The 115343-nt window shown below is 71.8% G+C and carries 101 protein-coding genes (2 of these 101 only partly in view); 35 read left to right on the top strand and 66 right to left on the bottom strand.

The window, feature by feature from the left end; genetic code table 11:
- From ABR738_RS27025 to ABR738_RS27010, 4 genes are all read right to left on the bottom strand, one after another.
- Nucleotides 1–794, bottom strand: the 5' portion of a protein-coding gene (locus tag ABR738_RS27025) for a YlbL family protein (protein ID WP_350232555.1). The gene continues 295 nt to the left of window position 1, outside the view; 794 of the gene's 1089 nt are visible here — the first part of the coding sequence; the start codon lies at nt 792–794; its stop codon lies beyond the left edge, outside the window.
- Nucleotides 795–897: 103 nt separating this feature from the next.
- Complete coding sequence (locus tag ABR738_RS27020) at nt 898–1119, bottom strand: hypothetical protein (protein WP_350232554.1); 222 nt, start codon at nt 1117–1119, stop codon at nt 898–900.
- 309 nt (nt 1120–1428) lie between these two features.
- On the bottom strand, nt 1429–1890 hold the full coding sequence (locus tag ABR738_RS27015; protein ID WP_350232553.1) for a molybdenum cofactor biosynthesis protein MoaE: 462 nt from the start codon (nt 1888–1890) through the stop codon (nt 1429–1431).
- Between the two features lie 78 nt (nt 1891–1968).
- Complete coding sequence (locus tag ABR738_RS27010) at nt 1969–3075, bottom strand: SDR family oxidoreductase (protein ID WP_350232552.1); 1107 nt, start codon at nt 3073–3075, stop codon at nt 1969–1971.
- Nucleotides 3076–3265: 190 nt separating this feature from the next.
- On the opposite strand from ABR738_RS27010, the gene ABR738_RS27005 reads away from it, so the two are divergent.
- Nucleotides 3266–4759 carry a zinc-dependent metalloprotease gene (locus tag ABR738_RS27005; protein ID WP_350232551.1) on the top strand — a complete coding sequence of 498 codons (1494 nt, stop codon included), beginning with the start codon at nt 3266–3268 and terminating at the stop codon, nt 4757–4759.
- The gene (locus tag ABR738_RS27000; protein WP_350232550.1) at nt 4756–5277 is read left to right on the top strand and encodes an NUDIX hydrolase; all 522 of its coding nucleotides are present in this window, start codon (nt 4756–4758) and stop codon (nt 5275–5277) included. The genes ABR738_RS27005 and ABR738_RS27000 overlap by 4 nt, the downstream gene beginning before the upstream one ends.
- Before the next feature lie 148 nt (nt 5278–5425).
- Here the strand turns inward: ABR738_RS27000 and ABR738_RS26995 are convergent, their stop codons facing one another.
- From ABR738_RS26995 to ABR738_RS26980, 4 genes are all read right to left on the bottom strand, one after another.
- A complete protein-coding gene (locus ABR738_RS26995; protein WP_350232549.1) occupies nt 5426–6181 on the bottom strand; it encodes an AIM24 family protein in 756 nt (251 codons plus the stop codon).
- Between the two features lie 16 nt (nt 6182–6197).
- Nucleotides 6198–6878 carry an AIM24 family protein gene (locus tag ABR738_RS26990; protein WP_350232547.1) on the bottom strand — a complete coding sequence of 227 codons (681 nt, stop codon included), beginning with the start codon at nt 6876–6878 and terminating at the stop codon, nt 6198–6200.
- A 14-nt stretch (nt 6879–6892) separates the two neighbouring features.
- A complete protein-coding gene (locus ABR738_RS26985; RefSeq protein WP_350232546.1) occupies nt 6893–8632 on the bottom strand; it encodes a TerD family protein in 1740 nt (579 codons plus the stop codon).
- Between the two features lie 104 nt (nt 8633–8736).
- The gene (locus ABR738_RS26980) at nt 8737–9333 is read right to left on the bottom strand and encodes a M48 metallopeptidase family protein (protein ID WP_350232545.1); all 597 of its coding nucleotides are present in this window, start codon (nt 9331–9333) and stop codon (nt 8737–8739) included.
- Nucleotides 9334–9558: 225 nt separating this feature from the next.
- Between ABR738_RS26980 and ABR738_RS26975 the strand changes: the two genes are divergently transcribed.
- Both ABR738_RS26975 and ABR738_RS26970 read left to right on the top strand, forming a co-directional pair.
- A complete protein-coding gene (locus ABR738_RS26975) occupies nt 9559–10692 on the top strand; it encodes a ThiF family adenylyltransferase (protein ID WP_350232544.1) in 1134 nt (377 codons plus the stop codon).
- Between the two features lie 40 nt (nt 10693–10732).
- Nucleotides 10733–12169, top strand: coding sequence for an ABC1 kinase family protein (locus ABR738_RS26970; protein ID WP_350232543.1), 1437 nt, complete (start codon nt 10733–10735; stop codon nt 12167–12169).
- Nucleotides 12170–12210: 41 nt separating this feature from the next.
- Here ABR738_RS26970 and ABR738_RS26965 read toward each other — a convergent pair whose 3' ends face one another.
- The 5 genes from ABR738_RS26965 to ABR738_RS26945 all read right to left on the bottom strand — a co-directional run bounded on the left by ABR738_RS26965 (nt 12211) and on the right by ABR738_RS26945 (nt 16143).
- Nucleotides 12211–12381 (bottom strand): hypothetical protein, encoded by a 171-nt coding sequence (locus ABR738_RS26965; RefSeq protein WP_350232542.1) that lies wholly within the window; start codon nt 12379–12381, stop codon nt 12211–12213.
- A gap of 170 nt (nt 12382–12551) precedes the next feature.
- Entirely contained in the window at nt 12552–12875 is a 324-nt protein-coding gene (locus ABR738_RS26960) for a putative WhiB-interacting protein (protein ID WP_350232541.1), read from the bottom strand.
- The gene (locus ABR738_RS26955) at nt 12872–13240 is read right to left on the bottom strand and encodes a WhiB family transcriptional regulator (protein WP_053729898.1); all 369 of its coding nucleotides are present in this window, start codon (nt 13238–13240) and stop codon (nt 12872–12874) included. Before ABR738_RS26955 ends, ABR738_RS26960 begins: the two co-directional genes overlap by 4 nt.
- 175 nt (nt 13241–13415) lie before the next feature.
- Nucleotides 13416–13769: a hypothetical protein gene (locus ABR738_RS26950; RefSeq protein WP_350232540.1), complete on the bottom strand. Its 354-nt coding sequence runs from the start codon at nt 13767–13769 to the stop codon at nt 13416–13418.
- Nucleotides 13770–13950: 181 nt separating this feature from the next.
- A complete protein-coding gene (locus ABR738_RS26945) occupies nt 13951–16143 on the bottom strand; it encodes an ATP-dependent DNA helicase UvrD2 (RefSeq protein WP_350232539.1) in 2193 nt (730 codons plus the stop codon).
- A 308-nt stretch (nt 16144–16451) separates the two neighbouring features.
- Here ABR738_RS26945 and ABR738_RS26940 point away from each other — a divergent pair, with 308 nt between their 5' ends.
- Complete coding sequence (locus ABR738_RS26940; RefSeq protein WP_350232538.1) at nt 16452–16694, top strand: mycoredoxin; 243 nt, start codon at nt 16452–16454, stop codon at nt 16692–16694.
- A 162-nt stretch (nt 16695–16856) separates the two neighbouring features.
- Here the strand turns inward: ABR738_RS26940 and nudC are convergent, their stop codons facing one another.
- From nudC to ABR738_RS26915, 5 genes are all read right to left on the bottom strand, one after another.
- Complete coding sequence (nudC, locus tag ABR738_RS26935; protein WP_350232537.1) at nt 16857–17846, bottom strand: NAD(+) diphosphatase; 990 nt, start codon at nt 17844–17846, stop codon at nt 16857–16859.
- Nucleotides 17847–17934: 88 nt separating this feature from the next.
- Nucleotides 17935–19350, bottom strand: a complete 1416-nt coding sequence (locus ABR738_RS26930; protein ID WP_350232536.1) for a dipeptidase — start codon at nt 19348–19350, stop codon at nt 17935–17937.
- A 10-nt stretch (nt 19351–19360) separates the two neighbouring features.
- Complete coding sequence (locus ABR738_RS26925; protein WP_350232535.1) at nt 19361–23122, bottom strand: ATP-dependent helicase; 3762 nt, start codon at nt 23120–23122, stop codon at nt 19361–19363.
- 341 nt (nt 23123–23463) lie between these two features.
- The gene (locus ABR738_RS26920) at nt 23464–26814 is read right to left on the bottom strand and encodes an ATP-dependent helicase (RefSeq protein ID WP_350232534.1); all 3351 of its coding nucleotides are present in this window, start codon (nt 26812–26814) and stop codon (nt 23464–23466) included.
- Between the two features lie 161 nt (nt 26815–26975).
- Complete coding sequence (locus ABR738_RS26915; RefSeq protein WP_350232533.1) at nt 26976–27380, bottom strand: MGMT family protein; 405 nt, start codon at nt 27378–27380, stop codon at nt 26976–26978.
- A gap of 221 nt (nt 27381–27601) precedes the next feature.
- Here ABR738_RS26915 and ABR738_RS26910 point away from each other — a divergent pair, with 221 nt between their 5' ends.
- Together ABR738_RS26910 and ABR738_RS26905 are read left to right on the top strand one after the other, a co-directional pair.
- The gene (locus ABR738_RS26910) at nt 27602–30751 is read left to right on the top strand and encodes a lysylphosphatidylglycerol synthase domain-containing protein (RefSeq protein WP_350232532.1); all 3150 of its coding nucleotides are present in this window, start codon (nt 27602–27604) and stop codon (nt 30749–30751) included.
- A 145-nt stretch (nt 30752–30896) separates the two neighbouring features.
- Nucleotides 30897–32483, top strand: a complete 1587-nt coding sequence (locus tag ABR738_RS26905; protein WP_350232531.1) for an alpha/beta hydrolase — start codon at nt 30897–30899, stop codon at nt 32481–32483.
- Between the two features lie 207 nt (nt 32484–32690).
- Here ABR738_RS26905 and moeZ read toward each other — a convergent pair whose 3' ends face one another.
- From moeZ to ABR738_RS26865, 8 genes are all read right to left on the bottom strand, one after another.
- Nucleotides 32691–33869: an adenylyltransferase/sulfurtransferase MoeZ gene (gene moeZ, locus ABR738_RS26900; RefSeq protein ID WP_350232530.1), complete on the bottom strand. Its 1179-nt coding sequence runs from the start codon at nt 33867–33869 to the stop codon at nt 32691–32693.
- 73 nt (nt 33870–33942) lie between these two features.
- Entirely contained in the window at nt 33943–34719 is a 777-nt protein-coding gene (locus tag ABR738_RS26895; RefSeq protein WP_350232529.1) for a spherulation-specific family 4 protein, read from the bottom strand.
- Complete coding sequence (locus ABR738_RS26890; RefSeq protein ID WP_350232528.1) at nt 34707–35672, bottom strand: SDR family oxidoreductase; 966 nt, start codon at nt 35670–35672, stop codon at nt 34707–34709. The genes ABR738_RS26895 and ABR738_RS26890 overlap by 13 nt, the downstream gene beginning before the upstream one ends.
- Before the next feature lie 148 nt (nt 35673–35820).
- Nucleotides 35821–36942 carry a hypothetical protein gene (locus tag ABR738_RS26885; protein ID WP_350232527.1) on the bottom strand — a complete coding sequence of 374 codons (1122 nt, stop codon included), beginning with the start codon at nt 36940–36942 and terminating at the stop codon, nt 35821–35823.
- Complete coding sequence (locus ABR738_RS26880; protein WP_350232526.1) at nt 36935–38662, bottom strand: glycosyltransferase; 1728 nt, start codon at nt 38660–38662, stop codon at nt 36935–36937. Before ABR738_RS26880 ends, ABR738_RS26885 begins: the two co-directional genes overlap by 8 nt.
- 417 nt (nt 38663–39079) lie before the next feature.
- Nucleotides 39080–40663, bottom strand: coding sequence for a DUF3152 domain-containing protein (locus tag ABR738_RS26875; protein ID WP_350232525.1), 1584 nt, complete (start codon nt 40661–40663; stop codon nt 39080–39082).
- A gap of 8 nt (nt 40664–40671) precedes the next feature.
- The gene (locus tag ABR738_RS26870) at nt 40672–41667 is read right to left on the bottom strand and encodes an alpha/beta fold hydrolase (RefSeq protein ID WP_350232524.1); all 996 of its coding nucleotides are present in this window, start codon (nt 41665–41667) and stop codon (nt 40672–40674) included.
- Nucleotides 41668–41811: 144 nt separating this feature from the next.
- A complete protein-coding gene (locus ABR738_RS26865; RefSeq protein ID WP_350232523.1) occupies nt 41812–42036 on the bottom strand; it encodes a hypothetical protein in 225 nt (74 codons plus the stop codon).
- Between the two features lie 324 nt (nt 42037–42360).
- On the opposite strand from ABR738_RS26865, the gene ABR738_RS26860 reads away from it, so the two are divergent.
- The 4 genes from ABR738_RS26860 to ABR738_RS26845 all read left to right on the top strand — a co-directional run bounded on the left by ABR738_RS26860 (nt 42361) and on the right by ABR738_RS26845 (nt 44632).
- Nucleotides 42361–42588, top strand: a complete 228-nt coding sequence (locus ABR738_RS26860) for an Rv3202a family protein (RefSeq protein WP_350232522.1) — start codon at nt 42361–42363, stop codon at nt 42586–42588.
- 145 nt (nt 42589–42733) lie between these two features.
- Nucleotides 42734–43375 (top strand): TetR/AcrR family transcriptional regulator, encoded by a 642-nt coding sequence (locus ABR738_RS26855; RefSeq protein ID WP_350232521.1) that lies wholly within the window; start codon nt 42734–42736, stop codon nt 43373–43375.
- A gap of 141 nt (nt 43376–43516) precedes the next feature.
- Nucleotides 43517–43744: a DUF3107 domain-containing protein gene (locus tag ABR738_RS26850; RefSeq protein ID WP_350232520.1), complete on the top strand. Its 228-nt coding sequence runs from the start codon at nt 43517–43519 to the stop codon at nt 43742–43744.
- Nucleotides 43745–44368: 624 nt separating this feature from the next.
- The gene (locus ABR738_RS26845; RefSeq protein ID WP_350232519.1) at nt 44369–44632 is read left to right on the top strand and encodes a hypothetical protein; all 264 of its coding nucleotides are present in this window, start codon (nt 44369–44371) and stop codon (nt 44630–44632) included.
- Nucleotides 44633–44750: 118 nt separating this feature from the next.
- On the opposite strand, the gene ABR738_RS26840 is transcribed toward ABR738_RS26845, so the two are convergent.
- Nucleotides 44751–45512 (bottom strand): ferritin-like fold-containing protein, encoded by a 762-nt coding sequence (locus ABR738_RS26840; RefSeq protein WP_350232518.1) that lies wholly within the window; start codon nt 45510–45512, stop codon nt 44751–44753.
- Between the two features lie 446 nt (nt 45513–45958).
- Here ABR738_RS26840 and ABR738_RS26835 point away from each other — a divergent pair, with 446 nt between their 5' ends.
- Both ABR738_RS26835 and ABR738_RS26830 read left to right on the top strand, forming a co-directional pair.
- Nucleotides 45959–48415 carry a DEAD/DEAH box helicase gene (locus tag ABR738_RS26835; protein WP_502964150.1) on the top strand — a complete coding sequence of 819 codons (2457 nt, stop codon included), beginning with the start codon at nt 45959–45961 and terminating at the stop codon, nt 48413–48415.
- Between the two features lie 141 nt (nt 48416–48556).
- Entirely contained in the window at nt 48557–49420 is an 864-nt protein-coding gene (locus ABR738_RS26830; protein WP_350232517.1) for an alpha/beta fold hydrolase, read from the top strand.
- Between the two features lie 628 nt (nt 49421–50048).
- Here ABR738_RS26830 and ABR738_RS26825 read toward each other — a convergent pair.
- Nucleotides 50049–50969, bottom strand: coding sequence for an NYN domain-containing protein (locus ABR738_RS26825; protein ID WP_350232516.1), 921 nt, complete (start codon nt 50967–50969; stop codon nt 50049–50051).
- A gap of 276 nt (nt 50970–51245) precedes the next feature.
- Between ABR738_RS26825 and ABR738_RS26820 the strand changes: the two genes are divergently transcribed.
- Complete coding sequence (locus ABR738_RS26820) at nt 51246–51398, top strand: DUF8834 family protein (protein ID WP_350232515.1); 153 nt, start codon at nt 51246–51248, stop codon at nt 51396–51398.
- Nucleotides 51399–51563: 165 nt separating this feature from the next.
- On the opposite strand, the gene ABR738_RS26815 is transcribed toward ABR738_RS26820, so the two are convergent.
- The 3 genes from ABR738_RS26815 to ABR738_RS26805 form a co-directional block, all read right to left on the bottom strand.
- Nucleotides 51564–52169, bottom strand: a complete 606-nt coding sequence (locus ABR738_RS26815) for a MarC family protein (RefSeq protein WP_350232514.1) — start codon at nt 52167–52169, stop codon at nt 51564–51566.
- Nucleotides 52170–52319: 150 nt separating this feature from the next.
- Nucleotides 52320–53189, bottom strand: coding sequence for a PHP domain-containing protein (locus ABR738_RS26810; protein ID WP_350232513.1), 870 nt, complete (start codon nt 53187–53189; stop codon nt 52320–52322).
- Between the two features lie 157 nt (nt 53190–53346).
- Entirely contained in the window at nt 53347–53985 is a 639-nt protein-coding gene (locus ABR738_RS26805; RefSeq protein WP_350232512.1) for a DUF6758 family protein, read from the bottom strand.
- Nucleotides 53986–54205: 220 nt separating this feature from the next.
- On the opposite strand from ABR738_RS26805, the gene ABR738_RS26800 reads away from it, so the two are divergent.
- Nucleotides 54206–55441 (top strand): MFS transporter, encoded by a 1236-nt coding sequence (locus tag ABR738_RS26800; RefSeq protein WP_350232511.1) that lies wholly within the window; start codon nt 54206–54208, stop codon nt 55439–55441.
- 505 nt (nt 55442–55946) lie between these two features.
- Here the strand turns inward: ABR738_RS26800 and ABR738_RS26795 are convergent.
- The gene (locus ABR738_RS26795) at nt 55947–56531 is read right to left on the bottom strand and encodes a suppressor of fused domain protein (protein WP_350232510.1); all 585 of its coding nucleotides are present in this window, start codon (nt 56529–56531) and stop codon (nt 55947–55949) included.
- 501 nt (nt 56532–57032) lie between these two features.
- Between ABR738_RS26795 and ABR738_RS26790 the strand changes: the two genes are divergently transcribed.
- A complete protein-coding gene (locus tag ABR738_RS26790; RefSeq protein ID WP_350232509.1) occupies nt 57033–58226 on the top strand; it encodes a magnesium and cobalt transport protein CorA in 1194 nt (397 codons plus the stop codon).
- A gap of 48 nt (nt 58227–58274) precedes the next feature.
- Here the strand turns inward: ABR738_RS26790 and ABR738_RS26785 are convergent, their stop codons facing one another.
- The gene (locus ABR738_RS26785; protein WP_350232508.1) at nt 58275–59177 is read right to left on the bottom strand and encodes a DMT family transporter; all 903 of its coding nucleotides are present in this window, start codon (nt 59175–59177) and stop codon (nt 58275–58277) included.
- Nucleotides 59178–59256: 79 nt separating this feature from the next.
- Here ABR738_RS26785 and ABR738_RS26780 point away from each other — a divergent pair, with 79 nt between their 5' ends.
- Nucleotides 59257–59781, top strand: a complete 525-nt coding sequence (locus ABR738_RS26780) for a hypothetical protein (RefSeq protein WP_350232507.1) — start codon at nt 59257–59259, stop codon at nt 59779–59781.
- Between the two features lie 46 nt (nt 59782–59827).
- Here the strand turns inward: ABR738_RS26780 and ABR738_RS26775 are convergent, their stop codons facing one another.
- Nucleotides 59828–60595: a hypothetical protein gene (locus ABR738_RS26775; RefSeq protein ID WP_350232506.1), complete on the bottom strand. Its 768-nt coding sequence runs from the start codon at nt 60593–60595 to the stop codon at nt 59828–59830.
- Between the two features lie 171 nt (nt 60596–60766).
- Here ABR738_RS26775 and ABR738_RS26770 point away from each other — a divergent pair, with 171 nt between their 5' ends.
- The 3 genes from ABR738_RS26770 to ABR738_RS26760 are packed head-to-tail and all read left to right on the top strand — an operon-like array spanning nt 60767 to nt 63784.
- Nucleotides 60767–62044, top strand: coding sequence for a magnesium transporter MgtE N-terminal domain-containing protein (locus tag ABR738_RS26770; protein WP_350232505.1), 1278 nt, complete (start codon nt 60767–60769; stop codon nt 62042–62044).
- On the top strand, nt 62031–62606 hold the full coding sequence (locus tag ABR738_RS26765; protein WP_350232504.1) for a DUF1003 domain-containing protein: 576 nt from the start codon (nt 62031–62033) through the stop codon (nt 62604–62606). Before ABR738_RS26770 ends, ABR738_RS26765 begins: the two co-directional genes overlap by 14 nt.
- Before the next feature lie 44 nt (nt 62607–62650).
- Entirely contained in the window at nt 62651–63784 is a 1134-nt protein-coding gene (locus ABR738_RS26760) for an Mrp/NBP35 family ATP-binding protein (protein ID WP_350232503.1), read from the top strand.
- 92 nt (nt 63785–63876) lie between these two features.
- Here the strand turns inward: ABR738_RS26760 and ABR738_RS26755 are convergent, their stop codons facing one another.
- The 5 genes from ABR738_RS26755 to sigE form a co-directional block, all read right to left on the bottom strand.
- Nucleotides 63877–64557: a hypothetical protein gene (locus ABR738_RS26755; protein WP_350232502.1), complete on the bottom strand. Its 681-nt coding sequence runs from the start codon at nt 64555–64557 to the stop codon at nt 63877–63879.
- A 132-nt stretch (nt 64558–64689) separates the two neighbouring features.
- Complete coding sequence (locus ABR738_RS26750; protein ID WP_350232501.1) at nt 64690–65136, bottom strand: sec-independent translocase; 447 nt, start codon at nt 65134–65136, stop codon at nt 64690–64692.
- Between the two features lie 286 nt (nt 65137–65422).
- Nucleotides 65423–67135 (bottom strand): S1C family serine protease, encoded by a 1713-nt coding sequence (locus ABR738_RS26745; protein WP_502964149.1) that lies wholly within the window; start codon nt 67133–67135, stop codon nt 65423–65425.
- Between the two features lie 293 nt (nt 67136–67428).
- Nucleotides 67429–68436, bottom strand: coding sequence for an anti-sigma factor family protein (locus ABR738_RS26740; RefSeq protein ID WP_350232499.1), 1008 nt, complete (start codon nt 68434–68436; stop codon nt 67429–67431).
- Complete coding sequence (gene sigE, locus ABR738_RS26735) at nt 68433–69209, bottom strand: RNA polymerase sigma factor SigE (protein WP_350232498.1); 777 nt, start codon at nt 69207–69209, stop codon at nt 68433–68435. Before sigE ends, ABR738_RS26740 begins: the two co-directional genes overlap by 4 nt.
- Before the next feature lie 165 nt (nt 69210–69374).
- On the opposite strand from sigE, the gene ABR738_RS26730 reads away from it, so the two are divergent.
- The gene (locus ABR738_RS26730) at nt 69375–70040 is read left to right on the top strand and encodes an O-methyltransferase (protein WP_350232497.1); all 666 of its coding nucleotides are present in this window, start codon (nt 69375–69377) and stop codon (nt 70038–70040) included.
- 404 nt (nt 70041–70444) lie between these two features.
- On the opposite strand, the gene ABR738_RS26725 is transcribed toward ABR738_RS26730, so the two are convergent.
- On the bottom strand, nt 70445–70612 hold the full coding sequence (locus ABR738_RS26725; protein ID WP_003966491.1) for a DUF3117 domain-containing protein: 168 nt from the start codon (nt 70610–70612) through the stop codon (nt 70445–70447).
- A gap of 320 nt (nt 70613–70932) precedes the next feature.
- Here ABR738_RS26725 and chcB point away from each other — a divergent pair, with 320 nt between their 5' ends.
- Nucleotides 70933–71733, top strand: a complete 801-nt coding sequence (gene chcB, locus ABR738_RS26720) for a 2-cyclohexenylcarbonyl CoA isomerase (RefSeq protein WP_350232496.1) — start codon at nt 70933–70935, stop codon at nt 71731–71733.
- A 28-nt stretch (nt 71734–71761) separates the two neighbouring features.
- Here chcB and ABR738_RS26715 read toward each other — a convergent pair whose 3' ends face one another.
- Both ABR738_RS26715 and ABR738_RS26710 read right to left on the bottom strand, forming a co-directional pair.
- Nucleotides 71762–72343, bottom strand: coding sequence for a DNA-3-methyladenine glycosylase I (locus ABR738_RS26715; protein ID WP_350232495.1), 582 nt, complete (start codon nt 72341–72343; stop codon nt 71762–71764).
- A complete protein-coding gene (locus ABR738_RS26710) occupies nt 72340–72723 on the bottom strand; it encodes a hypothetical protein (RefSeq protein WP_350232494.1) in 384 nt (127 codons plus the stop codon). Before ABR738_RS26710 ends, ABR738_RS26715 begins: the two co-directional genes overlap by 4 nt.
- A gap of 112 nt (nt 72724–72835) precedes the next feature.
- On the opposite strand from ABR738_RS26710, the gene folP reads away from it, so the two are divergent.
- Nucleotides 72836–73720 (top strand): dihydropteroate synthase, encoded by an 885-nt coding sequence (gene folP, locus ABR738_RS26705; RefSeq protein ID WP_350232493.1) that lies wholly within the window; start codon nt 72836–72838, stop codon nt 73718–73720.
- Nucleotides 73721–73753: 33 nt separating this feature from the next.
- On the opposite strand, the gene ABR738_RS26700 is transcribed toward folP, so the two are convergent.
- On the bottom strand, nt 73754–74515 hold the full coding sequence (locus ABR738_RS26700) for an LOG family protein (protein ID WP_350232492.1): 762 nt from the start codon (nt 74513–74515) through the stop codon (nt 73754–73756).
- 129 nt (nt 74516–74644) lie between these two features.
- Nucleotides 74645–75724 (bottom strand): succinyl-diaminopimelate desuccinylase, encoded by a 1080-nt coding sequence (dapE, locus tag ABR738_RS26695; RefSeq protein WP_350232491.1) that lies wholly within the window; start codon nt 75722–75724, stop codon nt 74645–74647.
- An 81-nt stretch (nt 75725–75805) separates the two neighbouring features.
- Between dapE and ABR738_RS26690 the strand changes: the two genes are divergently transcribed.
- Both ABR738_RS26690 and ABR738_RS26685 read left to right on the top strand, forming a co-directional pair.
- Nucleotides 75806–76801 carry a VldE C-terminal domain-containing protein gene (locus ABR738_RS26690; protein ID WP_350232490.1) on the top strand — a complete coding sequence of 332 codons (996 nt, stop codon included), beginning with the start codon at nt 75806–75808 and terminating at the stop codon, nt 76799–76801.
- 301 nt (nt 76802–77102) lie between these two features.
- On the top strand, nt 77103–77552 hold the full coding sequence (locus tag ABR738_RS26685) for an ATP-binding protein (protein ID WP_350232489.1): 450 nt from the start codon (nt 77103–77105) through the stop codon (nt 77550–77552).
- A gap of 127 nt (nt 77553–77679) precedes the next feature.
- Here the strand turns inward: ABR738_RS26685 and dapC are convergent, their stop codons facing one another.
- Entirely contained in the window at nt 77680–78777 is a 1098-nt protein-coding gene (dapC, locus tag ABR738_RS26680; RefSeq protein WP_350232488.1) for a succinyldiaminopimelate transaminase, read from the bottom strand.
- Nucleotides 78778–78882: 105 nt separating this feature from the next.
- Nucleotides 78883–79212 carry a ferredoxin gene (gene fdxA / locus ABR738_RS26675; RefSeq protein ID WP_350232487.1) on the bottom strand — a complete coding sequence of 110 codons (330 nt, stop codon included), beginning with the start codon at nt 79210–79212 and terminating at the stop codon, nt 78883–78885.
- Between the two features lie 141 nt (nt 79213–79353).
- Between fdxA and ABR738_RS26670 the strand changes: the two genes are divergently transcribed.
- The 4 genes from ABR738_RS26670 to ABR738_RS26655 all read left to right on the top strand — a co-directional run bounded on the left by ABR738_RS26670 (nt 79354) and on the right by ABR738_RS26655 (nt 82599).
- Nucleotides 79354–80349, top strand: a complete 996-nt coding sequence (locus tag ABR738_RS26670; protein ID WP_350232486.1) for a GNAT family N-acetyltransferase — start codon at nt 79354–79356, stop codon at nt 80347–80349.
- A gap of 17 nt (nt 80350–80366) precedes the next feature.
- A complete protein-coding gene (locus ABR738_RS26665) occupies nt 80367–81197 on the top strand; it encodes a transglutaminase family protein (protein ID WP_350232485.1) in 831 nt (276 codons plus the stop codon).
- A 44-nt stretch (nt 81198–81241) separates the two neighbouring features.
- Nucleotides 81242–81925 carry a C39 family peptidase gene (locus tag ABR738_RS26660; protein WP_350232484.1) on the top strand — a complete coding sequence of 228 codons (684 nt, stop codon included), beginning with the start codon at nt 81242–81244 and terminating at the stop codon, nt 81923–81925.
- A gap of 182 nt (nt 81926–82107) precedes the next feature.
- Nucleotides 82108–82599: a hypothetical protein gene (locus tag ABR738_RS26655; RefSeq protein WP_350232483.1), complete on the top strand. Its 492-nt coding sequence runs from the start codon at nt 82108–82110 to the stop codon at nt 82597–82599.
- 72 nt (nt 82600–82671) lie between these two features.
- Here ABR738_RS26655 and ABR738_RS26650 read toward each other — a convergent pair whose 3' ends face one another.
- The 8 genes from ABR738_RS26650 to ABR738_RS26610 form a co-directional block, all read right to left on the bottom strand.
- Nucleotides 82672–83277, bottom strand: a complete 606-nt coding sequence (locus ABR738_RS26650; protein WP_502964148.1) for a response regulator transcription factor — start codon at nt 83275–83277, stop codon at nt 82672–82674.
- Entirely contained in the window at nt 83274–84407 is a 1134-nt protein-coding gene (locus tag ABR738_RS26645) for a sensor histidine kinase (RefSeq protein WP_350234758.1), read from the bottom strand. The genes ABR738_RS26650 and ABR738_RS26645 overlap by 4 nt, the downstream gene beginning before the upstream one ends.
- Nucleotides 84408–84478: 71 nt before the next feature.
- On the bottom strand, nt 84479–85219 hold the full coding sequence (locus tag ABR738_RS26640) for an ABC transporter permease (protein ID WP_350232482.1): 741 nt from the start codon (nt 85217–85219) through the stop codon (nt 84479–84481).
- Nucleotides 85216–86148 (bottom strand): ABC transporter ATP-binding protein, encoded by a 933-nt coding sequence (locus ABR738_RS26635; RefSeq protein ID WP_350232481.1) that lies wholly within the window; start codon nt 86146–86148, stop codon nt 85216–85218. Before ABR738_RS26635 ends, ABR738_RS26640 begins: the two co-directional genes overlap by 4 nt.
- Before the next feature lie 471 nt (nt 86149–86619).
- Nucleotides 86620–88872, bottom strand: a complete 2253-nt coding sequence (locus ABR738_RS37780) for a hypothetical protein (protein WP_502964147.1) — start codon at nt 88870–88872, stop codon at nt 86620–86622.
- Between the two features lie 168 nt (nt 88873–89040).
- Nucleotides 89041–89430 carry a DUF6113 family protein gene (locus ABR738_RS26620; RefSeq protein WP_350232478.1) on the bottom strand — a complete coding sequence of 130 codons (390 nt, stop codon included), beginning with the start codon at nt 89428–89430 and terminating at the stop codon, nt 89041–89043.
- A 14-nt stretch (nt 89431–89444) separates the two neighbouring features.
- Complete coding sequence (gene mshB / locus ABR738_RS26615; protein ID WP_350232477.1) at nt 89445–90332, bottom strand: N-acetyl-1-D-myo-inositol-2-amino-2-deoxy-alpha-D-glucopyranoside deacetylase; 888 nt, start codon at nt 90330–90332, stop codon at nt 89445–89447.
- A gap of 96 nt (nt 90333–90428) precedes the next feature.
- Nucleotides 90429–90623: a hypothetical protein gene (locus tag ABR738_RS26610; RefSeq protein ID WP_350232476.1), complete on the bottom strand. Its 195-nt coding sequence runs from the start codon at nt 90621–90623 to the stop codon at nt 90429–90431.
- 190 nt (nt 90624–90813) lie between these two features.
- Between ABR738_RS26610 and ABR738_RS26605 the strand changes: the two genes are divergently transcribed.
- From ABR738_RS26605 to ABR738_RS26580, 6 genes are all read left to right on the top strand, one after another.
- The gene (locus tag ABR738_RS26605) at nt 90814–92985 is read left to right on the top strand and encodes a prolyl oligopeptidase family serine peptidase (RefSeq protein WP_350232475.1); all 2172 of its coding nucleotides are present in this window, start codon (nt 90814–90816) and stop codon (nt 92983–92985) included.
- Nucleotides 92986–93312: 327 nt separating this feature from the next.
- On the top strand, nt 93313–94350 hold the full coding sequence (locus ABR738_RS26600) for an ABC transporter permease (protein ID WP_350232474.1): 1038 nt from the start codon (nt 93313–93315) through the stop codon (nt 94348–94350).
- A gap of 29 nt (nt 94351–94379) precedes the next feature.
- On the top strand, nt 94380–96167 hold the full coding sequence (locus tag ABR738_RS26595; protein WP_350232473.1) for an ABC transporter substrate-binding protein: 1788 nt from the start codon (nt 94380–94382) through the stop codon (nt 96165–96167).
- A 68-nt stretch (nt 96168–96235) separates the two neighbouring features.
- Nucleotides 96236–97213 (top strand): ABC transporter permease, encoded by a 978-nt coding sequence (locus ABR738_RS26590; protein WP_350232472.1) that lies wholly within the window; start codon nt 96236–96238, stop codon nt 97211–97213.
- Nucleotides 97214–97246: 33 nt separating this feature from the next.
- Nucleotides 97247–98314 (top strand): ABC transporter ATP-binding protein, encoded by a 1068-nt coding sequence (locus ABR738_RS26585; RefSeq protein ID WP_350232471.1) that lies wholly within the window; start codon nt 97247–97249, stop codon nt 98312–98314.
- A 21-nt stretch (nt 98315–98335) separates the two neighbouring features.
- Nucleotides 98336–99475 (top strand): ABC transporter ATP-binding protein, encoded by a 1140-nt coding sequence (locus ABR738_RS26580; RefSeq protein ID WP_350232470.1) that lies wholly within the window; start codon nt 98336–98338, stop codon nt 99473–99475.
- Between the two features lie 448 nt (nt 99476–99923).
- Here ABR738_RS26580 and ABR738_RS26575 read toward each other — a convergent pair whose 3' ends face one another.
- The 12 genes from ABR738_RS26575 to ABR738_RS26520 form a co-directional block, all read right to left on the bottom strand.
- Nucleotides 99924–100955, bottom strand: coding sequence for an ABC transporter ATP-binding protein (locus ABR738_RS26575; protein WP_350232469.1), 1032 nt, complete (start codon nt 100953–100955; stop codon nt 99924–99926).
- The gene (locus tag ABR738_RS26570; RefSeq protein ID WP_350232468.1) at nt 100948–101922 is read right to left on the bottom strand and encodes an ABC transporter ATP-binding protein; all 975 of its coding nucleotides are present in this window, start codon (nt 101920–101922) and stop codon (nt 100948–100950) included. Before ABR738_RS26570 ends, ABR738_RS26575 begins: the two co-directional genes overlap by 8 nt.
- Before the next feature lie 11 nt (nt 101923–101933).
- The gene (locus tag ABR738_RS26565; RefSeq protein WP_350232467.1) at nt 101934–102908 is read right to left on the bottom strand and encodes an ABC transporter permease; all 975 of its coding nucleotides are present in this window, start codon (nt 102906–102908) and stop codon (nt 101934–101936) included.
- Nucleotides 102901–103824 carry an ABC transporter permease gene (locus ABR738_RS26560; protein ID WP_350232466.1) on the bottom strand — a complete coding sequence of 308 codons (924 nt, stop codon included), beginning with the start codon at nt 103822–103824 and terminating at the stop codon, nt 102901–102903. The genes ABR738_RS26565 and ABR738_RS26560 overlap by 8 nt, the downstream gene beginning before the upstream one ends.
- A 21-nt stretch (nt 103825–103845) precedes the next feature.
- Nucleotides 103846–105474 (bottom strand): peptide ABC transporter substrate-binding protein, encoded by a 1629-nt coding sequence (locus ABR738_RS26555; RefSeq protein ID WP_350232465.1) that lies wholly within the window; start codon nt 105472–105474, stop codon nt 103846–103848.
- Nucleotides 105475–105660: 186 nt separating this feature from the next.
- Complete coding sequence (locus tag ABR738_RS26550) at nt 105661–106794, bottom strand: ABC transporter ATP-binding protein (protein ID WP_350232464.1); 1134 nt, start codon at nt 106792–106794, stop codon at nt 105661–105663.
- Complete coding sequence (locus ABR738_RS26545) at nt 106787–107818, bottom strand: ABC transporter ATP-binding protein (protein ID WP_350234757.1); 1032 nt, start codon at nt 107816–107818, stop codon at nt 106787–106789. Before ABR738_RS26545 ends, ABR738_RS26550 begins: the two co-directional genes overlap by 8 nt.
- Before the next feature lie 77 nt (nt 107819–107895).
- Nucleotides 107896–108840, bottom strand: coding sequence for an ABC transporter permease (locus tag ABR738_RS26540; RefSeq protein ID WP_350232463.1), 945 nt, complete (start codon nt 108838–108840; stop codon nt 107896–107898).
- Complete coding sequence (locus ABR738_RS26535) at nt 108833–109747, bottom strand: ABC transporter permease (RefSeq protein ID WP_350232462.1); 915 nt, start codon at nt 109745–109747, stop codon at nt 108833–108835. Before ABR738_RS26535 ends, ABR738_RS26540 begins: the two co-directional genes overlap by 8 nt.
- A gap of 164 nt (nt 109748–109911) precedes the next feature.
- The gene (locus tag ABR738_RS26530; protein ID WP_350232461.1) at nt 109912–111543 is read right to left on the bottom strand and encodes a peptide ABC transporter substrate-binding protein; all 1632 of its coding nucleotides are present in this window, start codon (nt 111541–111543) and stop codon (nt 109912–109914) included.
- 504 nt (nt 111544–112047) lie between these two features.
- The gene (typA, locus tag ABR738_RS26525; RefSeq protein WP_350232460.1) at nt 112048–113955 is read right to left on the bottom strand and encodes a translational GTPase TypA; all 1908 of its coding nucleotides are present in this window, start codon (nt 113953–113955) and stop codon (nt 112048–112050) included.
- Between the two features lie 377 nt (nt 113956–114332).
- Nucleotides 114333–115343: the final stretch of an ABC transporter family substrate-binding protein gene (locus ABR738_RS26520; protein WP_350232459.1), read on the bottom strand. 1275 nt of this gene lie beyond the right edge of the window; the window shows 1011 of its 2286 coding nt (coding positions 1276–2286); its start codon lies beyond the right edge, outside the window — the gene reads right to left on this strand; its stop codon occupies nt 114333–114335.

The following is a 115343-nucleotide window of genomic DNA, read 5'->3' as shown; positions in this document are numbered from 1 at the left end:
ACGATGCCGAGCGAGAACATCAGGCCCGCGCTCGGCCCGCCCACGTCGGCGAGCTTGATGTCGACGGTGAACGGGAACGCGTGGTCGGTCCCGGCCTGGATGCCGACGATGGCCCGGTCGCCGTCCTGCGCCTTCTCCGTGGTGATGGTGATCTTCTCGGCGCCCTCGGGCGTCTTGCCCGCCTTCTTGGCGGCCTCCGCCTGCTTGGCGGGGACGATCGTGAAGACCACGTTCTGACCGGGCTTGTGCTTGGTCACCAGCGTCGCGACATCGGCCGGCTTGGTGACCGGCGTGCCGTCGACCGCCCCAATGGCGTCACCGGCGTGCAGCTTGCCCTCCGCCGGGGTGCCCTTGACGACCGAGGAAACGATCACCCAGCTCTTCACCGGAACGCCCACCTCGTTCAGGGCCGCCACCTTGGCGCTCTCCTGGGACTGGCTGAACTCCTCGGCGTTCTCCTGGTTGGACTGCTCGTCGGTCTTGCCGTCCGGGTAGAGCGTGTCGTGCGGAACGACCACGCTGTCGTGCGCGAGCCAGCCGTAGACCGCCTCGACGAGGTTCATCCGGTAGTCCGCGCCGGTGACCCTGACCGTCGTCATGTTGAGGTGCCCGCTCGTCGGGTACGTCTTGTGACCGGTGATCCGCAGCACCGGCTCGCCACCGGAGTCGCCGAGCGTGTTCACGGTGGGCCCGGGGGACATCTCGGCGTACGGCACTTTGATGAGTACCCCGGCGCAGAGCAGCGCGATCAGCACGAGGGTGGAGGCGAGCATCGTCGCGGTGCGGCGTGGCATGGAACGACAGTACGGGACCGTCCTGTGCGCCCACCCCTGGGGCCGGTCCGTACGGGGCCTCGGGCCGGTGCCCGCGCGTCCCTGGACGGACGGCCGCGAACGGCTACGAACGGACCGCGGTCCCGGCCGAGGGAGCACACTCGGCGGGCGCCGCCTCGACGGCGTCGTGTCCGGAGCGGGATTTCTCCATCGCTTCACGGAACCTGCTGTAACCGGCGAGTTCGGACACATCGCCGGTCGTACGGTTTCGAGCGGCCCAACGCGCCCATATCGCCGCGCCGACAGCAGCGAAGAGCGGAATGAGCAGCCAGGCGAGTGCGGCCATTTCCGACCTCCCGTCCCCACTAGAGCGATGAAAACTGACAGATCGGCAGACTAGTCGTCCACCGCCTCAACGCTCGTGCCCGGGGGGCGGTTACGCAAATCGGGGCGCCCTGCCCCCACAGGGGTTTCAACTGCCCCCACAAGGACGCCGCTACGCCCCAACCGTCCCACCCGTCACCCGACCGCCACCCCTCAAGGACAGCGCTACGCGCCGACCCTCCCACCCGTCACCCGACCGCCACCCCTCAAGGACGGCGCTACGCGCCGACCCTCCCACCCGTCACCCGACCGCCACCCCTCAAGGACGGCGCTACGCGCCGACCCATTCCTCTGTGCCGTCGGAGAACTTCTGGTGCTTCCAGATCGGCACCTCGTGTTTGAGGGCGTCGATCAGGCGCCGGCTGGCCTCGAAGGCCTCCGCGCGGTGCGGGCAGGACACCGCCACGACGACCGCGATATCACCGACCGCCAATTCGCCCACACGGTGGACGGCGGCCAGCGCGCGGACCGGGTACTCGGCGATCACCTTCTCGGCGACCCGGCGCATCTCGTCCTCGGCGGAGGGATGGCAGGAGTATCCGAGGCCGTCCACGTCCGCGCCGCCGTCGTGATCACGCACCGTGCCGACGAAGAGCGTGGTGCCGCCCGCCGCCGCGTCCCCGGCGGCGGCGAAGACCTCGTCCACGGACAGCGGGGTGTCACGGATCGCCAGGAGCCGGATGGGGTCCTGTGCCGGCTGCTCACCGGGGTGCTCGGGGTACGTGCGTGCCATGGACCCATCGTGCCGCACGCCACCGACATCCCGAAATGGCTCTTTCGACCGGGCGCCGCGCCCGTCCCTAGGAGGGTCCTACAGGCCGCGGCGCTTGCGGGCCCTGCGCACCACCGCGGCGGCGCCGAGCAGCGCGACGGTGGCGCCGGCGGCTCCGGCGGCCGTGGCGTCCTTGCGGCCGAGCCTGCGGCCGGCGACGGTGTGCCGGCCCGCGACCTCTTCGAGGAGTTCGGCGAGGACTTCCTCGTTGGTCCAGCGCGGCCGCCAGCCCGCGTCGTGCAGCCGCCCGACACTGACCACCCACGGGTGCATCGTGTACGCCAGGTCACCGGCCGGCGAGGGGGTGAGTCCGATCCGGTGCAGCCGGGCGGCCGCGCCGAGCGCCACCGCGGAGGGCAGCTCCATCCGGCGGATGCCGCTGAGCTCTTCGACCTCCTCCTGTTCGAGCCAGCCGTCGCAGCCGACCGCGAACTCCCCGTCGGCCTTCTCGAGCGCCGCGTACTCCAGCGCGCTGCACAGGTCCTCGACGTGGCAGAACTGCCAGGTGGGCCGGGACCCGGCGACGACCAGGAGGCGCGGCGACTCGAAGTAGCGGGTGAGAGCGGTATCGGTGCCGCCCACCAGGACGGCGGGCCTGACCACCGTGACGTTCAGGCCGGGGTGGGCGCGCGGGGCGCGGCGCCCCAGCCGCTCGATCTCCAGGAGGTCGCCGACGCCGGTGGCCTCGGCGGTCGCCCGCAGCTCGGCGTCCTCGGAGAGCGGGATGTCGTTGTCGGGCAGCGCCCCGTAGACCATCGCCGAGGTGCACAGGACGACCCGGTGCACCCCCGCGGCGGCCGCGGCGGTCAGGACGGTCTGGGTTCCGCGCACGTTGTAGGCCGTGCGGGCCGCCGCGTCCGTCTCCAGATCGAGGTCGAGCGCGAGGTGCACGACGACGTCGGCGCCGCGCAGTTTCTCGGCGATCGCCGGGTCCCGTACGTCCAGGATGTGCCAGGTCGCCTCGGAGACCTCACCCCGGCGCTCGTCGATGGCGACGACCTGCTTGACCTCGTCGGACGCGGCGAGCCGCGCGGTCAGCAGGGCGCCGATCCCGGAGGCGGCACCGGTCACGGCGACCACGGGACCCCGTGAGGTCGAGGTTGAGTGGTTTCGCGCTGCGCGAACCTGCGGATCTGGGGAACTCACCGGGCGTCTCCAGCGGTTGTCTTCAGTACGTACGTTAAGGACGCGTGCGTACCAGGTGGCGTCCATCCTGCCGCAGGCCGCGCGGAGGCGGAGCACCGAGCCCCGATCCGGCTCGGATGTCTACGCTGGTGGTGTTGTGGGCCAGCCCGCCGTCGGCAGAAGCCGGCGGCCTAACGAGCCGAGGAAACCCGTGAGTGACACCCCATTCGGATTCGGTCTTCCGCCGGAGGAGCCGGAAGGCGGCGACGGCAAGAAGAAGGACCCTGCCGGAGGCGGTCAGGGTGCCGGCGGCCAGGGCGGCAACCCCTTCGGCTTCGGCGGCCCGGGCGGCGCGGACAATCCGTTCGCCGCGATGTTCGGTTCGATGAACCCGAACGATCTGGGCGCCGCCTTCCAGCAGCTCGGGCAGATGCTGAGCTACGAGGGCGGTCCCGTGAACTGGGACATGGCCAAGCAGATCGCCCGCCAGACGGTCGCCCAGGGCACGGCGGACGGCACCAAGGACGAGAGCGTCGGCCCCGCCGAGCGCGCCGCCGTCCAGGAGGCCGTGCGCCTGGCCGACCTGTGGCTCGACGACGCGACGTCGCTGCCCTCGGGCTCCACCACCGCGGTGGCCTGGAGCCGCGCGGAGTGGGTCGAGGCCACCCAGCCGGCCTGGAAGGAACTGGTCGACCCGGTCGCCGAGCGCGTCGGCGCGGCCATGGGCGGCGTGCTGCCCGAGGAGATGCAGGCCATGGCCGGCCCGCTGATCGGCATGATGCGCTCCATGGGCGGCGCCATGTTCGGCCAGCAGATCGGACAGGCGGTCGGCACGCTCGCGGGCGAGGTCGTCGGCTCGACCGACATCGGGCTGCCGCTCGGACCGGCCGGCAAGGCCGCGCTGCTTCCGCTGAACATCGCGGCCTTCGGCAAGGACCTGGGTGTCCCGCAGGACGAGGTCCGGCTCTATCTGGCCCTGCGCGAGGCCGCCCACCAGCGGCTCTTCGCGCACGTACCGTGGCTGCGCTCGCATCTGTTCGGCGCGGTCGAGGGGTACGCGCGCGGCATCACCGTTGACACGGCGAAGCTGGAGGACGCCGTCGGCCAGCTGGACGTGTCCAACCCGGAGCAGCTTCAGGAAGCCCTTCAGCAGGGCCTTTTCCAGCCGGAGGACACCCCGCAGCAGAAGGCGGCCCTGGCCCGTCTTGAGACGGCGCTCGCCCTGGTCGAGGGCTGGGTGGACGCAGTGGTCCACGCCGCCGCCAAGCCCCGGCTCACCTCGGCGGACGCGCTGCGCGAGACGCTGCGCAGGCGCCGGGCGACCGGCGGCCCGGCCGAGCAGACGTTCGCCACGCTGATCGGCCTCGAGCTGCGTCCGCGCCGGCTGCGGGACGCCTCGCGCCTGTGGGCCTCGCTCACCGACGCGCGCGGGGTGGACGGCAGGGACGACCTGTGGGAGCACCCGGACATGCTGCCGACGGCATCCGACCTGGACGACCCGGACGGTTTCGTGCACCGCGAGCACCTGGACTTCTCGGAGCTGGACAAGATGCTGGGCGAGGCCGCCGAGCAGAACAGCCCGTCCCTGAAGAAGGACAAGGCCGACGAGGGCGAGAAGAAGGCGGACGGCGAGAGCGCGTCCGGCAAGGACGCCGGCGACGACACCGACAACACCGACAACAGCAAGGGCGAAGCGGACCAGTGAGCCTGCATGACGACGCGGTCCTCGTACTGAAGGCGTACGAGGACCAGCCCGAGCTGCGCCAGGACTATCTGGACCATCTGTCGGCGCACCCCGATGGGATGTGGAAGGCCTGCGAGGCCGGCCACCTCACGGCGAGCGCGCTGGTGATCGACCCCGAGCGCGGCCGGGTCCTTTTGACGCTGCACAAGAAGCTGAACATGTGGCTCCAGATGGGCGGCCACTGCGAGCCGGGCGACGCCACGGTGGCGGCCGCCGCGCTGCGCGAGGCCGAGGAGGAGTCCGGGGTGGGCGGCCTCACGCTGCTCGCCGGGGGCCCCGTCCGGCTCGACCGCCACCCCATCCCGGCGCCCTGCCACTGGCACCTGGACGTCCAGTACGCGGCGCTCGCCCCGGCCGGCGCCGTCGAGGCGATCAGCGACGAATCCCTCGACCTGCGCTGGTTCGCCTACGACGAGGTGGCCGACGTGGCCGACACCTCGGTGGTCAACCTCGTGGAGGCGACCCGCTCGCGGCTGTAGCCGAGGGCGCCCCGGGCCTCAACTGGCGTACGGGGCAAGGTTGTTCACGGGTAAGGGGCGGTCGCTATAGCGACCGCCCCTTACCCGTGCCGTGCCGCGCCAAGCCGGCCCGCGCGGTGTCGTGCCGCGCGCGCGGGGACCTCGGCGCTCAGCTCCAGGCGTTGCCCTGGTTCTGCGCGTGGGCGCCCTGCTGGCCCATGCCGTACTGGGCCCGCAGGCCCTGTCCGATCATCGCGTTCTGCGGCGGCAGCACCTCGCTTGGCTGGACCAGCGCGAAGCCCTGGCCGAGGAAGCTGAGCTCCCAGCCCTCACCCGTGTTGCCGCGGCGCCGCCACACGCCCGTGGAGTGCGTCTGCGCCTGCATCTGGACGCGCAGGGACGTCGACCAGGCCACGATCGCGTCCGCGTCCGCGTTGACGTACTTGTCGGGCGTCACCTGGAGCATCAGCGGCTGGCCCGAGGTCATCAGGACGACCTTGCCGGTGCCGGTGATGTTGAGCTGGTACTTGCCGGTGCCGGAGACGCCGTACTGGCTGTCCACGGCGATGACTTCGTGGTGCAGCGAGGAGTCCATCGCGAGGACGTAACCGCTGTCGACCGTCAGTCCGTCCCGGTCGACGTCCACGACGTGGACATGCTGAGCCAGGTTGGCCAGGTAGACCGTGCCCTGCCCCGAGACGCGCATCAGGTCGAGCCCTTCGCCGGTGCGGGCGCGGGCCTGCTGTTGGCCGTTGGACCGGTACTCCCCGTCGAACTCCAGCAGCCCCTGATAGGCGACCATCGAGCCCTTGCGGGCGAGGAGGTCGTCGTGGCCGGTGAGCACGGCGCGCAGGAGCTGCGGATTCTGCGCCGTGTAGCGCTCCTGGGACTGCTGCTCGGTGTAGCTGAAAAGCGAGCTCTGCATTGGTGTCTACTCCCCCTCAGCCCCGGGCCCGCAGGCGGTCCGTGCTGTCCTCACTCGGCTGTACGACCACGATGCCCTTGCCGGAGAACGCCATCTGGTACGCCTCTCCGCTGCCCCGGCCGATCAGCGAGGACGCCTTGAAGCTGCGCTTGCCCTTCACCTTCAGGTTCGGCGACCAGGCCACGAGCGCGTCCGGATCGACGTACGTCTCGTCCTCGCCGCTGCCGCAGTCGACGACGACGGGCATGCCGCGCGAGGTGAGAGCGACCCAGCCGGTGCCGGAGATCTTGACGTTGAACAGGCCCTGGCCGGCGAACTTGGCGAGCCCCTTGACCCGTTCGACACCCCACTGCAAGCTCGCGTCGAAGGCGAGCACATTGGTGCCGTTGACGGAGATCGCGTCGTTGTCGAGGTGGACGATCACGACGTTGGCGCCGTAGTCGGCAAGGTAGAGCAGTCCGTCGCCGGTGCACTTCATGAGGGGGGCGCCCTCACCGGTGATCCAGTCCCTGGCCATCTGGCGCACGGCCGGCGGGTTGGGTTCGTACTGGATGAAGCCCTCGTAGGCGACCATCGAGCCGACCCGCGCGAACAGGTCCTGGCCGGTGGCCATGGCCACCTTGAGCATGGCGCTGCCGTGGTTCTCCATCCGGGCCACGACGGGTGTGGGGGCGTAGCCCGCGAGTTGCTGGTTCATTTCTTCGGGCTCCCTCAGACCTCGTACGGCTGGACGACGATGAAGTTGCCGGGAGCGCCCCGGAACTGGAGATTGACGGACTCGCCGCTGTGGCCGGGATAGGCGTTGCGGCGCAACCTGACCTGGCTGGAGACGATGACCTGGGACGCGGCGGACCAGGCGACGATGGCGTCGCTGTCGGCGAACGTGGTCGGGGTGACGGGCAGCACCACGGGGGTGCCGTGGGTCATCACGACGACGGTGCCCGCGCCCTGGAACAGCATGGTGAACAGGGCGCCGCCGGGGATGCCGTGGCCCTCGATGCGGCGCACCTCGTAGTGCAGCGACTCGTCGAAGGCGAGCACGTGCTCGGCGGAGACGCAGATGCCGTCGCCCTGGAGCTCGATGGGGTGCAGGTAGGCACTGTTCTCGGCGAGGAAGACCTGGCCGCGGCCGGTGCAGCGCATCAGCTGCATTTCCTGGCCGGTCGCGTTGCCGACGATCCGGCCCGCGAACCCGGCGCCCTTGTAGCCGAAGTCGACCTTGCCCTGGTACATGACCATGCTGCCCTGACGGGCGAGGACGGGCTGGCCGTCGGCCCCGAGGTCGGCCCGGACCAGCTGCTTGTTCTGCGCCGTCCAGCGCGCGCCGGTGGGGACTTCCTTGTACATCTGGATCGCGGCGTGCAGTCCGCCGCCGCCCTGGGGCATGCCCTGCGGCTGACCGTAGGGCGCGGGTTGACCGTAGGGAGCCGGCTGCCCATAGGGGGCGGGCTGGCCATAAGGCGCGGGCTGGCTGTAGGGGGCGGACTGGCCGTACGGGGCGGGGGCGCCCGGCGGCGGGGTCTGGCCCGGGATGGGGCCGGGGCCCCGCCCGAACTGCGGCTGCTGCGGCGGCTGTCCGTACGCGGGCTGGGGCCCGCCGTACGGTGCCGGTGCGGGCGGCGGCACGGTGCCCGGCGCCAGGTGCATCGGCGCGGCGATGGTCGGCGCCGCGTGGATCTGCGGACTCGGCGCCGGAGGCGGGGGCGGCGGGAGCGGTGGGCCGCCCTGCGCTGCCGGGCGCGTGTAGTGCTGCGGGGCGGCGGGTGCGGGCGCGCCGAAGGACGGCGCGGGCCCCGGAGCAGGCGCGGGGGCGGCGAACTGCGGGGCGGGCGCGGCGGCCTGGGGCGGCGGGGCGAACCCGGGGGCCGCGCCCTGAGGGTGCGGCTGGGGCTGCGGCTCCTGCGGTGCCGGGGCGGGATCCTCCTCAAGGACCTCGCCGCCGAAGTTCTTCAACAGCGCCTCGAGTCCCCCGTCGAAGCCCTGGCCCACGGCGGCGAAACGCCAGACGTCCTTCAGGTAGAAGTCACCGAGCATGACGGCGCGCTCGGTGCTGAACTCCGCTCCCGTGAAGGAGTAGCGCACCACTTCCTCGCCGCCGGCCACGACCCGGATGTAACCGGGGCCCACCTGCGACATCTGGCCCGGGCCGTCCAGGGTCGCGGTGAAGGAGAGCCGTTGGATGTGCGCCGGAAGGCGGTCGAGGGTGACGCGGAACGATTCGGTGTCACCGGACTGCGCGCCGAGGAGCCGGAGGGAACCCTCGGGGGACTCGGGCTGGTTGAAGAAGACGAAGTAACGGTCGTCGGACAGCTGCTCACGGGCGTCGAGACCGAAGCAGCTGATGTCGAAGGTCAGTCCGGGTCCGCCGATCTGTACGCCGACGTACAGATCCGTCCCTGCGGTGAGATCACTGACCTTGGCCTTGTGGCCGCGCTGGAATTCCCTGGCCATGTACCGACCGTCCCCCATCCCGAGGTGATTGCGTCGCGCCAGGCTAACGGCTGCCCCGGACAATCGGCCAAGCCGCGGCACATTCGGTACACAACCGTCGACACCTACTCCTCGCGCGCGGCGGGCAGGTGCGGGAGGCGGGCGGCGGCCACCACGCCCTCGAGGTAGCCACGGGCCCGCTCGGTGCGCGGATAGGCGTCGAGCAGCTGCCAGAACCGGGGCCCGTGACCTGGCACGAGGAGGTGCGCGAGCTCGTGGACGAGCACATAGTCGACGACGTACTCGGGCATGCCCTGCAATCGGTGCGAGAGCCGGATGCTGCCCTCGGCCGGGGTGCACGAACCCCAGCGGGTGTTCTGATTGGTCACCCAGCGCACCGAGGCGGGGCGGGCACGGCCCTGGAAGTACTGCGCGGACAGACGCTCGGCGCGCTCGGTCAGCTCGGCGTCGCCCAGCATGCGCTTGGACTCCTGGGCGGCCAGCTTGTCCAGCATCACCGTCACCCAGCGCTGCTCCTCGGCCTCGGACATCCGGGCCGGGATCAGCACGATCGTGCGGTCGCCCTCGCGGTAGGCGGAGACGGTCCTGCTGCGCCGGGCGCTGCGGCGCACCTCGACCGCGCTCGTCACCGGGCCGCGTGGCGGCAGGCCGGTCGGGCGGCGCGGCGGGCTTCCGGCACTCTGCAGCGGGTCGGCGGGCACGCCCCGACGTTACCCGCTGTCAGTGGGGGAAGTCCCGCCTCCGGGGCGGTTGAGCCATGATCCATCCGCTGAGCCGCACCATTTGAATGACTAATACCCCCTGCCTGTGGACAACTTTTCACGCCGCTCGGCGCGACCGTGCACGCTGGCCTCATGCCGCACGACGGCCCGTGGACGGGCGGGTGCCGAGGCGGCTCACGCGGACACGACGACGGGGGTTGGACCATGCATCCGATGATCAAGCCGGCGCTGCGCCGGGCCTGGCGCGACCGGGCGACCGTACAGTTCGGGATCACTCCCGCGCAGGCGGTGGTGCTCTCGCCGGTGGATCCGGCGACGGGGCATTTCCTCGACCTGCTCGACGGCACCCAGGGCCTGGCCCTCCTGTACGAGCGGGCGCGCGCCCTGGATCTGCCACCGGCCCAAGTGGACGAACTGATCACACGGTTGACGGCGGCCGGCGTGGTGGACGACGCGGCGGCCGGCGGCCCCGAGGCCGAGTCGTTGCGCGCCCGGACGCAGGCGCTGGAGCGACTACGGCCGGATCTGGCGTCCCTCTCCCTCCTGCACGCGGAGCCGGGCGCCGCGACAGCACGCCTCGCGGCGCGCGGCGCCATACGCGTCCAGGTGCGCGGGGCCGGGCGGGTGGGCGCGATGATCGCCGCCGTGCTTTCGGGCTCGGGGGTGGGCCGGGTCGACGCGCTGGACGGGGGCTCCGTACAGCCGGGTGACGTGGCGCCGGGCGGGCTCGCGGAGCAGGCGGTCGGCGAGCGGCGCGCGGCGGCGGCCGCCCGGCTGGTGCGGCGCGCCGCGCCGGGTCCCACGCCGCGCCAGGGGCGGGACCCGGAGCGGACGTCGCTCTCCCTGATCGTGGTGGCCCCGCGCGAACCCCTCGATGTCCACGCGCCGAACGCGGTGGACGCGCAGGACTGGGTCCGGGCCGGAATTCCCCATCTGTACGCGGGAGTTGTGGAGACGACGGGGGTAGTGGGCCCGCTGGTCCTGCCGGGTGGCACCGGGTGCGCGGGATGCCTGGCGCTGACCCGGACCGAGCGCGATCCGGGCTGGCCCCGGCTGCTCGCGCAGTGGCGCTCGGGGCGGCACCGGGCCGCCGTGCCGGCCTGTGACCTGGCACTGGCGACCGCCGTCGCGGGGCTCGCGGCCGCGCACGCCCTGGCCTTCCTCGACGGTGATCTTCCGGCGAGCACCGGCAGCCGGTGGGAGACGTCGCTGCCCCACCTCGACTGGCGGTCCGCCCCGGTGGGGCCGCACAGCGGCTGCTTCTGCGGCGCCGCCGGAAAGACTCGGGGGGTGCAGGCCTCGGGGGTGGCGGGCTCACACGACACAATGGCCGGGTAGCGCCTGCGAGGGCGTGGCTGTCTGGGACTTGGAGGGGCGCATGTCTGATCTTCCCCGGAAGGCGGTCACCCGGACCGCCAAGCTGGCCGCACTGCCACTTGGCTTCGCGGGCCGGGCGACCTGGGGCCTGGGTAAGCGGATCGGCGGGAAGTCCGCGGAGCTGGTGGCCCGCGAGCTCCAGCAGCGCACCGCCGACCAGCTCTTCAAGGTCCTGGGCGAGCTCAAGGGGGCCGCGATGAAGTTCGGGCAGGCGCTGTCCGTCTTCGAGTCGGCCCTGCCCGAGGAGGTCGCGGGCCCCTATCGGGCCGCCCTGACCAAGCTCCAGGAGGCCGCGCCGCCGATGCCGACGCGCACGGTCCATGCCGTCCTCGCGGAACGGATGGGCCCCGACTGGCGCGAGCTGTTCCTGGAGTTCGATGAGAAGCCGGCGGCCGCCGCCTCGATCGGGCAGGTCCACCGGGCGATCTGGCACGACGGGCGCGAGGTGGCCGTCAAGGTGCAGTACCCGGGGGCCGGCGAGGCGCTGCTGTCGGATCTGACCCAGCTGAGCCGGTTCGCCCGGCTGCTGGGGCCGCTGATCCCGGGGATGGACATCAAGCCGCTCATCGCCGAGCTGCGCGACCGGGTCTCGGAGGAGCTGGACTACGGCCTGGAGGCGCGGGCGCAGCGGGAGCACGCGGCAGAGTTCGCGGGGGACGAGGGCGTGCTGGTGCCCGATGTGGTGCATCAGAGCGACCAGGTCCTGGTGACCGAGTGGATGGAGGGCATACCGCTCTCGGAGGTGATCAGCGACGGCACGCCCGAACAGCGCGACAGGGCAGGTCAGTTGCTGATGAGGTTCCTGTTCTCGGGCCCGGCCAGGACGGGGCTGCTGCACGCCGATCCGCATCCCGGCAACTTCCGGCTCCTGGCACCCGAGAAGGCCGGCGGGCCCTGGCGGCTCGGCGTCCTGGACTTCGGCACCGTGGACCGGCTGCCCGGCGGGCTCCCGGCGACCATCGGCGCGGCGCTGCGCATGACGATCGAGGGCGACGCGGAGGCGGTCTACGCGATGCTGCGCGAGGAGGGCTTCGTGAAGGAGTCCATCGACCTCGACCCGGACGCGGTCCTCGATTATCTGCTGCCGATCATTGAACCGGCCCAGGCCGAGGAGTTCACCTTCAGCCGGGGCTGGATGCGCCGGCAGGCGGCCCGGATCGCCGATCCCCGCTCCCCCGCCCACCAGTTGGGCAAGCTGCTCAATCTGCCGCCCTCCTATCTCCTCATCCATCGCGTGACGCTGTCCACCATCGGCGTGCTGTGCCAACTGGAGGCCACGGTCCGTATGCGGGACGAACTGGAGGAGTGGCTGCCCGGGTTCGTGGCGCAGGTGCCCCACCCGGCGGAGCCCGAACCCGAAGGGGCGGCGGCCGAGGAGTCGGTGGCGGCCGGGGAGACAGTGGTGGCCGAGGAGGCGGTGGTGGCCGAGGAGGCGTGAGGGGCGGCGGTCCGGGCCCGCTGTGCTCGCGGGGCCGGGCGCTACCACCAGTCGGCGTCGAGCCTGCCTTCGATGGCTCTGATGTTGGCACGGGCGCAGGCGTCGCAGTAGTAGCGGCCGCTGCCGTTCTCGACCGAGTAGACCCAGGTCGCCGGTGGACCCTCGGCCGGAGCCGGGGTCCCGCAGTGGGAGCACACGATGGTTTCGGCCATGGGCCGATTCTGGTCGTCCACCTTGTGACGATACCGCCGCGCCCGGGTCCCCGGGGGGCACAACGCACCGCGGGGGCCGGTCCGTTCGGACCGGCCCCCGCGTCACGCTGTTTGTCGCTCGCTGTTTTCAGCTCGGTGTTTCCTGGCCCCGCCCGGCCGGGCGAGGGCTGTCAGTGCATGACGGCCATCGCCAGCGCGCGGCGGGCACGCATCGATGCGCGCTCGGCGCGGCGCTGCAGTCGCCGGGCGGCCACCAGGCGCAGTGCCTGGCGCTCCACCTCGGCTTCCCGCAGGCGCTGATGCATATGCGCACGGGCCAGGGCTTCTGGCATGAGTTGCATTTCGAGGGTCCTGTTCTGGCGCGACTCGTTCGCGCCGGTGGTGGTGAAGTCTGGGGTCGCGGAGCCGGTGGGCTCGCTGGCGGATGTCGTCATCGGGGCCTGCTTCTGGGGGTCGTTCGTTCGGGGGTGGTCGATGGTTCCCGGGCGGTTCATGCGGCGACCGGGTTCTTGCGCGGGCGGCCACGCGGCCGCTTGCGGGCGACGACCACACCCTGGACGAAGAGCTCTCCGCCCCAGACACCCCACGGCTCACGCCGCTCCTTGGCGCCCGCGAGGCAGGCGGCCATCAGGGGGCAGGTCTGGCAGAGGGACTTGGCGTACTCGACGTCGGCCGGCGACTCGGCGAAGAAGACCTCCGGGTCGAAGGAACGGCAGGGGACGGGTACGCCCAGGTTCTCGATGGCGTCGTCGAGCGCGGTGAGCGCGGTGAGGGGAGTCAAGGCGGGGTCCTCCGTGAGACCGGGCGGGGGAAGAGTCGGGGCGGGCGGTACGGACGGGGCGTGCGCTTCGAGTTGCACGGTGATGTCAACCTCGTCTTGTCGGCTGTGTTCGGCTGTGTCGGTCCGGCCGGTCGGCCGGGTTTCGGCTGGTACCGAGGCCCCCTTCACTCCGTCCGTCCCGTTCGGGACAAACAGAAGGGCCGCGGATCCCGGGTGGGGTTCCGCGGCCCTGAAGGCGCCTGCCTGATCCGAATCAGGCTGGATCACTCCAGGGTTCGAGCCCACGGAAGGCCCACATCGTGTGGTGCTGGTACTGCTTCGTCTGCTGTCCCGCTCCCGCGCCGGCCGCCGCGAAGGCGTGGGCCTTCGCCCTGCCCTTCGCTACTGCTGCCGCCGACGCCGAAATCGGTCGCTCATTGCGCTCATCACGCACGGGAAGGCTGGCCATCGGAGCCGGAACCGGAGCGCTGAGGCCGAGCAGACCAAAGACGCCGGTGGACATACCGGTGCCCTGGAACGAAGAGCCGAGCGTGCAGGTGGCGACGACCGAGCGGACGGTCACTTTGGTGGTGATGAAGCTGGTGTCGGTCTTGATGTAGCTGGCCACTGGTCTCGCCTCCTCTCGGCGTCTCGGGGACTTCGGCCCGCGAAGGCCTGGTCCCATGCGTATTCGGATAAGTACAGCTAAGTACAGCACGGAGACCCGGCTTCGGAGAAGCTCTCGTTTCCGTGGTTAAGAACCTATGGGGATCCCCGGGGCGGGCGCAAACTATTTTTTCGACGAGTTTTCAGGAACCCTCCTCGTCGTCTCCCCCAGGCTCACCACCTGCGCAAATGGCCAGGACATCGGTGCCGAACCGGTCCAGCTTGCGGGCGCCGACGCCGGAGATCACCGCGAGCTCGTGGCCGTTGGACGGCACGGCCTCCGCGATCGCCATGAGCGTCTTGTCGGTGAAGACCACATACGGCGGCATGCCCAGGTCCCGCGCCTGGTGCGAGCGCCAGTCACGCAGCCGCTCGTACAGCGCCTCGTCCATGTCCGACGGACAGTCCTCGCAGCGCATCAGTTTCATCTCGCCGGCCTCGGTGAGTGTCTTCCCGCACACCCGGCACAGCACCGGGCCCCGGCGGGTGCGCTTGCGGGCGGCCGGGCCTCGCTCCGTGCCCGCCGCGCCCGCCACGCCGCTGGTCGCCGCGCGCGCCGCCCGCGAGCCGGATCCGGGGCGCAGGCCGTTCAGGAAGCGGCTGGGGCGGCGCGAGGCCCGGCCGCCGGGAGAGCGCGCGAGCGACCAGGAGAGCCCGAGGTGGACGCGGGCCCGGGTGACGCCGACGTACAGCAGCCGGCGCTCCTCCTCGATCTGCTCGTCCGTCTTGGCGTATGTGATCGGCATCATGCCCTCGGTGAGACCGACCAGGAACACGGCGTCCCACTCCAGGCCCTTGGCCGCGTGCAGCGAGGCCAGGGTGACGCCCTCGACGGTCGGCGCGTGCTGGGCGGCCTCGCGTTCGCGCAACTCGGTCACCAGGTCGGACAGCGTCGCGCCGGGCTTCGCCCGCTCGAAGTCCTCGCCGAGCCTGACCAGGGCGGCCAGCGACTCCCAGCGGTCGCGGACCGCGCCGGAGCCCGCCGGGGGCTTCGCCGTCCAGCCCTTGGTGCCGAGCACGGCGCGCACCTGGGACGGCAGGTCCACCGCGTCGTCGAGCAGCGAGTCGTTGTCGCCGGCCCGGGCGGCGCCGCCGAGGGCCACGACCGCCTCGCGGACCTCGGGGCGCTCGAAGAACCGCTCGGCGCCGCGCAGCAGATAGGGCACGCCCGCGTCGGCCAGGGCCTGCTCGTAGATCTCGGACTGGGCGTTGATGCGGTAGAGCACGGCGATCTCGCCGGCCGAGACGCCCGAGGCGATCAGGTCGCGGATGCGCCGGGCGACGCCCTCGGCCTCGGCCGGCTCGTCCCCGTACTCGGTGTAGACGGGCTCGGGGCCCGCCTGGCGCTGGGAGATCAGCTCCAGGCGGTGCTCGGCGGCGCGGCCGGTGGCCTGGGCGAGCAGCCCGTTGGCCAGGTGCACGACCTGCGGCGTCGAGCGGTAGTCACGGACCAGCTTGACCACCGTCGCGTTCGGATGGCGGGTGCGGAAGTTCAGCAGATGCTCGGGGGTGGCGCCGGTGAAGGAGTAGATGGTCTGGCTGGCGTCGCCGACCACGCACAGGCTGTCGCGGTCGCCGAGCCACAGGTCGAGCAGGCGCTGCTGGAGGGGGCTGACGTCCTGGTACTCGTCGACCACGAAGTGCTGGTACTGGCGGCGGACCTGGTCGGCGATGTCGTGCCGGTCCTGGAGGACGCCGACCGTGAGGAGCAGCACGTCCTCGAAGTCGATCACGCCTCGGTCCTGCTTCAGCTGCTCGTACATCCGGTAGACCTGGGCGATCTCCGCCGGGTCGCGCGGGGCGTCGCGGTGGGACTTGGCGACGGCCGCCGGGTAGTCGCCGGGGACGGTCTGGGTGACCTTGGCCCACTCGATCTCACCCGTGACGTCGCGCAGCTCGTTGCGGTCGAGCCGCAGCCGGCAGCGGGCCGCCGCCTCGGCGACCAGCTGGACCTTGCGCTCGACGAGCCGGGGCAGCTGGCCGCCGACGGCCTTGGGCCAGAAGTACTGGAGCTGACGCAGCGCCGCCGAGTGGAAGGTGCGGGCCTGGACGCCGCCCGCGCCGAGCTGGCGCAGCCGGCCCCGCATCTCGCCGGCCGCCCGGTTGGTGAAGGTGACGGCCAGCACGCTGGAGGGCTGGAGGATGCCGGCGCGCACCCCGTAGGCGATCCGGTGGGTGATCGCGCGGGTCTTGCCCGTGCCCGCGCCGGCCAGCACGCACACCGGACCGTTCAGGGCCGTCGCGGCCTCGCGCTGCTCGGGGTCGAGCCCGTCGAGCACCGCGTCGGCCGTCTCGGGGACCTGCGGGAAGGGAGTGGAGTGCGTTGCTGCTGTCACCCCGCCATGCTGCCAGGTCGTCCGGGACGGTTGCGCCGCGTTGTCCACAGGAGGCGGCCGCGGTCGTACTAATCCGGGGCCTCGGGCTCATGCCTGGCACGCAGACCGCACGGCCCCTCGCCCGCCGCGGCACCGGCTCCGGCGCTTCCCGCCCGTGCCGAACCCGGCCGAAGGGCCCGTCATGGCGATTGGGTCACATACGGGGGTGGCGCGGGAATGGTGGCCGGTTCCGGTACGTTCCACTCCCTGCGGAACCGCATTCGGCGGGGCGCGCACGCCAGTCAGCCATCAAGAGGAGCGCGAGAGACATGCCGGGCACTGTGACGATGTACAGCACCACGTGGTGCGGCTACTGCACGCGGCTGAAGAAGCAGATGGACCGCGAAGGCATCGCGTACACCGAGGTCAACATCGAGCACGACCCGGAGTCGGCCACGTTCGTGGAGAAGGCCAACGGGGGCAACCAGACGGTGCCGACCGTCCTGTTCGACGACGGCTCGACGCTCACCAACCCCTCGCTCGCGCAGGTCAAGCAGAAGATCGGCGTCTGACGCCCACCGCTTCTGCGCCACGGGGGCCCCGGCCCTCGTACGAATGGCCCCCGCCCGGACCCCCGGAGTCCTGGGCGGGGCCTTTCGCGTGCGCGCACGCGGCCGGCCCGCACGGGCCCCCGCCCGGTATGACCGGATCACCACCCGGTACGCCCGCTCAGGTCAGTGCGTCGCCCTCGGCAGCGGGCGGCCGTACCAGAGCTCGATGAGCCGGGCCGCGATCGAGATGCCGTACGGGGGCAGCACCTCGCCGGACGCGAAGGCGGCGGCCAGGTCCTCGCGGGAGAACCAGCGGGCCTCGTGGATCTCCTCGCCGTCCACGGTGATCTTCGACGACGTGGCCTTGGCCATGAAGCCGAGCATCAGGCTGGACGGGAAGGGCCAGGGCTGACTCGCCACGTACTCGACCGGGCCGACCGTGACGCCCGCCTCCTCGAACACCTCGCGGCGCACCGACTGCTCGATGGACTCGCCCGGTTCCACGAACCCCGCCAGGGTCGAGAAACGGCCCTCGGGCCAGTGCACCTGGCGGCCGAGCAGCGCCCGGTCCTGCTCGTCGGTGACCAGCATGATCACGGCGGGGTCGGTGCGCGGGTAGTGCTCGGCGCCACACGCCTGGCAGCGGCGGATGTGGCCGGCCGCGGCGATGACCGTGCGCTCGCCGCAGCGCGAGCAGAAGCGGTGCAGACGCTGCCAGTTCTCCAGGGCCACAGCGTGGGCCATCAGGCTCGCGTCGCGCGGTGACAGCAGCAGACCCGCCTCGCGCAGTCCGGCCGGCCTGGCCGACTGGTCCATGCGGCCGGGCAGGGCGTCCTTTTGCAGGGCGAAGTAGCTCACACCCTCCTCGTCGGTGCCGAGGAAGTAGCGGTGGGTCTCGGTGACCGGTGCCTCGAAGGCGGGCGTCATGACGATCTCGGTGCGCACCGGCTCGCCGTCCGCGCCGGCCGCCTCGTTGACGGTCTCGTCGATGAGGACCTGGCCGCCGGAGACCACGAAGACCCGGGTCGTGGGGTGGCTCCAGGCGGCCGCGAGCCACGCCTCGTCGAGGCGGTGATGGGCGGCACGGTCGATGCCGCCCGTCTCGGTCAGGCTGATGGGCGCGGACGGGCCGAGCGGCCGGTCCGTGCGGACTTCACTGCTGGTGGTGCTCACAGGTGCTTCCAACTCCCCCTGATGGACGGTGTGTTCAGCGATATCTGTCAGCCGGTGACGCGGGCCGGCGCAGCCGCGGGCTGGTGGATCATGCGGTGGTGGCGGCGAGATCGCTCCACAGGTGGGCCGCCGTCTCGACGCCCTTGAACAGGAGGTCGAGCTCGACCTTCTCGTTCGGCGCGTGCCAGCCGTCCGAGGGGACGGAGATCCCGAGGAACAGGACGGGCGCTCCCAGGACGTCCTGGAGGTCGGCGGCGGGCCCGGAGCCGCCCTCCCGGGTGAAGCGGACCTTCGTGCCGAAGGCCGTGCCCATCGCCCGCACGACGGCCTGGAGCGCCGGGTGGTCCAGCGGGGTCAGACAGGGGCGGGTGCCCGCGCTCCAGTCGATCTCGTGCCGGATCCCGGCGGGGACCCGGCCCGCGGCCCACTCGGTGACGAGCTTCTCGATGTGCGCCGGGTCCTGCCCCGCGACCAGACGGAAGGACAGCTTCACCATCGCCGACGACGGAATGACCGTCTTGCCGCCGGGGCCCTGGTAGCCGGCGCCGATGCCGTTGACCTCGGCGGTCGGGCGGGCCCATACGCGTTCCAGGGTGGAGAAACCGGCCTCGCCCGCCGCCGCCCGCGACTTGGCGGTGGTCAGCCACTCGGCCTCGTCGAAGGGCAGCTCGGCGAAGAGCTCGCGCTCGGCGTCGCTCAGCTCGGCGACGCCGTCGTAGAAGCCGGGCACGGTGATGTGTCCGTCCGCGTCGTGCAGGGCCGCGACCAGGCGGGCCGCAGCCGTCGCCGGGTTGGGGACGGCGCCGCCGAAGGAGCCGGAGTGGATGTCCTGAGCGGGCCCGTGCAGCCGGATCTCGCACTCGGCCAGGCCCCGCATGCCCGTGCACACGGTGGGGGTGTCCTCGGACCACATGCCGGTGTCCGAGACGATCACGGCGTCCGCCGCCAAGCGCTCGGCGTGCCGCTCCACCAGGGCGCGGAAGTGCGGCGAACCGGACTCCTCCTCACCCTCGATCAAAAGCTTCAGGTTGACGGCGGGGGCGGTGCGCCCGGTGGCGGCGAGGTGCGCGCGCACGCCCAGGGTGTGGAAGAACACCTGCCCCTTGTCGTCGGCGGCGCCGCGCCCGTACATCCGGCCGTCCGCGATCACCGGCTGGAAGGGGTCGGTGTGCCAGCCGTCCTCGCGGGCCGCGGGCTGCACGTCGTGGTGGCCATAGACCAGGACGGTGGGCGCGCCGGGATCACCCGAGGGCCACTCGGCGCAGACGGCGGGGGCGCCCGGGGTGTCCAGGATCTCGACGGTGGGAAAGCCGCTCTCGCGCAGTTTGACGGCGAGCCAGTCGGCGCTGCGCCGTACGTCCGCGGCATGGTCGGGCTGGGCCGACACGGACGGGATGCGCAGCCACTGCGCGAGGTCGTCGAGGAAGGCGGCGCGGTGCTGCTCGATGTACGCGCGCACCGCCGCGGCGGCGGTCTGGACGGCGCTGTCCGGGGTCTCGCTCATGCCCTTGAGCCTATCCGGCCGGGGGCGGTGGCCCGTCCCCCGGTCCGCCCTGCGGACGCGGGCCGGGCGGTGCGCCGTGCGGACGGTGACCGAGCAGGATCGCCTCCAGCTCGGCGCGGCCCGGCAGCCAACTCGGCTGTACCGTCTCACCTGTGCGTACGTACACGAACGCGGCCGTGACCGACTCCAGCGGCACGCCTGTCTCCTCGGCCCAGGCGACCCGGTAGACCGCCAGCTGGAGGGGGTCGGCGGTGGCCTGCCGTCCGGTCTTCCAGTCGACGATCTCGTACGTGGCCCCCGCGCCCTCGCCCTCTTTGTAGACGGCGTCGATCCGGCCCCTGATCACCCGGCCCGCCAGCGTCAGCTGGATGGGGGCCTCGGTACGGAAGGGGGTACGGGTCGCGTACGGGGTGCGCTCGAAGGCCTCCTTGAGCGCGGCCAGGTCGCGCTCGTCCGCGATGTCGGCCTCGGTGTCGTCCATGCCGGGCAGCTCATCGGGCCCGAGCATGGGCAGCGGAAGCTCCTCGAAGCGGGACTCCACCCAGGCGTGGAAGCGGGTGCCGCGCCGCGCGGCGGGCTGGGGGCGGCTCGGCATGGGCCGGGCCAGCTCCCGGGCGAAGCCGTCCGGGTCGGCGGCGAGGCGCAGCAGCTCGGACGCGGTGAGCGAGGCCGGCACCGCGACCTCACGGGTGGTGGCGCGGGCCCTGCGCAGCTCGGTGGTGAGCGCTTCCAGGTCGCGGTCCCAGGAGTGCAGGACGCGGCGGTCCTCGGGGGTGAGGCGGGGGGCGGGGATGGCGAGGGGGGACTCGGTGCGGGGGGTCCCCTCGCGGAGGGTCTCGTCGCGGGTGTGGTCGCGGGCGCCGGTGTCGGTGAGGGCCGGGGTGCGAGTGTGCTCTGCGGGGTCGGTCGGCTTGGCGGGTGCAGCAGGGTCGGCGGGGGTGTTGGGGGCGGTCGGCTCGGCGGGTGCGGCAAGGTCGATCAGCTTGGCGGGGTCGATCGGCTCGGCGGGCGCGGCGGGCGCGCCTGTGAGGGGCGCGGACTGGGTCGGGCGCTCCGTGGTGAGCAGGTCCCAGTCGTCGAGGGGCAGGCTCTCGTCCTCGTCCTCGTCCTCGGGGACGCCGAACTCCTCAGGCGCGTAGGGCCCGTCCTGGTAGGGCTCATCCCCGTAGGGCTCGGCTCCGTAGGGCTCGACCCCGTAGGACTCGGCCCCGTAGGGCCCGGCCCCGTCCTCGAAGGGCGTGGCCAGGTCCGCCTCGTCCTCGTAGGAGGAGGGCGTCCCGTCCTCGCGCGTCGGCGCCGCCTCGATGTGGGCCAGGACCCGCTGCGCCGCGGCGCGGCGGCGGGCCAGGGACTCCGGGTCGAGCGGCAGCGGCCAGGCGTGGCCCGTCGCGGACTCCCGCAGCGCGGGGTTCTCCGCGTCGTCGGCCGGTTCGTCCGCCCACGCCTCGATCTCGCCGTGGCCGGCCGCGCAGTGCTCGTACAGCGCGTGCAGGAAGGCGGAGGGGCCCCGGGGCTTCTTCTGGTTCGGGCCCCACCAGTGGCCCGAGCCGAGCAACAGGGTGCGGGGACGGGTGAACGTGACGTATCCCAGGCGCAGTTCCTCGGTGTGCTGGTGGTCCTTCATCGCCTCCTTGAACGACTTGAGCCCCTTCGCGTCCCACGTCTCGACGGCCGGCAGCGTCGGGGCGTCGCCGCGCAGCGCGTGCGGCAGGACCTTCGCCTGGGACGTCCAGGCCTCCCTCGCCCTCGTGGACGGGAACGCGCCGGTGACCAGGCCGGGCACGGCCACCACGTCCCACTCCAGGCCCTTGGACTTGTGCGCGGTGAGCACCTTGACCGTGTTCTCGCCGCCGGGCAGCGCGTTGTCCAGGCCCTTCTCGTACTGGGCCGCGGTCCGCAGGAAGCCGAGGAAGGCGAGCAGGGACGCCTCGCCGTCGAGCGCGGCGAAACCCGCCGCCGTGTCGAGGAAACCGGACAGCGTCTCGCGGCGGCGGGCGGCCAAGGCGTGCGGGGACGCCGACAGTTCGACTTCGAGGCCGGTGACGCTCAGGACGCGGTGCAGGACGTCCATGAGCGGATCGGCGAGCGAGCGGCGCAGGTCGCGCAGTTCGGCGGCGAGGCGCGCGAAGCGGACGCGGGCCTCGGCGGAGAAGGGCAGCCCGTCGTCCTCGGCGCCTTCGAGGAAGGTGTCGAGGGCGTCGGCGAGCGAGATCACCTCGGCCGGGTCGACCCCCTCGACGGCGTCGGCGAGGCGCTGGTCGGGGTCGCCGGGCTCGCCCGTGACGCGCCGGACGAGATCGCGCGCGCGGCGGCCGAGCAGGGCGAGGTCACGGGGGCCGACGCGCCAGCGCGGGCCGGTCAGGATCCGCACCAGGGAGGCGTTGGCGCCGGGGTCCTGGAGGACTTCGCAGACCGCGACCAGGTCGGCGACCTCGGGCAGGTGGAGGAGGCCGGAGAGCCCGACGACCTCGACGGGAATGTCGCGGGCCACCAGCGCGCCCTGGATCGCGGGGAAGTCACCGGCGGTGCGGCACAGGACGGCGATCTCGCCGGGCGCCTTGCCGGTGCGCACCAGGTGGGCGATCGAGTCGGCGAGCCAGTCGATCTCCTGCTCGTGCGTGTCGAGCAGGGCGATCCGCACGCTTCCGTCCCGCTCGGCGCCGGGCGCCGGGCGCAGCGCCTCCACTCCCGCGTGCATCGAACGCAGCGGCGCGGCAAGGGAGTTGGCGAGGTCCAGGAGGCGGCCGCCGCTGCGGCGGTTCTCGGAGAGTGCCTGGCGGGTGGCGGGGCGGCCGTCGGCGTACGGGAAGTGGCGCGGGAAGTCGTCGAGGTTGGCGACCGACGCGCCGCGCCAGCCGTAGATGGCCTGGCAGGGGTCGCCGACGGCGGTCACGGCGTGGCCGGTGCCGCCGCCGAAGAGCGCGGCGAGCAGCCGGCGCTGGGCCACCGAGGTGTCCTGGTACTCGTCCAGGAGCACCACCTTGAACTCCTCGCGCAGCAGCCGGCCGACCTCGGGGTGGGTGAGGGCGAGCTCGGCGGACAGGGCCATCTGGTCGCCGAAGTCCAGCAGGTCCCGGCTCTTCTTGGCGGCCCGGTAGCGCACGGCGAGGTCGAGCAGTTCGAGGCGGGCGGTGGCCGCCTCCGGCACCTTGCGCAGCTCTGCGTTGCTGAGCTTGGCGTCCGCGAGGGTGCGCAGCAGATCCTGGTCGTACGCGGCCAGACGCTCCGGGCGTACGAGGTGTTCCGCGAGCTCCGCGTCCAGCGCCAGCAGGTCGCTGACCAGGGTCGCGAACGACTTGGTCAGCGCGGGATAGGGGCCGGGGGCCTCGCGCAGCACCCGGGCGGCGAGCTGGAAGCGGGTGGCGTCGGCGAGGAGGCGTGAGGTGGGCTCCAGGCCCATGCGCAGGCCGTGGTCGGTGAGGAGGCGGCCCGCGAAGGCGTGGTAGGTGGAGATGCCGGGCTCGCCCCGCTCAGGGTCGAGTGCGTCGGGGTCGGTGATGCCGGCTCTGGTCAGGGCGGTGCGTACGCGTTCGGCGAGCTCGCCGGCCGCCTTGTTGGTGAAGGTCAGGCCCAGGACCTGCTCGGGCGCGACCTGGCCGGTGCCCACCAGCCAGACGACCCGGGCGGCCATGACGGTCGTCTTGCCCGAGCCGGCTCCGGCCACGATGACCTGCGGGGCGGGCGGGGCGGTGATGCAGGCCGTCTGCTCCGGGGTGAAGGGGATGCCTAGCAGCTCTATGAGCTGGTCGGGGTGGGTGAGGTGGGTGGGCACGTCAGGAAGGGTAGTGGGGGGTGCCGACAATGGGGGTTTTGTGCAGGTGGGGGTGCCTGCGGCGGGTGTCCCCCCGCCCCTCCCCGAAACCCGCCGGGGGAAGGGGGGAAGGGGGAAGGGGGAAGGGGTTTTTCTCCGGGGGCTCCGCCCCCGGGCCCCCACGGGGGCTGCGCCCCTCGACCCCGCCTAAGGGGGCGCGGGGAACTGCGCGAACAACGCACGACGGCCCGCACCCGACCACACACGCCTCAAGGGACGCGGGGAACCGCGCGAATGACCCACGACAACCCGCGGTCGAAGACGCACCTCTTAGGGGCGCGGGGAACTGCGCGGGGGGCCGGTCACTCCACTACCTGGCGGCCCTCCGGCTGGGCCGTGCACGACGCCCTGAACGCGCAGTGCGCACAGTGCGTCCCCGGCGTCGGAGCAAAGCGTTCGTCCAGGACCTTGCCCGCCGCCGTGGCCAGCAGGTCCGACACCCACTCCCCGGCCAGCGGCTCCTGCGCCTGCACCTTGGGGAACGCCTCGCCGCCCTCGCGCTGGGGCGCGGCCTGGCGCAGGTGGACCAGTTCGGCCCCCCCGGCGTCCGGCCGGCGGCCCTCGAAGGCCTCGTCCAGGGCGCCCTCGCGGACCGCGAGCTGGTAGACGGCCAGCTGGGGATGGGCGGACACCTCGGCGGCGGTGGGCGCCTGCTTGCCGGTCTTGAAGTCGACCACGTAGGCCCGGCCTTCGACGTCCTTCTCCACCCGGTCCATGGAGCCCCGGATGCGCACCTCGTATTCCCCCGCCTCCAGGGTCACGTCGAAGCCGTGCTCCGTGGCCACGGGGGTGCGCCCGGCGCGGTCCAGGGTGTGCCAGCGCAGGAAGCGTTCCAGGGCGGCGCGCGCGTTCTGCTTCTCCTGGAGCGACTTCCAGGGCGCGTCGAAGGCCAGCGCGTCCCAGACCGAGTCCAGGCGTTCCATCAGGACCGCGAGATCGGCGGGCGTACGGCCCGACGCCACCTCGTCGGCCAGTACGTGCACCACGTTGCCGAAGCCCTGTGCGGCCGTCGCGGGCGCGTCCGCCTTCACCTCGCGGCCCAGGAACCATTGCAGCGAGCAGGTGTTGGCGAGCTGGTCGAGGGCGCTGCCGGACAGGGCCAGCGGCAGCGCGCGGTCGCGCAGCGGGACCTCGGAGCGGGTCGGTTCGTACAGGCCCCACCAGCGGTGCGGGTGCGCGGCGGGGACCAGCGGCTGGCCCTCGTCGTCGGTGAGCGCGGCGAGCCGGCCCAGGCGTTCGGCGGCGGCCTCGCGCAGCGCGTCGGACGCCGCCGGATCGACCGTGGTGGCGCGCAGCTCGGCGACGAGGGCCGCGACCGCGAGGGGGCGGCGCGGGCGGCCCGTCGTGTCGCGGGGCTCGACGCCGAGCTCGGTGAGGAAGCGGGAGGGCTGGTCGCCGTCGTCGGCCGGCGCCTTCACGGCGGTCACGATCAGACGCTCGCGCGCGCGGGTGGCGGCGACATAGAAGAGGCGTCGCTCCTCGGCGAGCAGCGCGCCCGGGGTGAGCGGTTCGGCCAGGCCGTCGCGTCCGATCCGGTCGGCCTCCAGGAGCGAGCCGCGCCGGCGCAGGTCGGGCCAGAGCCCTTCCTGGACCCCGGCGACCACGACCAGGCTCCATTCGAGGCCCTTGGAGCGGTGGGCGGTCATCAGGCGTACCGCGTCGGGGCGGGCGGCCCTGCGGGTGAGGGTGTCGGCCGCTATGTCCTGCGCGTCGACCTCTTCGATGAAGTTGAGCGCGCCCCGGCCACCGGTGCGCTCCTCGGCGCGGGCCGCCGTGTCGAACAGCGCGCAGACGGCGTCGAGGTCTCGGTCGGCCGCCCGGCCGCCCGCGCCGCCGCGCAGCGCCGCGCGTTCCAGGCGCTGGGGCCAGGGGGTGCCGTTCCACAGCTCCCACAGCGCCTCGGCGGCCGTGCCACCGCCCTCAAGGAGCTCGCGGGCCTTGCGCAGGAGGGTGGCGAGGCGCTGGGCGCCCCTGGCGTAGGCGGGGTCGTGCGCGACCAGCCGTTCGGGTTCGGCGAGGGCGCGGGCGAGCAGCACGTCCGAGGGGGCCGGGACGCGCACTCCCCCGGCCCGCTCCTCGTCGCGCAGGGCCCGGCCGAGGCGGCGCAGGTCGGCGGTGTCCATGCCGCCGAGCGGCGAGGTGAGCAGGGTGTGCGCGGTCTCGGTGTCGAGCCCGGCCGGCGCCTCGGCCGTGACCGGAGGGGTGCGGCGGGGGTGGACGAGGCTGACCGGTGGGGGCCCGGGGGCCGCGGCGGCGCGCCCGACGGCGGCTCGCGCCACCACCCCGAGCGCCGTGAGGAGCGGTGCCACCGCCGGCTCGTCGCGCAGCGCGATGTCGGCGCCCGAGGTGTCCACGGGGACGCCGGCCGAGGTGAGGGCGCGGCGCAGTGCGGGGATGGCGCGGGTGCCGGCGCGGACCAGGACCGCCATCTCCTGCCAGGGGACGCCCTCTTCGAGGTGGGCGCGGCGCAGCAGGTCCGCGATGTTGTCCAGCTCGGTGGAGGCCGTGGGATAGGTGTACGTCTCCACGCGCCCGCCGGTGCGGGTGGGGCGCAGGTCGCGGTGGGCGCGGACCTGCTCGGAGGGCAGCCGCGGCAGCGGCATGCGGCGCGTCAGGAGCCGGGTCGCCGCAAGGAGCGCGGTGCCCGAGCGGCGCGAGGTGGTGAGGACTTCCACGGGGGCCGGGGTGCCGTCGGCGCGCGCGAAGGCGTCGGGGAAGCCGAGGATGCCGTTGATGTCGGCGCCGCGGAAGGTGTAGATCGACTGGTCCGGGTCGCCGAAGGCGACCAGCGTGCGCCCCCCGCCCGCGAGCGCCTTCAGCAGCCTGACCTGCGCGGGGTCGGTGTCCTGGTACTCGTCGACGAACACCGCGTCGTAGGACGGCGGCGGGGTGCGTTCGGCGAGCAGCACCGCGCGGTGCACCAGCTCCGCGTAGTCGAGGACGCCCTGGAGGTCGAGGACGTCGAGGTATTCGGCGAGGAAGGCGGAGGCGGCCTTCCAGTCGGGGCGGCCGGCCCGCGCGGCGAAGCGGGCCAGCTCCTCGGGCCCGAGGCCCAGCTCGCGGCTGCGGGCGAGCACCGCGCGGACCTCGTCGGCGAAGCCCCGCGTGGTCAGGCAGGCCCGCAGTTCGTCGGGCCAGCTCACGTGCGCGAGGCCGCCGCGCTGGAGGTCGATCTGGCCGGCCAGGAGGTCGCGTACGGCCACGTCCTGCTCGGGACCGGACAGCAGGCGCGGGGGATCGCCGAACGGCTCCGTGTCCCTGGGGGCCCGATGCGCGCGCACCAGGGCGTAGCAGTAGGAGTGGAACGTGGTGGCCTGCGGGCTCTTGGCGCCCGCGCCGAGCCGCAGCGCCATGCGGTCGCGCAGTTCGACGGCGGCCTTGCGGCTGAAGGTGAGGACCAGGATCCGCTCGGGGTCGGCGCCCTCCGCGACCCTGGCCGCGACCGCCTCGACCAGCGTGGTGGTCTTGCCGGTGCCGGGCCCCGCGAGCACCAGAAGCGGACCCGAGCGGTGGTCAACCACCCTGCGCTGGGGTGCGTCAAGGAGAGGGGGCTCCACCGGGTCCGGCGGTGTGCGCACCAGCCGGTACGCGCCGGGGGCCGCCCGGCGTACCTGCTGGTACGCGGTACGCCCGGTGGAGGAGGAGGAGCTCACGTGGATCGCCGGTCCTGGTGGGTGTGCTGGTCGTGATGGTGCTTACGGGGCCCGCGCGCACGGCGCGGACCCTCGACGGTACGCCGAACCGTGCCCGCGACGCAGCGAGTCATCCTTACGGTCCTCAGGCCGCCCGGACGGACGCCGGATGGCACAAGCTGTCAGGTATGTGCCGCCTCGCCGCCGGAGCCGTCCCAGCGCGCCCGCTTCATGTCGAGCCTCGGCGTGTGGTCATCGGCGGACCGGCTCGCCCCGCGCAGCGGTGTGCTCTCGTCGCGGTAGTGGCCGAGCGCGCGCAGTTCGTGGCCCGGCAGCAGCACGCCGTCCGAGCGCACCACGCGCCACCACGGCACCGCGGCGCCGTAGAGCGACATGACCCGGCCGACCTGGCGGGGGCCGCCCTCGCCGAGCCATTCCGCGACGTCCCCGTACGTCATCACCCGGCCGGGCGGGATGCGCTCGGCGAGGTCGAGCACCCGTTCCGCGTACTCCGGGTACGCCGGCGCCTCGGGCACCCCGGATTCCCCGGGTGCCTCGCCCGCCCGGTCGCTGCGCTGCTCGCTCATCCGCTCCATCCTGCCGTACGCCACCGACAGTCGCGCCTGTCCCGGTCATTTCCGGTCGCAGCCGGTGCGCGGAGCGGCAAAGGGGCGCAACTCACACCGCGTACGCCCCGGCAACGCACCCTGCTGCCCCTCCGGGATCTCGGGACATGCCACCATCGTGCGGGCGGTGAGCGGTGATACGAGACAGCGACAAGACGGACAAGTCGGCGAAGGAGCGGGGCGTGCAGCCACCCGAGGCGGCGGCAAGCGGCAGCCCCGACGCGCGGCGACAGCCCGCCACACCCCAAAACCCGGCCCACCGGGGCGACAACACCGGCCCCGGCGCGACCGGCCCGGACGCCGCCGGCTCAGACACGACCGGCCCGGACGCCGCCGGCTCAGACACGACCGGCCCGAGCTCGACCGGGTCGAACACGAGCGGACCCGGCACGACCAGCCCGGACGCCACCGGACCCAGCACCACCGGCCCGGACACGAACGGACCCGGCGCCACCGCCCCGGACAGCACCGGCCCGGACACCACCGGACCCGGCGCCACCGACCCGGAGACCACCGGACCCAGCCCGACCGGCCCGGACACCACCGGTTCGGACTCAGCCGACCGCGGACCCGTCCGCCCCGGCCCCGCCGACGCCGGGGACCCCGGGGCTCCCAAGGCCCCCGGCCACCCCGCGTCCCCCGACGGACCCGACACCCCCGACGCCGCCCAACCCAATGGCTCCGACGGTGTGTGTGAGGACTCCGGGTCCATCGAGCGGGTCTCCGTCGACGAGCCGCTGCTGCCCGCCCGCGTGCACCGCCCGTCCGACCTGCTCCGGCTGCTCACCGGCGTGCTGGCGATCGCCGTCGTGCTGGCCGTCGCCGCCTTCGCGCACGGCACCACCTCGGGCCTGGAAGACGACATCACCAAGGGCACGACCGGCACCCCCGACGTCCTGATCCGCCTCGCCGGCCTCGCCTCCAGCATCGCCGTCCTCGTGCTGCCCGTCGCCTTCGCCATCGAGCGGCTGATCAAACGCGACGGCCTGCGGATCGCGGACGGCGTGCTCGCCGCCGTGCTCGCGCACGGCGTGGCGCTCGCCACCGACCTGTGGGTGTCGAAGTCGGCGCCCGGTTCGATCACCGAGGCGCTGACCCAGCAGTCCGCGTCCGGCGCCCTCACCGACCCCGTACACGGCTATCTCGCCCCCGTCATCGCCTATATGACGGCGGTGGGAATGGCACGCAGACCGCGCTGGCGGGTGGCCCTGTGGGCGGTCCTGCTGCTCAACTCCTTCGCGGTGCTCGTCGGCGGCCAGACCACACCGTTCTCGATCATCGTCACGATCCTGATCGGCTGGACCGTCGCGTACGGCGCCCTCTACGCGGTCGGCTCGCCCAATGTGCGCCCCACCGGGCAGACCCTGCTCGCGGGCCTGCGCCACGTCGGCTTCAACCCGGTGACGGCGCTGCGCGCCGAGGACGTGCCGGACTCGCTCGAACAGGGCGAACGGGGCCGGCGCTATCTGGTCACCCTGGAGGACGGCCCGCCGCTCGACGTCACCGTCGTCGACCGCGAACAGCAGGCGCAGGGCTTCTTCTACCGGGTGTGGCGCCGTCTGACGCTGCGTTCCATCACCACCCGCCGCTCGATCCAGTCGCTCAGGCAGGCCCTTGAGCAGGAGGCGCTGCTCGCGTACGCGGCGATCGCGGCGGGGGCGAACGCGCCCAAGCTGATCGCCACCTCCGAGCTCGGCCCGGACGCCGTGATGCTGGTGTACGAGCACACCGGCGGCCGCACCCTCGACTCCCTGGAGGACAAGGAGATCACCGACGAGCTGATGCGCGAGACGTGGCGGCAGGTGCGGGCGTTGCAGTCGCGGCGGATCGCGCACCGCAGGCTCGCGGGGGACGCGATCCTGGTGGATCGTTTTGGCAGGGTCATCGTGACCGATCTGCGCGGCGGCGAGATCGCGGCGGGTGACATCGTGCTCAGGATGGACGTCGCCCAGTTGCTCACCACGTTCGGACTGCGCGTCGGCGCCGAGCGTTCGGTCGCCGCCGCGCTCGACGTGCTCGGCCCCGACGCGGTCGCCGACAGCCTTCCGCTGCTCCAGCCCATTGCCCTGAGCCGGTCCACCCGCGCGACGCTGCGCAGGCTCGGCCGCGAGCAGGCCCAGCGCGAGCGCGAGGCGGTCCTTGAGGCGTCGGACGCGGCGCGGGAGGCGAAGGCCGCCGAGGCGGCGGCGGCCAAGGAAGCGGCGGCCAAGGAAGCGGCGGCCCGCCCCGAGGCGGCCGCGCCGGACGCCCGCAAGGCGGTGAAGGCGGAGAAGAAGGCCGAGAAACTGGCCATCGACGAGGCCCTTGAGCAGGCGCACGAGGACGATCTGCTCACCCAGATCCGCCACCAGGTGCTGCTGATCCGCCCGCTGGCCCCGGTCGAGCCGGTGCGCCTGGAGCGCATCAAGGTCAAGACGCTGATCAGCTTCGTGGCGGGGGCCTTCGCCGCCTACTTCCTGCTCGTGCAGCTCACCAACATCAAGTTCGGCGATCTGATCGCCAACGCGCAGTGGGGCTGGGTCGCGGCGGCCGCGCTGTTCTCGGCGCTGTCCTATCCGGCGGCGGCGGCCAGCCTGCTCGGCTTCGTACCCGAGCGGGTGCCGTTCTGGCGGGCGGTCGTGGCCCAGGTCGCGGGCTCGTTCGTGAAGCTGGTGGCCCCCGCCGCGGTGGGCGGCGTCGCCCTCAACACCCGCTTCCTCCAGCGCGCCGGGGTGCGTCCGGGCCTCGCGGTGGCGAGCGTGGGCGCCTCCCAGCTGTTCGGGCTCGCCTCGCACATCTCGCTGCTGCTGGTCTTCGGTTATGTGACCGGCACCGAGCAGACCTCGGAGCTCTCGCCGTCCCGCACGGTGATCGCGGGCCTGCTCACGGCGGCCGTGCTGATCCTGGTCGTCACGGCGGTCCCGTTCCTGCGCAAGTTCGTGGTCAGCCGGGTCCGCTCGCTGTTCGCGGGTGTGGTGCCGCGCATGCTCGACGTGCTGCAACGGCCGCAGAAACTGGTCACCGGGATCGGCGGCATGCTGCTGCTGACCGGCGTCTTCGTGATGTGTCTCGATGCCTCGATCCGCGCGTTCGGCACCGGCAGCGACCACACCCTGAGCTACGCGAGCGTCGCCGTGGTCTTCCTGACCGCCAACGCGCTGGGATCGGCGGCGCCCACTCCGGGCGGTGTGGGCGCGGTCGAGCTCGCGCTGTCCACGGCGCTGACGATCGCGGGCATGACCGCCGAGACCGCGACGTCGGCGGTGCTCCTGTACCGGCTGCTGACCTTCTGGCTGCCGGTGCTGCCGGGCTGGCTGTGCTTCAACTACCTCACGCGCAAAGGGCAGTTGTAGATCCGGTAGATCCGGGGGGGGCCGGAGACCGCCCGGGCCGGGCCCGCCCGCGCGCGTCGGCGCCGCCGGTCCGGCCCGCGACGGCGCCACCCGCATGGGCCGCCCCGCTCGCGCACCCCCCGTGCCCGCGCCGCAGGATGGGGAGATGGAACACCACCGTGCCCCACGCAAGCGGACCCGGGCCACCGCGTTCACTGCCGCCGCCCTCCTGCTCACCGTCGTCGGCTGTTCCAGCGGGGGCAAGGACGACAACGGGCTCACCCCCACCAGCGCCGACCCGGCCGCGCTCGCCTCGCAGAAGCTCAGCTGGAAGCCGTGCGCGGCGCCCACCCCGGCGCAGGGAACGGGCTCCGCGCCCTCGGCTCCGCCCGGCGGGGGCCAGTGGAAGTGCGCCACCATGAAGGTGCCGCTCGACTACGCCGACCCCAAGGCCGGCACCCTGGACCTGGCCCTCATCCGCACCGAGGCCACCGACCGGGCCCACCGCGTCGGCTCGCTCGTCTTCAACTTCGGCGGCCCCGGCGGCTCCGGCATCACCACCCTGCCCGCCGCCGCCGGCGACTACAAGGCCCTGCGCGCCCGCTACGACCTGGTCAGCTTCGACCCGCGCGGCGTGGGTGCCAGCGCGCCCGTGCGCTGCGAGAACGACACCCAGCTCGACGCCTACTTCGCGCAGAACGCCACCCCGGACGACGCGGCCCAGGAGAAGACGTACCTCGCAAGCCTGAAGTCCTTCGCCACCGCCTGCCAGGACAACTCCGGCAAGGTCCTGCCGCACGTCGGCACCACCAGCGCGGCCCGCGACATGGACCTGCTGCGCCAGGTGCTCGGCGATCAGAAGCTGAACTACATGGGGATCTCGTACGGGACCGAGCTCGGCGGCGTCTACGCCCATCTGTTCCCCAAGAACGTCGGGCGGGCCGTCTTCGACGGAGTGGTCGACCCCACCAACGACGTCGAACAGGGCGCGCTCGCCCAGGCCAAGGGCTTCCAGCTCGCTCTGGACAACTTCGCCCAGGACTGTGTGAACCGGGGCGACAAGTGCCTGCTGCGCGGCGCGAACGTCAAGGAGGTCGAGGACGTCATCGTCAAGCTGCTCGCCCAGCTCGCCACCAAGCCCATCCCGGCCGGCCGCAGCGGGCGTACCCTCGGCCGGACCCAGGCCACCAACGGCATCGCGCAGGCCCTGTACTCCAAGGAGTACTGGCAGCTGCTCGAACAGGGGGTGGACGACGCGGAGGGCGGCGACGGGGCCCTGCTCCTGGTCCTGTCGGACTCCATGAACGGGCGGAACAAGGACGGCACGTACAGCAACATCCAGGCGGCCAACGCGGCCGTCAACTGCGCCGATTTCAAACAGCGTTACACGGTCGGCCAGGCCAAGGCCAAGGTGCCCGCGTTCCGCAAGGCGTCGCCCGTCTTCGGCGACTTCATGGCCTGGGGCCTGCTCGGCTGCTCGGAGTGGCCGGTCGCCGGGCAGTGGACCACGCCCGATGTGAGCGCGCCGGGCGCGCCGCCGATCGTGGTCGTCGGCAACACCGGCGACCCGGCCACGCCCTACCAGGGCGCCAAGAACATGGTGGACAAACTGGGCCCGGGCGTCGGCGTGGAGCTGACGTACAAGGGGCAGGGGCACGGGGCGTACGACAGCGGTGACAAGTGCGTGCAGGGCGCGGTGAACGCGTATTTGCTGGACGGGAAGGTGCCGGCCGCCGGGACGGTGTGCCAGTAACGGGTTGCTCTTCACCTGCGGGCCGGTGGGGGCCGTTCGCGCAGTTCCCCGCACCCCTTGGCCACATGGAGACGACCCGCGCGAGGCGATCAGCGGCGTTCGCGCCCACGCGGCGGACCCGCACCAATGGCACAGCCCCGCGCCCCCGATCAGGGGCGCGGGGAACTGCGCGGCCAGCCACAGACGCCCGCAGATCGAAACCCGCGCCTAATAGATCGGCTTCTCCGGTTCGATCTGGTTGACCCAGCCGATCACGCCGCCGCCCACGTGGACCGCGTCGGAGAAGCCGGCGGACTTGAGGACCGCGAGGACCTCCGCCGAGCGGACGCCCGTCTTGCAGTGCAGGACGATGCGCTTGTCCTGGGGAAGCGATTCCAGCGCCGAGCCCATCAGGAACTCGTTCTTCGGGATCAGCTTCGCGCCCGGGATGGAGACGATCTCGTACTCGTTCGGCTCACGGACGTCGATGATCTCGATCTTCTCGTCCGCGTCGATCCACTCCTTGAGCTGCCGGGGAGTGATCGTCGAACCCATCGCCGCTTCCTGGGCCTCCTCGGACACGACGCCGCAGAAGGCCTCGTAGTCGATGAGCTCGGTGACGGTCGGGTTCTCGCCGCAGACCGCGCAGTCGGGGTCCTTGCGGACCTTCACCTGGCGGTACTGCATCTCCAGGGCGTCGTAGATCATCAGGCGGCCGACCAGCGGCTCGCCGATGCCCGCGAGGAGCTTGATGGCCTCGTTGACCTGGATGGAACCGATGGACGCGCACAGCACGCCGAGCACGCCGCCCTCGGCGCAGCTGGGCACCATGCCCGGCGGCGGGGGCTCGGGGTAGAGGCAGCGGTAGCAGGGACCGTGCTCGGACCAGAAGACCGAGGCCTGGCCGTCGAAGCGGTAGATCGAACCCCACACGTACGGCTTGTTGAGCAGCACGCACGCGTCGTTGACCAGGTAGCGGGTCGCGAAGTTGTCCGTGCCGTCGACGATCAGGTCGTACTGGCTGAAGATGTCCATCACGTTCTCGGCCTCGAGCCGTTCTTCGTGCAGGACCACGTTCACGTACGGATTGATGCCGAGGACGGAGTCACGCGCGGACTCCGCCTTGGAGCGGCCGATGTCGGCCTGGCTGTGGATGATCTGGCGCTGGAGGTTCGACTCGTCGACCTCGTCGAACTCCACGATGCCGAGCGTGCCGACACCGGCGGCGGCCAGGTACATCAGGGCCGGCGAGCCGAGACCGCCGGCGCCCACCGCGAGCACCTTCGCGTTCTTCAGGCGCTTCTGGCCGTCCATCCCGACGTCGGGAATGATCAGGTGGCGCGAGTACCTGCGGACCTCGTCTACGGTGAGCTCAGCTGCTGGCTCGACCAGGGGTGGCAGCGACACGTGAACCTCAATTTACGCAGTCGGTCGGTATGTCAGTACGGTTGTTCTCTCCGCAACACTGCCACGCCCCCTCTCATTCCGAGATACCAGGTCCGATCCGCGAGACAATTTCGTCCCAGTAGCCGGGCAGCGTCTCGAAGGGGTCCACTGCGCCCCTTCCCCGGGGGGCCCGGTCGGCGCGGTCCGTGAAGTAGACCGTGCCCGCGCCCTGCCATCGGGCGATCCGCAGCGCCTCCTCCAGATGACTCCTCGGCACCCCGTGCACCAGGTGGCAGAAGCGCTCCGGCGGGTACTCGGCGGTCCATTCGGCCACCTGCGACCACCGGTAGTCGTGCCAGGGGCCGGTGTAGGTGATCAGCTGGTCGGCGATCTCGGCGTATCCGGGACACGGGTGGGTGCCGTGCCCGAGGACCAGGTGGGCGCCCTCGCGCAGCGCCCGCAGGGTCTCCGCCGTGCGCCGCATGGCGGGAAGCTCGTCTCGCCCTGTGGGACAGCGGTCCAGGAGGAAGCCGTCGACCCGGTACCAGTCGAGGTAGCGGTGCGCCTCGGCGATCTGCTCGCCGAAGGGGCGGTGCCCGTACGCCGCGTCGAGGTGGCCGAGCACCCGGATCCCGGCGTTGCGCAGTTTTCCGGCCGCTTCCAGGCAGTGCGGATCGGGCCGCGTGCCCGGGCCGCCCGTGCCTCCGCCGGACACATTGAGCACGGCCCAGTGCAACGGCGTTCCCGGGCGCGTCAGTTCGGCCCATTCGACGGGGGCGACGAGCGGGTGGGCGTAACCGGGGACCCCGAGGCCGAGCCGGCCGGCGCCGGTCGCCGCGCGCTGCCGCGCGGTCCTGGTCAGATGCGGCATGCCGCCTCCATCCAGATGTCGGCCAGCGACTCCTCCAGATTGATCCGGGGCCGCCAGCCGAGCCGGTCGCGCGCGGTGCGCACATCGGCCTGCTGCCAGCTGCCGCAGCCGTCGGGGTAGGGCGAGGGCGTGGCCAGGTGGTCGAGCGCGGCCTCGCCGGAGCGCGGGGCGCCGATGTGCCCGGGCCGCATGCCGGGCGGCCCGTCCAGTTCGTGCAGGGCGCCCGCGTATCCGGCGACCCTGGCGAGCACGGCGGCCGCGTCGCGCAGCTTCACCGAGCGGCCGGTGCCGATGTTGACCACGCCCTGGGCGGCCGAGAGCGAGGCGGCGTGCACGGCCCGCGCCACATCGCGTACGTCCACGAAGTCCCGCTGCACCCCGAGCCCGCCGAGCTTCAGCTCGCCGTCGCCGGACTGCATGGCGCGGCGCATCGCCTCGGCGAGCCGGCCGAGCGGGGAGCCGGCCGGGGTGCCGGGACCGACGGGTGAGAAGACGCGCAGCACGATCGCGTCGAGCCCGGAGCCGAGGACGAGTTCGGTCGCGGCGAGCTTGGAGACGCCGTACGGTCCCCCGGGGCGCGGCACCGCGTCCTCGGCGGTCGACGAGCCGGGCTGGGAGGGCCCGTACTCCGAGGCGCAGCCGAGCTGCACCAGACGCGCGCCGCAGCCGCTGCGGCGCAGGGCCTCGCAGACGGTGGCGACGGCGACAGTGTTGTGCCGGGTCAGTTCGCGCGCGCCGCCACGGATCGCGCCGGCGCAGTTGACGACGACCCCGGGATGCACGGCGTCGAGGAAGCGGGTGAGGGCTCCCGGGCTGCCGGTGGCGAGGTCGAACCGTACGTCGGCGTCGTCACCGCGCCCGAGTGCGGTGAGCTGGACGGCGGGGTCGGCGAGCAGGCGGTCGGCGACGAACCGGCCGAGGTATCCGTTGGCTCCGAGCAGCAGCACCCTCATCGCACGGTCCTTCCGTGCGGGCGGCCGGAGGCCGGGGGCAGGGCGGCGGTCATGTGTCGTTCTCCTTCAATGCCTTGCCGCCCGCCGTGTGGCGTGGTCGGGCGGGTCCGGCGCTTCGGTGGGGTGGGCGCGTCGGTCGTCGGGCGCCTCACTGGTCACGGTGGGCCGTGGCGCGGGCGAGTACCGCGGCGGCCCGGGCGAGCAGGGCGAGGGCGGCGGCGCCGCACACGGCGGCGGGCAGGGCCCCTGCGCCCCAGTTCTGGACGGCGGTCGCGACGGGACGGCCGACGAGGGAGAGGCCGGGCAGGCGCCCGGCGAACACGGCGCACAGCGCGAGGAGTTCGGCGCCTGCGGCCGCGGCCAGCACCTTGGCCGCGGCGCGGGCGAAGCCGTGCGCCGCGAGCAGCCGGGCGAGCCAGAGCAGCATGCCGAGCGCCGTGCACCCGGCGAACGACTCGCCTCCATAAGCCAGTTGATTGAGCGTCAGGCTCACCGCGAGACCGGCGGCGAACAGGGCCGCCGTCGCCAGGAGGAGGGGTCTGGACCGTCCGGAGAACTCGGCGAGTCCCCGGCTCGACACGAGCTCGCGGCGGGCCCGCACGGAGAAGAGGTGGGCGCACCACAGGCCGGGCACGACGGCGAACGCCAGACCGGTGGCCGCCGCCGGGTCCAGCGGCCAGCCCCCGTCGGGCCCGCCGCGCACGGCGTCGGCGAGCAGCGCGTCGCCGCCGATCGCGTACGCCATGAGCCAGCCGGCGCAGAGCCGGACGGTCAGGCCGGCGCGCGGGGCCGCCCGCAGGGGGCCGCGCCGCAGCGCCAGGGTGAGGGCCGCGACGAAGGCCAGGGCCCCGAGGAGGACGAGCGCCGGGCGGAGCGCGCCGGTCGCGGCCCGCGCGCCGGTGACAGTGAGGACGCAGACGACGCCCGGCAGCGGCGCCCACGGCGCCCACCCGGCGATGGCCGCCGTCAACTCCCGGGCGTGGGCGGCCTGTTCGTCGCCGTCCTGCGCGTCCTCGCGCGGTACGCGGGCGTAGAGCTCTTCGGCGAGCGAGAAGACGTCGCGGTGCCGAAAGCGCGCGGCGGTGCGGTCGGTGACGCCGTGCGCTTCGAGGCCCGCCGCGATCTCCAGCGGGTCGACGGCCCGCTCGCACAGTTCACGGTGGCGGTGCATCAGCGCCTTGACGGGGTCGGCGGGGCCGCCGCGCCGTGGCACCTCGGCGCTCTTGACCGGCCGGGCGCCGGCCGGCTCGGCGGAGGTGAGGTCACTCATGCGCCGCCCCTTTTGCTGCTTCCCGCGCGGCGGGCCGCTCCCTCGTCAGGAGGGCGGCCGGGCGGGCGGGGACCATGGGGCCCCGGGTGGCGGCGGGCGCCGCCCAGCGGCCCGGCACATGCGCTTCGGCGGGGTGTGCGAAGGGCTGGGGCGCGGCCGTGCCGTCGGCGCTCTCGCGACGGACCGGGTTGTGTGACATGAGCTCCAGGTAAATGCCGCGAAATGCCGCGAGATTCTGCTCGACGGTGAACAGTTCGAGCGCGCGGGCCCGGGCGGCGGCGCCCAGGCGCGCCCGCCGTTCGGGGTCGCGCAGCAGGGCGAGGCAGGCGTCGGCGAGCGCGCGGGGGTTGCGCGGTGGCACCACGAGGCCCGTGCCGCCGATGACCTCGACGACCGCGCCGGTGTCGGTGGAGACGGTGGCCCGGCCGCAGAACATCGCTTCGACGAGGCTGAGCGGGAAGCCCTCGACGACGCTGGACAGGACGACGACGCTCGCGGTGGCGTACGCGTCGGCGAGCCCGGGCGCCTCGGGGCCGCCGATCTCCTCGAACGAGACGGGGTTGTCGCCGACCGCGTGGGCGCCCGTGGCCTCGTCGGGGAAGAGGTGGGCGGCGAGCGCGCGACAGTGGGCGAGGTAGCCGGCGCACTCCGCGTCCCGCGCGGGCGCCGCGAACAGCCGCAGGCGCGCGCCGGGTTCGGCCTTGCGGACCTCGGCGAAGGCGTGCAGCAGGGCGATGATGTCCTTGGCGGGCTCGGCCCGGCCGACCCACACCAGGGTGCCCGGGTCCGCGTCGTACGCGCCCTCCCCCACCGCGTGGAACCGGTCGGCCGACAGGCCGGGGTGGACGGTGCGGAGCTTGGCGCGGTCGGCGCCGCAGCGCTCCTGCCAGCGCCTGGTGTGGGCGTTGCCGGGGGTGATCAGCTCGGCCTGGGTGTACACCTCGGCGGCGAGCCGACGCTCGAAGCCGTACCGCAACGCCCGCGCTGGGGCGCCCAGTTGGGAGCCGGTGAGGTAGTGGGCGCGCAGCTGGACGCCGTACTCGGTGACCAGGAGCGGCACCCCGCAGAAGCGTTTGGCCAGGAGCCCGGGCAGCGCCGCGCGGCCGCCGGACGCGGCGTGGCTGAGGTCGACGGAGCCGAGGGTGTCGTCGCCGTACCAGTCGAGGGAGAGCGGGCGCAGGGCGCGTTCGAGCTCGCTCGCGAAGGCGAGGTGGTCGGGGACCCGGGCGGCGCGCACGGCGCGGTTCGCGCCGGGCGCGCGGCAGGCGCCCTCCAGGATGCGGACGGCCGTCTCGGAGCGCAGTTCACCGGCGAGCCCGCCATGGTCGCGGGCGAGGGCGGCGAGTCCGTACAGGCCGTCGGCGAAGTCCTCGCCGCCGCTGGCGGCCGGGGTGGCGGGGTCGTCGGCGCAGATCGCGGCGGCCAGGCGTCCGAAGTGCGCGACGAACGCCTGGCGTTCCCGCCGTCCGTAGCCGCGCCCCTCACCGCGCTCCCGGCGCGGGGGGCGGCGCCCGGCGGGGGCCTGCGGCGTCGCGGTGAGCACCCGGCGCACCTGCGGGGGCAGAGCGGGCAGGCCCTGCCCTTCGGCGCTCGCGCCACCGCCCAGCGCGTATATGTCGAACTCGTGCCGCGCGAGCCCGCGCACGAGCCGGTCGCACCACCGCCCCGTCTCGCCGGTCGGGTACGGATGTCCGCCGTCGGTCAGCAGTCCGATCCGCATGTGCGCACCCCCGATCTCCCTTGTGGGCGGCCACCGTTGGCAACGGCGACTCGCAGCGGGAAGAACGTAAGGGCGATGCCGGTGGCGCGATGGACGGTTGTCCGTCGCGCCACCGGAAGGGGTGAATGCACGTGACTTTCTCAACCCGGCGGCGTTCGGTCGCGCTAAGGGACGCGTCGCTCACTCTCGGCTACGCCACGGGCCCACCCTTGGGCGGCGAGGGGTGACGGGCGGCACGGCGGGCGGCGGGCCGCTGCGGGGTCGGACGTACGCCGACGCGCTCTTGTCCGAACCGGGGGGCGCGGGTTACCGGATCGGCCCGGGTGGTGGCCGGGGTGGACGTGATGTCAGCCCCGACGCCGGACTCCGGCCCTGCGAAAGGGTCCCGCACGCTGGACATGTCACACCGGGTCGGCGTCAACTCGTGGGATACACCCAGGGGTTGGGCAGGCACTTGATCCCGTTGAGGTCGAGGGTCTTGGTCTGCTGCTGCATCACGGGCGCGAGTGTGCCGGCCTTGCGGCAGCTCGTGTGGTCGTGGCCGAGCCGGTGACCGACCTCGTGGTTGATGAGCATCTGCCGGTACGCCAGCATCGCCTTGCCCCACCCGAACGTCTCCGAGCCCTGCGCCCAGCGGAACGCGTTGATCATCACGCGGTCGGTGGCGGCCGAGTCGCAGGAGACGTTGTCCTCGGTGGTGTCCAGACTCGACTTGGCACACCAGACCCCGGTGGTACCGGGGCTGGCCAGCGTGATCACGAAGTCCGGCTTGCCCGAGGAGACCCGTTCGAAGGTCATCTTCCCGGCGTGCCCCCAACTGCGGTCGTCGTTCAGGGTCTTCTGCACGGCCTCGGCGAACAGAGTGCCGTCCAGGTCGAGTCCCTTCTCGATGTCGACCCGGTAGCGGTACTTGATCCCCTTGCCCGGCGCGGGGTCGGCCCCCGGCACCGGCTCGAACTCGCCGGAGCCCTTGAGGTTCGCGTCGAGGGGGAACTGTTCGGCCATCTTCTGGTCGTACGTCTGCGCCGCCGGCGCCACCTGGGGCGTGGACCGGCCGCTGCCGCGGGAGGCCGAGCCGTCGTCCGCCCGGCCCTTGTCACTTGCCGACTGGCTCGCGACCTCGTGCTTGCCGCCGTCGGACGTGACCTGTCCGGCGACGACGACCGCGAGCACGGTGGTCACCGCGGCGGCCGCGATCCCGGTGAACGTCCGCCCCTTGGAGACCTTGGAGCCCGCCGGGTCCTTGGCGTCCCTGACGTCCTTGGCGTCCCAGGCGTCCCTGACGTCCTTGGCGTCCCTGGCGTCCCTGACGTCCCTGACGTCCTTGGCGTCCCTGGCGTCCCTGACGTCCTTGGCTGCCCCGGCTGCCCTGACGTCCTTGGACCCCCCGGATCCCTTGGCGTCCTTGTCCGTCCGGCGCGTCCCGGTCGCCCGGGAGGTGTTGTCCGTGGCGTCGGGCGCGGGCGTCCCGGGTTCACCCTTGGCGGGCGCGGGGATGCCCGCGGTGCGGGGGGCGCCGGTCGCGCCGGGACCGTCGAAGGCCTCGGTGTAGGCGCGGCGCGGTCCCGGTATGCGGCCCGCGGCGCCCTGCTGGAGCGGGTACGGCCTCGCGTGCCGCTCGGGCGCCCCGCCCTCGTGGTGCTGGGGGTGTCCGCCGCGCACCTGCGGGGTGCCGAAGGCGGGCGTGCCGGTGGCGTGCCGCCGGTCCGGACCGTGGTGAGGGGCCGGCTCCTGGCGCAGCACCGCGTCCTGTGGTCGGGCGGGGTCGTGCGGCCACGCCGACTCGGTGCGCCGGGCCGGGTCCTGCGGCCGGGCCTGCTCCTGGTGGAGGGCCGCGTCCCTGGGCCAGGTCCCGCCGCCGTCACCGGGGCCGCCGTCCTGGGTGTCGCGCCTGCGCCGGCCGCCGGACGAGGGGCCCGGCCGCTCGGCCGGCGGCGTCACGCGCGCCTCGGGTATCGGGTCCGCGCCGCTGGAGCCCTTGGGTCGGCTGTGTCGTCCCACGCCCCGGATCAGCTCCTGTTGTCTCGGTCGTCACGGCGGCCGGCGTCGCCGCCGCTCTCGTCGATCAGTTCCCGTACGGCCCTTGCGACCGTCTCGGGGTACTCCATCATCGCCACGTGCCCGGCGTCGGGCAGCGTGAGCAGACGCGCGTCACGGTAGGCGGCCGCCGCGCGCCGGGCCATCCGGTACGAGACCAGCTGGTCGCGCGCCCCGTACACGAGCAGCGTCGGCGCCAGCACCCGCTCCGCCTGCCGCCACAGCCCGTGCTGGCCGCCCAACGTGTAGGCGTCCACGATGCCACGGGCCGAGCGGGCCATCGCGTCCCAGAAATACGGTAGTTGAAGACGCCGCTCCATTTCACGCACGGCCACCTCGAACCCCTCGGGGCTCACCCGCGCCGGGTCGCCGTAACAGAGGGCCATCATTCCGCGGGTGCGCTCCTCGGCGCTCCAGCCCCGGGTGAGCCGGGCGAACAGGGAGGCCACACCGGGCAGCGCGACAAGCGCGGTCGGCCAGGCGCCGCGCTGGACGCGGATCTCCGGCAGCGCGGGCGAGATGAGCGTCAGGGTGCGCACCAGGTCGGGGCGCGCGGCCGCGACGCGGGTCGCGACGGCGCCGCCGAGCGAGTTGCCGATGAGGTGCACCGGGCCCCGGCCCGAGGAGTCGAGCAGGCGGATCACGGCGCGGGCGTGCCCGGTGAGCGAGTAGTTGCCGTCGTCGGGCGGCGGGGAGTCGCCGAAACCGGGCAGGTCGACCGCCTCGCCATCGAGCCGGTCGGCGAGCAGCGGCATCAGCGCCGACCAGTTCTGCGACGAACCGCCGAGCCCGTGAACGTACAGCGCCGGTTCGAGACCGGGACCGCTCGTGGGCCGGGACCTGATCGCCAGCGTGAGCCCCGGCAGGTTCACGGAGCGCAGCTCTTCGCCCTCGGCGACCCCGACCGGGCTCACCCGTGGCGCCAGGGCGGCAGCGGCGGGGGTTTGCGGCAACTCGGTCGAAGACATGCGGCAAAAGCTTCTCTCTGATGAATCGGCGCAGGTCAGGGACGTACGGTTATGTGTTCGTGATGATCCTACTATCCGACCCCGTTGACCTGGAGGGCGGTTGGCGGTCCGGGGCCGGGCGCTGCGGGGACGCCGGGCGCCCCCTCAGGCGGCGGGACGGCGCTGCCAGGCCGGTTCGTCCTCACGCAGTTCGTCGCGGCGCTGGAGGACGTACGCGAAGAACGCGGCCGGGTGCTCCTCGAACGCCGCCGAAAGCACCTCGTGGTACTGGAGGGCGCCGTGCTCGATCTCGAATTCGCACTGGGTGCACTGCCACCAGTCGCCTGCCCCGTGCGCGAGCTGGGCGGCGCAGCGTGGGCAGCGGGTCATCCCGGTTGGGACGTCCCGCAGGGATAGCAGATCCACCAGCCGTCTTGCGTCTTGGTCATCGCCTGGCCGCACTTCGTACAAGTCACGATCCGTTCCTCTCGCAGGAGTAGGGCCGGAGTATCACACCGGCGACGGGCCCGACAGGGGGCGCGTGGGCGTATACGGATCGCTGGCCGCAAGGCGTTCACGCCGTCCGGCGGGAAACGGCTCGGCGCCGCCGAAGGGGCGGGCGGGATGCGGGGGGATGTAGCGGCTCGCGCGGGGAACTCCTAGGCTCGTAAGGAAGCCCCCGAATCACTCGAAGTGGACGAAAAGGGAGCAGTCATGCCGGTCGATCCCAGCGATCCGGAAACTTTCCAGGAAGAGTCCGTCGACACCGCCACCGCCGAGCTGTCCGAGGAGACCCCCGAGGCGGACGCGGCCGAACAGCGCACGGACGTACGGCCCAGCCACGACGACCCGCTGACCGGCGTCGACCCGGCCGCCGCCAATGAGGCGGACGCCGTCGAACAGGCCCGGGTGGTCGCCCTCGACGAGGACGACTACCGGTGATGTGTGCCGGTTCCTCCCCGTACCTCCGGCTACCCAGCGCGTCCGGTCCGTGAAATTCTGCGTTCGCACCGCGCACAGCCGGGTTACCCAAAAGTACGATGGCGGCGCGCGTGCATCGCGCAACAGAACAACTTTGGGAGGCGGCGTGACAGCCATCGAGCAGACCGAGGCGGCGCGCCCGCGAGGCACGCGCCTGCCGCGCCGGGCCCGCCGCAATCAGCTCCTGGGCGCGGCCCAGGAGGTTTTCGTCGCGCAGGGCTACCACGCGGCCGCCATGGACGACATCGCGGAGCGCGCCGGCGTCTCCAAGCCGGTGCTCTACCAGCACTTCCCCGGCAAACTGGAGCTGTACCTGGCCCTGCTCGACCAGCACTGCGAGTCCCTGCTCCACGCGGTCCGCACCGCGCTCGCGTCGACCTCGGACAACAAGCTCCGCGTCGCCGCGACGATGGACGCCTACTTCGCGTACGTCGAGGACGAGGGCGGCGCGTTCCGCCTCGTCTTCGAGTCGGACCTGACCAACGAGCCCGCCGTGCGCGAGCGCGTGGACCGGGTCAGCCTCCAGTGCGCGGAAGCGATCTCGGACGTCATCGCCGAGGACACCGGCCTGTCCAAGGACGAGTCGATGCTGCTCGCCGTGGGTCTTGGCGGGGTCTCGCAGGTGGTCGCCCGTTACTGGCTCTCCAGCGAGTCGACCATCCCTCGCGACAAGGCCGTCACGCTGCTCACCTCGCTGGCCTGGCGCGGTATCGCGGGCTTCCCGCTGCACGCCACCGAAGGCCACTGAGCGGCCGTCGCGCGGTCATTCCTGGATTCTGTTCGCTCCTGGCGTTCAGCGACCGGCCATTTCCGGTCGCCTCTCCGGGCTAATGTGTGCAGCGTACGGCGCGGCTGACCGCGCACCGCACGAGGTCGGAGGGACATAGCCGTGGAGGTCAAGATCGGTGTGCAGCACGCGCCCCGGGAGATCGTTCTGGAGAGCGGGCAGACCGCCGCAGAGGTCGAGAGCGCGGTAGCCGACGCCCTCGCCGGCAAGGCGCAGCTGCTCAGCCTCACCGACGACAAGGGCCGCAAGGTCCTGGTGCCGGCCGACAAGATCGCATACGTGGAGATCGGCGAGCCTTCGGTCCGCCGCGTGGGCTTCGGCGCGCTGTAGTAGCCGGTCCAGCTGCTGTAGCTGGTCCATCTGCTGTACTGGTCCAGCTGTTGGAGCTGCCGCAGTACACGACAGCGCTGTAGCAGGCGTCACCGTCGAAGGGGCGCCGCCAGAGAGATCTGGCGGCGCCCCTTCGTCGTGTCCGACGGGTCCGTCGGGTCCGCTGGGTCCGCCGGGCCTGCTGGGTCCGCTGGGTCCGTCGTGTCCGCTCGGTCCGCTGGGTCCGTTCGGTCCGTTCGATCCGTTCGGTCCGCTGGGTCCGTCGTGTCCACTCGGTCCGCTGGGTCCGTTCGATCCGTTCGGTCCGCTGGGTCCGTCGGGCCCGCTCGGTCCGCTGGGTCCGTTCGATCCGTTCGGTCCGCTGGGTCCGTCGGGCCCGCTCGGTCCGCTGGGTCCGTTCGGTCCGCTGGGTCCGCTGGGTCCGTTCGGTCCGCTGGGTCCGCTGGGTCCGTCGGGCCCGCTGGGTCCGCTGGGCCCGACGAGCCCGACGGGCCGCGGCATGCCAAGGCGCGCGGGATCGCGCGGCTTGATTCCTCCCGGTGAGGGGAGGGTTGCGTTCCGCGAGGCTCGGGTAGGACGGCAGTGACCTGTTCCGCCCTGGCCACACCCTGGGAGGCGACGCACATGCTTCTGGAAGCCCTCGGCTCCGTCCTGCTGGGATTCGCGCTCGCGTGGGCGGCCGCGGCCCGGCTGTCCCACCGGCTTCCCGACCGCCGCGTCGTACTGGGCGCGGGCCCGCTCGCGGGTCTCTTCGGTGCCTTCCTGACCCACTCCGCGATCGGCCCCGGCCACGGGATCACGACCGTGCTCGGCGCCGTCTTCGTCGCGGCCGTCCTGCTCTCGCTGCTGCTGCGCCCCACGCGCCGCCTGCGCCGCTCGGCGGCGTAGGCGGCACCGGGAGCGCCAGGCGGCCTCCGGGAACGCTGGACGGCAGCCGGGAGGTCCGACGGCAGCCGGGAGGTCCGACGAACGCCGGGAACTGACGGGGCGTCAGGACCAAGCCACCCTAGGCGGCAAGCCCCAGCGCGGCCATCCGCTTGGTGTGGGCCTTGGTGATCCGGGTGAACATCTCGCCCACCGCCGCGAGGTCGAAGCCCGCTGCCACCCCGTCCACGCCGCCGACCAGCATCGTGGAGAGCGCGTCGCGCTCGGCGACCACCCGCTGGGCCTGCGAAAGCGCCTCGCCCATCAGGCGACGCGCCCACAGCGCGAGCCGTCCGCCGACGCGCGGGTCCGCCTCGATGGCCGCCCGCACCTTCTCCACCGCGAAGTTGCCGTGCCCGGTGTCGTCGAGCACCGCGAGCACCAGGGAGCGGGTGTCGGAGTCCAGGTGGCTGGCGACCTCACGGTAGAAGTCGCTCGCGATCGAGTCGCCCACGTACGCCTTGACCAGGCCCTCGAGCCAATCCGACGGCGCGGTCTGGTGGTGGAAGTCGTCGAGCGCCTTGGCGAACGGCTCCATCGCGGCCGTCGGCTCGGTGTCGATCTCCGCGAGCCGGTTGCGCAGACGCTCGAAGTGCAGGAACTCCGCGGACGCCATCTTCGCCAGCTCCGCCTTGTCCGCCAGGGACGGCGCGAGCTTCGCGTCGTCGGCGAGCCGCTCGAAGGCCGCGAGCTCGCCGTAGGCGAGGGCGCCGAGGAGGTCCACCACCGCCGCGCGGTACTGGGGCACCGCGGAGGCCGTCGCCCAGTCCTGGGCGGCGATACCGGTGCGCTCGGGCTCCGGGGTGATTTCTTCGGCCGTAGTGGCGTTGTCAGACGTCTCCATAAGCCGCACAATAGCCCGCCCGGGGCACCCTGTAAGGGCCTACTCGATCACACCGGTCGCACCCGTCCCGCGAATTCTCCCGACACACATGCGCGAATCCGGGGTACAGTGGTAATGCGCCTGCCGAGTATTCGACGGGCCGCACGAATGAGGATGCCCGGTCGGTTGCTCCGGTCGGCTCCGACCCGACAGCCCTCCGCGGGGCACGTTCCCCCACGTGCCACCCAAGAGGGATCCCTCAGCGGCACGAGCGCTTGAGCGACGGCAGTGGTCCCGCGCCACCCGGCACCCCGACCGAACCCGGTCGAAATCTTCCCGCCGGACGACATGGGCACGGTACGACCCGCCGCGTTCGCCTCCGTACCGCGTCTCACAGAAGAGGCAGCACCCTGACTACGTTCCGAGAGCTCGGGATCCTTCCCGAGACCGCCGAAGCCCTTGAAGCCGTGGGCATCGTGTCCCCGTTCCCCATCCAGGAGCTCACGCTCCCCGTCGCGCTCTCCGGCGCCGACATCATCGGCCAGGCCAAGACCGGCACCGGCAAGACGCTGGGCTTCGGCCTCCCGCTCCTGGAGCGGGTCACCGTCCCCGCCGACGTGGAGGCGGGCCGGGCCACGGCCGACAAGCTCACCAACACGCCGCAGGCCCTCGTCGTCGTTCCGACGCGCGAGCTGTGCCAGCAGGTGACCAACGACCTCCTGACCGCCGGCAAGGTGCGCAATGTGCGCGTGCTTGCGATCTACGGCGGCCGGGCGTACGAGCCCCAGGTCGAGGCCCTGAAGAAGGGCGTCGACGTGATCGTCGGCACCCCGGGCCGTCTGCTCGACCTCGCCGGGCAGAAGAAGCTCGACCTCTCCCACGTCAAGGCGCTCGTCCTGGACGAGGCCGACGAAATGCTCGACCTCGGCTTCCTGCCGGACGTCGAGAAGATCATCCAGCACCTGCCGCCGAAGCGTCAGACGATGCTGTTCTCCGCGACCATGCCGGGCGCCGTCATCGGCCTCGCCCGCCGCTACATGTCGCAGCCCACGCACATCCGCGCCACGTCGCCGGACGACGAGGGCACGACCGTCGCCAACACCGAGCAGTTCGTCTACCGCGCCCACTCCATGGACAAGCCGGAGATGGTCGCCCGCATCCTCCAGGCCGAGGGCCGCGGGCTCGCGATGATCTTCTGCCGCACCAAGCGCACCGCCGCCGACATCGCCGAGCAGCTGGCCAAGCGCGGCTTCGCCTCCGGCGCGGTCCACGGCGACCTCGGCCAGGGCGCCCGCGAGCAGGCGCTGCGCGCCTTCCGCAACGGCAAGGTCGACGTGCTGGTCTGCACCGACGTGGCCGCGCGCGGCATCGACGTCGAGGGCGTCACGCACGTCATCAACTACCAGTCGCCCGAGGAGGAGAAGACCTACCTCCACCGCATCGGCCGCACCGGCCGCGCGGGCAAGAAGGGCATCGCGATCACACTGGTGGACTGGGACGACATCCCGCGCTGGCAGCTGATCAACAAGGCGCTCGACCTGAAGTTCCCCGACCCGCCGGAGACGTACTCCACGTCGCCGCACTTGTTCGAGGAGCTGCGCATCCCGGCGGGCACCAAGGGCGTGCTGCCCCGGGGCGCCCGCACCCGCGCCGGGCTCGCCGCCGAAGAGGTCGAGGACCTGGGCGAGACCGGCGGCCGTGGCCGCAAGGCCGCCGCCGCTCCCGTCGTCACCGAGGAGCGCCCGGAGCGTACGCGTACGCCGCGTCAGCGCCGCCGCACCCGGGGCGGTACCTCGGGGACCGAGGCCGTCGCGAGCGCGCCGGCGCCCGTCGCGGCCCCGGACGAGCCCGCCGTGACCGAGCCGCGTACGCCCCGTCGTCGTCGCCGTGCCCGCGTGGGCGCGCCGTCGGCCGCGCCGGTGACCGCCGCTCAGGTCGTCGAGTCCGCACCGGCCGCCGTCGCGGTCGCCGAGCCCGTCGCCGAGCCGGTGCGGGCCGAGCCCGCACCCGCGCAGGTCAAGTCGCAGGTCAAGGCGCAGCCGCGTCGTCGTACGGCGCCGGTCGTCGAGGCCGTCGCCGCGCCGGTGGAGCCCAAGGCGCGCCGCCGTCGGGTGCGCAAGGCCGACCCGGACTCCGAGATCGGTTTCCTGACGCCGGAGTCCGCGGCCATCGAGCTGGCCCGGGCGGCGAAGGCCGCGGCCAACGCCGCGATGTCCGCCGTCGCCGAGGCGCCGGCCGCCGCGGTCGCGGTGGAGGAAGCCCCGGTCAAGCAGCGGCGTACGCGGACGAAGAAGGCCGCGGAAGCCGTGGTCGAGACGGTGGAGGCCGCTCCGGTGGCCGAGGCGGAGGCCCCGGCGAAGCCGCGCCGCACCCGCGCCAAGAAGGTCGCCGAAGCCGCGACCGAAACGGTCGAGGCCACCCCGGCCGCCGACGCGGAAGCCCCGGCCAAGCCGCGCCGCACCCGCGCCAAGAAGGCAGCCGCCGCCCCCGAGGCGATCGTCGAGACCGCCACCGAGGCCGAGGCCCCCGCCAAGCCCCGCCGCACCCGCAAGAAGGCCGAAGCCGCGGTCGACACCGTCGAAGCCACCCCGGTGACCGAGACGGAAACCCCGGCCAAGCCCCGCCGCACCCGCGCCAAGAAGGTCGCCGAAGCCGCGACCGAAACGGTCGAGGCCACCCCGGCCGCCGACGCGGAGACCCCGGCCAAGCCGCGCCGCACCCGCGCCAAGAAGGCAGCCGCCGCCCCCGAGGCGATCGTCGAGACCGCCACCGAGGCCGAGGCCCCCGCCAAGCCCCGCCGCACCCGCAAGAAGGCCGAAGCCGCGGTCGACACCGTCGAAGCCACCCCGGTGACCGAGACGGAAACCCCGGCCAAGCCCCGCCGCACCCGCGCCAAGAAGACGGCGGCCGCCCCCGAGGCGTAATCACCCGCACCACGCGCACGGCCCGGTTTCCCCCGAGGGGGACCCGGGCCGTTCGCGTTGGGGGCGGGCGCCGGGGGCGCGGGGCCGGTGGCCGCGCTGACGGGCATGTGGGCGTCTGGGCTGGGCGGATACGCTCTACTCATGAGTAAGCCGCGCTCCCTCGACCTCCCGGCGCGTACGCGTGCGTACCGGCTCTCCACCCCGCGCCAGGAGTTCGCCGTACTCGATTCCCGGCCCGAGGGGCGGGCGCTCGCCACCGTGCTGCTCGTGCCCGGGTACACCGGGAGCAAGGAGGACTTCCTCGAACTCCTCGGTCCGCTCGCGGACGCGGGGTATCGGGCGGTGGCGGTCGACGGGCGCGGTCAGTTCGAGAGCCCGGGGCCCCGCCGGGCGTCCGCGTACACCCCGCGTGCTCTCGCCGGTGATGTGCTGGCGCAGGTCGCGGCGCTCGGCGACGGACCCGTGCACCTGGTCGGGCACTCCTTCGGGGGTTTCGTGGCCCGGTCGGCGGCGCGGCTCGATCCCTCCGCGTTCCGTTCGCTGACCCTGCTGTCCTCCGGGCCGGGGCGGGTCGGTCCCGATCAGCGCACCAAGATCAGGATGTTGCGGGCGGCGCTGCCCGTGCTGCCGCCCTCGTGGGTGTGGGCGGTGACGCAGTGGCTCGACGGCCGCGATCCGGCGTACGTCGCCGATCCGCCGGAGATCGTGGCGTTCCTCGAGCGGCGCTGGTTCTGTACGCAGCCCGCTCAACTCATCGCCGCTGGGCGGCAGTTGAGGGTGGAGCCGGACCGTACGGTTGGGCTTGCGGGGTTGCCGTTGCCGTTGCACGTGGCGTACGGGGATGGGGAAATGGTGTGGTCGGTGGGGGAGTTGGCGCATCTGGCGCGGAGTGTGGGGGCGCGGCATACGGTCATCCGGGGCGCCGGTCACTCCCCCAACGTGTCCCACCCGGGTCAACTGACCTCAGCCCTGACCAACTTCTGGTCCACCACGCAATCCGCCTGACCCCGCCCCCCGTAATCAAACCCGGGCCTCGCGCAGTTCCCCGCGCCCCTGATCGCCCACGCGCAGCCCGGGCAGCCCATTCGCGCGGTTCCCCGCACCCCTGACACGCCCACGCGCGGGCCGTGCGTGGCCATTCGCGCAGTTCCCCGCGCCCCCAACCAGCCATCAGCCACCCGCGCGATGCGTTGCCCGACTCCCCCACCCCCGACACGTTCACGCGCGGACCGTGCGTGGCCGATCGCGCAGTTCCCCGCGCCCCCAAGGGGCTCCCCGACCCAGCGCCGAGCAGCACCAGCCCCGCCAGGGGCGCGGGGAACTGCGCGACAAGCCACCACCCACCCGCAGAAAACCGGCGGCCGCCACCCCCCAAGGGGCGCGGGGAACTACGCGGGAAGCCGTCACCCACCCGAAGGCAACCGGCAACCATCACCCCCCAAGGGGCGCGGGGAACTACGCGGGAAGCCGTCACCCACCCACAGGCAACCGGCAACCATCACCCCCCAAGGGGCGCGGGGAACTGCGCGGGAAGCCGTCACCCACCCACAGGCAACCGGCAACCATCACCCCCCAAGGGGCGCGGGGAACTGCGCGAAACGGGGGTCGCCGCCCGCCGGGCAACCGGCGGGGGTCAGTACTGGGACTGGAGGTGCTGCCAGAACCCGTCCCGCAGCGCCCGCCGCAAATCCGCGTGCCCACGCAACGAGTACTGGAGCAACCGCTCCGCCTCGATGAGCAGGTCCTGGTCGACCGGCCCGGGCAGATAGGGATGCCCGGGCAGCAGGTCGGCCAGCGCCGCCCGCCCCCGCTCGGAGAGCCACGTCGCCGCGATCCGCGCCCCGACGAACCGCACGTCCTCGCGGCCCGGCGCAGGCCCCTCCTGCTCGTACAGCGTGACCGGCCGCCGCGTGACGTACGGCTTGCAGAAGTCGAGGTCGAAGGTCCGCTGACTGTCGACCTCCCACAACAGCGGCTCCGCCTGGTTGCGCCCGTCCGCGGCCTCGATGCCCCACAGATGGACGCGCGCCCCATACCCCTGCGCCGCCTCGACGGCCGAGACCAGGTCCTCGTCCCCGCCGATCAGCGCCGCGTCGCTGATGGCGCGGTGCCTGGCCAGGGACTCCAGATCGGAGCGGATCAGGGAGTCGACGCCCTTCTGCTGGTTGTTGGCGTTGAGGTTGCCGAGCCTGACCTTGACGTCGGGAAGCTCGGCGATCGACTGTTGCTCGGGCGTGTGGATGCGCCGGCGCGCGCCGTCGTACCAGTACACCCGCAGCAGCCGGCTGTCGGCGAAGATCGTGCGCGCCTTGTCGATGAACGCCTCGATCAGCCCCTCCGCGTCCAGATCGAAGGAGCGCCGGTCCTCGGTGCCGGTGACGAGGAGCCCGGCGGCCGCGTAGACGTACCCGGCGTCGACGAAGATCGCGTGCGTGGAGGGTGTCTTGGCGACCTCTGCGAGCATGCGCTGCAACAGCTCGTTGGCGCGGTCGAGCTTGCGGTCGAGGTCGGCGGCAATACCGAGGGGCACCTGGGGTACCTGGGAGTCGTCCATACGTTGTCCATTGTCGGCGCCGTGACGCACCGGGCACAACCGGGCACGTGCCGTCCCCGTCTCGGCCCCGTTCCTTAGCGACGCGAAAAATTTCTTTAGCGTAGGGAATGTTTGCTGGAGGCAACTCGTTGTCCCCTATGGAACGCGTTGCACAGCAGCCACGCAATCCACTCTTAACGGGCGGGCAACCGCCCCGACGCCGCTCGCGGGCATGCTGAACAGCAGTTCCCGCACCAGTAGTTCTCCTAGCAGGAGGATCAGACGAAGGGAGAAGCCTTGCGCTTCGAAATCATGCGCCTGGACGACGTCGACGGCATCGCCGTCGACAGCACCGTCGTGGACGCCGCCTCCGTCAACCGGATTGTGCAGCAGGCCGCCGCCATGGGCCAGCGCATCTATATCCGCCCGGCCGAAGCCTCGGCCTCGTAACGCGTAAGAGCCGGCGCCCCCGCGAGCCAGAAGAACGGCTGCGGGCGCCGAAAAGCGGAGAGCGCCCCCGTACACGGATGTACGGGGGCGCTTGGCATGTCCGGGGCCGTCCGCGACGGCGGCGAGCCGGGCGCACCGCGACAGCGGCGAGCCCGGCGCGCGGGCTCAGTAGGCGTGGATGACCTGCGTGACGCCGTTGATGATCTGCTGCACCGCGAGCGCGGAGAGCATCATGCCGGCGAGCCGGGTCACCAGGACGACGCCGCCGTCCTTGATGACGCGGATGATCAGCAGCGAGTACCGCATCGTCACGTACAGGACGAGGTGGATGGCGATGATCGCGGCCCAGACCGAGACCTGACCGGACACCGAGTCGTGGTTCTGGACGGCCAGGATCACCTGGACGATCGCACCGGGCCCGGCGAGCAGCGGCATGCCCAGCGGTACGAGCGCGACGTTGACGTCCTTGGTCTGCTGGGGCTCGTCGGTCTTGCCGGTGAGCAGGTCGAGGGCGATCAGGAGCAGCAGCAGGCCGCCCGCGATCATCAGCGCGGGGATGTCGATGTGCAGATACGTCAGGATCTGGTGGCCGACGAGACCGAAGAGCGTGATCACTCCGAGCGCGACGGCGGCGGCCTGCCAGGCCATCCTGCGCTGGACCTTGCCGGCCCGGCCCGCGGTCAGCGCGAGGAAGATCGGCGTGATCCCCGGGGGATCCATGATGACGAACAGGGTGAGGAAGAGGGAGCCGAAGACGGCAGCGTCGAACACGGTGAGCCTTGCAAGTGAGGGATGTACATGAGGGGGCCGGCGCGCGGGCCGACCGGACCGGCCCCCGGAGCCGCACACGAGTCGGCCGGGGGTACCGGGAAGTGAGTACGGGGGTGGCGCCCCCGGGGTGTGGGGAGAGGCGGGCTCTCCCTACGGGCGGAGCTCTCCGCCCGCACCCGGCACGGGGAAGGCCCCCGTGGCGCGGCGGGTGATCTCGCCGTAGATCTCGGGGTCGGTGACGCACGCGCCGAGCCGTACGCTCTTGCGGCTGCCGTGGTAGTCGCTGGAGCCCGTGACGAGGAGCCCGAGGTCGTCCGCGAGGGCGCGCAGCCGGGCGCGGGTGGGCGCGTCATGGTCGGTGTGATCGACTTCGACGCCGTCCAGTCCGGCCGCCGCGAGCTCCGCTATCACCGATTCGGGCACGACCCGGCCGCGCTTGACGGCGAGCGGGTGCGCGAGGACGGTGACGCCGCCGGCGGCCTTGACCAGCCGGATCGCGTCGAACGGGTCGAGTTCGTGCTTGCCCACGTAGGCACGGCCGCCGTCGGCGAGCCAGTCGGGCACGAAGGCGTCGGAGACGGAGCTGACGACGCCGAGTTCGACGAGGGCTTCGGCGACGTGGGGGCGGCCGACCGAGCCGTCGCCCGCGATGCGCGCGACCTGCTCCCAGGTGATCGGAACGCCGAGGTCGCGCAGTTTGGCGACCATGCCCTGGGCGCGCGGGACCCGGTCGTCGCGCACGAGCTCGCGCTCGCGGGAGAGCTCGGGCTCCTCGGGGTCGAAGAGGTAGGCCAGCATGTGCAGGCCGACGCCGTCGACGCGGCAGGAGAGTTCGGCGCCGGTGACGAGGGTGAGGTCGAGGCCTGACAGCGCGGCGATGGCCTGCGCGTGGCCCCGGGTGGTGTCGTGGTCGGTCAGGGCGATCACGTCGAGCCCGGCGGCCGCCGCGTTGCGGACGAGCTCGGCCGGGGTGTCCGTACCGTCGGACGCCGTGGAGTGGGTGTGCAGATCGATGCGCACGACGCGTACTCCAGGGCATAAGGGGCGGATCAGGGGACAGTCAAGGATAACCGCCCGCCCGCGCCCCGCCGTCCGCTCGAGCGCGCCCCCTCGTCCGCCCGCGTGCGGGCCGGTGCGGGCCGGTGCGGGCCGGTGCGGGCCGGTGCCAAGGCCGGCGTCAGGACAGGATGCGTGGGGTGAGGGCGCCGCACGGCAGCAGTTCGACCTCCGCGCCCGCGTCGCGCAGATCGGTCAGGACGAGTTCGTCGTACATGAGCAGCCCGGACTGCTCGGGCCACGCGATCGCCCACAGCCACAGGCCGCGCGCCTCGCCGGCGAAGACCGCGCGGTCGTCCGGCGTGCGGCTGACGTGCCAGAGCGGGGTGGGGCGGCCGGCGGCGAGCACCTTGGCGTGCGGGGGTTTGTCGACGCTCATATAGGGGCCGGGGTCGGGACCGTCGATGCCGGCGAACCGCGCGCCGAGCCCCACGCCCAGCTCCTCCGCGACCAGGATCAGCTCCCCCAGGCCGCCCAGGGGCCCCGGGCCCGAGCAGGCGACGGCGGTCGCGCGGCCGCCGCTGCGGTCGTCCCCCGCGTAACCGACGCCGGTGAACAGCCAGCCGACCGGGAGCGGCCAGGGCATCCACACCGGCACCTGGGACCGGCGCACGACGACTTCCAGGCCTTCGACGCTGGGCGGGAGCACCGGTTGCAGCGGGTGGACCGGGCCGTGGGCATCGCACTGCCAGGTGTCGGCGAAGAGACCGGGCGCCCTGACCCGGCCTCCGCACTTCGGGCAACTGGGTTCGCCCCTCATAAGGCCCCACGCTCCTCCCCGGCCGTCGCCCCGTCAAGGACGATCACCCGTCCGGTGGGCCTGGGCCTGTCGCGAAGGACCGGGCCGACCGGGCCGACCGGGCCGGAAAAAGTAGTTTCATATTGCAGTCATTAGGTTGGCTAAGTTATCGTGTGCACTACGCAACGACCTTGTGGCCGTCCTCGATGCGGCCACCCTCCAACCGGAAGCGGGAGCAGCCATGCGGCAAGGGACGGACCCTCTCGACCAGGGCGCGGGAACCGGCGGCCTGCTGCGTCAGCCCAAGGCGGTCTGGGCGACGGCGGGCGCCTCTGTCGTCGCCTTCATGGGCATCGGCCTGGTCGACCCGATCCTGCCCTCCATCGCCAAGGGCCTGGACGCCACGCCCAGCCAGGTCTCCCTGCTCTTCACCTCGTACTTCCTGATCACCGCCGTGGCGATGCTGGTCACGGGGTTCGTGTCCAGCCGGATCGGCGGCAAGAAGACGCTGCTCGTGGGTCTCGCCCTGGTCGTCGTCTTCGCCGCGCTCGCCGGTACGTCGAACTCGGTCGGCGAACTCGTCGGCTTCCGGGCCGGCTGGGGACTCGGCAACGCGCTCTTCGTGTCCACCGCGCTCGCGGTCATCGTGGGCGCGGCGGCCGGGGGCAGCGCGGCGGCGATCCTGCTCTACGAGTCCGCGCTCGGGCTCGGCATGGCGTGCGGGCCGCTGGTCGGGGCGGTCCTCGGCGACATGAAGTGGCGCTACCCCTTCTTCGGCACGGCCGCCCTCATGGCGATCGGCTTCCTCGCGATCACGGTGTTCCTGAAGGAACAGCCCAAGCCCGCGCGCAGGACCTCGCTGCTCGACCCGCTCAAGGCGCTGGGCCACGGCGGACTGGCCTCGGCGGCGGCGTCCGCCTTCTTCTACAACTACGCGTTCTTCACGGTGCTCGCCTTCACCCCGTTCGTCCTGAACATGTCGCCCTACAAGTCGGGCGGGGTGTTCTTCGCGTGGGGTGTGCTGCTCGCGGTGTTCTCGGTGCTCGTCGCGCCCCGGCTCCAGGAGCGGTTCGGCTCCCTGAAGGTGCTCGGCGGATCGCTGGTGCTGCTCGCGGCGGACCTGGTCGTGCTCGGGTACGGCAACCACGCCACGGCGGTGGCGGCGACGATCGCCTCCGGCGCGTTCATCGGGCTCAACAACACCGTGTACACCGAGTTGGCGCTCGGCGTCTCGGACGCGCCCCGGCCGGTGGCGAGCGCGGGCTACAACTTCGTCCGCTGGTTCGCCGCGGCGGCCGCGCCCTATCTGGCGCCGAAGATCGAGGAGTGGAGTGATCTGCACGTGCCGTTCGTGGTGGCGGCGCTTGCGGCGGTGGTCGGAGCGGTGATCGTGTGGGTGAGGCGGGGGGTGCTGGTGCGGGAGGTCGTCCATGGAGCGCGGGCCGGCGTGCGCTCGGCCAGCCCATCCGGGGTGTGAGCACGCTGGTCCCTTCGGACCCCGGCCGCGGACCGTGTGGGTGGCCGGCCGCGCAGTTCCCCGCGCCCCTGGCGGGGTGCGTGCTGGCCCACACTGACACCCTCAGCCTGTCCGGCGATTGAGGACGAGCGCGTTCAGCGCGAACGGGGTCTGGGGCGGAGCCCCAGGGACCTCCGGTGCGGACCGTGGTCGCTCCTCGCGCAGTTCCCCGCGCCCCTGACAGGGTCCGCGCTGGCCCACGTGAAGCCAACCCCCGGGCGGGGCTCATGCTGGCCCACATCGGCAACCTCAGCCTGTCCGGCGATTGAGGACGAGCGCCCTTCAGGCGCGATCGGGGTCTGGGGCGGAGCCCCAGGGAGCTCGGCTGCCGACCGTGCGTGGCTGGTCGCGCAGTTCCCCGCGCCCCTGGCGGGGTCGGTGCTGGCCCGCATGGGCATACCCAGCCCGTCATGGGGGTCCCCCCTGGCCCTTAAGGCCTTGGGGGAGATTGAGGACGGGCGCGTACTCAGTCCAGGCGGGTGGGCTTGCGCACCGGGTCGCGCAGATCCGTGCCCTGGGCCAGCCAGCGCTCCTCCAGCGCCTTCGCCCCCCGCACCCGCTTCCACGCCGCCTCATTCGTGGTCATCGGCAGCAACGGCAGGAACCGGACCGGATCCATCGGCGCGTCGAGCTCCAGATCCTCCACCAGCCCCCCCGACTCGGCGACCAGCACCGAGGTGAAGGGCGCGCCCGGCCACAGCGCCTCCCCGGTGTCGAGCGAGGCACCCGGAGCCACCACCAGGCCCTCCACCTGCGGGGACGCCGCGAGCACGGCCAGCGCGCGGAGCACCTTGTCGGTGTCGGCGAGCCCGGACCGTACGGACAGGATCAGCTCGGCCCGAGGCCCCTTCACCGGGTCGGCGAGCGCCGACGTCGGGTCGGCCATCGGCTGCGCGGACATGCCCAGGGTCGCGTACCGGACGATGTCGCCCTCGGTGAACCGCAGCACCTCGATCCGGTCCGTGCCGAGAAAGGTGACCGCGGCGCGCGCGTCCGGCTCACCGAGCGCGGTGCGCAACCGGGCTTCCACCAGAGCAAGAACATCAACCATGGGCCGAGCATAGAAGGCGTATGCAAGCGGCAAAGACGGGGCTTGACGTGACGGTGGGCTGATAGTCTTGGCCGCTGTTCGGGACAGCAGGAAGTTCCCCACGGGGGACCGGCTGGAGGAGGTGGGGCTGCGATGGATCGAAGTCGGCCTGGCAGTACCAACCGCTCTTCCGCGCGGCTGCGTTGTTCCCGATGATCTGAGTTCTCGGTGGGATCCGAGAACTTCTTTCCCCGGCCCCAGCGCCCGGAAACACCCCGGAAACACCCTGAGTCTCATGGCGTTTCGCCCGACGGAAGAGCACATCGCCTCGCCTTGTCCGTTTCAGTAGCGAACGCCGTCCGCGCGTGCCCCTGTGGTGCCGCCCGCTATGCGAACGTGTGCGATTGACGCCTTTTCCGGGGCACTTCGGCCCCGTGGTCTCCCTTCGCCGCAGCACGTCCTCATTCCGGGCAGTTCCAGAGCGTCACGCCCTGCGACGGCCCTCCGTGAAGGAGCCCTGCCATGTCGATGATCCGTGACCTGCGCGCCGTGGTCCGCCCCGCGCTGCGCAAGACCAGCGCGCCCTACAGCGGCGGCTACGACACCACCCGCGACCCGTCGGCGAGCAGCGCCGTCGTGGACTGCGCGGTCTACCGCGACGGGCGGCGCGTGCAGTCCCCGCAGTGCGTCCCCGCACCGTCCGGCGCGTCCGCCGCCTCCCCCTCCGCCACCGCCTCCGCCTCCGCCGAGGAGACGGTGTGCCTGACGCCCCGTGAGGCCATGCGCCGCGTACGCGAGGACGGCGGCTTCGCCTGGATCGGTCTGCACGAGCCGACGGAGGCCGAATTCGCCGGTATCGCGGCAGAGTTCGGGCTGCACCCGCTGGCCGTTGAGGACGCGGTCCACGCCCACCAGCGCCCGAAACTGGAGCGCTACGACGACACCCTCTTCACCGTCTTCAAGACGATCCACTACGTGGAGCACGCCGAGCTCACCGCGACCAGCGAGGTCGTGGAGACCGGCGAGGTGATGTGCTTCACGGGCCGGGACTTCGTCATCACCGTCCGGCACGGCGGCCAGGGTTCGCTGCGCGCGCTGCGCACCCGCCTCCAGGGCGACCCGGAGCTGCTGGCCAAGGGCCCGTCCGCCGTGCTGCACGCCATCGCCGACCAGGTGGTCGACGGATATCTGGCGGTCGTGGACGCCGTCCAGGACGACATCGACGAGGTGGAGATCGAGGTCTTCTCGGCCCCGGCCAAGGGCAGCCCGCGCGGCGTCGACCCCGGCCGGATCTACCAACTCAAGCGCGAGGTACTGGAGTTCAAGCGCGCGGTGTCGCCGCTGCTGCGCCCGATGCAGCTCCTGAGCGAGCGCCCGATGCGCCTGGTCGACCCGGACATCCAGAAGTACTTCCGGGACGTGGCCGACCACCTCGCCCGCGTACAGGAGCAGGTCGTCGGCTTCGACGAGCTCCTGAACTCCATCCTCCAGGCCAACCTCGCGCAGGCCTCCGTCGCCCAGAACGAGGACATGCGCAAGATCACGTCCTGGGCGGCCATCATCGCCGTACCGACGATGGTGTGTGGCGTGTACGGGATGAACTTCGACCACATGCCGGAGCTGCACTGGAGGTACGGCTACCCGGTCTCGATGGGGCTCGTTGCCGTGGCCTGCTTCGTCATCCACCGCACCCTGAAGCGCAACGGCTGGCTCTGACGGCCCGGGCGGCCCCCGCCCGGGCCGGGGCCGGGGCCGCCGTACGGCTCAGGAGGCGCGGTTGGCCCGGACGACCAGGGCGAGCCCGGCCAGGATCACCAGGAGCGCCGGGTAGGCCAGGGCCGGGGGCTGCTGGCCGAGCCAGAGCGCCGCGATGAGGGCGGCGCCCGGGGTTTCGAGCAGGATCGCCGTAGAGGTGACGGACGGGCCGAGACTCGCCACGACCCGGTTGAGCAGCGAGTGGCCGAGGAGCTGGGCGGCGAGCGTGAGCACGCCGAGCTTGATCCAGGTCGTGCCGTCGTACGAGGTGAGCTCCGCGCCGCTCAGGAAGGCGGCCGTGAGCAGCCCGGCGGCCGCCGTGCCGTAGCAGAGGTAGGTGTACGGCACGGTGTCCACGCTCTTGCGCACCTCGGCGCCGAGCAGGACGTACCCGGCGGCCGCGACGCCGCCGCCGAGGGCGAGCGCGTCCCCCGCCAGCGCGCGCGGCGAAAGGCTCAGGTCGACTCCGGTGAGCAGGACGACGCCGACGCAGGCGGCCAGGGTGCCCGTCCACACCAGGGCCGGGGGACGGTGGCCGCGCAGGCGCAGCGCGATGGTCGTCCAGATCGGGGTGGTGGTGCACAGCGCGGTCGAGGAGGCGACGGACGTCATGCTCAGGCTGGGCAGCCACAGTCCGAAGTGCAGCGCGAGCAGCGCGCCCGCCCCGACCGTCAGGCCCACCTCGCGCCGGGTCAGGGCGCGCAGGCGGGCACGGTACTTGAACCACGCCACCGGGGTCAGCGCGCCGACCGCGAGCGCGTTGCGCCAGAAGGCGATGGCCAGCGCGGGCGCGGCGGTCGCGGCGATCAGCGGCGCGGACAGCGAGACGCTGGCGATGGCGACCCCGAGCAGGACGACGTCGGTGCGCGGGACGGCCGCGAGCGCGGGGGCCGGGGTGGTTGCAGTGGTCACAGCGGAAGCGTAAGGGGCATCACGGGTTTACGGAACTGACTATTCCTCGGGCCCCCACCTGGGCCTCTACTGTGGTGCCATGACGCAGACGCTGTCCGGCCAGGCCCTCCTCGATGGGGCGCTGGTCGAGGAGGCCACCAAGAAGTCCGGGCTCATCTGGGTGCGCGGCGCCGGTGCGCCGGAGCGGGCCCTGTGGCACGCGTGGATCGACGGGGCGGCGTACGTGATCGGCGGCGGCCCCGGCGAGCAGCCGCTCGACGGCCTGGTGGACGGCGCCGCGGCGACGGTGACGGTCCGCTCCAAGGACAAGGGCGGCCGCGTGGTGGCCTGGACGGCACAGGTCCGCGAGATCCCCGCCGGCTCCGCCGCGTGGGAGAGCGCGGTGGCCGAGCTGAAGGGCAAGCGGCTCAACGCCCCCGACGGCGAGGCGATGCCCGCGCGCTGGGCGGCGCAGTGCCGTCTGGTCGCCCTGACTCCGGCGGGCCCCCTGGAGCCGGCCCCGGACACCTCCCTCGCGGCGGCCCCGGTGGCCTCCCCCGCCACCACCCGCCACGCGGTGCCGGCCGCGCTGCCCCGGCTGCTCCTGAAGCGGAAGCGGCGCTGAGACCCCGGCGGGCCCACGACGCGCGGCCCGCGCCGGAGGCACCCCGCTAGGCCGTCGGCAGCTGCTTGCCGTAGTCCACCGTGTCCCCCTTCGCCGGCGCGGCCAGCGCGAAGTCCTTGTCCCAGTCGGCCAGTTCGAGGACGCCCGCCCCGCCGGCCCGCTCGAAGCGCAGGGGGTAGGGCGTGCCTTTGAGGGAGACGTCGAGGGTGCCGCCCTCGCCGTCGCGGCCCGCCTCGATCCGTACCGTGGGAAGCGCTGCGACCTCGGAGCGCTCCTTCTTGGACAGCGTGCCCTGCAACCCGAGCACCCCCTTGAGCAGCGCCGACTTCTCGGTGAACCCGCGCAGCTGCTGGTAGGCGGGGTCGCCGGAGGGCACCTTGACGTACTTGTCGTCGAGTTTGCCCGCCGCCGCGCTCGCGCCGCCGGACTCGCTGCGCGACCAGAACCCCGCGCCGGCCTTCAAGAACAGGTCCTCGCCGACCCGCAGCAGCCCGAACGTGCTCTTCTGCGACGTGACCGTGCCCGTGCCGCCGCTGCCCTTCAGCTTCATGTCGATCTTGTACGAGCCGCCCTGGCTGACCAGGGTCCCCGACAAGCGCACCGCGCCCGCGCCGTCGGCCGCCGCCCGCGCCTTGTTCTCGATCTCGGGGGCGGACAGCTTGCCGACGCCATTGGTGCCCTCGTCCGGGTCCCCACCGCACGCGGTGAGCGCCGCGGCGAGCCCCGCGCACAGCACGACGGACAGGGCGGCCCGGCGGGCCCGTACCCGCGGGGACCAGGAGGATGAGGTCACCTTGCGTACTGCCTCTCGCATGGACGTGGGGGATCGGCAGACCGCACCCTACCCGCACGGTTGCCGCCGCCGGCCCGGGCGCCGGACGGGCGACCCGCGAGGGCGACGCGCTCACTCACCCGCTAGCCTGAAGCCCTTGTCCCGCAGCGCGTCGTGGCACCTGGGACTCCCGGCACAGAAGGAGGGGCACGCATGGCGGCAGCCGCCCCTCGGGTCTTCGTCTCCCACCTCTCCGGCGTCGCCGTCTTCGACCCGAACGGCGATCAGGTCGGCCGGGTGCGCGACCTGGTGGCGATGCTGCGCGTGGGCCGCAGGCCTCCCCGGCTGCTCGGCATCGTCGTCGAGGTGGCGAGCCGACGGCTCATCTTCCTGCCGATGACGCGGGTCACCGGGGTGGAGTCGGGCCAGGTCATCACCACCGGCGTGGTCAATCTGCGCCGCTTCGAGCAGCGCCCGACCGAACGTCTCGTCCTCGGTGAGCTCCTGGACCGCCGGGTCACCCTGGTCGGGACCGACGAGCAGGTGACCGTCCTCGACGTCGCGATCCAGCAGCTGCCGGCGCGTCGCGACTGGGAGATCGACAAGGTCTTCGTACGCCGTGGCAAGGCGGGCGCGCTCCGCCGCAAGGGCGAGACCCTGACCGTGGAGTGGTCCGCCGTCACGGGGTTCTCCCTGGAGGAGCACGGCCAGGGCGCCGAGAACCTGGTCGCCACCTTCGAGCAGCTGCGCCCGGCCGACCTGGCCAACGTCATGCACCACCTCTCGCCCAAGCGGCGCGCCGAGGTGGCCGCCGCCCTCGACGACGACCGGCTCGCCGACGTCCTGGAGGAGCTGCCCGACGACGACCAGGTGGAGATCCTCGGCAAGCTGAAGGACGAGCGCGCCGCCGACGTCCTGGAGGCGATGGACCCGGACGACGCCGCCGACCTGCTCTCGGAGCTGCCCGAGGAGGACAAGGAACGCCTCCTGACCCTGATGCAGCCCGACGACGCGGCCGATGTGCGCCGGCTGCTCTCCTACGAGGAGCGCACGGCGGGCGGTCTGATGACGACCGAGCCCATCGTGCTGCGCCCCGACGCCACGGTCGCCGACGCGCTGGCCCGGGTCCGCCAGCAGGACCTCTCCCCCGCGCTCGCCGCGCAGGTGTACGTGTGCCGGCCGCCGGACGAGACGCCGACCGGCAAGTACCTGGGCATGGTGCACTTCCAGCGGCTGCTGCGCGAGCCGCCGTTCACGCTGGTCAGCTCGGTGGTGGACAGCGACCTCAAGCCGCTGCCGCCGGACGCCTCGCTGCCCTCGGTGACCAGCTTCCTCGCCGCGTACAACATGGTGGCGGCGCCCGTGGTCGACGACAGCGGCTCGCTGCTCGGCGCGGTGACCGTCGACGACGTACTGGACCACCTGCTGCCGGACGACTGGCGCGAGACGGAGTTCCACGGACCGGAGGGGGTGCCCGATGGGCGGCACTGACCGGTCCGAGGAGCGCACCCGCGCGAGCGGCGCGAGCGCCCTGCCGCGCGGCCGCAGCCGGCTCGACCAGCCGAGCGCGGGGCGTGTGCGGCTGCTGCCGGAGTGGGACCCCGAGGCGTTCGGGCGGTTCAGCGAGCGCATCGCGCGCTTCCTCGGCACCGGGCGTTTCATCGTCTGGATGACCCTGATCATCATCCTGTGGGTCGCCTGGAACATCTTCGCGCCGAGCCATCTGCGCTTCGACAACTACCCGTTCATCTTCCTCACCCTCGCGCTGTCCCTCCAGGCCTCCTACGCGGCCCCGCTGATCCTGCTGGCGCAGAACAGGCAGGACGACCGCGACCGGGTCACCCACGAGCAGGACCGCAAGCAGAACGAGCGGTCCATCGCCGACACCGAGTATCTGACCCGGGAGATCGCGGCGCTGCGGATGGGTCTGGGCGAGGTGGCCACCCGCGACTGGATCCGCTCCGAACTCCAGGACCTGGTCAAGGAGATGGACGAGCGCAGGAACCTATTCCCGCACGAGCGCACCCACGGACGTGACGAAGGCGACCGCTGACAGGGCTTTCCGTACGGTGCGGTAGGCGCCGTACCATCGACCGTATGGCTACGGAAGACGCGGTGCTTGAGGCACTGGCGACGGTGAACGACCCCGAGATCCACCGACCGATCACTGAGCTCGGCATGGTCAAATCGGTGGAGATCGGTACGGATGGGGCGGTCGCTGTCACGGTGTATCTGACCGTGTCCGGCTGCCCGATGCGCGAGACCATCACGAAGAACGTGACGGAGGCCGTCGAGCGGGTCGAGGGCGTCAGCCGCGTCGATGTGACGCTCGACGTGATGAGCGACGAGCAGCGCAAGGAGCTGGCGTCCGCGCTGCGCGGCGGCACCGCCGAGCGCGAGGTGCCCTTCGCCCAGCCCGGCTCACTGACCCGCGTCTACGCGGTCGCCTCCGGCAAGGGCGGCGTCGGCAAGTCCTCGGTGACGGTCAACCTGGCGGCCGCGATGGCGGCGGACGGCCTGAAGGTGGGCGTCGTGGACGCCGACATCTACGGTCACTCCGTGCCCCGCATGCTGGGCGTCGACGGCAAGCCCACCCAGGTCGAGAACATGATCATGCCGCCGTCCGCGAACGGCGTGAAGGTCATCTCCATCGGCATGTTCACCCCGGGCAACGCGCCGGTCGTGTGGCGCGGCCCGATGCTGCACCGCGCCCTCCAGCAGTTCCTCGCGGATGTGTACTGGGGCGACCTCGATGTCCTGCTCCTCGACCTGCCGCCGGGCACCGGCGACATCGCCATCTCGGTGGCCCAACTGGTGCCGAACGCCGAGATCCTGGTCGTGACCACCCCCCAGCAGGCCGCCGCCGAGGTCGCCGAACGGGCCGGCTCCATCGCCGTGCAGACGCACCAGAAGATCGTCGGTGTCGTCGAGAACATGGCGGGCCTGCCGTGCCCGCACTGCGACGAGATGGTCGACGTGTTCGGCACCGGTGGCGGGCAGAAGGTCGCCGACGGCCTCACCAGGACGACCGGCGCCACCGTGCCGGTGCTGGGCTCCATCCCGATCGACGTCCGTCTGCGCGAGGGCGGCGACGACGGCCGCCCCGTGGTCCTGTCCAACCCGGACTCCCCGGCGGGCGCCGCGCTGCGTGCCATCGCCGGCAAGCTGGGCGGCCGCGCCCGCGGCCTGTCGGGCATGTCGCTCGGGATCACCCCGCGCAACAAGTTCTAGGACGCGTACGGCACGTGTAAGGGGCGCCCGCGATTGGCGGGCGCCCCTTACACGTGTTCACGCACGCGTGGCGGGTGCTCGCGCACCGGCGGTCAGGCGTACGAGGCGATGTCCTCGATCACCGAGAACCCGAGCCCGTACGCGCTGAGACCGCGCCCGTACGCGCCCAGGTGCACCCCGCTGCCCGCCGAACCCGCCAGGACCCAGCCGAACTCGGACTCGCGGTAGTGGAACGGCGTCGGCACGCCGTCCACGGGCAGCGAGAGCGTCGTCCAGTGGGGGCCTTCGAGGTCGTCGGCGAGCTCCCAGGCCGTCTCGGTCTGCTGGTCGAGCCAGTCGCCGCGCAGCACGTGGTCCATCTGCGCGGGCCAGGTGAAGGACAGCAGCCCCGACCCGGCGAGCCAGGCGGCCGACGAGACGGAGGTGGCCTCCAGGATGCCCGTGCCGTCACCACTGCGGCGCACGGGATTCGCCGGAATGCTCACGACCACCGCGAACCGCTCCCGGTCGGCGGCGCCCGTCACCTCGGGCCGTATCGACGGCTCGTCCCCGTGCCCGGTCGAACCGTGCTGCACCGTGCCGTCGGCGGCCGCGGTCACCTGCATCAGCCAGCGCGGCCCGGTGAACGCCTCATCCAGGCCGTACCAGGGGAAGGGCGCGCGCAGATAGCCGTCGACCGTACGCCGGGAAGCCGGCACGCCTTCCGGTGGGGGCTGGGTGCCATCGGGCGCCCCTTGAGCGGACTGCCCCGCTACCCGGCTTGTCGTCTCCATCTGCCCGGCCGCCTCCTAGATCAGTGGCGTCCGGAGCGGCCCGCCCCCCTCGGGCGTCCTTGCCTCCGGACAGATGGAGGATAGCCACCTGATCGCGGCTTGCCGGAAAAGCCCATGTGGGATTGGCGTGTATCAGGTGGCGTCGGCGTCAAACGGAGGGCGCTCGCCCGGGTCCAGCTTCTCGCGCTTCTTGACCAGGTCCGGGCCGGCGCCCGACCCGTTCACCGAGCCGTTCGCGGCCGCCGGTGCCGTCTCCCGGCCGTGCACGGCGTCCGCGACCTCTTCCATGTCCTTGCGCAGGTCGAAGCTGCTGCGGATCTCCTTCAGACCCAGGTCGTCGTTCTCCATCAGCTGCTTGCGCACGAACGTCTTCGGGTTCAGGTCCTCGAACTCGAAGTCCTTGAACTCGGGGCCCAGCTCGGCCCTGATGTCCTGCTTCGCGCTCTCGGAGAACGAGCGCACCTTGCGGATCACGTTCGAGAGGTCCTGGATCAGCTTGGGCAGCTTGTCCGGGCCGAAGATGAGCACGGCGAGGACCACGAGTGTGACCACTTCCATGGGCCCTATGTCAGTGAACACCCGCTGCTCCTCGTGTTCTCAGTGCTCGTGTTCTCAGTGCTCGTGATCTCGGTGCTCGCGATCTCGGTGCCCGTGATCAGTGCGCGCGACCGGCGCTCGTGCCTGGTGCTTGCGACCGGTGCTCATGATCGGTGCCCCGATCGGCGCCCGGTCTCGGCTCCGCGTCCCATCACGGACCGCTCCACGGTACCCGGCCGAGCTGTCGGCGCGGTACCTCCGGGGTGGCCTTTGGGCGTCGGGACGGCGCCGATCGGGCGGGGAGGACCCGTACGGCGGCGTCCCCGGCTCATGACGCCGAGCCGAGCGTCAGCGTCAGCTCCCGCTCCTTGCCGTCCCGCCGCACGGTCAGGCCGAGGCGGTCGCCGGGGCGGTGCGCGCGGATCTTCACTATCAACTCCTCGGCGCTGTGCACCCGCTGACCGTCCACCTTGGTGATGACGTCCCCCGACGCGACGCCCGCCTTGTCGCCGGGTCCGCCGGGGACGACGGCCGGCTTGCCGTCGCTCGCCTTGTCGCCGACGCGGGCGCCGTCACCGGTGTACTTCATGTCGAGCGTGACACCGATCACCGGGTGCGTCGCCCGGCCCGTGTTGATCAGCTCCTCGGCGACGCGCTTGGCCTGGTTGACCGGAATGGCGAACCCGAGCCCTATGGAGCCGGCCTGGCCGCCGCCCTCCTTGCTGCCGCCCCCGACGGACCGGATCGCGCTGTTGATGCCGATGACGCGCGCCTTGGAGTCCACGAGCGGGCCGCCGGAATTGCCCGGGTTTATCGGGGCGTCGGTCTGGAGCGCGTCCACATAGCTGACGTCGCTGCCGTCGCCGGCCTCGCCCCCGGCGGTGATCGGGCGCTCCTTGGCGCTGATGATCCCCGAGGTCACCGTGTTGGAGAGGTCGAAGGGCGCGCCGATGGCCACGACCGGGTCGCCGACCATCACGTTGTCGGAGTTGCCGAGCGGCAGGGGCTTCATCCCCGACACGCCGTCCACCTTGACCACCGCCAGGTCGTACCCGGTGTCGCGGCCCACCACCGTGCCGGCCGCGCTCTCGCCCCCGCTGAACGTCACGGAGATCTTCCCCGAGGTGCCAGCGGGCTGCACGACGTGGTTGTTGGTCAGGATGTGCCCGGCGTTGTCCAGGACGAAGCCGGTGCCGGTGCCGGACTCGGTGACGCCGCTGACGTGGATGGTGACCACGCTCGGCAGCGCGCTCGCGGCGATCCCGGCGACGCTGTCGGGGGCGCGGCCCCCCGGCTCCTTGCCCGCCTGCGGCAGGTGCACGCTGGTGATCCCGCCGTTGCGCTCCACGTACGCCCCCACGCCGCCGCCGATGCCACCGGCGACCAGCGCGAGCAGCAGCGCCCCGACCAGCAGCGCGCCTCGCCGCCGCTTCCTGGGCCCCGGCTGCCCCGGCCCCCCGGCGGCCCCCGGCGCGGCTCCGGGCCCGCTCCAGGGGTCGTACTGGGCCCACTGGGGCTCTGTGGCCAGGAAGGACGCGTCCGTGGCGAGGAGGGGCGCGGGAGTCGCGGGTGGTTGGTGCGGTGGCGGCAGCTGCGGGGCGGGCGGCTGGGGCTGGGCCTGGGAGGCCTGCGGGGGCACGCCGTACGCGGGCTGGGGCGCGGCGTAGGCGGGCTGCGGGGGCAGCGCGGTGCCGCCGGGCGGCGTCGGTACCGGACGCTGCACGGGCGGCGCTGGTGCCCAGGGGCCGGGCCCGCCGTAGGGCGGGGTGCCGTAGGGGTCGGGCGCGTGCAAGGGGCCCTGCCGCTCGGCGCCGGAGGTCTGGCCGGCGGGGGATGCCTCGGCGGGAGCGCCGGAGCTTGAGCCGCGGGCGGGGGAGGTGGTGGCGGGCACGCTGCCGGTGGTGGCGGGCACGCTCTCGGTGGTGGCGGGCACGCTCTCGGTGGTGGCGGGCACGCTCTCGGTGGTACGGACGTCGTCGCCCGTGCCGTCGGTCGCGTCCACCCCGGTGGGTTCGGGCCCGGCGGCGGGCGCGGGGTCCATGGGTGACGCGTGGTGCGGCTCGGACGACGGGGCCGGGGCCGAGTCCGCTGACGGGGCCGGGGCCGGGGCCGGCGGGGCCAAGTCGTAGGTGTCCGCAGGGGGTTCGGCGGGGCCGGGCGTCACCGGGGGCTCACTGCCTTCGGGTCGGCCTGCCGGCGGACGGCTCCACCACTTGGGCCTCGGCCCGGTGGGCTTCTGCTGGTTCATGCTCTCCCCGCAACTGGCCTGCGTGCTCCCATGAGCACCCCTCCCCCGGATTCAACCAGGTCGCCGGGGGCGAGGGCAGGGCGAGGTCAGCGCCGTGCGGAGAGAGGCATCCCCGGAGCCCCCGAAGCGGCGCGGCGCACCGGCTCGGCGGGGGCGGCCGACGGGGCCAGCGCGAGCACGCCGCCGGAGAGGTCCGTCGTCGTGAGCGGCAGGGTCGCGACGGCCGGTCGTATCAACGGCGGCAAGGAAGAGCCGTTGAGCCGGGCCACGGGGAACGTGCCGCCCAGCGGCTGGACCGGCCCCTTCTGCGTGGGCATCCCGCTCAGGCCGCTGAAACCCGGCGTGACGGGCGCCGAGGTCCCCCCGGACATCGTGGACATCGCGGAGAGCAGGCCGGCCGTGGTGCCGCCTCGGCGGCGGTCGTCGGCGGATCCGCCGCTCGGGGCGGGGCTGCCCGAACGCAGCGGCACCACACTGCTGCCACCCGCCGCGCGGGCGCCCGTGGCCGAGCCGAGCGGGAGCGTGCCGCCCAAAGCGATGGCCGCGAGGGACACCGCGCTCGCGGCGGCGAACACGAATCTGCGCCCGCGCCACGGCGATCCCGAGCGGTCCTGCTCGGATCTGCCCACCTCGTGGATGCGGAAGCCACCCGTCAGCGCGTCGGGCAGGACGCCGGCGTGAGGGCGGGCCGGGAGGTAGCCGAAGTCGCCCGCGCCGGCCCCGCGCGGGGCCGGCGGGCCGCCCGTGGCGGGACTCAGCGCGCCGAGCCCACCGAAGAACGCGTCGGCCGGCCGGCCGCCGCCGAACGGCCCGCCGGAGCCGTCCCCTTCATCGAGGTCGCCGGCTCTTCCCACGGGGCCGCCGGACAGGCCCTGGAGCCGGGCCAGGAAGGTCTCCGAAGGGGGTGGCGGGGCCGCCTGCGCGAAGACGTTCTTCAGGTTGCGCTGGGCGTCGGCCTCCGCCTTGCACTTGGCGCAGGTCGCCAAGTGGGACAGGACACGTTCGCGGGCATCGTGGTTCAGCTCGCCGTCGACCAGAGCCGCGAGCCGGTCCCCGAGGTGCTGTTCCGCCGGGGTGGGACTCGTACCACTCACGCCATCCCCTCTCCGGCCACCCCGAGCGCTCCCGGCGCCACCCCCGCCAGCGCACGCTGCTGCTCGGCGCGGGCTTCGGGCGAACGGTGCTGGAGGGCCTTGCGCAGATGCGAGCGGCCGCGGTGGATCCGGCTGCGGACGGTGCCGAGCTTCACTCCGAGAGTGGCCGCGATCTCCTCGTAGGAGAGACCTTCGATGTCGCAGAGCACGACGGCCGCGCGGAACTCGGGCGCCAGCGTGTCCAGCGCCTGCTGCACATCGGCGTCGAAGTGGGCGTCGTTGAAAGCCTGTTGGGGGTTGGGCTCACGGCTGGGCAGCCGCTCCGCCGCGTCGTCGCCGAGCGCGTCGAAGCGGATGCGCTGGCGGCGGCGGACCATGTCGAGGAAGAGGTTGGTGGTGATGCGGTGCAGCCAGCCCTCGAAGGTGCCCGGCGTGTACGTCGACAACGAGCGGAAGACGCGGACGAAGACCTCCTGCGTGAGGTCTTCGGCGTCGTGCTGATTGCCCGTCAGGCGGTAGGCGAGGCGGTAGACGCGGCCGCTGTGCGTGCTGACGATCTCCTCCCACGTAGGAGGAGTCCACGCCTGGGATTCCGCGTCGGCGAACGTCGCGGTAGTTGCGGAGCTGGTAGCGCGGGAACGGTCAGCGGTGTTGGTCACGGATTTCGGCTCACCCGCCGACCTGAGAAGGCGCCGCAGCACTCCTCCCCGATCCACAGGCGCAGCCGCACCTCCCCTGTCGGCTCTGGTGGTGTCCAGCGGAGCCCCTACCATAGCCACCTCGCCCGTTAGCTCCGGATAAGAATCTTTACGTGCATTTGGGGACGGCTTCCGCCCCTCTTCCGTGATCGCGACCATGTGCTCCCCCCGCGGTTTCCCTGTCCTGCATAACGCGCGGTCCCATCTGCGGGTTCCCGACTCCAGCGGATACAGTCACCGTTGCGCCAACCAAGGGGACAGGAGAGGGCCATTACCGCCAACCGGCAGACGAGCTGGGCGTTCGCCGACGCCTTTGTCGCCGAGGACGACGCGCTGCGCTGGGCCCGCGACCGGGCCCGTGAGGCAGGCCTGCGTTCGGTGTCCCCGGGGACGGGTGCCGCGTTGCGGCTGCTCGCTGCCACCGCGGACGCCAAGGCGGTCGCGGAGATCGGCACCGGCACCGGCGTATCCGGCATCTATCTGCTCCAGGGGCTGCGGCCCGACGGCGTGCTGACCACCGTCGATCCGGAGCCGGACCGCCAGCAGTTCGCCAAGCAGGCCTTCCGTGCGGCCGGCTTCGCCACCAACCGGGCCCGCTTCATCCCGGGCCGCGCCCTCGATGTGCTGCCGAGGCTCGCGGACGGCGGGTACGACCTGGTGTTCTGCGACGGCGACCGCCTGGAGTCGCTCGACGTGCTCGCTGAATCGTTGCGCCTGCTGCGGCCCGGCGGCATCGTCTGCTTCGAGGGCGTCTTCGCCGACGGCCGCACGGTCGACTCGGCGGCCCAGCCGGCCGAGGTCCTGCGGCTGCGGGAGCTGCTGCGCGCGGTGCGCGAGAGCACGGAGCTCGTCGCCTCGCTGCTGCCCGTCGGGGACGGACTGCTCTGCGCGGTCCGCCGGGGCTGACTCGCCCGGCGCGAGCCATCCGGGGCGCTCCCGCCCCCACGCGTGACATCCGGAGCTCACCCGCCCCACCCCACGCGTGACATCAGGGGCTCACCCGCCCCGCACGAGACACCCCGGGGCTCACCCTCCCGCCCGGCGCGTGACATCCGGGGCTCACCCGCCCCGCCCGGGACACCCGGGACTCACCCGCCCCCACGCGTGACATCTGGGGCCGCCCCGCCCCGCCCCGCCCGGGACTCACCCGCCCCGCACGAGACACCCCGGGACTCACCCGCCCCCGCGTGACATCACCGCCCGGCCCGCGCCGGGCGCGGCCCCGGGATACAACACCGCCCCGGCACGGCGTGCACGGTTGTCGTACACGCCGAGCCGGGGCGGTGAGAATCTGCGTCGGACCCGCTAGCTCAGCCGACGACCTTCTTCAGGGCATCGCCGAGGGCATCGGCCTCGTCCGGAGTCAGCTCGACGACAAGCCGACCGCCGCCTTCGAGCGGAACGCGCATGACAATGCCCCGCCCCTCCTTGGTCACCTCGAGCGGGCCGTCGCCCGTCCGCGGCTTCATGGCCGCCATGCTCGTTCCCCTTCCTGAAACCAGCTCATCGTCAGCCGACGGCCCCCGGGATTGGGCACGCGTCACGGCATCGAACACATTGCTTCCAGGTCATTATCCCGCATCCCAGGACCCGATGACCAACATCGGTCCGCATCGCTTGAGCAACGCGCTCTATCAAAACCACTCAATTCGGCGATCCGCCTGCGATACTTCGCCGCCGTCCGATCCCCGGGGCGCCCTGATTGTTAGACGCAGGTCACATGCCCACCGCAGGTGATCTCCGCCATGCTGAGCGGACACGACGACCGAGAAACATCCGCGACGGAGGGGACCCCACCATGGCCGACACCGTGCTCTACGAGGTGAGCGACGGGCTCGCGACCATCACGATCAATCGGCCCGAGGCCATGAACGCCATGAACACGGAGGCGAAGACCGCCCTGCGTGAGGCGGTCCGGGCCGCGGCCGCCGACGCGGCGGTGCGCGCCGTGCTGCTCACCGCGGCCGGGCGGGCGTTCTGCGTCGGCCAGGACCTCAAGGAGCACGTCGCTTCGCTGGCGGCGGACCGCGAGGCGGGCACCGGGCAGACCATGAGCACCGTGCGCGAGCACTACAACCCGATCCTGAAGGCGCTCACCGAGATGCCCAAGCCCGTGGTGGCCGGCGTCAACGGGGTGGCGGCGGGCGCGGGACTCGGATTCGCGCTGGCGGCGGACTACCGGGTGGTCGCCGACACCGCCGCGTTCAACACCTCCTTCGCGGGGGTGGCCCTGACCGCCGACTCGGGCGTCTCATGGACGCTGCCGCGCCTGATCGGCCAGTCCCGCGCGGCCGACCTGCTGCTGTTCCCGCGCTCGATCTCCGCCCAGGAGGCGTACGAGATCGGCCTGGTCAACAAGGTCGTACCGGCCGGTGAGCTGGCCGGGGCCGCGCTCGCGGTGGCGCGGACACTGGCCGAGGGCCCGACGGTGGCGTACGGCGCGCTGAAGGCCTCGCTCGCGTACGGCGCGGGCCACACGCTCGCCGAGGCGCTGGAGAAGGAGGACGAGCTCCAGACGAGGGCGGGAGCCTCCGAGGACCACGCCATCGCGGTGGCCGCCTTCCTCGCCAAGGAGAAGCCGCGCTACGTGGGTCGCTGAGCCCGCGCGCCTCGGGCGGGGCGGTGTCTCAGGCACCGCCCCGTGCCACGCAGTCCACGAGGTGGTCGTCGACCAGGCCGCACGCCTGCATCAGGGCGTACGCCGTGGTCGGGCCGATGAAGCGCACGCCGCGCTTCTTGAGGGCCTTGGACAGGGCCGTCGACTCGTCGGTGACGGCCGGCACGTCCAGGCGCGTGCGCGGGGCCGGGCGGGTCGCCGGGTCGGGCGCGTAGGACCAGATGAGGCCGTCGAGTTCGCCGGGCGACCACGTGGCGAGCGTCCGCGCGTTGGCGATGGTGGCCTCGATCTTGAGGCGGTTGCGGATGATGCCCGCGTCCGCCATCAGGCGCTCCTTGTCGGCCTCGGTGAACTCTGCCACCGCCGCGATCTCGAACCCGGCGAACGCCTTCCGGAAGCCCTCTCTGCGGCGCAGAATCGTGATCCAGGACAGGCCCGACTGGAAAGCTTCCAGGCAGAGCCGTTCATACAACGCGTCGTCGCCGCGCACCGGGCGGCCCCACTCGGTGTCGTGGTACGTCAGATAGTCCTCGGCGGAGAGCCCCCAGGGGCAGCGCAACCTGCCGTCGGGACCCGGGGCGGCCTCGCTCATCGCTGGGTCTCCTCATCGGCCGGGCCCGCGACGGCGGGGCCGGGGCCACCGCCCACCGGTTCCCGCCCGGCGCCTGGCTCCGGCCGCTTCGTGAGCGCGGCGGACCGCAGCTCGGTGATCCGCGCGTCCCGCTCGGCGAGCTCCGCGCCCAGCCTGCTCAGCACGTCGTCCACGTCTGCCATGCGGTAGCCGCGCACCGCCACCGGGATGCGCAGCGCCTCCACGTCGGCCCGGGTCACGGGGCGGTGCTCCGGCAGCGGGTCGGCCAGGTGCTCGGGCTCGGCGTCCGGCAGCACCTCCGCGTCCTCACCCCCGCCCACCACGGCGAGGGTCACCGCGGCGACCACGACGACCATCGCGACCAGCAAGAACCAGAACACGAGCGAGCCTCTTCCCGACGCCGGAAACTGTCGGGTCCGATCGTGCCATGCGGCACTGACAGTTAGGGTCGCAGGCGGACAACGGCCCGGACCACAGCAAAGGACACAGGGGATGCACAGCGCAACGGACCGCGGCACGCTGCGGCTTGGCCGGCGCGAATTCACCGCGTACGAACCGGTGATCATGGCGATCGTGAACCGGACCCCCGACTCCTTCTACGACCAGGGCGCGACCTTCCAGGACGAGCCCGCGCTGGCCCGCGTCGAGCAGGCGGTCGCGGAGGGCGCGGCCATCATCGACATCGGCGGCGTGAAGGCGGGCCCCGGCGACGAGGTCACCGCAGAGGAGGAGGCGCGGCGCACGGTCGGGTTCGTCGCCGAGGTGCGCAAGCGGTTCCCCGACGTCGTCATCAGCGTGGACACCTGGCGCCACGAGGTCGGTGAGGCGGTCTGCGACGCGGGGGCCGACGTCCTCAACGACGCCTGGGGCGGCGTCGATCCGAAGCTGGCCGAGGTCGCGGCGCGCTACGGCGCGGGGCTCGTGTGCACCCACGCGGGCGGCGTGCAGCCGCGTACCCGGCCGCACCGGACCGCCTACGACGACGTGATGGCGGACATCCTGCGGGTCACCGTGGGCCTCGCGGAGCGCGCCCTGGACCTGGGGGTGCGCCCGGACGGGATCATGATCGACCCCGGGCACGACTTCGGCAAGAACACCCGGCACAGCCTGGAGGCCACGCGGCGCCTCCAGGAGATGGCCGACACCGGATGGCCGGTCCTGGTCTCGCTGTCCAACAAGGACTTCGTGGGCGAGACCCTTGACCGGCCGGTGAAGGAACGGGTGATCGGTACGCTCGCGACGACGGCGGTGTCGGCGTGGCTCGGCGCCCGGGTCTACCGCGTCCACGAGGTGGCCGAGACCCGCCAGGTCCTGGACATGGTGGCCTCGATCGCGGGCCACCGGGCGCCCGCGGTGGCCCGCCGGGGGCTGGCGTGAGCGGACCCCCGGCCATGGTCCACCAGACACCCCCTAGTGACCCGTCTCCTTGGTCACCAGGGTGACGGCCTCGTCCACGTCGTCGGTGACGTGGAAGAGCAGCAGATCGCCCTCGGACGCCTTGCCCTGGGCGATCACCGTGTCGCGCAGCCAGTCCACGAGCCCGCCCCAGTACGCCGTGCCGAACAGCACGATCGGGAAGCGGGTGACCTTCCGGGTCTGGACCAGGGTCAGCGCCTCGAACAGCTCGTCCAGGGTGCCGAGTCCGCCCGGCAGCACCACGAAGCCCTGCGCGTACTTGACGAACATGGTCTTGCGGACGAAGAAGTAGCGGAAGTTGATCCCGATGTCGACGTGCGGGTTGAGCCCCTGTTCGAAGGGGAGCTCGATGCCGAGCCCCACGGAGACGCCGTTGCCCTCGCGCGCGCCCCTGTTCGCGGCCTCCATCGCGCCGGGGCCGCCGCCGGTGATCACGGCGAATCCCGCGTCGACCAGCGCGCGCCCGATCCGCACGCCCGCCTCGTACTCCGGTGAGCCGGCTGGCGTGCGGGCCGAGCCGAACACGCTGATGGCGCTGGGCAGTTCGGCGAGCGCGCCGAAGCCCTCGACGAACTCCGACTGGATGCGCATGACCCGCCATGGGTCGGTGTGCACCCACTGCGAGTCGCCCTCGGTGTCCAGAAGGCGCTGGTTGGTGGTGCCGGCCTGCACCTGGTCGCGGCGGCGCAGTACCGGTCCGAGCCGCTGTTCAAGACGCTGCTCCGCCGGAAACGACGCTCCCTCGGGGTTGGCCATGCCGTGCTCCCTCCGCTGACGATGTTGCGCGTGCCCAGCCAGGGTAGGTCGGCCAACGTTACGAATGGCGGAATTCCGGCAGGCCACGCCCCTGGCGGAGCCCTGAACGCCGCGTTCCGTCCGGCGGGTTCAGTCCGTGAGCCAGGCCCGCAGCCGCTGCTCGCACCGGGTGATCCGCTCGACGGCGACGTGCTCGTCGCGCTTGTGGGCCAACAGCGCGTCGCCGGGCCCGTAGTTGACGGCGGGGACACCGAGTTCACCGAAGCGCGAGACGTCGGTCCAGCCGAACTTGGGCCGCGCGGTGCCGCCCACCGCCGCCATGAACGCGGCCGCGGCCGGGTGCGAGAGCCCGGGCAGCGCGGCGCCCGAGTGGTCGTCGACGACGAATTCGGCGATGTCGCAGTCGGCGAAGACCTCGCGGACATGGGCCAGAGCCTGCTCGCCGGTGAGGTCGGGCGCGTACCGGTAGTTGACGACGACCGTGCACGCGTCCGGGATCACATTGCCCGCGACGCCGCCCTCGATGCCCACGGCGTTGAGGCCTTCGCGGTACTCGAGCCCGTCGATCACGGGCCGGCGCGGCTCGTAGGCGGCCAGCTTCGCGAGGATGGGGGCGGCCGTGTGGATGGCGTTGGACCCCATCCAGCCGCGCGCCGAGTGGGCCCGCTCGCCGCTGGTCTTCAGCAGCACCCGCAGCGTGCCCTGGCAGCCGCCCTCGACCTCGGTGTCGGAGGGTTCGAGGAGCACCGCGAAGTCGCCGGCCAGCCACTCGGGGTGGGCCTCGGCGATCCTGCCGAGGCCGTTGAGGTGGGCGGCGACCTCCTCGTTGTCGTAGAACACGAAGGTCAGGTCGCGGTTGGGCGCGGTCACCGTCTGCGCGATGCGCAGCTGCACCGCCACGCCCGACTTCATGTCGCTGGTCCCGCAGCCCCACAGGATGCCGTTCTCGTCGAGCCGGGAGGGGACGTTGTCGGCGATCGGCACGGTGTCGATGTGCCCGGCCAGGATGATCCGTTCGGCCCGGTCCAGGTGCGTGCGCGCCACGATGTTGTTGCCGTACCGGTCCACGGTGAGGTGCGCCAGCTTGCGCAGCTCGTGCTCGATGGCGTCCGCCAGCGGCCGCTCCTCGCCGCTCACGGAGGCGAAGTCGACAAGGCGCGCGGTGAGCGTGGGGGCGTCGGCGGTGAGATCCAGCGTGGTGTCGGCCATGCGCCCGACCCTAACGCGATCGCGGGAGCCGAACTCGATCCCCCGACTCGATCGCGGGGGCTGGCTTCGCGCTCCAGTACGGTGGGCCCCGTGTCAGAGCCCATCGACCTCCCGCGCCCCTCCCGACGCGGCCGCCTCCTGCGCCTGGGAGCGGCTTTCGCCGTGCTGCTCGCCCTCGTGGGCTATGTGGTGGTGCAGTACGTGAGCGGGGGCTCCGCTCCCCAATGCGTGGCGGGCACGGGCCAGGGGCAGGGCACGTTCGGGCTGAGCCCCGAGCAGGCGGGCAACGCGGCGACGATCACGGCGGTCGGCACCGCGCACGGGATGCCGGAGCGGGCGGTCACGATCGCGCTGGCCACCGCGCTCCAGGAGTCGGGGCTTCGCAACCTCGACCATGGCGACCGCGACTCCCTCGGCCTGTTCCAGCAGCGGCCCTCGATGGGCTGGGGCACCGCCGAGCAGATCATGGACCCGGTGTACGCGGCCGGGAAGTTCTACGAGCACCTGGCCGAGATCCCGGGCTACTCGCGGCTGCCGCTGACGGTGGCCGCCCAGGACGTCCAGCGCAGCGGCTTCCCGCAGGCGTACGCCAAGCACGAGCCGGACGCGACGGTTTTGATGTCGGCGCTGACCGGCCGCGAGTCCGCCGCGCTGACCTGCGCGGTGGGCAAGAACGCCGAGCCGGGTGATCCCGCGCGGGTGCGCGAGGAGCTGACGAAGGCGTTCGGCGACGCCATCGCGCCGCCCGCGCGGCAGCCCGGGGAGAGGGCCGGGGACGTCGTCGTGCCCGTGCGGGCCACCGACGGCGCGGCCGCGTCCGGCGCCGGCCGGGCGCGGCACGGCTGGGAGCTGGCGCACTGGGCGGTGGCGCGGGCCGAGGCGCTGCACATCGCGCGGGTCTCCTACGCGGGCCGCACCTGGAGCGCGGACGGCTCGGACAGGGGTTGGACCGCCGCCCGCCGGGACGCCGCGCCGGATCCGGGCGCGAGCGCGGCGGGCGTGGGGGGCACGGACGCGGGCGCGGGCACAGGGACGGACGCGGGCGCGCAAGAGGTGCGCATCACCCTCGCCACCTGACCCGGACGCCTGTTCCCCAGGGCACCCGGCCGGGGGACGGCGTGTCGTCCACTCCGGTGTTTCGCACCCGCGTCCGGACGCCGACCCGAGGAATCGTCAATCCCCTTGAGAAACAAGGCATCTGACGCACCATCAGGGATTTCGACCCCGAGTCATTTGCCCGTTTCATCCGGAGTAGATAATGCGACGCATTAAGAACTCTTTACCCCGGCCCACCGCAACCTCTCCTGCCCCCACGGCGGTTGTCACTGTGTCCGAACGCCGGACAGCGACACATTTCCAACCCGTCTGAAGGAGCATCATGTCCCTCCCCCTGACCCGTCGGATCGCCCGCGCCGCGCTGCTCATCGCGGCAGGCGCAGCGCCGGTGGTCGGTGCGGCCGGCTCCGCAAGCGCCGTGGAACTCCCCCAGGCCGCGCCGAACCTGGGCGGCCTGACCCAGATGGACCCCAGCTCGGTCAGCAACGCCGTCGACGGCGTGACCCAGAAGGCCACCGGCATGGCAGGCAACACCGGAGCCGACGCCGTCAAGAAGGCCGTACCGACGGCGGGCAGGACGGTCGGGCAGACGGGCAAGGTGGCGACCCCGGCCGCGCAGAAGGCGGCCGGTGACGCGGCAAGCAGCGCGGGCGACCTGCTCGGCTCGACCGCCAAGACCGCCACCCAGGGCGGCCTGCCGACCGGCGCCCTGCCCACCCAGGGCCTGCCGAACACCGGCCAGCTCCCCCTGAAGAGCCTGCCGCTCGGCTGACCGGGGCGCGGGTGATGCCGAGGGGCCCGGGGAGTTCGCACTTCCCGGGCCCCTCGTGCGTGCCCGCCGCGCGTGCCCGCCCTGCCTGGTCCCTGCCTGGCCGCGGTGCCTTCCGGCGGCCGGCCGCCTACCGCGCCAGACGCTTCACGGCCGCCTCGACGCGCTCGTCGGTCGCGGTGAAGGCGACCCGCACGAACCGCTCGCCCGCCGGGCCGTAGAAGTCGCCGGGCGCCACGAGGATGCCGAGCTCAGCCAGGTGCTTGACCGTCTCCCAGCAGCCCTCGTCGCGGGTCGCCCACAGGTACAGGCTCGCCTCGCTGTGCTCGATGCGGAAACCGTGGCCCTCAAGCGCCTCGCGCAGCGCCGCACGCCGCGCCGCGTACCGGGCGCGCTGTTCCTGTACGTGGGTGTCGTCACCCAGGGCCGCGACGGTGGCCGCCTGCACGGGCGCGGCGGTCATCATGCCGCCGTGCTTGCGGATCTGGAGCAGTTCGCCGAGCACGTCCGCGTCGCCGGCGATGAAGGCCGCGCGGTAGCCCGCCAGGTTGGAGCGCTTGGACAGCGAGTGGACGGCCACGACGCCCTCGAACCCGTCGCCGCACACGTCCGGGTGCAGCACCGAGACGGGCTCGGCCTCCCAGCCCAGCTCCACGTAGCACTCGTCGGAGAAGACGAGCACCCCGTGCTCGCGGGCCCAGGCCACGATGCGCACCAGCTCGTCCTTGGCCAGCACCCGGCCGGTCGGGTTGGACGGCGAGTTGAGCCAGAGCAGCTTCAGGCCGGTGGGGTCCAGATCCGTGGGGTCGTCGTAGACCACGGGCTCCGCGCCGCACAGCCGGGCGCCGACCTCGTACGTCGGGTAGGCAAGGCGCGGGTAGGCGACCCGGTCGCCGGCGCCGAGACCGAGCTGCGTCGGCAGCCAGGCGACCAGCTCCTTGGAGCCGACCACCGGCAGAATGTTGGTGTGCTCGACGGAGCGCGCGCCCAGCCGCTTCTCCAGCCACCCCTTGATCGCCTCACGCATCGCGGGCGTGCCCCACACCGTGGGATAGCCCGGCGAGTCGGCCGCCTCGCTCAGCGCCCGCCGCACGAGCTCGGGGACCGGGTCCACGGGCGTGCCCACGGACAGGTCCACGATGCCGTCCGGGTGGGCCGCCGCCGTCGCCTTGTACGGCTCCAGCTTGTCCCAGGGGAAGACGGGAAGGCGTGAGGAGACTGCGCTCACGGAAGTGCTCACTTTCTCGTACGTACGGTGCTGTGCGAGCCACCGGGAAAACACCGCGGCCCCGTACGGCGTGGTGGCCGTACGGGGCTGGATGGACCGCCTGGGTCAGTGCTCCGCGTTGATGTCCGCCGGCAGCGCTGCGATGAAGGGGTGGTCCCGCTCGATCAGGCCGAGCTTGGAGGCGCCACCGGGCGAGCCGAGCTCGTCGAAGAACTCCACGTTCGCCTTGTAGTAGTCCTTCCACTCGTCCGGGGTGTCGTCCTCGTAGAAGATCGCCTCGACCGGGCACACCGGCTCGCAGGCGCCGCAGTCGACGCACTCATCCGGGTGGATGTACAAGGACCGGGAGCCCTCGTAGATGCAGTCGACCGGGCACTCTTCGATACACGCCTTGTCCTTGACGTCGACACAAGGCTGCGCGATGACGTAGGTCACGCTGTCGTTCCTCCTCGATAGGGCGCGGCGGGCCGATCTGCGGCTCCGTCCACGTGGCGCGCGGGAGCGCGGCGTCGTCGATGCCCGCACCTAGTATCTCCGGTTCGGGGCACGATCCGAACAGGAGGGGCGGAGAGAGCTGTGGAATTCACCACCGGCGGACGGCTTGAGGTCCGGATTACGGCGGCCGATACGGGCAAACGCGTATCAGTCCGGCGCCTGGGCTCCAGCGGAACTCCAGGCTCCTTGTTCATCGACACCGTCGGCGTTCTCACCGCATGGGACGAAGGTGTGTTGTCGATCACACGAAAGAATGGTGAGACGGTGCGGATCGAGGAGTCCGCGCTCGTCGCGGGCAAGGTGGTCCCCGCGGCCCCCGCCCGCCGTCGCGGCCCGGCCGCCTCCTTCGCGGAGCTCGCGCCGGTCCTTGCGCGCGCATGGCAGCCGGTGGAGAGCGAGCGCCTGGGCGAGTGGACGCTGCGCGCGGCCGGTGGTTTCACCCGCCGGGCCAACTCGGCGCTCCCCCTGGGCGATCCCGGCCTGCCCCTGCCGGACGCCCTGGCGCGCGTCACCGCCTGGTACGCCGCCCGGGGGCTGCCCGCCTACGTCCAGACCGCGACGGGCGCCGCCGGCACCCAGGAGGAGCTGGGCGCCGAGCTCGAACGGGCGGGCTGGGAGCGCGAGGTGAGCGCCGAGGTGAAGATCGCGGCGCTCGCGCCGATCGGCGACCTGGATGCGGACGTCTCCCGGGTACGCCTGGCCCGCACCGCCGACCAGGCGTGGCTGAGCGGCTACCAGCGGTCGCCGGAGCCGGGCGAGCACGTCCTGAGGGTCCTGGGCACCGGGCCTTCGGTGTGGTTCGCCTCGGTCCCTGGCGAGGGCCAAACGCCCGCCGCGATCGGGCGGTGCGTGGTGGACGGACGCTGGGCGGGGTTCATGGCGATCGAGGTGGACCCGGCGCGGCGCCGCCAGGGCCTGGCGAGCGCCGTGATGAGCGCCCTGGCCCGCCGGGCCCTTGAGGAGGGCGCGTCGGCGGCCTGGCTCCAGGTGGAGCACGACAACGCGGGCGCCCGCGCGCTCTACGAGGGCCAGGGTTTCGCCACCCACCACCACTACCACCACTTCCGGTCGCGCTGAGCGGGTACGAGGCCGATATGGAACCGGAAGTCACCGACTGGCGGCGGGAGTTCGCCGACCAGGCCCGCGCGGAGCGCCCCGACGTGGCGTCGCTGTGCCTGCTGCTGGGCGCGGTCGCCGATCCCACGCTCGGCCAGCGCGGCATCGACGCCGCGCACATCGAGCTCGACCGCCTCGCCGGCCTGCTCCCCTTCGGCCTGACCGGCGCCCGCCCCTGGGCCCTCGCGCTGGCCCAGCTTCTGGGCGGCGACCACGGATTCCGTGGCCGCGCGCACGACTACGAGCGCCTGGAGTCGTCCCTGCTGCACGAGGTGCTGAGGCGCCGCCGAGGCCTGCCGATCCTGCTCTCGGTGGTGTGGATCGAGGTGGCGCGAAGGGCCGGCGCGCCGGTGTACGGCGTGGCGCTGCCCGGCCACTTCGTCGTGGGTTTCGGGGCGCCGGAACACCGCGTCCTGGCCGATCCGTTCGACGGGGGCCGGCTGCTCGCCCCCTCGGACGCGGAGCTCCTGGTGGCCGGTGCCACGGGAGCGCCGCTGGAGGAGACGATGCTGAGTCCGGCCGAGCCGCTGGACATCGTCGCGCGCGTCCTGAACAACATCCGCGCCTGGGCCTCGGCCCGCCCCGAACGCAGCGACGTGGCCCTGTGGGCCGTGGAGCTCGCGCTGCTGCTGCCCGCGCACCCGGCCCGCCTGCGCTACGAGCGCGCCGAGATCCTGGTCCAGCGCGGCGACTTCCTGTCCGGGGCCGCCGCGCTCGACGACTACGCGGACGTGCTCGAACCGGTCGAACCGGCCACCGCGGAGACGGTACGGCGCCGGGCGCGGGCGGCGCGGGCGAGGTTGAACTGAATCCGCCCCGGAGACCGGCCACCGGGCCGCCTAGGCTCGTGATCATGACCGCCCGCAGCCCGCACCGCGGCACGCCCGCGACCGCCCGCAGCACGCCCGCGACCGTCCACCCCGTCCCCTACCACGCCCAATGGGCCTCGCCCGAACTGGTGGAGGCGATCGTCGAGGGCTCACTCGACGCGGCCGAAGACCCACTGTGGCGGGCCTACGGCGCCGAGAGCCCCGGGGAGTACGCGTGGTGGTCCTGGCGGCTGTGCGGGGTGGCGTGTCTGCGGATGGCCCTGGAGTACTGGCGGGGCTCGGCGCCCACCGCGATGGAGCTCGCCCGGGAGTGCCTGGCGGCGGGGGCGTACGTGCGCCGCGAGGACGGCCTCGACGGCCTGATCTACGCCCCGTTCGCGTCGTACGCCGAGGAGCGCTGGGGCCTGAAGGCGGTGGCCCGTCCGCATCTGCCGCTCGCCGAGCTGCGCCGGCTGATCGAGGCCGGTCATCTGGCGCTGCTCTCCGTCCACCCCTCGATCCGCGGGCTCGGCCCCGCTCCCGAACGCCGGGGCGGCCATCTGGTCCTCGCCGTGGGGGCCGACGAGGACGCCCTGGTCTTCCACAACCCTTCCGGGTTCAAGGGCCGGTCCCAGGAGTTCGTCTCCGTCGGATGGGGTGACCTGGAGCGGTTCTACGCCGGGCGGGGTGTCGTCCTCGGCCCGGGGACCGGGCGTCCCGAACGCTGAGCGGCGCGCCCCGCCCCGCGTGACCACATCCGGCCAATCCCCGCCCGCGCCCGGAAAACCCCACCGGATCGGCGGGCAGCGGTCACAATCTGTTGACGCTGCCTCAACCCCCGGTGCCGTACGGCCTGTTGGGGCGGGCGCCGCTGTGTCCCGCTCACTCCGACGCGACCTCGGGAGTTCCCATGTCACGCCTCAGACCCATAGCCGCCCGGTTGGCCCCCGCCCTGCTCCTGCCGCTCCTCGCCGCCGTCGGTCTCGCCGCGCCCGCCGCCGCCGACCCCGCGCGGTCCGACCTCGCCGTGACCCTCGCGGTCTCGCCGCAGGGGCTCGCCATCAACGCGGTCACGTTCACCGCGCACGTCACCAACGCCGGCCCGGCCGACGTCACGGCGGCGCATGTGTGGTTCAGCTATCCGGCCGGGTTCACGGCGCCGTCCGCGCCGGGCTGCGCGGTCGACCGGACCAATCGCACGGCGGTCTGCGCGCTCGGCGCGATCCCCTCGGGCGCCACGGTCGGCAAGAAGCTGACGCTGCGCGCCGGCCTGCTGACGATGAGCGGCAATCTGCCGGTCACGGCCGCCCTGGTCGACATCGCCCCCGCCGATCCCGACCCGGGCAACAACGCGGCGGTCCACGTCTGTTCGGCCTTCACCCTGCTCCTGGTGAGCTGCTGAGTCCCGCCGCGCCCGCCGGGCGTCCGCCGACGGCTCGCCTTTGACGCACCGACGCGCACCGACGCCTCCCCGCTACAGCCAGCCCTTCTCGCGGGCGATGCGCACGGCCTCCGCCCGGTTGCGGGCCGCGAGCTTCTGGATGGCCATGGAGAGGTAGTTGCGGACCGTGCCCTGCGAGAGGCACAGGGACGCGGCCAGTTCGGCGTTGGTCGCGCCGTCCTGGGCGGCGCGCAGCACATCGCGCTCGCGGTCGGTCAGCGGGTTGGCGCCCTCCGCCAGCGCGGCCGCCGCGAGCGTGGGGTCGATGACCCGCTCCCCCGCGAGCACCGTGCGGACGGCGGCGGCAAGTTGGGCCGCGGGCGCGTCCTTGACCAGGAACGCGTCCGCGCCCGACTCCATGGCGCTGCGCAGATAGCCGGGGCGCCCGAAGGTGGTCAGGATCACGATCCTCACGGCGGGCAGTTCGCGGCGCAGCGCGGCCGCCGCCTCGATGCCGGTCAGGCCCGGCATCTCGATGTCGAGCAGCGCGACGTCCACCGCGTGGGCGCGGGCCGCCGCCAGGACCTCGTCCCCCCGCGCGGCCTGCGCCACCACCTCCATGTCGGGCTCAAGGCCGAGCAGCGCGGCAAGGGCCTCGCGGACCATGGACTGGTCTTCCGCCAGGAGAAGTCGGATCATGAACCGGATCCTAGAGGGAGCGCGGACGGCTCCGGAATCAGCGGGATCCGCGCGGTGAGTGTGAAGCCCTTGCGGCCCGCCTCGATCTCCAGGGCCCCGGACACCTTCTCCAGACGCTCCTTGAGGCCGGTCAGGCCGTTGCCCGCGACCGGCGGCCCGGAAGGGGACCCGCCGGGGCCGTCGTCCCGGACCCGCAGCTCCAGGAACCGGCCGTCCAGGTTCTGCACTTCGGTGAGCGTGATCGCGCAGTGCCGGGCGCCGCTGTGGCGTACGACGTTGGTGGCCGCCTCGCGCAGGACCCAGGCAAGCACCTCCTCCTCGGCGGCCGGCAGCCCCTGGGGCGCGTCGGTCGGTACGTCCGCCTGGATGCCCGCCGCGTTCAGGACGGTGCGGGCGCCGGCCAGCTCGGCGGGGAGCGTGACCCTGCGGTATCCGGCCACGGCGGCCCGTACGTCCGTGAGGGCCTGGCGGCTCACCTGCTCGATGTCGGCCACCTGCCGCGCGGCCTGCCCGGGATCCCCCGGCAGCATCCGCCCGGCAAGCTCGCTCTTCAGCGTGATGAGCGAAAGGGAGTGGCCGAGCAGGTCGTGCAGATCGCGCGCCATCCTCAACCGCTCCTCGTTCGCGGCGAGTTGGGCGACGGTGGCGCGGGCCTCGCGCAGCTCGACCGAGGTACGGATGAGATGGCGTACGCCCGTCATCGCGAAGCCGCCGAGCAGCGTCGGGACGACCAGGCTCGGCACGACACCGCTGACGTGGTCGACACGGACCCCGATCACGGTCATCGAGGCCGTCGCCGCGAGGATGGCCCAGGTCGCGAGGGCCAGCGGCAGTGTCGCCCCGCACGAGACGGACACGTACACGAAGAGCACGAGCCACGGACCGCCGAGGGTCAGCGAGAGCGTGAGGGCCAGGGCCGCGAGGAAGCCGAGGAGAATGTGGCCGGCGGTGGTGGCCAGGGGCCGGGCGGTGTGCCGCAGCACCAGGGTCAGGTAGACGGTGACGAAGCCGCCGAGGCCGAGCCAGCCGAGCACGGTGGGCACGGTGGTGTGGTGGCCGTCGAGCAGGTCTTTGACCGGCGCGGTCATGAACGCGAGCCAGATGCCGACCCACATCAGCTTCTGCCACATTTGGCGGTACGTCTCGGGGTGCAGCCCGATCCGTACCGCGGGTGCCTCCTCGGGGCCCTGGTTCACGGCACTCACGCCTTCAGGGTGTCCTTCCGGTACAGCCACGCCGCGCCGCCCGCGAAGAGCAGGAAGTAGGCGACGAGGATGGCGAGGTCCTTGCCGTGCGGGGCGTCGCCCAGCTCGATGGCCTGTCCCAGGGCAGCGTACGCGTGGGTGGGCAGCCACTCCGCGATGTTCTGGAGCCACTGCGGGAAGACCGTGCTGGGCATCCACAGGCCGCCCAGGATCGACATGCCGAAGTAGATGATCATCGTGATCGGGCGGACCGCGTCACCGCTGGCGACGTAGCCGATGGCCACGCCGAGCGCGGCGAAGCAGAGCGAGCCGGCCCAGATGGCGACGGTCAGCGCGCCCCATTGCCAGGCATCGAACCGTACGCCCTTGGTGGCGGCGGCCACCAGGAAGACGACCACGATGCACGGCAGGGTCACCACGGCGGCGCTGGCGATCTTCGCGAGGACGTAGCCACGGCCCGGCAGGGTGGTCAGGCGCAGCTGACGCACCCAGCCCTTCTCGCGCTCCTTGGCGATCTTCTCGCTGTTGCCCATGAGGACGGCGGTGATCGCGCCGAACGACGCCATCGAGACCATGTAGAGGGCGGGGAAGGTGAGGTCGGTGCCCGGGACCTTGTCGGTGCTGCTCTGCGAGGCCGCGAAGAGCAGGTAGAGGGCCGAGGGGTAGATCACCGAGAAGAACATGAACTTCTTGTTCCGCAGGGTGCGGGTGATTTCCAGCTTGATCAGCGTGTTCATCGTGCGTTGGCCTCCTCGGCCGAGGTGATGGCGACGAAGGCCTGCTCGAGGCCGAGACCCGCGACTTCGAGATTGCGCGGGTAGAGGCCCAGCCCGTAGACGGCGTGCATGGTGGCGTCGGCGTCGTGCGACTGGATGCGGACGGTGCGGCCCGAGATGTCGATCGTGGACAGGAAGGGCAGCGCGCGCAGGGCCTCCTGGTCGATGGCCCCCTCCAGGTCGAAGCTGACCCGGCGGGCGCCCGCCTTGGCCTTGATCTCGGCGGCGGTGCCGTCGGCGAGGAGCTTGCCCTTGTGCAGGACGAGCACCCGGTCGGCGATCGCGTCGGCCTCTTCGAGGTAGTGCGTGGCGAACAGGACCGTACGGCCCTGGGCCGCCTGCTCGCGCATGGTCGCCCAGAACGCCTGGCGGGCGGTGACGTCCATGCCGGTGGTCGGCTCGTCCAGGACGATCAGGTCGTTGGCGCCGGCGGTCGCGAGGGCGAAGCGGACGCGCTGCTCCTGGCCGCCGGAGAGCTTGTTGACCTTGCGGTCGGCGATGCTGGTGACGCCCGCGCGGTCCATGACCTCGGCCACGGGGTGCGGGTCGGGGTGCAGGTCGCACCCCAGCTTGACGAGCTCGCGCACGGTGACGTCCTCCATGAGGCCACCGCTCTGGAGCATCGCGCCGACCTTGCCGGCGTTGATGGCCTGCGCCGGCGTCATCCCGAAGAGGCTGACCGTGCCGGAGTCGGCGTTGCGCAGCCCGAGCAGCAGATCGAGCGTGGAGGACTTGCCCGCGCCGTTGGGGCCGAGCAGGGCGACGGTCTCGCCGGGGTGGAGCGTCAGCGAGAGGTCGGCCACGGCGCGCACGTCCGCGTAGCTCTTGTTCACGTTCTCGAAGCGCACCACGGGGTGGGTGGTGCGCTTCGCGGATACTGTCTGCGTCATGCCCCCACCCTCACCCGACCCGGCCCCACCCCGGCAGTGCCCCCCGTCGTAAGTCCCCCATGACGAATGTCATGCCGCCCGACACCGACCCCTCAGGGGCGCGGGACGCCGATCCGGGCCGGCACCAGGTGCCCCCAGGGGCGCGGGGAACTGCGCATGCGGGGGGGCAGCACGTCCACACGGGCCCGCACCAGGCGCCCCCAGGGGCGCGGGGAACTGCGCAGGCAGGGCGCAGCACGTCCACACGGGCCGGCACCAGGCGCCCCCAGGGGCGCGGGGAACTGCGCAGGCAGGGGGCAGCACGTCCACGCGGGCCCGCACCAGGCGCCCCAGGGGCGCGGGGAACTGCGCAAACCGGCCCGCAGGACGCCGATCCCGCCCAGCACCGAACCCCCAGGGGCGCGGGGAACTGCGCAGGCAGGGGGCAGCACGTCCACGCGGGCCGGCACCGGGCGCCAAGGCCCGCGCAGGCTACTGAATCGTCACCGTCCGGTCCGCCGCCGACTTACCCCGCAACGCCGACTTCATGGCGACAGCCACATCGTCCGCGGACACCTCGTGCTTCTGCCCACCCTGACCAACCATCACGCCCTTGAACGTGTTGCCGATCAGCTCCGTGATCGCCGCCTTGTCGTAGACCTCGACCAGCTTCCCGTCGACCGCCTTCATCGACAAGATCTTGGGCAGCGACTTCTTCGGCCCGAAGGGCAGCGACTTCCCGCCCGCCTTGATCGTGACGTTCCCGGACATCGCCGGCTTGGCGAAGTCGTTCATCGCCCGGTCGATCTCGGCCTGGCCGACGGTCGGCTGCCGCACCGACACCGGCAGCGGCACCGCCTTCGCCGCACCCGTCTGCACCAGCGTCCGGTACGCGTCCTTGACCGCGATCATCGAACGGTTCACGTCGAGCGACTTGCCCGCCTTGCCCGGCACGGCCACCGCGTTGCCCGGCAGGAACTTGATCGTGCCCTCGGTCGCCGAACCCGACGCGCCGGCGAGGTCGGTCAGGGCGACGCCCAGCTTCTCCTCGTCGACCGGGATCACCGGCTGGGCGACGCGCTTGCCGCCGAAGAGCGAGCCGATGACGGACATCGGGTTGTAGTCGGTGCCGGCCGCCGCCCGCACGGTCGCCTGACTGTCGAGCGAGAGCCCGGCGATCTCCGGCTTCAGCTGCTCCTGCTTGCCGTCGACCGTGAGGTTGAGCGGCTGGTTGGCGCGCTTGCCGAGCGTCTGGTCCAGCTTGGAGACCGCCGCCTCCTTGGTGCCGCCGCCGATGTCGACGCCGAGGACCGTGGTGCCCTTGGGGACCTCGGAGTGGTTCAGGACGAGTCCGGCGCCGTACGCCACCGCGAACAGGGCCACCAGGCCGCCGCCGAGCAGCCCGAGCTTGGAGCGGCCCTTCTTCTTCGATGACGCGGCGGACGCGGCGGGCGCGGCGGTGCGGGCCTGCGGCGCGGGAGGCCCGGCCTCATCGGCGTCCGGGCCGGGCGGCGGGGTCAGACGCGGGCCGCCGGTGGAGCCGGACGGGGCGGACGGGAAGGACCCGCCCCGGTGTTCCGGCGGTACGACGGGGATCCCGCTGGTCAGCGTGTCACCGGAGACGTGACCGCCGGGCGCCGCCGCGGGGTTGACCGAGGGGCTGGCGAGCGGATTGCCCACCGACTCCGGCCCGAAGGGGCTCGGCGCCGGCGTCTGCGGGGTGAGGATCGCGGTGTCGTCGGAGAGCGCGGGCGCGGGGCCCTGCCCACCGGGAGCGAAGGGGTGACCGCCGCCGGGCCCGGCGTCCGGCCCCGACCCGGGGCGCACACCGTCACCGGGACGCGAGCCGTCACGCCCGGGGCCGCCGCCCTGCCCGGGCGCTTGCCCGAGGCCCTGACCCTGGCCGAGGCTCTGGCCCTGTCCCAGGCCAAGACTCTGGTCCTGACCCTGACCCAAGCCGGGCCCATGACCCGGGACTTGTCCGGCGTCTTGGCCCAAGTCCAGTCCCTGGCCCAAGTCCGGCCCCCGGCCCGGGAGTTGACCCGGCGCCCCGCCGAAGTCAGACGTTTCGGCGCGCCAGGGGCCCTGCGCGTTCGGGGAACCCCCCGAGCCCTGGCCCTCGCGTCCGAGTGCGGCGCCCTGGTTCATGCCCGTGCGGTTGCCGACGGGCCGGACCGGCAGCGCGGCCTGGCCGGTGACGGCCGCGGTCGGGCCGGACGGCGCGGTGGGAGCGCCACCACCCGGTGAGCCCGCGCGGTCCGCGCCGTCCGTGCCGTCCGAGAAGTACGGCAGTCCGGGCGTCGGAGTGCCGGAGGGCGGGGTGGACGAAGAGGCTGGCGACGCCGGGGACTTGCGCGGCGCGAACCAGTCACTGGTGGGCGACTCGTCGGCGGCAGGTTCACCGGCGGCCGCGTCACTCACGTCGGCCGCGTCCGTCGCCGCGGGCGCCTCGGGCTTCGCCACCGAACCGGTGCGTTGGGAGGCGCCGTCCGCCTCGGGCGCTCTGGTCGCGTCACTCATCGGCGTACGCATCACGACCGGCGGGATGGGGCGCGAGCCGGGGATGTTGATCCGGATCCGCGTCGTCAGCGTGGTCTCGGTCTTCGGCTCGTCCGGCTCGGCGGCGGGCTCAGGAGTGTCCTGACCCGCTGACGACGGGGTCCCGTACGGCGGAGTACCCGAGGGATACCCGGCTGAGCCCCGCCCGCGGGGGCCGGAGGACGAACTGTCAGTTTCACGACTCAAGGCTGGTTCTCTCCCGATTGGCTCCGCCACCCGGTTTCGTTCGTGTGGTCCTTCTGTGCGGGCGGCTCGGCGGCGCGCACCACCATACTGGCCGTCGCCGTCGCGTACGGGCCGGGCCACGAACGGCGCACCCCGTCCCCTTCTCCTGCGTCGCGGCGCCCGCGCATGTCACTTGCCCAGTCGGGCGGCCGGGCCGCCGGGTTGCGCGAATCCACCGATCGTGGCGCAGATCACAGCGCCGGCCATGCCGCCGACGAGGAAGACGTACGAGCCGATTCCGGCCCCGAACACGAAGTCGCCCTCGGGCCGCGAGGCCGTCAGCAGAACGACGGTGATCAGCCATCCGGCCGCCGGCGCCCCCACTCCGCCCCGGCCGCCCATCAGCCGCGTACCGGTCCAGAAGAGCCCGACGGCGCCGGCCAGGGCCAGCACAAGGCCGCCCGGGAACCAGGCCGCCTGGACGAGCGCCCCGGCGGCGGCGACGAGCGCGCCGACCACCACGAGCAGCGCGTACAGCGCGATGCGGGCGGCGGTGCTGCCCGTCCTTGCGTCAGCCATGGCCGTACGACTACTCACTTGTCCACACCTTCAAACAGGTCGCGCTCGCGCTGCCCGGCCGGGACGCCGGGGGCGCCCACCGCCAGTTGGTAGTACTCGGTGGTGAAAACGGGCTGGCCCAGGTCGTTGGAGAGCGCGAAGTAGGGCTCCTTCAACGTGATCTGGGTCTCGTGGGCGCGCATCGCGGCGTACTTGGCGGCCGCGTGGGCCCGCCCGTCGATCTCGGCCGTGATCTCCGACTCGTCCACGACACCCGGCACATCGCCGATGGCCGCGATGCCGGGAAAGTCCGGGTTCGCGGCGCGCAGTTCGGCGAAGGCGCGCTCGGCGGCCGCGCGGGGCACCCGGTTCCAGTAGATCTTCGCGATCGCGTGCGGCGCGCCGAACTCGCGTCCGTATCCGGGCTCGGCCGCGAGTTCGGCGGCGCGCATGGCGACGCGGTGCGCCTGGATGTGATCGGGGTGGCCGTAGCCGCCCTCCGGGTCGTAGGTGATCAGCACCTGGGGGCGCACCGAACGGATCACCTCTACGAGGGACGCCGCGGCGTCGTCCACCCCGGTGTTCCAGAACGCGCCCGGCCGGTGGTTCTGCTCGACGCCCATCATCCCGGAGTCCCTGAACCGCCCGGGGCCGCCGAGAAAACGGTGGTCCTCGACGCCCAGCTCCTTCATCGCGGCGGCCAGTTCGCCGATCCGGTGCGCGCCGAGCCCGCCCTCGCGGTCGGGCGCGAGGTGGGCGAGCCGGGGCGGGATGACCTCGCCCTCCTCGCCGAGCGTGCAGGTCACCAGGGTGACGTGCACGCCTTCGGCGGCGTACTTCGCCATGGTGGCGCCGTTGTTGATCGACTCGTCGTCCGGGTGCGCGTGCACCAGGAGCAGACGGCGGGCGGGGAGTTCCGACATGGGGCAAGCCTACGAGGCCCGCGGCGGGCCGCGCCCCCGGCGTGGGCCGGGCGGGTCGGTCAGGACCTCGGGCGCGGGGCCCCAGGAAGACACGACCTAGAACTTGATCCCGCCAATCATTCCGGCCACGTTGTTGGTGACTTGGCTGATGGTCGGGGCGATGGACGAGCTCGCCAGGTAGAAGCCGAGCAGGATGCAGACCGCCGCGTGTCCGCCTTTGAGCCCGGATTTCCGGACCAGCAGGAAGACGACGATCGCCAGCAGCACCACCGCCGAAATCGAGAGTGCCACGGCGGTTCACCTCCATCTGTTCCGGTGGTCTAACGGACCCAGCAGTGCGTACAGCCGGCAGGGTTCATACCCACCGAGCGCTACGGATCATAACTATCCGTGGGAACGCATTGATCGGGGCACGGGCGCACGAGGGGCGCACAAGGCCCGGGCCCGAGCGGGTCGCGCGGCACCGGACTAGGTTCCCCTCATGACTACCACCGCATCCGCAGACCCAGAGGACGCCGGGCAGCTCTCCTTCCCCCGGCACTCAGCACGCACCCAGCGCTTCACCCTCGGTGCGCCCCGCGCCTTCACCGTCTCCCCCGACGGCGAGCGCGTCGTCTTCCTCCGCTCGCCCTCAGGCACCGAACGCAGCCATCTGCTCTGGGTACTTGACCTGGCAGGCGGTGGTACCGAGCGCGTCGCGGCCGACCCCGGCGCACTGCTCGGCGGCCACGGCGAGCAGCTGTCCGCCCAGGAGCGGGCACGGCGCGAGCGCAGCAGGGAGGGGTCGGCCGGAATCGTCGGCTACGCCACCGACGCGGCCGTCGAACTCGCCGCCTTCGCCCTGTCCGGACGCCTGTTCACCGCCGAACTGCGCGCGGGCACGGCCCGCGAACTGCCGGTGCCGGGTCCTGTCCTGGACCCGCGGCCCTCCCCCGACGGGCGCCATGTGGCCTATGTGGCGCAGGGCGCGCTGCGGGTCGTGGGAGCCGAGGGCGAGGGCGACCGCGCGCTTGCCGAGCCCGAGACGCCCGAAGTGACGTACGGGCTGGCGGAGTTCATCGCCGCGGAGGAGATGTCCCGTTCGCGCGGCTACTGGTGGAGCCCCGCCTCCGACCGTCTGCTCGTGGCGCGCGCGGACGAGGCGCCGGTGCGCCGCTGGTGGATCGCCGACCCGGCCAACCCGGGCCAGGAGCCGGCCCGCGTCGCCTATCCGGCGGCCGGCACCCCCAACGCCGAGGTGCGGCTCTTCCTGTACGACCTGGACGGCGCCGGCACCGAGGTCGTCTGGGACCGGGAGCGCCACCCCTACCTCGCCCAGGTGCACTGGTCGCCGAACGGGGCGCCGCTGCTGCTGGTGCAGTCCCGCGACCAGCGCACCCAGCTCCATCTCGCCGTCGATCCCGCCTCCGGCTCGACCCGGACCGTGCACGCCGACGAGGACCCGGTCTGGCTCGACCTGCCGCCGGGCGTCCCGGCCTGGGCGCCGGACGGGCGTCTGGTGCGGATCGCGGACGAGGGCGGGGCGCGGGTGCTCGCCGTGGGCGACCGGACCCTGACCGGCGCGCGGACGCACGTCAGGGCGGTCCTGGACATCGGCGACGACGACGTCCTGATCGCCGCATCCACCGGGACGAAGGCCCCCGCCGACGCGGGCGACGCCCCCGAAATCGGCGAGATCCATGTGTACCGGGTCAACGAGCTGGGAACAGAACGCGTCTCGGACGGCGCCGGAGTCCACTCGGCCGTGCGCTGCGGGGCGGTCACCGTGCTGAGTTCGTCCCGGCCCGACCGGCCGGGGGCGGCGGTCCGGGTTCTGCGGGACGGCAAGGAACTGGCCACGATCGTGTCATATGCCGCGACGCCGGGTCTCTCCGTGCGGCTCCGGCTGACCGAAGGGGGCGCACAGCGCATCCCGTGCGCCGTTCTGCTTCCATCCCACTACCGGGAGTCGGACGGACCGCTGCCCGTACTGATGGATCCGTACGGGGGACCGCACGGACAGCGGGTGGTGGCCGCGCACAACGCGCACCTGACCTCGCAGTGGTTCGCCGACCAGGGTTTCGCCGTCGTCGTCGCCGACGGCCGCGGCACCCCGGGCCGCTCCCCCGCGTGGGAGAAGGCGATCAGGGACGACTTCACCGTCGCCCTCGACGACCAGATCGAGGCCCTGCACGGCCTGGCCGGCACCCATCCGCTCGACCTGGGGCGGGTGGCGATGCGGGGCTGGTCCTTCGGCGGCTACCTCTCCGCGCTGGCCGTGCTGCGCCGCCCCGACGTCTTCCACGCGGGCATCGCGGGGGCGCCGGTGACGGACTGGGAGCTGTACGACACGCACTACACCGAGCGCTATCTCGGCCTCCCCGCCGAGAACCCGGACGTCTACGCCGCCAACTCCCTCGTCCACGAGGGCGAGTTGGCCCGGCGCGCGGACCCGGCGCGCCCCCTGATGGTCATCCACGGCATGGCCGACGACAACGTGGTGGTGGCGCACAGCCTGCGCCTGTCGTCCGCGCTGCTCGCCGCGGGCCATCCGCACGAGGTGCTGCCGCTGACCGGCGTGACGCACATGACCCCGCAGGAGCAGGTCGCCGAGAACCTGCTCCTGCTCCAAGTCGACTTCCTGCGCCGCTCGTTGGGCGCCACGCACGCCTGACCGAACCCCTGGGCGGGCCCCGGAGATCATTGGCCGGGGCCCCGTACCGTGCCCGCCGCGGCATGTTCGGATAACGGAATTGATCGGGTCAACTCCCCTGTGACGCACGGGACTTGATGAGTATTTAGCGCGAGATTCCGGGTATGCCGGAACCCTGTCAAGCACGCGCCCGCACCAAAGACGAAAATCTTGGGCCAAGTTAATCGATGAGTTCCTACCGGCCCGCGCCAACCCCTTGACGCCCACCTCCGGACGGTTGAATCTTCCGATCAACAAAGGACGCCACTCGGCTCTGATGAAACCTTCCGGCGCGGGGGGCAATGCGAAATGACTAGTTCCACAAGAGCTGCCATGGAGCCGACCGATCCACTGCCCGGAGAGGGGGACGGGCCCGCCCCGGACGGTGGTGTTGAGGTAAAGACGAGTGAACTCGTCGGACGCTCGCCCGGGCGTCTGGCATGGATCAGGTTCAAACGCGACAAGGTCGGAATCCTGTGCGCCTTTACGGTTCTCGGATTCATCGCGCTGGCGCTGGCCGCTCCGCTCATCTCCCGGCTGTACGGCAAGGATCCGTATCAGCTGTACGGGCAGGACCGCGGGCTCCTGAACAGTTACGGGATTCCACTCAAACCCAACGGCGGGGTCGACGGGCAATTCTGGTTCGGTATCGAACCGAGGCTCGGACGCGATGTCTTCACACTGCTGATCTACGGCATCCGCACCTCACTGCTCATCGCCCTCGCGGTCACCGTGGTCGCGGTCTTCATCGGGGTTCTCGTGGGCCTGGTCCAGGGCTATCTGGGCGGCAGGACCGACTACTTCGTCGGCCGGTTCTCGGACCTGATGCTGTCCTTCCCGGCGCAGCTGTTCTTCATCGCCTTCACCCCGGTGATCGTCGCCCTGTTCGTCTCGCCCACCGAGGAGGAGCCGACGTATGTGCGCGTCGTCGCTCTGATCCTGGTGCAGCTGCTCCTCGGCTGGATGACGATGGGCCGGCTCATCCGGGCCCAGGTCCTGTCGCTGCGCGAGCGCGAGTTCATCGAGGCGGCCCGGCTCAGCGGCGCGTCGGGGTGGCGGATCATCCGCAAGGAGCTGCTGCCCAACATCTGGTCGACCGTGCTGGTGCAGGCCACGCTCCTGCTGCCGGTCAACGTCACGGCCGAGGCCGGGCTCTCCTACCTCGGCGTGGGGGTCCACAACCCCACCCCCGACTGGGGGCTGCTGTTCCAGGCCGGAGCCACGTACTACGACTCCGATCTCACCTTCATGTTCTTCCCCGGCATCGCGATGGTCGTCTTCGTCGTCGCCTTCAACCTGCTCGGGGATTCGGTCCGGGACGCTCTCGACCCCAAGACCGTGCGCTGAATTCCGATCATCCTGACAGGCAGGAATCCATGAGAATAAACAAGGCGCGCCAGGTTTCCGCGATTCTGGCGGTGGGGGCCCTGGCGCTGGCGGCCGGGTGCAGCAGCGGCGGCTCTAGCGACAACGGCGGCGGCAGCGGCGCCGACTCGGGCAAGAAGGCCCAGGTGCAGAACTTCGGCGTGGGCACCAAGGCGGACTCCACGGGCCCGGCCGTCAAGGTCGACGGCGCCAAATCGGGCGGCACCGCCTACAGCCTCGACCAGACGGGCTTCGACTACCTCGACCCGGGCCAGCAGTACGTGAGCGACCAGCTCTCGGTGCAGCTGCTCTACAACCGCTCGCTCACCGGCTACAAGATCGACCCGAAGACCGGCAAGACGATCGTCGTCGGCGACCTCGCGACCGACGCCGGCACCCCCTCCGACGGCTCGAAGACCTGGACGTACACCCTCAAGGACGGGCTGAAGTTCGAGGACGGCTCGCCGATCACCACCAAGGACATCAAGTACGGCGTCGAGCGGCTCTTCGCCGACTACCAGACCCAGGGCCCCCAGTACGTCCAGAAGTGGATCTACGGTCCCGACTACCGCAAGGCCTACGCCGGGCCCTACGACGGCAAGGAGATCCCGGACAACCTGATCTCCACGCCCAACGACAAGACGATCGTCTTCCACTTCCTCCAGCCGCACGCGGACACCCCGTACGCGATGGCGATGCCCAACATCGCGCCGGTCCCCAAGGCCAAGGACGACCAGCAGAAGTACAACAACCACCCGGTCTCCTCCGGCCCGTACAAGATCGCGGACTACAAGCCGGGCAAGTCGCTGTCCTTCGTGCGCAACCCCAACTGGGACCCGAAGAGCGACCCGATCCGCAACGCCTACCCGGACAAGTGGGAGTTCCAGCTCGGCATCCAGGAGCCGGGGCTCACCAACCGGCTCGCCGCGGACACCGGCAATGACAAGTTCGCCCTCGCCATGTCGGCCTCTGCCGATCCGTCGAAGATGCAGTCGCTGACCTCGGACCCGCAGTACAAGAGCCGGACGGTCAACGAGTACCAGCCCTACGTCGAGGTGTTCAACATCAACACCAAGCGGATCAAGGACCCGAAGATCCGCCAGGCGCTGGTCTACGCCTTCCCGATGCAGCAGGTGCAGCAGGCGTTCGGCGGCGGCGCCCAGGGCGACCTCGGCACCACGCTGATCAGCCCGACCGTGTCCGGCTGGCAGAAGTTCGACCCGTTCGGCAAGCTCGCCAAGCCCATGGGCGACCCCCAGAAGTCGCTCGACCTCCTGAAGTCGGCCGGCGTCACCACCCCGTACAAGATCTCGCTGGCCTACGCGAACACCCCGCGCTGGGACAACGTCACGCTGACCATCCAGAACGCCCTGGCCAAGGCCGGCTTCAAGGTGGAGCGCAAGGCCATCGACCCGACGTCGTACTACACCGTGGTCGGCAAGCTCGACACCCCGTACGACATGTTCCGTACCAGCTGGGGCGCGGACTGGCCCAATGGCTCCACGGTCATCCCGCCGACCATGGACGGACGCGATCTGGCGGACGGCACCAACAACTACTCGTTCATGAACGACCCCAAGGTCAACTCCGAGATCGACCGCATCATGCAGATCACGGATCTCACCAAGCAGGCCGACGAGTGGCGCACGCTCTCGGAGTACGTGCTCAAGAACGACACGTCGCAGATTCCGTTCCTCTTCGACAAGTACTTCAACCTGTACGGATCCCGGCTCGGCGGCGTCACCTACAACCAGGTGTACGGGGCGATCAACCCGAACACGATCTTCGTGAAGCAATAGCATCCCGGCTCGGTCTCCCCGGCCCGCGCCGGGCCGGGGAAACCGCTTAGCGACGGAAGAGTCAACCGATGGTGCGTTTCCTGGTGCGCCGCGTGCTCGGTGCCCTGGTCATCCTGCTGCTGATCAGCATGATCACCTATTTCCTCTTCTTCTTCCTGCCGGCCGATCCGGCGCTGCTTTCCTGCGGTAAACAGTGCGACCCGCAGAATGTCGCCCTGATCCGCAAGAATCTCGGCCTCGATACGCCGATATGGACGCAGTACTGGCATTACATGGCCGGTATATTCGCGGGCCGGCACATGCCGATCGGTGACTGCCCCGCCCCCTGCTTCGGCTACTCCTTCGCCAACCAGCAGCCCGTCTGGAACACGATCGCCGACAGCTACCCGACCACCCTCACGCTCGCCGTCGGCGGCTCGGCGGTCTTCCTGACCATCGGCGTCTCGCTCGGCCTCATCTCCGCCTGGCGCCAGGGCACCGTCTTCGACCGGATCGCCAGCGCCGCGTCACTGCTCGGCCAGTCCGTGCAGATCTACTTCATCGGCCCGCTGGCCATCCTGCTGTTCTCCACCAAACTGGGCTGGCTCGACCGGGGCCACGACGTCGACTGGAAACACGACGCGCTGGGATCGGTCAGCGGGATGATCCTGCCCTGTCTGGTCCTCTCGGTGATCTTCTGGTCCAACTACAGCCGCCAGACCCGGTCGTTGATGGTCGAGCAGCTGTCGGAGGACCACATCAGGGCGGCCCGCGCCAAGGGCATGTCGTCCCGGTACGTCTTCTTCCGCTACGCCCTGCGCGGCGCGATGGCCACCATCATCACCATCTTCGGCGTGGACCTCAGCTCGGTGCTCGGCGGCGCGATCATCACCGAGTTCACCTTCAGTCTGCACGGCCTCGGGACGCTCGCGGTACAGGCCGTGCTGCGCAGCGATCTGCCCCTGGAGATGGCCGTCATGCTCATCGGCGCCACGCTCATCGTGCTGTGCAACATCGTCGTCGACATGGCGTACGCCTTCATCGACCCCCGGATCAGGCTCGCCTGACGCCTTGGGGGACCAGCCACAGGAGAACCGCCCGTGTCCGCCTTGAGCCAGACCGCCGCCGAACCGGCGGCCCGAGAGTCCTCCCCCTTCCTCTCGGTCCGAGACCTGTACGTCCATTTCGCCACCGAGGACGGCACCGTCAAGGCCGTCGACGGACTCTCCTTCGACCTGGAGCGCGGCTCCACGCTCGGCATCGTCGGCGAGTCGGGCTCCGGCAAGTCGGTGACCAACCTCGCGGTCCTCGGTCTGCACAACCCGCGCAACACCACGATCCAGGGCGAGATCCTGCTCGACGGGCAGGAGCTGACCGGCGCCACCGAACGGCAGCTGAACCGACTGCGCGGAAGGAAGATGGCCATGATCTTCCAGGACTCGCTGGCCGCGCTCTCGCCCTTCTACACCGTGGGCCGCCAGATCGCCGAGCCCTTCATGAAGCACACCGGCGCGCCCCGCCGTGAGGCGCGGGCGCGGGCCGTGGACATGCTGCGCAAGGTGGGCATCCCGCAGCCCGAGCTGCGGGTCGACGACTACCCGCACCAGTTCTCCGGCGGCATGCGCCAGCGCGCGATGATCGCGATGGCGCTGGTCTGCGACCCCGAGCTGGTGATCGCCGACGAGCCGACCACCGCGCTCGACGTGACCGTGCAGGCGCAGATCCTCGACCTGCTCAAGGACCTCCAGCAGGAGACCGGCTCGGCGATCATCATCATCACCCACGACCTGGGGGTGATCACCAAGACCGCCGACGACGTGATGGTCATGTACGCGGGGCGGTGCGTGGAGCGCGGCACGGTCAGGGACGTCATGCACCATCCCCAGCACCCCTACAGCTGGGGTCTGATCAGCTCCATTCCCCGGCTCGACTCCTCCGTGGACATTCCGCTCGTGCCGATCCCCGGCGCCCCGCCGAGTCTGCTCTCGCCGCCGCCCGGCTGCCCCTTCCACCCCCGGTGCGGCTTCCGGGACCAGGTGGCGGGCGACGCCTGCCACACCGTGCGTCCGACGTTGCCGGAGGCCGGGCGGCGCGGCGCGGCCTGCCATTTGACGGCCGATCAGAAGGAAACCCTCTTCACCGAGCAGATCCGCCCCCGGCTGCGCTGAACAAGGATGCGGGACATCGCCATGAGTGAGATAGCCACGAGTGCCACCAGTGCCGCCGAGCCGCTGGGCACCGCGCCCGGGACCGGTGCCACGACCCCCCTGCTCGAAGTGGAAGGGCTCGCCAAGTACTTCCCCATCACCATGGGGTCCTTCTTCAAGCGGCACGTCGGTGACGTACGGGCCGTGGACGGGATCGACCTCACCATCGGCCGGGGCGAGACCCTTGGCCTGGTCGGCGAGTCCGGCTGCGGCAAGTCGACCACCGGGCGCCTGGTCACCCGCCTCCTGGAGCCCAGCGCGGGCCGGATCAGCTACGCCGGCCAGGACGTCACCCACGCCTCACGCCGGGCGCTCGCGCCGATCAGGTCCGAGATCCAGATGATCTTCCAGGATCCGTACGCCTCCCTCAATCCCCGCCAGACGGTCGGCGACATCATCGCCAACCCCATGGTCGTCAACGGCATCAAGCCGGCCGGCGGCATCGAGCGGCGGGTCCGTGAGCTCCTGGAGACGGTCGGCCTCAACCCCGAGCACTACAACCGCTTCCCGCACGAATTCTCCGGCGGTCAGCGTCAACGCATCGGCGTGGCACGGGCGTTGGGGATGGGCCCGAAGCTGATCGTGGCCGACGAGCCGGTCTCGGCGCTCGACGTGTCGATCCAGGCGCAGGTGGTCAACCTGCTCCAGGGGCTCCAGCGGGAGCTGGACATCGCCTTCCTCTTCATCGCCCACGACCTGGCGATCGTGCGGCACTTCTCGCAGCGGGTCGCGGTCATGTACCTCGGCCGGATCGTGGAGGTCGGCGACCGCGACTCGATCTACCGCCGCCCGCGCCACCCGTACACCCACGCCCTGCTCTCGGCGGTGCCCGAGGCCGTGGTGGAGGAGGAGGGCGCGGGCCGCGAACGGATCCGGCTCGCGGGTGACGTGCCGTCGCCGGTGAACCCGCCGTCCGGGTGCCGCTTTCGTACGCGGTGCTGGAAGGCGCGGGAGCGGTGTGCGCGGGAGGTGCCGGGGCTGGTGCGGATCGGGGGCAATCGGGAGGGGCACCTGACGGCGTGCCACTTCCCGGAGGAGCCGACGGTCGCGGCGCGGGGTGAGGACGTCGTCCTCGACCCCGCGCTCACCACACTCGAGCCCCCACCGACCCCGACCCCCTGACCCGGGCCCGCGGGGGCCTGGCGCCGCCCTTCACGCGCGGGCCGCACGTGGTCGCTCGCGCAGTTCCCCGCGCCCCTGCGGGGGCCTGGTGCCGTCCCTCGCGCACAGGACGTGCGTGGTTGCCCGCGCAGTTCCTCGCGCCCCCAGGGGGTTGGCCCCGGGCTGTGCGGAGTGCGCGCCCCGTGCTTCTGGGAAAGTGAGCGACGGCGCAGCCGAGCTCTTCAGGGGCGCGGGGAACTGCGCGAGAACCACGCACGGCCCGCGCGCAGAGGGCCGCACCAGGCACCCCAGGGGCGCGGGGAACTGCGCGAACGGCCCCCGCCGGCCCGCAGGCGAACCACCCACCGCGACGCGCAGCCGAGCACCCCCCAAAGGGGCGCGGGGAACTGTGCGGGCAACCACGTACGATCCGCGCGCGGAAGGCGGCACCAGGCACCCCGGCCAGGAGCTAGCCCCCCGGAGGGACCACCCTTTTCTCCTCCGCGAAGTGGCACGCGGAGGGATGCCGGGCCGGCCCGGACGCCAGACGGAACTCGGCCGGCACCGCGAGCAACGGCACCTCCCGCGCACACCGCTCCCGCGCCTTCCAGCACCGCGTACGAAAGCGGCACCCCGACGGCGGGTTGGCGGGCGAGGGCACATCCCCGGTGAGAATGATCCGCTCACGCACCTCCCGCGCCGCCGGATCCGGCACCGGCACCGCCGACAGCAACGCCTGCGTGTAGGGGTGGGTGGGATGCTCGTAGATCTCCTCGTCCCGCCCGATCTCCACGACCCGGCCGAGGTACATCACGCCGACCCGGTCGGAGATGTGCCGCACGATGGACAGGTCGTGGGCGATGAAGACGTAGGAGAGGGAGAACTCGCTCTGGAGGCGCTCCAGGAGGTTGACGACCTGCGCCTGCACCGAGACGTCGAGCGCGGAGACCGGCTCGTCCGCGACGATGATCTCGGGCCGGAGCGCGAGCCCCCGCGCGATGCCGATGCGCTGGCGCTGCCCGCCGGAGAACTGGTGCGGGTAGCGGTTGATGTACTCGGGGTTGAGGCCGACCACGTCGAGCAGGTCCTGGACCTTGCGGCGCCGGTCCCCCTTCGGCGCCACCTCGGGGTGGATCTCGTACGGCTCCCCGATGATGTCCCCGACCGTCATGCGCGGGTTCAGCGAGGTGTACGGGTCCTGGAAGACCATCTGGATGTTGCGCCGGACCGCCTTGAGCGCGCGCCCGGACATCGTGGTGATGTCCTCGCCCTTGTACGAGATCCGCCCCGCCGTCGGCCGCTCCAGATTGACCAGCATCTTGGCCACCGTCGACTTGCCGCACCCCGACTCGCCCACGATGCCGAGCGTTTCGCCCGCCGCGACGTCGAAGGACACCCCGTCGACCGCCTTGACCGCCCCGATCTGCTTCCTGAACAGGACGCCCTGGGTCAGCGGATAGTGCTTGACCAGGTCCCTGACCTCCAGAATGGCCTCAGCCATCAAGGGTCTCCTTCCAGAAGAAGCACGCGCTGCGCCGCCCGGGACCCACGTCGAACAGCGGCGGCACCTCGGTGCGGCAGATGTCCTGGGCCATCGGGCAGCGCGGGTTGAAGGCGCAGCCCGGCGGGATGTGCGTCAGGTTGGGGGGCAGGCCCTTGATCGCGTACAGCTCGCGCCCCTTCTGGTCCAGGCGCGGGATCGAGGCGAGCAGGCCCTTGGTGTACGGATGCGCGGGGGCCCGGTAGATCTCGTGCACGGGGGCGTGCTCGACGATGCGGCCCGCGTACATCACCGCGATCTTGTCCGCGACGTCGGCGACCACGCCGAGGTCGTGGGTGATCAGGATGAGCCCCATGTTCAGCTCGTGCCTCAACTCGCCCAGCAGGTCCATGACTTGGGCCTGCACGGTGACATCGAGCGCGGTGGTCGGCTCGTCCGCGATGATCAGTGAAGGCTCCAGGGCCATCGCCATCGCGATCATGATGCGCTGGCGCATGCCACCGGAGAACTGGTGAGGGTACTGGCCCACCCGCTCCTTCGCCGCCGGGATGCGCACCCGGTCCATCAGCTCGACGGCCCTGGCCCGGCCGTCCTTGCGGGAGGCGCCCCGGTGGACGATGAACATCTCCGCGAGCTGGTCGCCGACGCTGAGCACCGGGTTCAGGGAGGAGAGCGCGTCCTGGAAGATCATGGCCATGTCGGAGCCGCGGATCTTGCGCCGCTCGTCCTCCTTGGTCTTCAGGAGGTCCGTACCCTTGAAGACGATCTCGCCGCCCGCGATCCGCCCCGGTGGCATGTCCAGGATCCCCATCACGGCCTGCGCGGTGACGGACTTGCCCGAGCCCGACTCGCCCAGCACGGCGAGGGTTTCGCCCGCCTCCACCGAGTAGGTGACCCCGTTGACGGCCTTGGCGACACCCTCGCGCGTTCTGAACTCGACCTGGAGGTCGCGTACTTCGAGCAGCATGGCCGGTCTCCTCATCGCAGCTTGGGGTCGAGGGCGTCGCGCACCGCGTCGCCGAGCATGATGAACGCGAGCACGGTCAGGGCCAGCGCGCCGGCCGGCCAGAGCATCATGTGCGGGGCGTTGCGGATGTACTGCGAAGCGGACGAGATGTCGATGCCCCAGGAGACGGTGGGCGGCTTGAGGCCGACGCCGAGGTAGGACAGCGTCGCTTCGAGCGCGATGTACGTACCGAGCGCGATCGTCGCCACGACGATCACCGGGGCGACGGCGTTCGGCGCGATGTGGCGCAGCAGCATCCGGGAGTTGGAGGCTCCGAGCGCGCGGGCCGCCTGGACGTAGTCGTTCTGTTTGGCGGTGATGACGGAGCCGCGCGCGATGCGGGCGATCTGCGGCCAGCCCAGCAGGATCATGAAGCCGATGACCGGCCAGACGGTGGAGGAGGTGACCACCGACAGGAAGACCAGACCGCCCAGGACCACCGGGATGCCGAAGAAGATGTCGGTGACGCGGGAGAGCAGCGCGTCCCAGCCGCCGCCGAAGAACCCGGCGAGACCGCCGACGAACGAGCCGAACAGGGCGACGCCGACGGTGGTGCACACGCCCACGGTGACCGAGGTGCGCGCGCCGTAGACGGTCCGCGTGTAGACGTCGCAGCCCTGCCCGTTGTAGCCGAAGGGGTGGCCCGGCTGGGAGCCCTCCTGGGCCTTGGCGAGGTCGCACTGGAGCGGATTGCCACTGGCGATCAGCGAGGGCCACAGGGAGATGACGACCAGGAAGAGGATGACGAGCCCGGAGATGAGGAAGACGGGGTTGCGCCGCAGGTCGCGCCAGGCGTCCGACCACAGCGAGCGCGCCTTCTCGGTGGGGCCGGTGCCCTGCGGTCCGCCCGGGGTGCGCTCCAGCGTCGTCGCCTCGCTCGCCGCGAGGTCCATCGCCCCGCCGGCGCCCGTACCGGCGATCGCTCCTTCGTCGTACGGCTCAGGCATAGCGGATCCTCGGGTCGAGTACGGCGTACAGAAGGTCGACGATGAGGTTGGCGATCAGGAAGACGAGCACGAGCACGGTCACGAAGCCGACCACGGTCTGGGTGCTCTGGCGCAGGATGCCCTGGTAGAGCTGGTAGCCGACGCCGTGGATGTTGAAGATCCGCTCGGTGACGATCGCGCCGCCCATCAGGGCGCCGACATCCGTGCCGATGAAGGTGACCACGGGGATCAGGGAGTTGCGCAGCAGGTGCCGGGTGATCACCCGGTGCCGGGGCAGGCCCTTGGCGACGGCCGTGCGGACGTAGTCGGCGCGGGAGTTCTCGGCGATCGAGGTCCGGGTGAGCCGGGTGACGTACGCCAGCGAGACGGACGCCAGCACCAGGCCGGGGACCAGGAGTTCGTCGAACGGCGCCTCCGGCGAGACGGTGGGTCTGACGACCCCCCACTCCACGCCGAGGAACAGCTGGAGCAGCAGGCCCGTGACGAAGACGGGGATGGCGATGACGATGAGGGTCAGCATCAGGACGACGGTGTCGACGGGCCGGCCGCGCCGCAGCCCGGTGATCACGCCGAGGCTGATGCCGATGACGATCTCGAAGACGATCGCCACGACGGTCAGCCGGATGGTGACGGGGAAGGCGGCGGACATCAGCTCGGTGACCTTCTGCCCGTTGAACGCGGTCCCGAAGTCTCCGGTGAACACGTTCCCCATGTACGTCAGGTACTGCTGCCACACCGGCTTGTCGAGGCCGAACTCCTTCTCGAGCTGCGCCGCGGTGGCGGGGTCGCACGCCTTGTCGCCGCACAGGCCGGCGATCGGGTCCCCCATGACGTTCACCATGAGGAAGATCAGCAGCGTGGCCCCGAAGAAGACCGGGATCATCTGGAGCAGACGCCGGATCACATACCGTCCCATCGGGCCCTCCGGGGATCGACGTCAGCTGACCTTGATCTGGTCGTAGACCGGGACGCTGAACGGGTTGAGCGAGACGTTCGAGACCCGCTCGGAGTAGCCCGCGCTGCCGTTCTGGTACCAGAGCGGAATGGCCGCCATCTGGTCCCGTACGACCCCTTCGGCCTGCTGGAAGTCCGCGACGGCCTTGGCCTTGTCGGTCTCCGCGTTGGCCTGGTCGACGAGCTTGTCGAACTCGGCGTTGGTCCACTTGCCGTCGTTGGAGGAGGCTCCGGTGTAGTACAGCGGCTGGAGGAAGTTCTGGATCAGCGGGTAGTCCATCTGCCAGCCGGCCCGGAAGGGGCCGCTCATCTTGGACTGGGTGATCTGGCTGCGGAAGTCGGCGAAGGTGCCGACCGGGCCGCCCACGCACGCCTTGTCGTTGCCGAGCGCGTTGTTGACGCTGTTGCAGATGGCGTCGACCCACTCCTTGTGCGAGCCGGTGTCCGCGTTGTACGTGATCTTCAGCTGGCCACCGGGGATACCGCCCGCCTCGGAGATGAGCTTCTTGGCCTCGGTGGGGTTGTAGGTGCAGCCGTCGCCACAGAGCCCGGCCTTGTAGCCGCCGGCCGTGCCGAGCACCGGGGAGGTCCAGTCGGTGGCGGGGGTGCGGGTCTTCTGGAAGATGGTGTCGGTGATCTGCTGCCGGTTGATCGCCATCGAGATCCCCTTGCGGACCTTGACGGCGTCCGGGGTGTTCCAGGCGGCGTCGTAGTAGGGGAAGGCGAGCGTCTGGATGATGCCGGCGGGGGTGTTGATGTACCGGTCGCCGAGGTCGGCCTTGACGTTCTTGAGCTGGGAGGCGGGCACGTCGTCGACCAGGTCGAGGTTGCCGGCCGTCAGGTCGGTGTAGGCGGTGTTGTTGTCGGTGTAGACCTTGAGGTCGATGCCGCCGTTCTGCGCCTTGTCCGCGCCCATGTACCCGGCCCATTTGCGCAGCGCGAGCTTGGAGCCCTTGGTGTAGGAGTCCACCAGGTAGGGGCCGTTGCCGATGGGTTTGGACAGCCAGGCCGCGTGATGGTCGAAGAACGCCCGGGGCAGCGGGGCGAAGGCGGGGTAGCCCAGGGTGTCGGGCCAGGTGGAGAACTTCTGGTTGAGCTTGACCGTGAAGGTCTTGTCGTCGACGACCTTGAGCCCGGACAGAGTGTCGGTCTTCGCGCTGCCGCTCTTGGGGTGGATCTGGTCGTACCCGTCGATGTAGGCGAACATCGAGGCGTTCTTCTGGTTGTTCTTCAGGTTGGCGCCGTAGTTCCAGGCGTCCACGAAGGACTTGGCGGTGACCTTCTCGCCGTTGGAGAACGTCCAGCCGTCCTTGAGGGTGACGCGGAAGTTCTGCGAGTCCGAGGTGTCGATCTTCTGGGCGAGCATGTCCTTCGCCTCGCCGGTCTTCGGGTCGTACCGCTTGAGCCCGCGCATCAGCATGTCCAGGACCTTGCCGCCCTGGACCTCGTTGGTGTTGGCCGGCTCCAGGGGGTTCTGCGGATCGCCCCAGGAGGAGCTGACGATGCCGTCGGCGCCACTGCCGCCGCCGCTGCCCCCGCCACCGCAGGCCGTCGCCGCCAGGGCGATGGCCACCACACCTGCGGCCCACTTGGCGTGCGTGGCTCCGCGCATGGAGTCCTCCCAGAGTCCCATTCGAGTCCAAGTCACACTCAGGCCCACATATCACCCCAGAAGTGCGCGTACCGCACGTCGGCCGAGGCCGTACGGGCGCACAGACGGGTGGGCCCGCAGTTCCGGTGAAGGAACCGCGGGCCCACCCGTATGACGCTGTGTTCAGGCCGCGTCGACGCCACGCTTCTAACCGATAAGAGCAGCCTTCTCCTCGGCGAAGTGGCACGCCGACTCGTGCGCCACCGGGCTGTCCAGACCCTGGAAGCGCTCCGGGATCGCGAGCAGCGGCAGCTCGGTCGCGCAGCGGTCCTGCGCCTTCCAGCACCGGGTGCGGAAGCGGCAGCCCGACGGCGGGTTGGCGGGCGAGGGGACGTCACCGGTGAGGATGATCCGCTCGCGGTGCTCGCGCGCGTCCGGGTCGGGGACCGGGACGGCGGAGAGCAGCGCCTGGGTGTAGGGGTGCGTCGGGTGCTCGTAGATCTGCTGGTCGGTGCCGATCTCGGCCATCTTGCCGAGGTACATCACCCCGACCCGGTCCGAGATGTGCCGGACGATCGACAGGTCGTGCGCGATGAAGAGGTAGGAGAGGTTGAACTCGTCCTGGAGCTTCCCCATCAGGTTGATGACCTGCGCCTGGACGGAGACGTCCAGGGCGGAGACCGGCTCGTCGCAGATGATGATCTCGGGGTGCAGGGCCAGGCCGCGGGCGATGCCGATGCGCTGGCGCTGACCGCCGGAGAACTGGTGCGGGTAGCGGTTGATGTACTCCGGGTTCAGGCCCACGACGTCCAGGAGCTCCTGGACCTTGCGCCGCCGGTCGCCCTTGGGAGCCACCTCGGGGTGGATGTCGAAGGGCTCCCCGATGATGTCGCCGACCGTCATGCGCGGGTTCAGCGAGGTGTACGGGTCCTGGAACACCATCTGGATGTTGCGGCGGACGGCCTTCAGGGCGCGCCCGGACAGCTTGGTGATGTCCTGGCCCTTGTAGAAGACCTCGCCGGACGTCGCCTGCTCCAGCGTCATCAGGAGCTTGGCGACGGTCGACTTGCCGCAGCCGGACTCGCCGACGATGCCCAGGGTCTCGCCCTGGTACAGGTCGAAGGAGATGTCGTCCACGGCCTTGACCGCGCCGACCTGCTTCTTGACGAGGATGCCGCTGGTCAGCGGGAAGTGCTTGACCAGGTTGCGCACCTGGAGGATCGGCTCGCCCCGGTCGACCCGGGCGTCCAGGATCGCCTCGACCTCGGAGGTCGTCGAGGCGTCCTGCTGTACGACGTCGGTGACGTTCGGGGTCTCGTCCGTCTTCTTGAGCTCAGCCATCGATCGTCTCCTTCCAGAAGTGGCAGGCGCTGCCGCGGCCGGTCAGCTCGGTGCCGTCCCGCTCGGTGACCGGGAGGAGCGCCGGGATGTCGGTGCGGCAGATGTCCTGCGCCATGGTGCACCGGGGGTTGAACGCGCAACCCGAGGGCACCTTCAGGAGGTTGGGCGGCAGGCCCTTGATCGCGAAGAGCTCCTGGCCCTTCTGGTCGAGCCGCGGGATCGAGGCCAGCAGGCCCTTGGTGTACGGGTGCGCGGGACGCTTGTAGATCTCGCGCACCGGCGCCTGCTCGACGATCCGGCCGGCGTACATGACCGCGATCTTGTCCGCGACGTCGGCGACCACGCCGAGGTCGTGGGTGATCAGGATCAGACCCATGTTGAACTCGCGCTGGAGCTCCGCGAGCAGATCCATGACCTGGGCCTGGACGGTCACGTCGAGCGCGGTGGTCGGCTCGTCCGCGATGATCAGGTCCGGCTCCAGGGCCAGCGCCATGGCGATCATGATGCGCTGGCGCATGCCGCCGGAGAACTGGTGGGGGTAGTCGTTGACCCGGGCCCTGGCGGCGGGGATCTTGACCCGGTCCATCAGCTCGACGGCCTTGTCCTTGGCCGCCTTCTTGGACAGGCCCTGGTGGACCCGGAACATCTCGCCCAGCTGGTAGCCCACGGTGAGCACGGGGTTGAGCGAGGAGAGCGCGTCCTGGAAGATCATCGCGATCTTCCGGCCACGGATCTTGCGGCGCTCCTCTGCGGACATCTTCAGCATGTCCTGGCCGCGGAAGAGGATCTCGCCCTGGGGGATCCTGCCCGGCGGCATGTCCAGGATGCCCATGATCGCCTGCGCGGTCACGGACTTGCCGGAGCCGGACTCACCGAGGACGGCGAGGGTTTCGCCGGCGTTCACCGAGTAGTTGACTCCGTTGACCGCCTTGGCCACGCCCTCACGGGTGTGGAACTCCACGTGCAGGTCGCGCACTTCGAGCAGCGGGCCCTTGTGGTCGTCCTCGCCCCGGGGCGCCGGGATGGTGGCGGTGTTGGTGGTCTTGGCCGTGTTGGCCGTGTTGGCCGTGTTGTCGCTGATGCTCACGTCGTATGCCCTCCTCAGCGCATCTTCGGGTCGAGGGCGTTACGGACGGCTTCGCCGAGCATGATGAACGCCAGAACGGTGATGCTCAGCATGATCGACGGGTACAGCATGATGTGCTGCGCCGTACGGATCTGGGCGATGCCCGCGGAGATGTCCACACCCCAGGAGATGGCCGGGGACGACAGGCCGAGTCCCAGGTAGGACAGGGTCGCCTCGGCCGAGATGAAGACACCCAGCGAGATCGTGGAGACCACGATCACCGGGGCCATCGCGTTCGGCAGGATGTGCCGGAACAGGATCCGCGAGGTGGACGCGCCCAGCGCCTTGGCGGCGTGCACGTAGTCCGACTGCTTGATGGTCAGCACCGCGCCGCGCATGACACGGGCGGTCTGGGTCCAGCCGAGGAACGCCAGCGCCAGGGACACCACCCACACCGAGCGAGAGGTGAAGGACTGAAGGACGACCATCGAGCCGAGCAGGAAGGGGATGCCGAAGAAGACGTTGGTCACGAAGCCGGAGAGCAGCGCGTCCAGCCAGCCGCCGAAGTAGCCGGCGACGAGTCCGATGAGCCCGCCGATTACGGTCACGAGCAGGGTCACGGAGATGCCGACGATGATCGAGGCACGGGTGCCGTGGATCAGACGGGCGTAGACGCTGCGGCCCTGGCCGTCGTAGCCGAGCCATTCGGGCGAGCCGACCTTGCTGAGCTCCGGCTTGCCGAGGTAGTGGTGCACCAGGTCGCCGGTGGTGGGCGAGGCGCTGGTGAACAGCGTCGGGAACGCCGCGATGATCAGCAGGACAAGGATCAGCACGGACGCCACGAGGAAGTACGGGTTGCGCCGCAGGTCGACCCAGGCGTCGCCCCACAGGCTGCGGGTCTTCTCGGACTTGGGGGCGGCGGGCGGGACGGCGGGTCCGGCCTCGTCGGCCTCCGGAGCGGTCTTGATCAGGTCAGGCATACCGGATCCTCGGGTCCAGGACCGCGTACAGCAGGTCGACGAGCAGGGCCATGACGAGGTAGACGATCACGAGGATGGTCACCAGACCGACGAGGGTGGTGCCCTCGCGCCGGACGATCGACTCGTAGATCAGTCCGCCGACGCCCTTGATGTTGAAGATGCTCTCGGTGACGACCGCGCCACCCATCAGCGCGCCGAGGTCGGTGCCGAGGAAGGTGACGACCGGGATGAGCGAGTTGCGCATCAGGTGGACGCCGATGACGCGGCTGCGCGGCAGTCCCTTGGCGACCGCCGTGCGCATGTAGTCGGCGCGCAGGTTCTCGGCCATCGAGGTCCGGGTGAGCCGGACGACATAGGCGAGCGAGAGCGAGCCGAGGACCATCGCGGGCGCGATCAGTTCACTGGTGTTCTCGTCGAGGCTGACGTTCTCGACGCCGAAGACACCCGTGACGATGTTGCCGATCACGAAGACCGGGACCGAGATGATGATCAGCGTGAAGATCAGGATGGCGTTGTCGGCCAGCCGTCCGGCGCGCATGCCCGCGAAGATGCCCAGGCCGAGGCCGGCGACGATCTCGAAGACGAACGCCAGACCCGCCAGACGCAGCGTGACGGGGAAGGCGCCGCTCAGGACGTCGGTGACCGGCCGCCCGCTGGCGATCTGGTTGCCGAAGTCGAAGTGCAGCACGATGCCGGACATGTAGTCCCAGTACTGCTTCAGGACGGGTTGATCAAGACCGAGGTCGTGTCTGATCTTCGCGACGGTGGTCGGGTCGGCGGCCTTGTCGCCGAACAGCGCCGCGACGGGGTCGCCGGGCAGCGTGTAGACCATGAGGAAGATCAGCAGAGTTGTCCCGAGGAAGACCGGGATCATCTGGAGCAGTCGTCGTGCGACATAGCGCCCCATCGTGCCTCCATAGAAGTGGCAGCGGCAGCCCACGGGCCCTCCCGTGGCCCGCGCCTGACGGCGCGGGGTGTCGTGGAAGGGCCCGGGCCACAGCGTACGGCCAGGTGCGGGACCGGATCGTGGTCGCGGTCCCGCACCGCGTGCGAACTACGCTTCGGTGATGACTACTTCTTGTGAACCTGGATGTCCGTCAGGATCGGGTCACCCTGCTGGTTGTAGTCCACGCCGGAAACCGCCTGCGAGTAGCCGGCGTTGACCTTGTAGTACCAGAGGGGGATCGACGGCATGTAGTTGACCAGGTCCTTCTCGATGTCCTGGTACTGCTTCACCGAGTCGTCCAGGGACGCCGCGGAGTCCGCCTTGGCGATCTTCGCATCGAGGTCCTTGTTGGAGAACCCACCCTGGTTGCCGCCCGCGTCCGTACGGAACAGGTCGCTGATGAAGTTGGCGTTCACCGGGTAGTCGAGCACCCAGCCGGAGCGGTAGAGCGACTTGACCTGCTTGCTGTTCCTGGCCTGGTTGTCGGCCTGGAAGTCGGGCTTGCTGTCGCCCGTGCACTTGACGCCGGTGGCCTGGGTGATGCTGTTGCAGACAGCCTCGACCCACTCCTTGTGGCCGCCGTCCGCGTTGTACTGGATGGTGATCGCGCCGTTGGGGACGCCGCCGCCCTCGGTGATGAGCTGCTTGGCCTTGGCCGGGTCGTACTTGGTGATGTCGCCGGCGGCGTTGGGCTGGTAGCCCAGGACGCCCTTGGCGACCCAGCCGGTGGCGGGCTCACGGGTGCCGTTGAGCACGGTCTTGGTGATCGTGTCCCGGTCGATCGCCATCGAAAGGCCCTGGAGCACCTTCGGGTTGACCGTCTTCCACTGGTCCGTGTAGAACGCGACCGCGATCGTCTGGATGGCCGAGTACGGCTTGTCAACCGCGCGGTCGCCGAGGTCCTGACGGTACTTCGGCAGGTCCTTCGGGCCGATCTGGCGCAGCACGTCGACGTTGCCGGCCTTCAGGTCCTGGTAGGCGACCTCGAGGGTGGTGTAGTTCTTGAAGAGAACACCACCGTTCTTCGCCTTGTCCGGGCCCTTGTAGTCGTCGTAACGGACGACCTTGATCTGCTTCTTGTGGTCCCAGCTCTCGAACTTGTAGGGGCCGTTGCCGATCGGGTGCTCGCCCGCGGCCTTCGGGTCCTTGAAGAAGGAGTCGGGCAGCGGCGAGTAGGCCGTGTAACCCAGCTTGTACGCGAAGTACGGCAGCGGGGCGTTGAGCTCGATGGTGAACGTGTTGTCGTCCACGACCTTCAGACCCGACATGGCGTCGGCGGTGGGCTTGGCGCCCTTCTCGGCCGGGTGGACGTCGGTGTAACCCTTGATCGCGTCGAACCACGACGAGTTGATCTGGTTGTTGTTGACGTTCGCGGCCCAGTTCCACGCCTTGACGTAGGAGTTGGCCGTGACCGGCGTCCCGTCGTGGAACTTCCAGTCCTTCTTCAGCTTCACGGTCCAGGTCTTGCTGTCCGGGCTGGTGACGGACTCGGCGTTGACCATCGTGAGCTTGCCCTGCGCGTCGTAGTCGACGAGCTGGGAGAAGATCGAGTTGACGGCGAGGCTGCCGTTCGACTCCTGGGTGTCCGACGGAATCAGCGCGTGCTCCGGCTCACCGAGCTCCACGGAGAAGATGCCGTTCGGGTCAACCGCCCCCTTGGCCCCGCTGTCGCTCTTACCGCCACCGCCACAAGCGGTCGCGGCCAGGGCGATGATTGCCGCTCCCGCGACCCACTTGGCGCTCGTAGCACCACGCATGGGTTTCCTCCTCATGAGTCCACTTGTCACTACAAGAAGGGCACTTCTACGCGCGCTGACACCCCTGACAGCGCTGGTACGTCAAGTGCCCCGAGTGTGCTCGTGAGTCGGCACTCCCCACAGTGCGTGACCCATTGACCCGAGCTCAATGGAGCCAACTATTAAGTACGGCCGGGCTGTAAACCACACTTAAAGGGTCTCGTTTTGACAACATCAGTACCGGGCAACGGCCCGAAATCCGGACAAAATGAGCACAGACAGACACCCGCGAAACGGACCGTTAACGCATCTTCCGGAGAGCGACGGTCGATATCCGAACAGGATGCCCCTTAAAACAACTTGACCCTAGGGCCTCCCCCGCCCACTCCCGGGCTCTTTGGACAGTCCTTTGAACTCGATCACCCGCCGGGGTGGACACGGCCGTCCAAACCTCCCGGCGACGCCGAAGGGCCCGGCTTCGCGGCGTGTGCCGGGAAGCCGGGCCCTTCGGGCGCGGAAGACGCGTCAGTTGCGCTTGGCGCGCGAGGCGGTGCGGCCGCGCTCCTTGGCGTCCAGGACGACCTTGCGGATGCGCACGGCCTCCGGGGTCACCTCGACGCACTCGTCGTCGCGGCAGAACTCCAGGGACTGCTCGAGCGAGAGCTTGCGCGCCGGCACCACGTTCTCGGTGTTGTCGGCGGAAGCGGCACGCATGTTGGTGAGCTTCTTCTCCTTGGTGATGTTCACGTCCATGTCGTCGGCGCGCGAGTTCTCACCGACGATCATGCCCTCGTAGACCTCGGTGCCGGGCTCGGTGAACAGCACACCGCGCTCCTGGAGGTTGATCATCGCGAAGGGGGTGACCGAACCGGCGCGGTCGGCGACGAGCGAACCGTTGTTACGGGTCGTCAGGGTGCCGAACCACGGCTCGTGACCCTCGTGGATGGAGTGGGCGATACCGGTGCCGCGGGTGTTCGTCAGGAACTCCGTACGGAAGCCGATGAGGCCGCGCGAGGGCACGACGAACTCCATGCGGACCCAGCCGGAGCCGTGGTTGGACATGTTGTCCATGCGGCCCTTGCGCACGCCCATGAGCTGCGTGACCGCGCCCATGTGCTCCTCGGGGACGTCCACCGTCAGGCGCTCGACCGGCTCGTGCACCTTGCCGTCGACGAGCTTGGTGACCACCTGCGGCTTGCCGATGGTCAGCTCGAAGCCCTCGCGGCGCATCTGCTCGACGAGGATCGCGAGCGCGAGCTCACCGCGGCCCTGGACCTCCCAGGCGTCCGGACGCTCGGTGTCCAGCACGCGCAGCGATACGTTGCCGATGAGCTCGCGGTCCAGGCGGTCCTTGACCTGACGGGCGGTGACCTTGCGGTCCTTGACGGTCGCCTTGGCGTCCGCGCCCTTGCCGGAACCACCGCGGCCGACCAGCGGCGAGGTGTTGGTGCCGATGGTCATGGAGATGGCCGGCTGGTCGACCGTGATCAGCGGCAGCGCGATCGGGTTCTCCGGGTCGGCCAGGGTCTCGCCGATCATGATGTCGGGGATGCCCGCGACGGCGCAGATGTCACCGGGGCCGGCCACCTCGGCCGGCTTGCGGGTCAGAGCCTCGGTCATCATCAGCTCGGTGATGCGGACGTTGGAGATCGTGCCGTCCCGCTTGATCCACGCGACCGTCTGGCCCTTGCGCAGCTCGCCCTGCTCGACGCGGAGCAGCGCGATGCGGCCGAGGAAGTTGTCGGCGTCGAGGTTGGTGACGTGCGCCTGGAGGGGGGCGCTCTCGTCGTACTCGGGGGCCGGGACGCTGGAGAGGATCGTGGAGAAGAACGGCTCCAGGTTGTCGCTGTCGGCCGGGACGGTGCCGTCCTCCGGCTTGGTCAGCGACGCGACGCCGTCACGGGCGCAGGCGTAGACGATCGGGAACTCGATCTGGTCCTCGTCGGCGTCCAGGTCGAGGAAGAGGTCGTACGTCTCGTTGACGACCTCGTCGATCCGGGAGTCGGGGCGGTCCGTCTTGTTGATGCACAGGATGACGGGCAGGCGCTGCTGAAGGGCCTTGCGCAGCACGAAACGGGTCTGCGGCAGGGGGCCCTCGGAGGCGTCCACGAGCAGGACGACCGCGTCCACCATCGAAAGACCGCGCTCGACCTCGCCACCGAAGTCGGCGTGGCCCGGGGTGTCGATGATGTTGATGGTGATGACGTCGCCGCCATCCTTGGGGTGGTACTTGACGGCCGTGTTCTTGGCCAGGATCGTGATGCCCTTCTCACGCTCCAGATCGTTGCTGTCCATCATGCGGTCGTCGAGCGACTCGGCGGCGTGCGCGGCGAAGGCGCCGGCCTGCTTGAGCATGGCGTCGACCAGCGTGGTCTTGCCGTGGTCGACGTGGGCGACGATGGCGACGTTACGGATGTCGTGGCGCGTGGGCATACTGACTGGCGCTTCTCTCGATCGTGGGATCAGGCGTCTGACGCGGTCGAGTCCTCGTCCGCCCGCCGGGCAGACAGGCCACGGCTGCCTCCCATGGTACGGGGCGGCCGCGCCGACGGCCTCCCGGGCCGATTCCGGCGATCTTCAGCAGGGGGCGAGTAGGCGGGCGGCAGGGTCCGCACCGTGATTGAGCCTGGGTCAGGGGCGTACCCGACCTTGCCCGCCGGCGGGACCGGCGGGCAAGAGACTTGAGCAGGTTCTGAGCTTGGGCCGCCGTTCGTGCCCCACCCCTGACCTGCTGATTTCCTGTTCTAGCTCACTTTCTGGCGCTTTCTGTTCTTCTCGTTCTTGTCATCCCGCTGGTCCTGCTGGTTCATCTAGTCCTTCTCGTTCTTCTCGTTCGGCGATCCGCCGTGCGCCGCCGCCGGCTTCTTGAAGCCGATGTCCTGGAAGTGCGGGGTGGCGAAGCCGAAGGCGCCCGCGTTGGCCACGTTCGGCTTCACGGCGACCAGCTGCGGGCGCTGGTAGAGCGGGATGGAGCCGGCCGCCGCCCAGATCCTGGCGTCGGCCTTCTGGACGAGGTCGCGTGCCTCGTCCTCGTCCAGCTCGCCCGCCGCCTGCTCGAAGAGCTGGTCGATGTGGTCGGTGCCGACCCGGCTGTAGTTCTGCTCGACGACCAGCGAGCCGTCGGCGGCGGGCTCCGGCTTGGCGAAGATCGGCCGGTCGTCGGTGGCCGGGTAGGCGGTGCCGGGCCAGGAGTACAGGGCGAGGTCGAAGTCGCCGGAGGCGATGTGGTCCTTGAAGTAGCTGTCGTCGGCGACCTTGACGGTCTCGGTGTTGATCCCGACGCCCTTCAGCATGGCCGCGATCCTGTCGCCCACGTCACGCAGCGACTGCGAGCCGGGCCCCGAGGGCAGGACGAAGCGCAGGGTGAGCGGCTTGCCGTCCTTGCCGAGCGGTCCGCTGTTGGGCGCCGGGGCCGCGGTCCCCTTGGGGGCGTACGCGCCGGGGGCACCGCCCTTGAGCCGGGCCTCGGTCTTGGTGTGCTTGTCGGCGCCCTTCTTCGTCTGATCGGCGGGCTCGGCGTCCAGGAGCCGGGCCTGGCGCAGCAGCGCCACCCGCACGCCGCCGGGCTTGTCGTCGCCGACGATGTAGGTGCCCTCGTCGTTGGGGTGGTTTCCGGCCGCCGGGCGCTTGCCGTCCTCGGACTGCTGCTCGCCGTCGGGCTTGCTGCCGGCCTTGGCGGCGTCCTGCTTGGGCTTCATACGGGCCCCGGCGGGCGTCCATCCGGCATCCGCGAGCAGCGCCCGGGCCTCCTGGGTGTCCTGGCTGCCGAGCGCGTCGCTGTTGTCGGTGTACGCGTCCTGCCCGGCCAGCGCGAGATGGCT

The organism is Streptomyces sp. Edi4, assembly GCF_040253615.1.
Lineage (GTDB): Bacteria > Actinomycetota > Actinomycetes > Streptomycetales > Streptomycetaceae > Streptomyces.
This window is presented reverse-complemented; position numbering and strand designations above follow the sequence as displayed.

Excerpts from the sequence above, each read along its gene's own strand:
- ABR738_RS27020 (WP_350232554.1), bottom strand. The coding sequence starts at position 1,119 with ATGGCCGCACTCGCCTGGCTGCTCATTCCGCTCTTCGCTGCTGTCGGC.
- ABR738_RS27015 (WP_350232553.1), bottom strand. The coding sequence starts at position 1,890 with ATGGCACGCACGTACCCCGAGCACCCCGGTGAGCAGCCGGCACAGGAC.
- ABR738_RS26995 (WP_350232549.1), bottom strand. The coding sequence starts at position 6,181 with ATGCAGAGCTCGCTTTTCAGCTACACCGAGCAGCAGTCCCAGGAGCGC.
- ABR738_RS26990 (WP_350232547.1), bottom strand. The coding sequence starts at position 6,878 with ATGAACCAGCAACTCGCGGGCTACGCCCCCACACCCGTCGTGGCCCGG.
- ABR738_RS26985 (WP_350232546.1), bottom strand. The coding sequence starts at position 8,632 with ATGGCCAGGGAATTCCAGCGCGGCCACAAGGCCAAGGTCAGTGATCTC.
- ABR738_RS26975 (WP_350232544.1), top strand. The coding sequence starts at position 9,559 with ATGCATCCGATGATCAAGCCGGCGCTGCGCCGGGCCTGGCGCGACCGG.
- ABR738_RS26970 (WP_350232543.1), top strand. The coding sequence starts at position 10,733 with ATGTCTGATCTTCCCCGGAAGGCGGTCACCCGGACCGCCAAGCTGGCC.
- ABR738_RS26965 (WP_350232542.1), bottom strand. The coding sequence starts at position 12,381 with ATGGCCGAAACCATCGTGTGCTCCCACTGCGGGACCCCGGCTCCGGCC.
- ABR738_RS26960 (WP_350232541.1), bottom strand. The coding sequence starts at position 12,875 with ATGAACCGCCCGGGAACCATCGACCACCCCCGAACGAACGACCCCCAG.
- ABR738_RS26940 (WP_350232538.1), top strand. The coding sequence starts at position 16,452 with ATGCCGGGCACTGTGACGATGTACAGCACCACGTGGTGCGGCTACTGC.
- ABR738_RS26930 (WP_350232536.1), bottom strand. The coding sequence starts at position 19,350 with ATGAGCGAGACCCCGGACAGCGCCGTCCAGACCGCCGCCGCGGCGGTG.
- ABR738_RS26915 (WP_350232533.1), bottom strand. The coding sequence starts at position 27,380 with ATGAGCGAGCAGCGCAGCGACCGGGCGGGCGAGGCACCCGGGGAATCC.
- ABR738_RS26905 (WP_350232531.1), top strand. The coding sequence starts at position 30,897 with ATGGAACACCACCGTGCCCCACGCAAGCGGACCCGGGCCACCGCGTTC.
- ABR738_RS26895 (WP_350232529.1), bottom strand. The coding sequence starts at position 34,719 with ATGCCGCATCTGACCAGGACCGCGCGGCAGCGCGCGGCGACCGGCGCC.
- ABR738_RS26890 (WP_350232528.1), bottom strand. The coding sequence starts at position 35,672 with ATGAGGGTGCTGCTGCTCGGAGCCAACGGATACCTCGGCCGGTTCGTC.
- ABR738_RS26885 (WP_350232527.1), bottom strand. The coding sequence starts at position 36,942 with ATGAGTGACCTCACCTCCGCCGAGCCGGCCGGCGCCCGGCCGGTCAAG.
- ABR738_RS26880 (WP_350232526.1), bottom strand. The coding sequence starts at position 38,662 with ATGCGGATCGGACTGCTGACCGACGGCGGACATCCGTACCCGACCGGC.
- ABR738_RS26870 (WP_350232524.1), bottom strand. The coding sequence starts at position 41,667 with ATGTCTTCGACCGAGTTGCCGCAAACCCCCGCCGCTGCCGCCCTGGCG.
- ABR738_RS26865 (WP_350232523.1), bottom strand. The coding sequence starts at position 42,036 with ATGACCCGCTGCCCACGCTGCGCCGCCCAGCTCGCGCACGGGGCAGGC.
- ABR738_RS26860 (WP_350232522.1), top strand. The coding sequence starts at position 42,361 with ATGCCGGTCGATCCCAGCGATCCGGAAACTTTCCAGGAAGAGTCCGTC.
- ABR738_RS26845 (WP_350232519.1), top strand. The coding sequence starts at position 44,369 with ATGCTTCTGGAAGCCCTCGGCTCCGTCCTGCTGGGATTCGCGCTCGCG.
- ABR738_RS26840 (WP_350232518.1), bottom strand. The coding sequence starts at position 45,512 with ATGGAGACGTCTGACAACGCCACTACGGCCGAAGAAATCACCCCGGAG.
- ABR738_RS26830 (WP_350232517.1), top strand. The coding sequence starts at position 48,557 with ATGAGTAAGCCGCGCTCCCTCGACCTCCCGGCGCGTACGCGTGCGTAC.
- ABR738_RS26825 (WP_350232516.1), bottom strand. The coding sequence starts at position 50,969 with ATGGACGACTCCCAGGTACCCCAGGTGCCCCTCGGTATTGCCGCCGAC.
- ABR738_RS26805 (WP_350232512.1), bottom strand. The coding sequence starts at position 53,985 with ATGAGGGGCGAACCCAGTTGCCCGAAGTGCGGAGGCCGGGTCAGGGCG.
- ABR738_RS26800 (WP_350232511.1), top strand. The coding sequence starts at position 54,206 with ATGCGGCAAGGGACGGACCCTCTCGACCAGGGCGCGGGAACCGGCGGC.
- ABR738_RS26795 (WP_350232510.1), bottom strand. The coding sequence starts at position 56,531 with ATGGTTGATGTTCTTGCTCTGGTGGAAGCCCGGTTGCGCACCGCGCTC.
- ABR738_RS26790 (WP_350232509.1), top strand. The coding sequence starts at position 57,033 with ATGTCGATGATCCGTGACCTGCGCGCCGTGGTCCGCCCCGCGCTGCGC.
- ABR738_RS26780 (WP_350232507.1), top strand. The coding sequence starts at position 59,257 with ATGACGCAGACGCTGTCCGGCCAGGCCCTCCTCGATGGGGCGCTGGTC.
- ABR738_RS26775 (WP_350232506.1), bottom strand. The coding sequence starts at position 60,595 with ATGCGAGAGGCAGTACGCAAGGTGACCTCATCCTCCTGGTCCCCGCGG.
- ABR738_RS26770 (WP_350232505.1), top strand. The coding sequence starts at position 60,767 with ATGGCGGCAGCCGCCCCTCGGGTCTTCGTCTCCCACCTCTCCGGCGTC.
- ABR738_RS26765 (WP_350232504.1), top strand. The coding sequence starts at position 62,031 with ATGGGCGGCACTGACCGGTCCGAGGAGCGCACCCGCGCGAGCGGCGCG.
- ABR738_RS26760 (WP_350232503.1), top strand. The coding sequence starts at position 62,651 with ATGGCTACGGAAGACGCGGTGCTTGAGGCACTGGCGACGGTGAACGAC.
- ABR738_RS26755 (WP_350232502.1), bottom strand. The coding sequence starts at position 64,557 with ATGGAGACGACAAGCCGGGTAGCGGGGCAGTCCGCTCAAGGGGCGCCC.
- ABR738_RS26745 (WP_502964149.1), bottom strand. The coding sequence starts at position 67,135 with ATGGACCCCGCGCCCGCCGCCGGGCCCGAACCCACCGGGGTGGACGCG.
- sigE (WP_350232498.1), bottom strand. The coding sequence starts at position 69,209 with ATGGTAGGGGCTCCGCTGGACACCACCAGAGCCGACAGGGGAGGTGCG.
- ABR738_RS26725 (WP_003966491.1), bottom strand. The coding sequence starts at position 70,612 with ATGGCGGCCATGAAGCCGCGGACGGGCGACGGCCCGCTCGAGGTGACC.
- chcB (WP_350232496.1), top strand. The coding sequence starts at position 70,933 with ATGGCCGACACCGTGCTCTACGAGGTGAGCGACGGGCTCGCGACCATC.
- ABR738_RS26715 (WP_350232495.1), bottom strand. The coding sequence starts at position 72,343 with ATGAGCGAGGCCGCCCCGGGTCCCGACGGCAGGTTGCGCTGCCCCTGG.
- folP (WP_350232493.1), top strand. The coding sequence starts at position 72,836 with ATGCACAGCGCAACGGACCGCGGCACGCTGCGGCTTGGCCGGCGCGAA.
- ABR738_RS26700 (WP_350232492.1), bottom strand. The coding sequence starts at position 74,515 with ATGGCCAACCCCGAGGGAGCGTCGTTTCCGGCGGAGCAGCGTCTTGAA.
- dapE (WP_350232491.1), bottom strand. The coding sequence starts at position 75,724 with ATGGCCGACACCACGCTGGATCTCACCGCCGACGCCCCCACGCTCACC.
- ABR738_RS26685 (WP_350232489.1), top strand. The coding sequence starts at position 77,103 with ATGTCCCTCCCCCTGACCCGTCGGATCGCCCGCGCCGCGCTGCTCATC.
- ABR738_RS26665 (WP_350232485.1), top strand. The coding sequence starts at position 80,367 with ATGGAACCGGAAGTCACCGACTGGCGGCGGGAGTTCGCCGACCAGGCC.
- ABR738_RS26660 (WP_350232484.1), top strand. The coding sequence starts at position 81,242 with ATGACCGCCCGCAGCCCGCACCGCGGCACGCCCGCGACCGCCCGCAGC.
- ABR738_RS26655 (WP_350232483.1), top strand. The coding sequence starts at position 82,108 with ATGTCACGCCTCAGACCCATAGCCGCCCGGTTGGCCCCCGCCCTGCTC.
- ABR738_RS26650 (WP_502964148.1), bottom strand. The coding sequence starts at position 83,277 with ATGATCCGACTTCTCCTGGCGGAAGACCAGTCCATGGTCCGCGAGGCC.
- ABR738_RS26645 (WP_350234758.1), bottom strand. The coding sequence starts at position 84,407 with ATGTGGCAGAAGCTGATGTGGGTCGGCATCTGGCTCGCGTTCATGACC.
- ABR738_RS26640 (WP_350232482.1), bottom strand. The coding sequence starts at position 85,219 with ATGAACACGCTGATCAAGCTGGAAATCACCCGCACCCTGCGGAACAAG.
- ABR738_RS26635 (WP_350232481.1), bottom strand. The coding sequence starts at position 86,148 with ATGACGCAGACAGTATCCGCGAAGCGCACCACCCACCCCGTGGTGCGC.
- ABR738_RS26620 (WP_350232478.1), bottom strand. The coding sequence starts at position 89,430 with ATGGCTGACGCAAGGACGGGCAGCACCGCCGCCCGCATCGCGCTGTAC.
- mshB (WP_350232477.1), bottom strand. The coding sequence starts at position 90,332 with ATGTCGGAACTCCCCGCCCGCCGTCTGCTCCTGGTGCACGCGCACCCG.
- ABR738_RS26605 (WP_350232475.1), top strand. The coding sequence starts at position 90,814 with ATGACTACCACCGCATCCGCAGACCCAGAGGACGCCGGGCAGCTCTCC.
- ABR738_RS26600 (WP_350232474.1), top strand. The coding sequence starts at position 93,313 with ATGACTAGTTCCACAAGAGCTGCCATGGAGCCGACCGATCCACTGCCC.
- ABR738_RS26595 (WP_350232473.1), top strand. The coding sequence starts at position 94,380 with ATGAGAATAAACAAGGCGCGCCAGGTTTCCGCGATTCTGGCGGTGGGG.
- ABR738_RS26590 (WP_350232472.1), top strand. The coding sequence starts at position 96,236 with ATGGTGCGTTTCCTGGTGCGCCGCGTGCTCGGTGCCCTGGTCATCCTG.
- ABR738_RS26580 (WP_350232470.1), top strand. The coding sequence starts at position 98,336 with ATGAGTGAGATAGCCACGAGTGCCACCAGTGCCGCCGAGCCGCTGGGC.
- ABR738_RS26575 (WP_350232469.1), bottom strand. The coding sequence starts at position 100,955 with ATGGCTGAGGCCATTCTGGAGGTCAGGGACCTGGTCAAGCACTATCCG.
- ABR738_RS26570 (WP_350232468.1), bottom strand. The coding sequence starts at position 101,922 with ATGCTGCTCGAAGTACGCGACCTCCAGGTCGAGTTCAGAACGCGCGAG.
- ABR738_RS26565 (WP_350232467.1), bottom strand. The coding sequence starts at position 102,908 with ATGCCTGAGCCGTACGACGAAGGAGCGATCGCCGGTACGGGCGCCGGC.
- ABR738_RS26560 (WP_350232466.1), bottom strand. The coding sequence starts at position 103,824 with ATGGGACGGTATGTGATCCGGCGTCTGCTCCAGATGATCCCGGTCTTC.
- ABR738_RS26555 (WP_350232465.1), bottom strand. The coding sequence starts at position 105,474 with ATGCGCGGAGCCACGCACGCCAAGTGGGCCGCAGGTGTGGTGGCCATC.
- ABR738_RS26550 (WP_350232464.1), bottom strand. The coding sequence starts at position 106,794 with ATGGCTGAGCTCAAGAAGACGGACGAGACCCCGAACGTCACCGACGTC.
- ABR738_RS26540 (WP_350232463.1), bottom strand. The coding sequence starts at position 108,840 with ATGCCTGACCTGATCAAGACCGCTCCGGAGGCCGACGAGGCCGGACCC.
- ABR738_RS26535 (WP_350232462.1), bottom strand. The coding sequence starts at position 109,747 with ATGGGGCGCTATGTCGCACGACGACTGCTCCAGATGATCCCGGTCTTC.
- ABR738_RS26530 (WP_350232461.1), bottom strand. The coding sequence starts at position 111,543 with ATGCGTGGTGCTACGAGCGCCAAGTGGGTCGCGGGAGCGGCAATCATC.
- typA (WP_350232460.1), bottom strand. The coding sequence starts at position 113,955 with ATGCCCACGCGCCACGACATCCGTAACGTCGCCATCGTCGCCCACGTC.